Below are 115,343 nucleotides of genomic sequence, written 5' to 3'. Positions count from 1 at the left end.
GCAAGCAATGCCTGACTTGTCGCTACATCTCCTTCGACTACAGCAATATACTCTTCCTGAAAATGATCATGAATTAACCCAGCTAACAAAGCTGACGTAGTTGGTGTTAGTTCTGATGGTTTTAAAATCGCACAGTTTCCTGCTGCGATTGCGCCGATTAACGGAGCTACGGCTAGTTGAAACGGATAATTCCAAGGTGCAATAATAAGCGACACACCGTAAGGCTCTGGATAAATCATACTTACAGAACCAATATGCGTCATAGGTGTCTTTACCTTCTGTGGCTTCATCCATGATTTTAAGTGTTTTATAACAAACCGAATTTCATGTAGAATAAAACCGATTTCGGTAGCATAGGCATCAAATTCACTTTTATTTAAATCAGCTTTCAAAGCTCCTGTCAATTCTACCTCATGACTCTGAACTACTTGACGTAGTTTTTCTAATGCTTTTATTCGAAATTCTAGCTCTTTCGTTTTCCCTGTTAGGAAGTAAGCACGTTGCTTCTCCACTAAAGCTTTATAGTTTTCCAATTATACCCCCCCTTATCTTATTAATCTTAGCTTTAAACTTAGTCGCCCCGTATTGAAGTTTATCAGTGTCTCTAATATGAAATATAGTGTTTACCAAAACATATCAGTGTTAAAATAACCATAACGTTTTATAACCTTTCGTGTCAAAAACCAGTTATTTATTTTTTTCTGCTAAATCAGGAGAGCATGCAAGTATTCATTTAACACTTATCCTTTGCAGCAATCAAAAATGTAACTCCCTAAACAATAGATAGAAAAAATGTTATTCTTATTCTTACTAGGAAAGGAGTGACCTTATGATGAAAGGAGATTACGGTGTTTGGCTCAGAATTACGTTGACATACTTTGTGATATTAACCATTCTTTATATTCCGATTATGGTATTTAATATTTATCCAAGTAATTACACCCTTCAAGACTCCGATAATACTGTAATCATTGAGTACGGAGTCTTCAAGAAGGGACAATATATTTTGCAGAAGAATGAAGAAAATCAACAACAACTTGCTGTGTTGAACTATCATATTCGTTCACTACATAGCTTATTAATACTTGGTATTCCTCTTCTTTCTTTTATTTCGGTTGGATTTTTGTTCCAATTTTCAACGTATTTTAAAAAGATGAAGGGCATTGAGACTAGCAAGAAACGAGCGGTTGCATTAATTTTAATGACCACTGTTATTTTATTATGGTTAATTGGCGAATTTCTTTATCGTAGAAGCAATATTATTTCAAGTTTATACGAGTTGCTTTAACTTCATTATTTTTTAAAAAAGAGGATATCGCCTAGCTGATTGGCGATATCCTTTTTGTTCGATAATAAATAAAAAAGCTAGCAAAAATAAAAGTATTATTATCTTTAGGGGGGCAAAATAAAAACATATTATTTATCTCGGTGGTGAGAAAGACTTGTTTCATTATTCATTGTCCTTTGGTTTAATTATTGGCGTGTTAATTACACGAAAATGGCGTTACTGGAAAGACGCGTTTATTCCTCTCCTTTTTTTTGTGTTGTTTAACCTCTACTATCATTTCCTTTGTCATAGTACTAATCGCTGGTTATGGGAAATTTCGACGCCTATCATTAATGAGTTTATAACTGAAACGATCTATAGTTTTATTATCTTTCCGTGTTGGACGATGCTTTTTATTGGTTTCTTCCCCACCGAGAAAAAGACTTGGTACTATTTAAAATGGATCTTAGCCTCAGTTATAATAGAGTGCGCGGCTAAAGAAATCGGCTATTTTAATTACACTAATGGTTGGAACATTGGCTGGACATTCTTTTTTTATTTAACCATGTATCCTGTATTAAGACTTGCTCAAGTGAGACAAATTTTGGCAATCGGTTTTTCTGCAATCATGATTGTTTTTTATTTGTGGGTTTTTGATTATATCCCGTTAATCTTTGAGGCAAACTTGGTCGATAAGTAGTTAATTGGTATCTTTTTTTTACATAGAGGCATGTGAGAGGGTCCTTCGTATCTCGCTAAACATATTACTGACCTAAGGGCACGCGGACAACTCCTTCGTGCCCTTTCCAATTGTGTTCGCCTTCGCTATTTTATTACCAACATATCATTTTCATCAAACTCCCAATTCTCCCCATAGGCTACTTCCCAATAATAACCGTCAGGGTCTGTAAAATAACCACTGTAGCCACCCCAAAAAACACGCTGTGGTTTTTTTACTATTTTGCCACCAGCTATTTCAGCCTTTTGGATAATTTCATTGACTTCTGCTTCTGATTTCGCGTTGTAGGCTAGTGTAATTCCGGAAAACCCGTTTCCTTCTTCTGGTGGAGCTTCTTCATTAATATCCTTTGCTAACTCTACGCGGGGGTAAAGAGCTAGTCTTGTGCCACGATTAGTAAAGAAAACGATGCTTGGGTTTTCTTCATCTACTGATGTTTGAAACCCTAGTCCGTCTCGATAGAAATGTAATGATTTTTCTATATTGTTAACGCCTAGTGTAATGATATTAATTCTATTCATTGTTCGGCCTCCTATCTTTTATCTTCTAGTTTCTCCATTTATTGCTCTAATTCCTTTTTAAAGTACGAAGATAAGTAGTTAAAAAAAACAAACTATCCAATAAGTGCCTCCTCCCCGTGCATTGAATATATGCAAAATGGTCCAGCAAGTGGAGATTTTTTGGATAGCCCTATATTTTTAAGCTTTAGCAAAGCGGTTTCTAATAAAAATATAAACATTAATAAAAAAGACAATACATAGACTCATCCAAAGAATGATTTCCATTGTAGTCATACCACTATTTCCCTTCGCATACTTCAGATCTTCAATAATTTGAAAGGTGTTTGCTGAAATAATCTGTAGACAAATGAGAGCCATGATAAATACCCAAGATAAATAATAAAGCGGGTTTGTTACCTTTTCGATCTTTACCTTTGCAACACCCATTTTTAATAATAGATGTTCTACAGTTGTAACAACAATTCTTCCGCCATCTAAAGCCGGAATAGGTAAACTATTGATAAAAATTAAGGTGATATTAATTACGGCTATCATCATCCAAAAATCAACACTACTTCCAAAGCCGTGAACAATTTCCATTTGCGATTCCACGCTGCCTTGACTGCTAAACAAAAGATCAATGCTTAATGAACGAAAAAGCTCATCTATATTTGCAGCAATAGAAATAAGACTATCCAGAGCGATAACCAAACCATTAATAAACGTTTTTCCTTGGCTGATACTTGCCAAGCCAAAACTAATGAAGTATAAAACAAAATTCATCCCTATTCCTGCTGAAAAAAAGACGATTTTCTGATAGTAATTGTAACGTACAAAGTCTTTCCCATTTGGTTGGACATAACCACCTAAAGGAAACAGCCTTATTGAAAATGTACTTTGCCCTATCCTTTTCTGGAAAATCGCAGGACCAAAACCAATCGCAAACTCTTCTACGTTGCCACCAAAAAGACGAAAGGCAACATAATGACCGAACTCATGAATGAATACTGATAATAAGAGTGCAAAGCCAAATAAAATAAGTGTATTATCCACCTTTTCTCCTCCATTAATTTTAACATGGGTACGACACTAAATTTTATGCCTTGCTTGGCCGATTCAGACCATGGATAACAGCCTATTTTCGTGACATCGATTAACATTTCTCCTCTAAATGCATACGTTAAATTGTACCTAAAATTAAAGGAGGTTTTTCTTCATGGCAGGTTGTCTTCCAACAGGTGGAGTTCCAACTACTGGAGCTGCAAGCGGTTTTGCGTTAATTCTAGTTTTATTCATTTTACTAGTGATTATCGGTGCTGCTTGGTTATACTAATTTAAGTTTATGGGGGGGTGCGTCAGTAAATGACGCACCTTTTTATTATTAAAAGTCGCCTAATTCCCTTCTCTTCGCTGTAAAACTTTAACGACTTTTAGAGGCTAGTTCAAGGAAATCCAGCGACAACTATTATAAGAAAAGCGCAAAGTGCAAAAAAAGGAACCGCCCTATACCGGAACGATTCCTTAAAAGAAATTACCAGAAAAATGCAGCACCTAAAGCTAGACCACCTACTGCTGCAAGAGCAACAGGAGCAAGAAAAGGATTTCTACCAAAGCCTGCACCGTGAGCTCCATAACCACCATAACCTACACCGTGAGCTCCATAAGCCCCGTAGCCTCCGTAACCCCCATAACCTGGATAACCATAAGCTAATCCTCGTGGACTTCTACCTACTGAACGGTCAATCCAAACATATTCTGTATCTACTTCAACAATTCTTCCGTAGTGTACTTTTCCGCTTTTCTCATAAATATGAACAACCTTGCCTCTATGTTGACAACATAGATGGTAACTACTCATCTAAAAAACCTCCTTTTCTCTAATTATCGTATTGATGATTCTATTGTTTTGATTGGACACATTCTACTTATAGAAAAAAAAGGCAGATAACTAGTACTGACTTCTAGCGAAATTTGCTTTTACTAGTTATTAACCGTGCCGTTTTCAGTTACTTTTCATAGGCTAAGATAGTTGATAGTTTATTTTTTTTAGAAAGGAGGGACTAGAAATTTGTTTCCACAAAGAAATCGTATGATTCATCATCCAGGTCAACAGTATCAAGTTCCACAGCAATTTATGGGGTACCAGCAAAGGCCGATTAGAAGAGATCTTTTTGGCGGATCTCGCCAAGCAGGGATTCAAGGTCATTATCCACAAAATCAGTATTATCAACAACAGCAAGCTTTTCAGCAATACCAGCAAACACCTATGCAACCTCCGAAACAATCGATCTTTCGAAACGAACAAGGGCAAATAGACTTTCAAAAAATTGGTGGAGGCGTCCAAACAGCTATGGGGCTCGTAAATCAAGTAAGCCCAATGGTTAAAATGCTAGGAGGATTTTTTGGTAAATAGGACAATGGAGTAATCAAACAGGGGCTGTCCCATAAGTGTCAGAGCACCTCGAAATCTTACTATAAATAGAAGTGTATGTTTGTACAAAATCTATTTATAGTAGACGAGGTGACCGATACTTTCCTTTTGGGACAGCCCTGTTAATAAATGCTACTATTCATTTGTTGCCCTATAAAACTATTCGTTCCAATAGTAAACTTTCGGTAATTGATGATGTATTAAATACTCTTGCAAAAGTGAAACCCCAACAAACGCCACCATCTGCCAATCCAACCCCTTCAACATCTGCTCACCTCGCTGCCTTTTCTAAAGGATATGGAAGTATCAGATTGTCTTATGCTAATAGATTATCATCCTATAACTCCAGCGTAAATTTTCCTCCTGCTAGTGGGGGGTGTCCATTTTAGATGACACACTTAAGGTCTCTCCCCTGTAAATAGGATCTACAAGAAAGTTCACTTTCTTCGATTAGAAAACTCTTGCCAATCATATTTACATCTATATTGGTGAATGTGAACTTTCATTGGTGCCAGGCACCTATGTAAGATGGGTGCCTAGCACCTATATGAGGCACCTATATGGACAACAAGCCTTGCGTTTCTAGGTAGGTGACTACTTTTTTGACACTTTCCTCGATGGTAAGCTGATCGGTTTTGATGATAAGTTCTGGGTTGTCAGGTTGTTCATAAGGAGAACTAATTCCTGTAAAGTTTGGAATGATCCCTGCTCTTGCTTTGTTGTAAAGACCTTTTGGGTCACGATTTTCACATGTCTCTAGCGAGGCATCGACGAAGATTTCAATAAACTCGCCTTCTTTTACTAGCGATCTTACTAATTCGCGGTCCTCACGGAATGGTGAAATAAATGCGGTTAATGTTATGACTCCTGCATCGATAAATAGCTTTGAGACTTCTCCGATACGCCGAATGTTTTCTTTACGATCGGCTTCTGAAAACCCAAGACCTTTATTTAGACCGTGACGAATGTTATCGCCATCAAGAACATACGAATGAACATTTCGCAAAAACAACTCTTTCTCAACAGCGTTAGCTAATGTTGATTTGCCTGACCCTGAAAGCCCTGTAAACCAAAGGATGAAGCTTTGATGGCCTTTCTGCCCCTGTCTTTGAGACTGTGTAATTGTTGTTTCATGCCATACGATATTTTCAGACATTTTAAGCCCCACTTTCTTTCAAATAAGAAACTAAATTCCGCCACCATGGTCATGATAAGCCCTTTGCTCTCTTCTTGTAGCTTGTGCTAATCGAACAGAACCAATAGTTGCAATAAAAACACTTATGATCACAAAACTTGTGTAAAAATCTGCTTTTATAAATAGCGTAATTAGTCCGTAACAAAGGACAAGTGAAAAAACTGGAGATACAATCCACACCATAGCTATTTTTTTAATAATGTCTTTTTGTAATACTTTAAAGCCCGTATTAACGGTGCCAATTCCGACGATTGCTGAAGTCGTTACTTGCGTTAAAGGGACCGGTAACCCGAATACAGATGCTACGATGACAAGTGTACCACCAGTAATTGAAACGGCACTTCCTTGTAAAAGCGAGAGACGAGTTATTTTCTTCCCGTTTGTTTCAAGAACTTTCCCACCGAGGAGTACAGCACCTAAAGACACGAACAGTCCCCCGACTATAACTGCTGTACTAACGTCAATCAAGCCTGCCCCCACTAGAGGACCGACAGCATTTGCAACATTATTCATCCCAGCTGCATAGGCTTCTAGTCCGCCAGATAAAACAAGGAGGAGGACAAGCCACTTATGCCACCGACCTTTTCCTTTTAATACTGGAAACTTTTTTTCGAGATGACGAATAAGCATTCCGGCAATGATGGCTAGGAAAAATGCAACAATTGGCACAACAACCCAAAACGAAATGATCACAATTAAACGATCAAAGTGAACGGCTTGAAAGGCGATTCCTGCCCCTACTAGTGAGCCAACGACAACCTCACTTGTTGACAATGGTATTCCTATTAAATTTGCGATAAACAGTGTTAAACAAGCAGCAGCTAAAACGATGACCGTTACTTCAACATTCATAATTTCAGCGGGAATAATTCCGCCACCAATCGTTTTAACAACCTCGCCACCAGCTAAGGCTCCTAAAAAAGCAAATACCGCTACGATAAGCATTGCATTTCTCTTCTTTTTAATAGCACCGCTTCCATAAGCTGGACCCATCGCTGCCGCTGTCCCACTTGCACCTATATTCATTGCAAAAAAGAAAGCAATCACAAACGCTATGATGATTAATACCATCGTCCTCTCCCTCTCCGTAAAACAAGCTACTTACTACTTAGCTACTTAGAGTAAGCTGCTTCTTTTGCCGCTAAGCCTCTAATTAACACTTCAACAACTTCTTTTCTACTAAATTCAACTGGTGGAATTTCACCGTTCTTCAACATCTCACGTACTTTCGTTCCTGATAAAATAACATGGTCTTCTTTTGTATGTGGGCATGTTTTAGCGCTGGCCATGTTTCCACATTTTTTACAATAAAAACTATGTTCAAAAAATAGGGGAGTAATTCCTAATTCAGTCTCATTGAAATTCTGAAAAATATACTGAGCATCATACGTACCATAATAATCACCAACACCAGCATGATCACGACCGACGATAAAATGCGTGCAGCCGTAATTTTTTCTTACGATGGCATGGAATATCGCTTCTCTTGGGCCAGCATAACGCATTGCAGCTGGAAAAACAGCTAGGAATACTCGGGATTTAGGGTAATAATTATCTAGTAAAACTTGATAACTCTCCATTCGAACGTCAGCTGGAATGTCATCCGATTTCGTTTCTCCTACTAATGGATTGAGAAATAATCCATCAACAATCTCTAATGCCGACTTTTGAATGTACTCATGGGCTCTATGAACAGGGTTCCGAGTTTGAAAACCAACAACCGTTTTCCAGCCCAAACGCCGAAACTGTGCTCTTGTTTCTATTGGATCAAGGTAAAACTCTTGGAAGCGCTCCGCTTCAATTTTTTTCACTAAAATAATTGAGCCGGCTAAATAAACATTTGGACGCTCATATAGCTTTTTGACCCCTGGGTGTGCTAAATCCGTTGTTCGATAGACTTGTTCTGCTTCTAAAGCCTTATTTGGAACATATTTCTCCTCAAGTGTTAACACCCCATAAACCGTACCCTTTAAGACTAGCTTCACGTCCTCACCAATTGTTAGCTGAGCCGCTTTTTCTTCAGTAACTGGAAGTGTGATCGGAATACTCCAAACGCTTCCATCTGCTAGGCGCATATCGTTTACAACACTCTCGTAATCTTCTTTTCCTAAAAAGCCAGTTAAGGGGCTAAAAGCACCATTTGCAATCAACTTTAAATCTGATAAAGCGAAATCATCAAGCTCAATCTCACTAGTAATCTGTGAATAATTAAAACCTTCTTGAAAACGATTCACTAACTCCCCACCATGCGGTACACTTAAACTCATCATTAATTCCTCCTAAATTCGCTTATTTTTACTTGCTACTGATGCAGCCCACACTCAGTCTTATCCGAGTTTGCCCAGCGTCCTTGGCGAGAGCCTTCGCCTTCTGTCACAGGTAATGTGCAATTCTCACAGCCAATACTCGGGTAATTACGATCATGAAGTTCATTATAGTGAAGGCGATGAAGTTTGATATACATCCAAATATCATCCCACGTCCAATGAATAAGCGGACAGATTTTAATTGATTGAAAGCGATTATCTCTATTCACAAATTGCACATTTGCCCTTGTTGAAGATTGCTCTCTTCTTAATCCCGATATCCACGCTTGGTATTTAGACAACTCTTCTGCTAACGGTTGTAGCTTGCGGATGCTACAGCATTGGTCAGGAGCATTTTTCCACAATTCGTCACCATGCAATTTTTTTTGTTCTGTGACTGTTAATTGAGGTTTTATCATTTTAATTGTTAATGTTGGATACTTCACTTTCACCTTCTCAATAAGCTCATACGTTTCTTTAAAATGAAGTTCTGTATCTAAGAAAACGATCGTTGCATCTTCTTTCACTTTACTAATAAGATCGATCAAGACAACTCCTTCAGCCCCAAAGCTACAGGCATAAACTAGCTTTTCTCCATAATGCTCATACGCCCATTTCAATACATCAATCGTATCCTTTTTAGCAAGCTTTGCATTTAGATCAATTAGATTTTCTTCAGTCACGTATTGATGTGTTAGTTCCGCCATATGATACCCCTCCCGTTTTTTAGCAATTTACAAATTAGTAGTTTTTTCATTAATAATAAAAGACGACACAAAGCTCTCTGCAATCAGAACTCTGTGTCGCCTCTAGTTTGTCTAGTCAGCTAATCCCTATTATTTTTGTATGAATTTAATCCCGAGTAATTTCATCTGTTTTATATGTATAACTAATTTTATGAAAAGATTAGAATTTTGTCAAGGGGACTGAGGAAGGAAAAATAAAAAAATGTTACGAAAACCATTCAGTCACAATCTTAATGAAAAGTCGCCGGCTTCCCTTTCTCTTCTCTGTAAAACTCTAAACGAATTTTAGAGACTCGTTCAAGGAAATCTAGCGACTTCTAATAATAAAAATTTCGACCACAATATGTTTCAGAAAAAGAAAGGAACCGTTTTAACAATCTTCTAGTTCTGCTATTTTCCGTTCCATTTGTTCGATGACGATTTCAATAATCGTGACCCGAGCTGTCCATTTATCATTTCCACCTATTATCTGCCACGGGGACCACTTTGTACTCGTTTTATCAACCATCTCGATGACAGCCTCCTCATACTGACTCCATTTTTGTCGGTTACGCCAATCTTCATCTGTTAATTTCCAATGTTTAAATGGATTTTCCTGTCTTTCTTCAAATCGCTTGAGTTGTTCATCCTTTGTGATGTGTAACCAAAATTTTAGGATGATCTGGCCATCATCTACAAACATTTTTTCAATTGCATTAATTTCTTCGTAAGCTCGCTTCCACTCTTTTTCTGAAGCAAACCCTTCGACTCTTTCAACTAAGATTCGCCCATACCATGAACGATCAAAAATACTCATTTGCCCTCGCTTCGGAAACGACTTCCAAAACCTCCAAAAATAATGATATTGCTTTTCATGGACATCTGGAGCGGCAATGGATTGCACAGTATAACCACGTGGATCAAGTTGCTCAGTAAGTCGGCGAATGACGCCACCTTTGCCAGCTGCATCCCAACCTTCAAAAACGAGAACTATAGCTACACCTTTTTTATGGAGTATCCTTTGTAATTCAAGTAGTCTAAGTTGCTTCTTCTTCAATGTTTTTTTATACTGTTTTTTGTTTTCAAACCTTTGTTCAAAGATCACTTCATTTAACAAGAAACTCCCCCCATTTTCCGTTATCGTTCCATTCCCACTCTAACTTATGACAATCGTTAAGCAGTTAGACGCTCGGCAAATTTAGTTTTTAGGATAAAAGTTGACCCATCAATAAAAAGAGCCGTTCCTTTTTTAACATTCATGCAAACTTCTCTCACCTATATAGCTGAGTAATCATAAATTATAGAAAAACAAAAGGAGATTTTTATGTGATGGAAAATAAAAAACGCTACAAGACACCTAAATGGTCAAAACTTAATGCTGGTAAAGTCACCCCAGTTGAACCCCAAGCTGGTTCCTGGCCACTAAATTTTTTTAAAAGAAATACCTCAAATCAGTGGACAGATTTAGAAGGTAAGCTCGTATCCTTTAAAATTCGAAACCCTTATCGCATTGATTTTGCTGGCAGTGAACTGAATGCTGTTTTAGAAACTCAACAAAATTTAACCGACGAGCAAAGAACGATTGCTAGTTATTTTGGCTTTGGTCCACCAACTAAGCAGTGGACACCAATTATTGACCGTCTGATTGACACATATAATGTTAATCCACCAAGGGCCGCACGAATTCTTGCAGCAACGCAAGCAGCTATGAATGATGCCTTTGTGATTACTTGGCATTTAAAATACACTTTTGATATCGCTAGACCTAATCAACTAGACCCTAGTATAGAGACTGTTCTTCCAACACCTCACTTCCCTGCTTATCCTTCAGGACATTCGACGGTGAGTGGTTGTGCAGAGGTAGTCTTAGGTTACTTCTTCCCTGCTGAACGAGCTAGATTAAGAGAGATCGCAGAACAAGGTTCAATGTCACGTTTGTATGCTTGTGTTCATTTTCCAATCGACAATAGTGAAGGTTTGCGCCTAGGTAGACAAATCGGTCAGCATATTGTGAGAGAACTGAGAAGAGACCGTGATGGGGAAAACACACCTGTTGACAATCCATTTAAAGAAGGAAAAGGAGCGATTTTACCGCCACCACCTTGGGAACAAGCGATGCCATTCCCACCTGCTGATCCAGCGCAAAACACTCAGCAACCTCAAAGGAACCCGTTTTTCTTTTTTTAAGAACATTTGGTAACGCAAATATTTATTTTAAAAAACGAAGGTGACTCAAATGTCTGTGACCTCAAGTTATAGATATATAGATAGAGAGATATACCATCATTCTATATACCATACTGAAGTGACAGATACTCTTAAGTCACCTTCCTTAATTAATCGTTACTTGAAATTATTTTATGCTTTAGTGCATATCTAACGACACTTGATTTTTTCTTCGCACCAATCTTCTCCATAATTCTCGTTTTATAGGTGTCTACAGTCTTTATACTAATGAACAGTTCTGTAGAGATTTCCTTTTGGGTATAACCTAGGGCTATAAATTTTAGGACTTCTTTCTCCCTAGGACTTAACAAGTCTTCCTCCTGCTCCGATTCTTGCTGACTACTAGTTTCTTTAGAACTATTGTACAAACTAGGGATGAGTGTTGGATAAATATAGGCTTCTCCATTCAACACCGTTTTTAATGCTGAGATTAATTCTGTATCAACAGCCCTTTTTAGAACATAGCCTGATGCCCCAGCCTTTAAGCCCTCTTTTAAATAGGCTTCATCAGAATACATTGTTAGGATTAATACTTTTGTTTCTGGTAGAGTTGCTTTAATTGCTTTCGTGGCTTCAATCCCATCCATTTCAGGCATATTAATATCCATGATAATAATATCTGGTTCCATCTCCAAAGCCATTTCAATGGCAATTTTACCATTATGAGCCTCACAAACCACCTGAAAGTCTAACTTATCCTCTGTTAAAATAATGTTTTTTAAGCCTGAACGAAAAACCGGATGATCATCAGCTAGCATAATTCTGACCGTCAAGCAATTCTCCTCCTTCGTCTGTTATTGGCAATTTCACCATCACAGCAGTCCCTTGCCCTATTTCTGACTCGATATTAAGGGTGCCACCTAATAAAGATACACGTTCTTGCATCCCTCTAATCCCTAAGTTATATTTTGAAGGATCTTTATTTAATACACTCTCGACATTAAAGCCGATACCATCATCCTCAATAATTACTGAAATCATCTCAGTATTTTTGATAATGATAACACTAACAGATTCGGCCTTTGCGTATTTTAAGATATTTGTAAGTGCCTCTTGGACAACTCTAAAAATGGCTGTTTCTACCTCAGGTCGTAATCTTTCTTTATCAATCCCTTTTAAAATCAAATCAAATTCAACAGGGTATTTCTTCTTAAATTCCTCAGTGTATCGCTCAATTGCCACGTTTAAGCCAAATTTATCTAATATACTCGGACGTAATTGCCATGCTAAATCATGAACCTCTTCAATCGTATGATGTGCCAGATCTCTTAAATGAGCAATTTCTCTCTGTCTTTGCTCCTCGTCGTTTACCTCTTGCAAAACTTTTAAACCTAATAGTATCGATGATAACGAGTGACTTGTCTCATCGTGCAGTTCACGGGCAATCCGTTTTCGTTCTTCTTCTTGTACCGTCATTACTTTTCCAAGAAGCATTTTCCTCACTTTTTCTTTATTTTTTATTTCTTCCCATAACTGAATGTTTTCAATTGTAACTGAAAGCTGATTTCCAATTGATTTTAAAATTTTCACTGAATATGGATCAAGTTCTTTTGCACTACAAATTTGAATTTGCCCGACAGTTTGATCCTTAACTAGTAGCGGAAAATGATTGCTGACTTTCACTTCATTTTTAGGGCATAAACAATTTAAATCCTGACCGTTTTGTATTTCAAATTCAACTAAACAATTTTCTTTAGAGTTATAAAACAATTCATAATCATCATCGACTTTGATTTGGATTAAGGCACTGTTTAGCGAAAGCTCTCTCACTAGATCGACAACAAATTTTTCTAACACTGCTCTTAAATCAGCAACAGTAGTGACAGTTGCTGAAATGCTATTTAGTAATGTAAGTTCACGATTTCTTGTTAAAATTTCCTGGTAATATTTTTCTTTTTCAGTTCTTGCTTTCTCTAAGTTTCTTAACATGGAATTAAATGAATGAGTTAGCTTTCCAATTTCATCATTAGAGAAATTTTTAATTCTTGGCGAGAAATCTCCTTTTGCTACTTGTTTTGTTAAATTAACTAATTGAGTAATTGGATACGTAATTATTTGTGTTAAACCTAAAACAATTAAGAGTGAGAGCATGAGAACAATAAGCATCGTAATCAGCATTTGTGTTGTGACATTTTGAAGTTCCTCATCTAGCGAGTCACTGCGAAGACCGACTCTCGCTGTGCCACCAAATCCCTTTACAATTGGAACGGCTACATCTCTGATAATTCCTTTTTCGGTGTCAAAAATGACCAAACTATTGAGATCATCTTTATCTACCCTGTTAGCATGGAGTAGTTCTGTGCTTAAGGCTAAATTTTCATATGAATGAACAATTGTCCTCCCTTGTTCATTTAAGATAATGACGTATTCGATATCTTTGTTATTTTTTAACGTATCGTTTACTAGCTTTTGCAGAGCATAAATATTATTTGTTAACATTAAATCACTACTTCTTGATGCTACATCACTTCCAATTGACTTTACCCTTTCGTCTAACTGTTGTGAAAATGTTTCGGTAATTGAAATTCGCACTCCAATTAAACTAATAATTGTTACTAAAAAAATTACAGTAAAGACCATTCCGTAGATCTTTACATGAATCGAAACACTTGTTAAGAAACTGGTAAATGCATTATTTCGATTCATTTGTCGTTACCCATTAAATTCTTTGCATTGCGTATCGGTTCGTAGTTCTCTCGATTTATCGGAACATATTCTTCAATCTTTAATTCTTTTAATATTTGTCTGCCACGGGGATTATCATCGAGGGTTAATATTAATTCTTTTATTTGGTCTTTTAGCTTGTTATCCGTTTTATTAGACACTACGATTGGTGGTGCACCTGCCCAAGGCCCTTTTTCTACGATTTGTATTTGTATCGCATCTTCATTTTGTAAATCTAATAACATATCAAATAGAATACTATCTACCGCAGCTGCATCGACAGCCCCTCTAGCTACTGCACTAATTGCATAATCATGACTATACGTATAGAATGTCTCTTCAAAAAATTCCTCAGGTGTGTAGCCAAGACTATTTAGCATATCTAAAGCCGCTAACCTCCCTGTGTATGAATAAGGATCAACAAAAGCAAAACGTTTTCCTTTTAGATCTTTGAGCGTTTCTAATCCACTATTTTCGTGGGTAATAATATATGATCTGTAAAGATCTTTATTGTCTATAACTGTAGTCGCTACATCGACTACGTAGCCTTCATCAACACCAATAACGTATGAAAGTGAACAAATAAATGCTAGATCAACTTCACCATTTTTCAACAACTCATTTACTTCCTCATATGTTTGTTTTTGAATAATTGTTATTGGTCGTTCAAGGTGGTCCTCTAAATATTTAATGAGTAAATCATACTTATGACGTGTTTCTTCAGGTGAGACAACAGAGGCAAAGGCTGTTCGGATAGTATTGACCGGTTCTTCAAAATGTGTAGTTTCAATCTCTGTTTCTGTTGAGGTGAGAGGGAGATACGTCATTTTTTGTTTCTCATTACAAGCAGCTAACAATATTACTAACAAAATAATCGTATATAACTTCTTAATAAGAATCCCTCCTATATGAAAAGTGGTTCCACCGTTTTTACTTTGCTAAATACAGTAAAAACAAGTACTTTAATTATACATCTGTTAACAGCTTATAGATATCGAAGTCGTGAATTGTCAAGGAACGTTTACATTTTTTTATGTAAATAGTTGCTTACAATGAATATTTTAGAAAACTTAAGTACATTAAGCCTCAATTACAGTGACGGTTTACACACAAAAAGAGACTATCCTAAAAGTAAGTATAGTCATCTCATCTTCATAGATTGTATAAAACAATTTATTGTCGACAAGGTGAGCTAACACCAATTGGACAGCCTCTCACGTAAATATTTTATTTGATTATCCAGCTCTAGGTGGCTTTGTTACTATTACTCTTGGCTCTTCATGCCCAAGCGCATCTAGTGAAAATTTCTTAACTCCAAACATGTAAATTAAGACAGATGCGGCAATCCCACCAGCAAATATTGTCCATTCCGTAAATGTAGATGAGTATGAAGCTACTTCTCCGAAAGGTTGAACGAGCTGCCCGCCGATGACCATAATGTATTTATCAACAAACATCCCTATTAATACTAGTAATCCTGCTATAACTAGCTTTCTTGGTGTCCTGTTTTTTAATAATAGTAAAATAGGTATAACTAAACCTAGTGCAATAACAACACCCCAGAAGGCAAATGAATACGTTCCATTTAGAACCATATTAAAGTTCTCAGACCCAACATAAAACAATGTGATTAAACGCCAAGCATGGAACCCTAAAGCTACTGCTAAAAGAATTGACATTGCTTTACCCAAATAACTTAGCACTTCTTGAAGCTTAAAGTTGATCTCATTCTTAGCTACTTTATACGTTAAGACTGTAGCAATTAATAAAGTTGCAATTCCGGTAATTAAAGCTGAAAGTACAAAGTATACTGAAGTTGCCCCCCCATACCATAATGGTCGTTGGATAACTACGGCAAAGATTCCACCTAAAATACTTGTTGCTGCAATTGCTCCACATAATGTTACGTATGAAGCTATTTTTACAGCTTTTTCGTTGCCTGTTTGAACCGAGAAGAACTCAAATAGTAACACAACTACGTAAACTCCATATGTTGCGCCCATCCACCACATTGGTGCTTGTAAGTTCGGAGAGGTAATAAAGTAGAATATACGATCTAATCTCCCTAAGTCCATCGCGAGGACTAGTAACGCTGGAATTAAAACGGATATAGCTAAATATAACGATCTTTTACTAATCACTTCGAACTTCTCAAAGCCTAATGCATGACCGAATGTTGATACTAAGCACATACCGCTCGCAGCAAGAGCTAAGAATACGTAAGCTACGATTAAAAGATTCCAAGGTACTTGATCGGTTGAACCAAACACTACTTGACCTTGAATTAATGTGTTTCCCATACTGAAAATCCCAATAGCAAGAACAAGACTTGTGAGGATTACAATTGGTAACCCTTTTGCCGATGTTTTGGCTTTCATAGTTAGTTCCCTCCTTTTAGTTTAATTGGATTTACCCAATTAATTCGATTATTAAATTACCAACTTTGTTGAAGAATGTTTTTCCGGGCGTGTTTCACTGTACATTCTTCACAATAGTTCTGAAATTCTAGCTTTTTTTCACCACAACTAGGACAGTTTGTTAGTTTATGTTTTTGAAGCACTTTTTTAAGGGTGATTTCTTCAAACTTGATCGGATGTTTACTAATTTCTAAACAAGCATGTTCACAAATATCACAATCAATGCACTGCTGCGGTTGAAAGGCTAATAATTTTGTATCCTCTGTTTCAACAATTGTTAAAGCCCCGGTTGGACAAGTAGCAGAACATTTTTGACATAGCTTACAGTTACTTGTAACACTTATGTTGACGATCCCAATTTTTTTAGCAACCTTTTCGGGCACTATTCCAGTTTCGTTATTTTTCTGTAAATAGGCTAATAAATACTTTCTTCGCTCTGTTAAAGGAAGCTTATTTTTCAAATTAGGTGCGTGATCAAAAGAGTCAAATACAAGCGTTGCTAGTTGCTCTTTCGTTTTATTTTTTGTAAAGGAAAACAATTCTCTTCTTGTTATTTTTTGTTTAGCTGCTAGTTTTTCCTCTTTTTTGTTAATGATCTCGACCTTATTGTTTGAGGCTTCACTCTTATTCCATTCGTGCACCCAACTAAAATCTCGTTCATGAGTCCAGTTTGATTTGCAAGAGCGGCACTGCTTTTCATCCCATAAGATTTGTACTCTCTTATCATGAAGAGTGGCAATCATTAACATTTCAGGTGTCAGCGAAGACACACAAGGTAAGATTACATCAGTGTTTGAGTCCCCTTGTTCGCCACAAGAAAAACAAACACTTTCATAGCTTTGAATTTTCTGTTCATATTTATGAAGCTGTTCAAACTCATAATTGAACGCTTCTGTCGGGCATACGTGAATGCATAATCGACAATTGCTACACGTTGAGTGATCGAACGTTAACTTCCCGTCTTCAATAACTAGAGCTGGTTGGGGGCAAATTTCCTCACATAGTGAACATTGGGACTGTTTATTACGGTTACGTAAGCACCGATTTTCACTCCACCTCACAAAGCTTTTATCGATCATTCGCTTCATTAGAAATTTTTGCCACATGCGTATTCGCCCCTTTCCTAAGCTCTCTACTAGTTAGTTTGAAGTTCGTTGTGGAGTTAATTCTTCTCGTTCGATCATAACAACTTTAGCTGTTAGATCAGCTAACCTTTTATAGAAATCTAGCTTTGCTCTGTTCTGAATTTGCTCTTTAAAAGGTGAGATCCATTTACTTAAATGAGAGTGATTAAACTTGGTAAGTGTATTTAGATACCTCAATTCATTCGTTTCAACATATTGAAAGTATAGAAAATACACAAATTCCAGCTCGACTTTAATATGATCAGCAACATCTTTAAAGTCTTCTGACATTGTAATACCAGCTTCCCGATAGATCTCTTCAGCATATCGAGTTGATTCACCTTGAAGTTGACGTCCACTTTCTAGATAAATAGAGCTGTAGGGTGGTGCTAGCACATCGAAAGGTCCAATAAACAATTTAGCATGTTCGACGGCTAAAGCTGTTAAACTTGCGTCTTCCTGGTAAAGATCACTAAACTCTTTATCTAGCACTTCCCCGTATGTGACAAGGTCAGGGTAAAGAGTTTGTAGACTATCTTTTAATGGATCGAACAACTCCAGCATATCCTGATTTGGTTTGTTAAATAATTCAGACAAGACCTTATATAGATTTGCCTTCTGTTGAAAAACTCCTAGTTTACTTCCCATACCTTAGTCACTTCCTCTTTCATCTAGTTTGTAACTCTTAGAAACTTCTAAGATAAAATACTTTTGGTTTTGTTCCGAGATCTTCTCTTAAACCTTTATGGTTATGTCTTAATAACTCATGAATTTTATCGTTAGGGTCGTTAAGGTCGCCGACATAACGGGCTTCTGCTGGACATCTAGATACACAATATGGTTGCTCGCCACGATCTAAACGATGATCACACATTTGGCACTTTTCCACAATGCCCCGGTATCGAATCGCTTCGTAATTAAAATCACGTTCAGGGTTGTAATAAGGAACTGCTGTGCCGATTTTCTCTTTAATTTCAGCAGGAGAAGCCGACATCTCACTCCAAGCTTCTTTTTCGTTCCAGTATTGATGAGGATCTTTCTTATTGAATGAAATAACCCCATAAGGACAGGACGCCATGCAACTTTTACAGCCAATACATTTATCTGCGTTGTGTAAGGTTAAACCATTTTCATCCTTGTACATTGCTGTTACTGGACAAGCTTTCACACATGGTGCATTGTCACAATGGTTACATAGAGTTGGAATGTACTCATATCTCACATTCGGAAACTTCCCAGATTCGTTGATAATATGATGAGACCAGTTCATTCCGGTATCTGTATTATTCTCACTTTTACAGGCAATTGAACATGCTGCGCAGCCGATACATGACTGCAGGTCAATTGTCATTGCATAATTTTTAGCCACAACCGTCACCTCCGTACTTTTTTAAAGTTCTATTAAACTTTTTCTATTTTCACTCGTGTTTGACCACCGTGTCGTGCTCCACTACCACTCATCGCTTCATGAACTGGTGCTAAAATTATATTGTTATTTGCACCACGAGCAATTTGTTTTTTGCGGTCTAATGAAGCAATGTGACCATAAGCCCAGTGACCTTGACCGTAACACTTACTTACAATGCCAGGACGCGTTCCTTCCCAGAGCTTTGCTTTTACTGTAATCGTACCTGTTGGCGTTGTTAACTTCACCATATCTCCATTGACAACTCCGAGATTTTTAGCATCAATTGGGTTTATTTTCACGACATCATCCCAAGCTTCGTCACCTGGATCGGCATCTTTAAATTCTTGATACCAGGAACAGTTTGCAGAACGCGCTTCACGATTTAATTTTGAACGATGCTCCGTGAAAATGAATGGATACTCGTTTTCATCACCAACACGATACGCTGGCTCGTAGTGAGGTACGAACGCGAATTCGCCGCGTTCTGTTTGCATTGCTGCTTCCATCACTTCGTCGATCGATACGTTATGTTTTTCAGCGTGACCTTCTAAGGCTAGTTTCAACGTTTCGCTATAAAATTCAAATTGACCAGTAGCTGTTCCCCAATTCCCATCATATTTTTTATAGAATTGATATGGGATCGAGTTCCAAGTTCCAAGTTGCTTATATTCTTCCCAACCGTTAATCTTGTCACCTTTCTTTTCTACTGAAGGGTCCCATACAGGTTGAGTGTACATTTTTACGGCAATTTCATTAAATTCAGACCCATTTTCAGGTTTCTTACCACTTTCAGGATCTTTGAATTCATTTCGATAATAATTGATTAAATTTGAAAAACCTTTTCTTTCTAACGCTTCAGCTAGCATCCAAGGAATTTCAGTCTCATCAATCTTTACATCAAATGGCGAGTCAATAATTTTGTTTTGTAAATGAAGATGTGTGTGTAAGTTACCGTTACTACCACGAACCGCCCCTAAAGCCTCAAACATATGATGTGCACAAGGTAAGACGATATCAGCAAAATGTGTTTGTTCGGCTGGATTAACTGTTAGATGGACATGGAAAGGAAGTTTCGCTAAAGCTTCATCCCAACGATCTGTTCCTTGGTTACTAAAGTTAAAGTTCGTCCAGTAGCTGATGACGACTTTTAAGTCATATGGATCACCGCTTAAAATCGCGTCGGCTAATGTATTGGTTAATTTTACTCCACCTGATTTACCTGCGTTTAAAGCAGGATAGGCTAGTTTTCCTCCACGGTCAGCTCGCGGCATTGCAATTCCAGTCGCTGCAATATCATCAAGATATGGTGTGAAGTCTGGAAAATCATTTTTCGGACAACTTTCTCCTCCAGAAATAACTCCTCCAACACCATCAGCAGAGCCGACCAAGCCATTTAGAGCTGCTTGCGCTAATGCTGTATACCCACCACGAACAGCCATGCTTGAACCAGGTGATGAGAACGAAATCGCTTTAGGTGCAGCATTACCAAACTCTCTAGCGACACGGTAAATTTGCTCAGCTGGAATTCCACATCTTTCTGCCGCCCACTCAGGTGTAGCATCTTTAAGAGCAATATTCCACCATTTCACGACACCGTGGGTTTGAATTTCTTCAAAATCATCCTCACGTACAGTTCGACCAGCGATGAAACGATTTACACCGTCTTTAAAGTCACCTACAAACGGTTTGTACCATAAGCCTTCTGTTAAGAGGACGTGGGCAATTGCTACTGCTATTGCTCCATCTTCACCTGGAATTACTGGTAGCCATTCATCTGCTTTTGCCGCTGTTGTTGAAAATCTAGGATCAACACAAACAAGCTTTGCTTGGTCCTTTAGCTTGCCAAAGATACTTGCAGTGTGAGGAACTTGACGATTGGAAGCAATCGGATCTGCCCCCCATAAAATTTCATAAAAAGTATTTTCATGATCATAATCAGCGTAACCCCAATAGGCTTCAGTGTAGTAACGGCCAAATTTCTCTGACTCTGCACAAATTGATGAGTGAGAAACATTGTTTGGAGTTCCAATTATCTTTGGTAAACTTCCATAAAGAATATCGTTTACTGCGGTGTAACGTCCACGCCATACTGAGAATTTGTGTGTTTCATTGTTGTCACGTAATTCCATAATTTTCTCAGCAATTGTATCCATTGCTTCTTCCCATGTGATCGGAACAAATCCTGGATCTTCATTCCTACCTTTTTTCGGGTTTGTTCGCTTCATTGGTTGTTTGACACGATCTGGATCATACACTTGCTGTAAGGCAATATGGGAGCGAACACAGGCATGACCATGGTTTGCCTTCGCATTTGGATTACCTCTCACTTTTGTGGCACGACCATTAACACGATAAACTTGCACTGCACACCATGCTGTACAACCTTGACACGTACTTGCTATCCATTCACCTTGTGGTTCATTTTTACCAGAAGCCTCTGTTGTTTTCGTAAAGGCGTTCAACACAGGTTTTGTTTGACTAGCACCTGCAACGAAAAGTCCACTAGCTGCTGATAGTTTTAAGAAATTCCTTCTATTTACATTCACAAGATCCACCTCCATTTGGTAATTATTACTTTTCTATTTCTTTTCAAAATCCTCATCTTGAGTTAATTCTTTTGTCGATTTCTTAAATTCCTTCAATGTGTCTCCAAGTGCCCTCCCCATTTCTGGAAGCTTTTTGGGACCGAAAATAATAAGTGCGATAACTAGGATTAAGACCAAACCTGGAATGCCGATGTTTGTTAACATAGAGATTTCCTCCTTAACTTAGGATTTTAGTTTCGTTTCCCTCCTTATTGGACTACACGTCGTTACTTATCATTAATGTAAAAAAGATCACAAGCGTTTACGTAGAGGATTTTTTTTTTTCAAAAAAGGTTGCCTGTGTTCTTTTGTTACTCTTATATTGCATCAGTTGTGACATTAATCACTATCAGCAAAAAAGATACCGCTTGTAGGGAAATTACGTAATTGTGAATAAGAAAATCCCTACACTCAAAAACGTTTATAAATCAACGTTTGTAAGAGTAGGGATTTTTATTTTCTTTCATAAATTATGTATTTTCACAAATAGTTCATTTTTTATATATCAAAACAAGAGGATGCCCAAATTATTGGACATCCTCTTGAAATACTTCCTCTTAGTAGCCGTAGCCTACGTAAGAAGCTCCGATAATTACTAAAAGAATAAACAATACTACGATTAACGCAAAACCAGCGCCTAATCCATGATGAGCGTGAGACATGTTCACATACACCCCTTTTATTTTTTTGTGGTTAAACACCACTTAAAATACTATATTCAAAACATCCAGAATGTGATTAGGCCTTTGGCTTATTTCTTCATTTTTAACAAAAAATCTCATCATGGCTACTCTTAGCCAGATGAGATAATTTTTTTATAACTCTTCCATAACCTTTAGTACTGTTTTGATGTTTTCTCCAAGTAAATAATCAACTTCGATTACCATATTTGATGTTTCAGGGTTCACGCCAACATAACCTCTTTCGTACCGCTTAATTTGGTTTCCTTCAATATCAATAAAACCAAATTTTTCCCCAAATTCTGCTTCGTAGTCCGTTAAGAACTCAAAGTGATCTAACTGAAACGTACTCTGTACAAGGCTATGTTCTTCTGGACTTGACAAGCTAATTGCGTATAGTTTTACATTAGGTAATTTATCGATATTATTGTTCAGCTCAACTAGCTGATGAATGCAAAGTTGTCAGCCAACTCCTGTGAAGTAAGCGTAAATTGTTTTTCCGTTTGGAGTAATTGTCACCATATTACCTTCTATATCTGGAAGCGCCAGATCAAAATTAGCTTGGTTATATTGCATGTCTTCTTTACTAATAACTTCTTTTTTGTCTTCCTCTGCTCCGCAGCCTACGAGAGCGATGATTAAGACAAGAAAAGTTACGGCTAAGATTTTGCGCATTTTAATGTCCCCTTATTTAGTCATTTTTTATAGATAGCCTATCCAAACAGGCAAAAAGAGCTTGCCTTTAGGAAATACCCCTATATGCACTATACCGCTTTTTTTGCTTCTAAACAACAGAGTTACTTGTTTTGTCAAAAGAAGCTAGCTAGTATAATGTTGCGATCAGAAAAGAAAGAACTCATCTGCATCAAGTAACAATTTTATGTTTTGCTTCGTCTCGTCAAACTTCGGCTACCAATACCTATGCACGTAGATTTTAAAGTAGAGAAACGTTTGTTAGTTTTGCATTTCAATTTTTAACCTCATTGTAAAACTTCTAACCTCTTTTTCGCTCTTCAAAATATAAACTTTCTTCTTTTTTTTGCGAAAAGCTTCTATTCTTTCTGCCATAGTTTTCTTTCGTTGGTTGTATGTCTTGACAATAAATTTTATAAACTTCCAATCAAGTTTCTCTGCGCAGCCATCTGCCATATCTGGTCTATTTTTTCCGATATTAGTAATCCATCTTTTCACAACTCGATATAAGCATATTGATAATGGAAGTTCAATATAAACAATGGTGTCAGCCTTTTCTGCTCTAATATCAAAGGAATTGCTATAATTACCTTCAATAATCCACTTTTCTTTTTGTACATTCTCTTGTTGGCTAGCACGGAATTCATCCAACGGGGATTCCACCCAACCCGGACGCCAATAAAGTCGATCTAAATGAATCACTTCTATTTCTAATTCTTCCCCTAACCTCCTTGCCAAGGTTGATTTCCCTGCACCCGCTGAAACACCTATCACCATAATCCGCTTCACTTCTGGTTCACCTCCAAAAATTTTACAGAATACTAGTTTAACTTAACAACTGGAAAAAGTCTCAGATTACCTTCCTGCAGTGCAGTGTTAAAAAGAGTATTATAAAAAAATTTATTCAGTTCGATAATCAGTTACTGGCAAAACAGCTTCGATAAAGATAGAATAAGTTTTGAAAAGGAGCGATTTATTATGGCAAAAAACATACATATTGGGATTATTGGCTTAGGAGCGATTGGTGAACGATTAATTAAAAGTTTCGAGACTAGAGACGACATTGTAGTTTCGGCTTTTTGCGATACGTCTGAGACACGCTTAAAAGAAATGGCTGAAGCTTTTAACGTAATTAATTTGTTCACTGATTATAATGAACTTTTGAGATTTACTGAAATTGACGCTGTTTATGTAGCTGTTCCACCAAAATTCCACGAAGAAATTGTCCTTGCCTCCATAAAAGCTGGCAAACATATTTTGTGTGAAAAGCCGTTAGCAAACTCTGTAGAGGAAGCAAATCGGATGTTAGCAGCTGTTCAAAAAACAACGCTTGTTCACGCGATGCATTTCCCATTAAATTATCAAGCTAGTTTGCAACAGTTTGAAAAAATGGTTAACGATGGCTATATCGGCGAGTTGCGTCGCATCAATCTAAAAATGCATTTCCCTCACTGGCCACGATTATGGCAACAAAGCGATTGGGTAGCCGGACGTGAGCAAGGTGGGTATGTACTAGAAGTAGGTGTTCATTGGATCCAAGCGATCCAACGAATATTTGGACCAGTGAGTGAAGTTCGATCTAAATTGCAATCTCCTGAAGATCCTTCCCTATGTGAAAATGGAATTATCGCAGAGATGAAACTAGCAAATGGAGTTTCCGTTTTAATTGATGGGTTAAGTAATATTGGCGGTGAAGAACAGCTTGAGTTCGCTGCTTACGGCACTAAAGGCACAATTTTGCTCCGCAACTGGCGACAGCTTCTAGTCGCAAAAAGTGGCGAGGAGTTAACAGAGTTAGCAGTTAAGGAAGATAGTAGCCTTGATTTAATTTCCGAGTTTGCAAAAGCTGTTCATGGGCAACAAGCTGAACTCTATGACTTTTCTGATGGATATAATGCCCAAATCGTCTTAGAAGCATTACGCCATCCACAACATGATGATTGGCAAAAACTAATCTAATAGCTCGTTAGCCGCTTGAAACTGGTGATTTATCTATCAAGCGGCTTTTTTTTGTGGCTTCTGCGCCATTATTTTTCGAGAGCAACGCAAAAAAGCCGGAAGAGCACTTCAATGCGCATTCCAAGCTTTTTCTAAATTTCACTACTTAAAAGTCCAACTACAAAATGTATTACTTTAAAAGTCCTACTAACTGAAGACCATGTAAAATTCCGTCCTCATTGACATGTTTTGTTACATGCTTTGCCACTTTCTTCACTTCATCATGGGCGTTCCCCATTGCTACACTATTTTTTACAAACGACAGCATTTCAATATCGTTTAAGCCATCTCCAAAAGCATAAATCTGATCGCTATTTAAACCAAAGTGGTTAATGACTCTCTCAATTCCTTTTGCCTTTGAGCCGCCTGCTGGTAATATATCAGTTGATACTTGATGCCAACGGATAAACTGAAATTGATTAAATTTATCAATATAAGCTTGTTCAGCATCATCTTTACAGAATAATAAAGTTTGGTAAATCTCTTTATTTTCTATATAAGTAAGATCATGTTTTGGATGAGTAAACTTTAAAGTTCCCATACTTTCCACAATAAATGGATCATACTCGTTACTAGCTCGCATATCTTCATGGTCCATAAATACCAGACTATGATCAGATGTCCCTGCAAAATTAGTCAACTCCCTTAGAGTTTCTCTATGCAATGGATTTTTATAGATAACTTCTCCATTAGCAACAACATATTGCCCATTGAATGAAACATACGTATCAATTTCTAACTCTTCACGTAAATCTTTGTACATAAACGGGGCTCTCCCCGTCGCTATCGCAATTTGATGACCAGCTTTCTTTAAGTCTGCTATAGCCTCTTTCGTAGAACTCGGCAATTCCTTTTCTTCGTTTAACAGCGTCCCATCTATATCAAAAAAGATCATTTTTTTATTCCTTCTTTCACTAAAATTATTCTACTATTGTAACGTTTTAAGTCTGACAAATCCATTCATAATTATCTTTTTTTTGGAAAAAATAGGTCTATCTAATGAAATGGAGGAAAAGAAATGACTAATTTAAAATGGCCTCAGTTCCCAGAACCATATTGGCGCAAAAATTTAGAACTCCCTTCTTTTAAAAGCCTAGAAGAGGATATAACAACTGACGTTACAATTATTGGGGGTGGAATTACCGGCATTACTGCAGGTTTTTTACTATCTCAAAAAGGGGTAAAAGTAGCAATTATTGAAGCAGGAAATCTATTAAACGGGACAACTGGACATACGACAGCAAAGGTCACGGCACAACATGGGATTATTTATGATGAATTTATTAGTCATTTTGGTGAGGAAAAAGCAAAACAGTACTACTTAGCAAATGACAGTGCTCGTGCTTTCATTAAAGATACGGTTCAACAGCTCGGGATTGATTGCGATTTCAAAGAGCATGACGCCTATATTTATACCAACTCAGACAAAGAGTTAAGCAAGCTTGAAAAGGAAGCTAAAGCTTACGAAAAGCTTGGTATTCCAGGATCTTTAGTAGATGAAATGCCACTAAAGTCATTACCAATGAAAAAAGCCCTTGTTATGAAAGGACAAGCACAGTTTCATCCGCTAAAATATCTGTTCCCACTTGTAGAGAGCATACTTAAAAATGGCGGGCAAATATTTGAAAAGACAACTGCGGTTGATATTGAAGAAGGCACTCATCCAAAAGTTAAGACCAGAAACGGTAAAACGCTAACAAGCAAAAACGTCTTCTGTTGTTCGCACTACCCTTTTTACGATGCGGCAGGTTTCTATTTTGCGAGAATGTATCAAGAACGATCTTATATCGTTGCTGTTAAAAGCAATGAACCATATCCAGGCGGTATGTACATTAGTGCAGAAACACCGACACGCTCAGTAAGGACAACTCCAATTGACGATGATAATCTTCTCTTGCTTAGTGGCGAGGGGCACAAAACTGGTCACGGCATAAATACGATGAAGCACTATGAAGCCCTTGCTAATTTCGGGAAAGAAGTGCTTGGGGTAACAGACGTTCACTATCGCTGGTCTGCTCAAGATATTTACACACTTGATAAGTTACCTTATATTGGACACTTTACATCTAGTTCAAAAAATATATACATTGCCACTGGTTATCGAAAATGGGGGATGACAAACGGTACTGCCGCAGCAATGATTTTGACTGATTTAATTACAAAAGGTACAAGCCCTTATGCTGAGCTTTATACACCTTCGCGGTTCAATGCTGATCCAGATATCAAGAGATTTATTGAGCATAATGCCGACGTCGCTTACCAACTTGTCAAAGGAAAGGTCGGAATGATTCATAAACATCTTGAAGATATCGCTATCGGAGAAGGAGCTCATGTTAGAATTGATGGTCAAAAATGCGGTGCTTACCGAGACGAAGAAGGGCAGTTACACGTTGTCGATTCCACTTGCAAACATTTAGGTTGTGAAGTCGAATGGAATGATGGTGATAAATCATGGGATTGCCCTTGTCACGGTTCTCGCTATTCAATAAATGGGGATATTATCGAAGGACCAACAGAATTATCGTTGAAAAAGGTAGATTTTTGAAAACTGAATGTGAACAAGATATTAAATAGTGAATAAATAAGGCTGTCCTATAAGTTTAGCGCACCTCCTGCTACTTTAATAGAAATGGATGTTCGACACAATCTATTTATCGTAGACGAGGTGGCTAAGCCTTTAAATAGGACAGCCTATTAATTATTAATGACTATGACTACCATGGCCACCGTGGCCAGCTCCATCAGCTGGAACAATCTCTAGCATTTCATCGATAAAACCTTGAACTTTAAATCGGACAAGGTCCTCGTCCCCTACTAAATAAGCATGGTTGTAAGGTCCTTCTGTAGGTTCATGTTCAAACGTAGGTTTTAACTGTGCTAAATAGTTGTGCATTTCTTCTGAAAAATCCCCTTCAGCTAACCATACCATCGGAGCATGTTTACCTAAGTGAGCAAATGGGGCAGCGGTAATCGCTAGCTCTGGGAATTGCGTAGATAACATCACTAAACCATGACCTGGACCAACAACTTCCCAGCCAAAATTCGTAACAGGATCTCGATACTTTGCGAATTCAATGGAAACTTGTTCTGGTGTTTCACCGTCAATTCGGGTTACTTTACCATACTCACCGAGTTGGTCTACTACTTCTTGAGATATGACACTCTTAGGTCCAACTACATATATTGCGGCATCTCCATTTCTTTTTTGTAATGCAGTCTTTGTCGCTTCTGGAATATCATTCTCAGTTACAAAAAGCAATGGCTCATCCATGTGGGTAATCCAACTTCCAGTTGGAATAGAGAATAGCTTCCCTGCCTCGTCCATGGAACCAATAATTACGCTATTTGGAATATTGTTAGTCAATTCTGCATAGAGGCTATCAATTTCATTAGCGAACGCAGCTGGTTCTACTTCTTCAATCGACATCATTTCATAGCCACTTAATTTTTCTAATTCACCTTCATTTAAAGTACCCATCACCATAATTTGTGTACCATTAATATTCCCTTTTGGTTGCAGTCTCTCAATTTCAGCAAGGATTATTGATGGTATTTCACCGTTTTTCGTAAATAACAGTGGACCGTCATTTGGATGATGAACTAAATTCAAACTTGCTAAAGCTAGCTGCCAATTTTCAAAAGGGGCTAACATAATTGTTCCTGGTTGATTTGCAGTATGTGTTGCTGGCCAAATCATCTGTGATGTCATCACAGAAATTTCAAGTGGGTCACTACTGTTTAAGCGCGTGACGTTTTTCGTATTAAAATGTAACAACCCACTAGAATTTACTTCAGCTGAGCTCTCATGACCTTCATGCTTAGACACCGTATCCTCCTTCTCAGCTTCTTTATTGTGATCTGTGCCATGGTCGTTTGAACACCCAATAAAAAAGCTTATCGAAAATAAAGCTATCGTTATTAAAAATAATTTTTTCATTTTTAATTCCTCCCTTTCTACAGTAATTATAGTGCTTAGTTTTGAAGAAAGTATGAAGAAAATGTGGCTAGTCCGAAAACATCTAGTATTATTCTGAAAATTTGAACATAATCATAAAAATATATAGAAATATCTGAAAATTATGTTATAGTAATATTTATCACTTAAAATTTAAAGATTTAAGGAGGAAATTAGTGATGGATCAATTAAATTCAAATCGCGAACAATGGAATTCCAGGCTTGGGTTTATTTTAGCAGCTATGGGGTCAGCGGTAGGATTAGGTAACATTTGGCGGTTCTCTTATGTTACCGGAGAAAATGGTGGAGCGGCATTTTTACTCGTATACCTACTTTGTATTATTGCAATTGGTATTCCGATTATTATGGCTGAGTTCACAATTGGTAGAAAAGCTCAAAGTGACGCTGTCGGCTCTTTTGAAAAACTTGCACCAGGAAAACCTTGGATTGTTGCCGGTTTTATGGGAGTTGCTTCTGCATTTATTATTTTATCCTTTTATGGAGTCGTCGCAGGTTGGACTGTTAAGTACTTTTTTAGTTATTTAACTGGTGGGTTTGCAGTTGAAAATGATGCCCAATACGGGGACGTATTTGTTGGCTTTATTACAAGTACGTATGAGCCACTTTTATGGCAATTCTTGTTTATGGCTTTAACAATCGGAATTGTATTTATGGGTGTAAAAAAGGGAATCGAAGCTTCAAATAAAATTTTAATGCCATTATTAGCTATTTTAGTTATTATTCTTGCAGGTTATAGTTTAACGTTAGGGGGAGCAAGTGAAGCACTATCTTTCTTATTTTCACCAGATTGGAGTAAGTTAGCAGATCCAAACGTCTACTTAGCAGCGCTTGGGCAAGCATTTTTCTCCTTAAGTCTAGGTATGGGTGCATTAATCACTTATGGTAGTTACTTGTCTAATAAGGAAAAGTTACCTGGGGCAGCTCTTGGTGTAGCCACATTAGATACTGGATTTGCGATCATCTCGGGACTAATGATTTTCCCAGCAGTATTTGCTTTTGGTATTAACCCTGGAGATGGACCTGGCCTTGTATTTGTTACATTACCTGGAATTTTCGATAGCATTGCCTTTGGTACGTTATTTGGATTTGCATTCTTCTTCTTATTAGCTGCGGCAGCTTTATCATCTGCTATTTCATTACTAGAAGTAGCTGTTGCCTATTTTATTCGGAAGTTTAGTTGGTCACGGCAGAAAGCTTCGCTTATTGTCGGTGGCGTTATTTTCCTACTAGGAGTTCCTTCATCTTTAGGAATTGGGCCATTATCAGACATCACGTTCTTTGGAAAAGATATTCTTGATAGCATGGACTTTATCGCTTCAAATATCCTACTTCCACTTGGTGGCCTAATTATTGCCTTATTTATGGGCTGGGGCTGGAAGAAATCTGATGCCCTTGCCGATTCAGATTTTGGCGATACGGCTTTAGGTAATGCATGGATCTTTACATTACGATATGTTGCTCCAGTTGCAATCTTCCTTATTTTCCTAGCATCAACTGGCCTTCTTAAACTAATTCTTGGCCTATTTTCATAATAAGCCCAAAGCAACACATTGCTAGACTAGTAAAACTCATTATCTTGTAATATTCACATAAAGCCGATCAGAAAAGACTGATCGGCTTTGTTTCTGTTTATTTTTTTCTTACAAATAAAAAATGACTCAGATTAAAATCACCTGTTTGACTCGTCTTCACGTTTTTATTTAAGTTTAAGCTGTTCCCTTAAGGAATGGTTAACAAAATACTTAGGATAATAACCGCTTAACACATTAACGACATTTTGAGCTGTTTTTCGCTTCAGCTCTTCTTGTGCTTCCTCTGAATACCAACCGACATGTGGATTAAGAATGACATTATCCATTTTCATGAGCGGATTATCTTTCGATATTGGTTCTACTTCTACAACGTCCAATGCCGCCCCTGCAATTGTCCCTTCTTGTAAGGCTTTAATTAATGCTTTTTCATCGATTACAGGTCCTCTTGCCGTATTAATAATAAATGCTTCTTGTTTCATTAACTTAAATTGGGCAGTAGTAATCATACCAGTTGTTTTCTCGTTAAGTGGAGCATGTACGGAAATATAATCTGCTTGTTTACAAAGCTCGTCTAAACTAACTAATTGAACGTTTAGTTGCTTGGCCACCTCTTCATTAACAAATGGATCGAACGCAAGCACTTCTAATCCAAAGGCTTGAGCCTTACTAGCCAACGCTTGAGGGATTTGACCAAACCCAACTAAGCCCAACACTCGCCCTCTTAACCGATAGATTGGGACTCCTACATTAAAATCCCAAATCCCTTCTTTTACAGCTTTATCTAAGTGAACTACTTTTCTAGCTGCGCTCATTAAGAGGGCAAACGCGTGATCAGAAACCTCATCTATACAATAGTCTGTTACATTACTGACAATAATTCCTTTTTCAGTTGCTGCATCAACATCTATGGTGTTTACTCCCACACCATAGCGGGCGATGACTTTACATTTCTCAAGTTTTTCTATTACCTTTCTTGTAATTGGTGCATATTGATTTATTAATCCATCGGCATCTTTACACGCTTCAATGACATCTTCCTCTGTCCGACATTGAGCCGTAGTTAATTCAATTCCAATTTCTTTTAGTACTTCTTGTTCAGTAGCTAAACTCTTATATTCATAATCGGTGACAACTACTTTAAACATGCTGTTCGCTCCTTAGCCTAGCCTAGAATAGCTAGTAATATCGTTATAGTAAAAATACTAACAACCGTTGTCATTAATGTAATCGCGGATACGAGTCTTGGTTGTGCATTGAATTGAACTGCATACATAACAATTGTTGCTGCAGAAGGCATCGCTGCAGACACAATGAGTACTTTTGCGAGTAACGGGTCAAACGGGAATAGCAATGTAATCAGATAAGCAATGAATGGTGAAATGATTAGTCTTACTATTACTCCGTATGAAATATGTCCCCATTCAAACTTCGACCATTTAATATTAGCAAGCTGCATCCCTAAGATGATCATCACGGTTGGAATCGTTGCATCTGCGATAATATCGATTGTTTGAAAAAGATTGTTAGGAATTTTTAGTTGAAAACCTTTTAGCAAAAGGGCAATAATTACCGCATACGTAGCAGGCATTTCAAAAACTGATTTTATTGCCACTCCAATGGTAGCTTTACCTCTTGCAGCATAATAAACTCCGAAAAAATTCATAATAATGGCTTGTAAAACTAAAAACGATACAGAGTAGGCAAAACCAATATCTCCATATGCAAATAAAATAATTGGTGCCCCGTAGTTTCCTGAATTCATAAAAGCGGTAGAGAGAATAAGACCACTCTCAATGGATTGGTTATATTTTCGAATTCTTGCATAAATCACATTGATAACTATAATCGTAATTAGTAAAATGGCGGAAAAAATGACCATATAGAAATATTGCATATCTAATTCGGCTGAATAAAAAACACGGAAGACTAAGCACGGTGTCATGACGTAAATGGCTACGGTTGATATCGATTTAATATCAAGCCTTTTCCAAATTTGAACTAAGTAACCAAATAAAAACACTAAGATTACAGGCAGTACTACTTGAAAAAATATTTCCATATTTTACCTCTCGTGTCGCCATTAGAGCTATTTAATAGCTTTTCAATGTAGTTTCGAGCGCTTTAACGGAACTACATATTGTATCTTATTGACGATAATATAGAATTTGAAATTCATTACATTCATAAAGTATGAAAGAAAAACGGTTGGAAGACCCTACCGTTTTTCTTTCATTTCTTAGGTTAAATATTTTTCGATCTCTTCTACCGCTAGGTCGCAATCATCACCAACGGCTCGAATGAATAATTTATCTCCATTTTGCAGTTGTAGTGTAATTAAACCGAGGAAACTTTTTAAATTGACTTCAACAATCATCCCTCTCACCTGTTTTTTAAGAAAAATCTCAGATTTAAGTGGTTGAATTGACTTGCTTAAATCAGTGATTGTTTGGTCTTCAGAAATGTTTACAATAATATCTTTAGTACATTCTTTCTCCATTTTCAGCTTCAATCCTTCTATATTATATTTTTATAAGAAAAACAGTGAAATTTGAGGCAAGAAAATTACGATAAATAATGTAAATACCATTACTAAGAAGAACGGTACAATAGCTTTTGATAAAGCTTCTATTGATAATCCTGATATGCCCGAACCAACAAATAGATTTACTCCGAGTGGAGGTGTTATAAAACCAATTGCTAAGTTTAACACCATAATAATTCCAAAATGAACTGGATCATAGCCAATGTTGATTGCAATTGGTAATAAGATTGGTGTTAAAATAATTATCGCTGCCAACGTATCCATAAAGCATCCTACGATTAGGAGTAATAATGTAATTAATAGGATAATTACAATTGGACTTTCTGAAACTGATAACATCGCTTGAGCCACTTGATTCGGAATTTGTTGAATAGTTAACAGACGACCAAATGCTGTAGCTGTTCCAACAATAATTAATATTGTTGCTGTAGTTAGTGCGGAATTTGCGAGAACACTTGGTAAATCCTTAATTTTTAATTCTCTGTATAAAAGTAAGCCAGCAACTAAACCATAAACAACTGCTATAACAGCTGCTTCCGTCGGTGTAAAGATGCCGCCGTATATCCCACCTAAAATAATAATTGGAATTAATAACGCCCATTTGGCATCCCAAACTGATTTGGCAATACCACTTATTGATGTTTTTTCATCTAGGCCAGTATAGCCCATTTTTTTAGAGTAGAAATATGCATAAACAATTAATGCAAAACCAACTAATAGTCCTGGAATTATACCAGCAATAAACATGTTAGCAATTGAAACGTTCCCAACTACACCATAGATGACCATCGGAATACTTGGTGGAATAATAACTCCTAATGATCCCGCGGCACAAACAACAGCCGTTGCAAATCGCTTGTCATAGCCTTGACGCACCATTGCAGGGATCATAATTCCACCAATAGCTGCAACTGTTGCAGGACCTGAACCAGAAATTGCTGCGAAAAACATACAAGTGATGATTGTGGCAATAGCAAAACCACCTGTCTTGTTACCAACTAGGGAGTTTGCAACGCGGAAGAGGCGTTCAGAAATTCCGCCTTTACCCATAATCTCACCAGCTAAAATAAAAAACGGTACAGCCATTAGTGGAAATGAGTCAACTGATGTAACTAATTCTTTTGCTAAGAATTCTAGTGGTAGTGAACCGGAATATAAAATTGTCACAAGTGTGGATAAACCAAGAGCGATACCAATTGGAACACTTAATAGTAGAAATAATGCAAATGAAATAAATAAAACTGCTGCTACCATCTTTTAGCCCTCCTACTCTTCCTGTAGTTTTTCTTGTGTTGTTTTTATTTCCAATTCACCATCACCGAACAATGCTTTAAATTGTTTAATTAAGTTCTGGATGATACGAATGGCCGCTAGTCCCATCCCAACCGGTGCCGCTAAATAAACGAAGCCCATTGGAATTTGATTTGCAGGCGATTTTTGACCTAATTCAAGAATTGTCATGGCTATACCTGATCCATAACGAATAACGAACAAACAGAAAGACAAAAACAGTAAATTTGAGATAATTGTAAGAACTAATCTTCCTCTTTCTTTAAATAACAGTAAAAGAACATCGACTTTAATATGACGTTGTTTCTTAACCCCGTAACTAATTCCAATATAAACAAGCCAAATGAAACTATAACGAGCTAATTCCTCAGACCATGAGAGTGACGCATCAAAGACGTAACGCATAATAACTTGTAAGAAAATAACAGAAACCATTATTACTGAAAAGACAACAAGAATTACTTCTTCAGTATGATCATCAAACCATTTCAGTACTTTCATCTATTTCCTCTCCTTTTTACAAAATACATATCCTCTATAATGAAGATCATAGAACCTTCTCTGCTCTGCATCAGCATGACATCTAGCTAAATGGGAATATGAAACTTCAATCGTTTTTAAGGAAAGCACAACTGTTTACCTTAGAATTGACTTGCCAACATTCATGAAAGCACAGACCCCAGTTTTCCTTATCCTTTTCTAAAGTACGAACAGATAAACACTTGTGCTTTCCAAAATTTATTAGTAAGAGAAGGTGCCATGCACCCTCTCTTCGATTTATTATTATTGTTGCGCTTCTGCTACTGCTTGGAATACTGCATCTACTACATCTCTACCAATTTGATCAGCAAATTTTTCAATTACAGGTGCAACTGTGTCCACCATTTCTTGACGAGCTTCTGGAGAAACTTCAGTGAATGTCATTCCCTCAGCTTGTAAGTTCGCTAAATACTCAGCCGCAGTTTCACGGTTCATATTACGTTGGTATGCTCCTGCTTCATAAGCTGCGTTTGTAACGATTTCTTGGTGCTCTGGAGTTAACCCATCAAAGAATGATTTGCTCACTAGGAATACCCATGGGCTATAAATATGGTGAGTATCAGAAACGTACTGTTGAACTTCATAAAACTTTTGTAAATAGATTGTCGCATAAGGGTTTTCTTGTCCATCAACTGTACCTTGTTGCATTGCCGCAAATAACTCTGTGAATGCCATTGGCGTTGGATTTGCTCCAAGTGCACGGAATGCTTCTAAATGTAACTGGTTTTCCATTGTACGTATCTTTAAGCCTTTAAAGTCATCAACAGTTGCAACAGGGTGTCTACTGTTTGTTAAATCACGGAAACCATTCTCCCAGTAACCTAAACCAACCAATCTTTGATCAGCTAATCTTGATAATAGTTCTTCTCCTACTTCTCCTCCTAATACAGCGTCTGCTACTTCCTCATTAGGGAATAAAAACGGGATATCGAACACACTAAATTCCGGAATAAAGTTAGCAATTACTGCTGTAGAAGGAATTGTAATCTCCTGAGAACCAAGTTGCAGGGCTTCTGTCATTGTACGATCGTCGCCAAGCTGTCCACTATGGTATGTTTCTACAATGATCGCACCGTTTGTTTGCTCTTCTACGAGTTCCTTAAATTTAACTAACCCTTTGTACTGTGGATGTTGGTCATTAAGACCGATCCCTGCGCGCATTGTTTTTACTTCTGTTGGTGCTTCTGTCGTAGTATCTCCACCAGGAGCTGGTGTTTCCGGTGTAGGAGTAGCGCCTCCCCCACAGCCTACGATACCTAGTGCTAAGATTGCTGTGCTAAGAAATAATCCTAATTTTTTTTTCATTTTTAAATTTCCTCCTTGATTTTCTCATTTATTAAACTGAATAAAAATTAGTTCAGTTGTAACAATGTTAGCGTTTACATGTAATTGCAAAAAGTATGATCTCACCAAATTCATTTCTTAATGCAATAACTACTTTAGATGGCGAAGTCCTACCTTCGAAATTATCTTCTACCCTCCTCAAATATCTTCCATTTCTAGAAATTATGCTCTAGTTTACTTTCTGCATAATTGCCAATTCTTATTACAACCGATTATGAAACTTTATTTCTTTTTTGATCGTTTGAAAGAAAATTCCTTACAAAACTAATTATATGATAAATTATTTCTTTTTCAATACTTTTTATGAAAAAATATTTTTTTATTTTCGGTTATCATATATTATAGATAGTAGAAATACTTTTCTTAGGAGTGAAAATACGTATGGTTCAAACGCATTGCATTGCCCGAATAAAATCTTCATATGCAGATTTCAGTGATAAAGAAAAACAAATTGCAGATTATGTTATGAGTAACCCCAAAAAAATTGTTCATTCAACGATTAGTCAGGTAGCTGAAGATTTAGGTTTAGCTGAAGCAACAGTTTTTCGATTTTGTAAGCGGATCGGATTTAAAGGCTATCAAGCAATGAAAATTGCTTTAGCTTCTGAAGTAGTCAATTTAATGGATGATATTCACGAGAAAATTAAGATAGGTGATAGCGAAAAAGAAGTAGCCGAGAAGGTTTTCAAAGCAAACATTAGAACATTAGAAGAAACGTTACGAATTATTGAGAAAGATCATTTTAAGGAAGCGGTACAAGCCATCCTAAACGCTAATAAAATTGAATTTTATGGAAATGGCGGCTCAGGGTCTGTTGCAGAAGATGCTCATCACAAATTTTTACGAACCGGTTTGCAAAGTGTGGCTTATAGTGATTCCCACTTACAAATCATGTCAGCTGCCTTACTCAACAAAAATGATGTCGCTGTGTTAATTTCTCATTCTGGCTCAAACAAAGACATGCTTGAAGCACTTGAGGTAGCAAAGAATGCTGGGGCATTTACGATTGCTATTACTACTTTAGCTAAATCACCTCTCAGCCAAGGAGCAGATATTACCCTTTTTACCGTCAGTGATGAAACTGAGTACCGTTCAGAAGCATTGTCATCAAGACTTGCACAATTAAGTATTATCGATGCTCTCTATGTAAACATTAGTATTGCGAGAAAAGAAACAATGAAAAATTCGTTACAGAGAATTAGGTCAGCTATTTCATTAAAACGTCTATAAAAGGATGTGCCTTAATTATGGAAAAATACGTTATCGGATTAGATATCGGAACTACCAGTGCAAAAGCAGTTTTATTTCGAAAAAATGGTCTTGTTGTCGGAGAAAGTGAAAGCCTTTACCCTGTTCACCACCCCCATCCTTCTTGGGCAGAGCAAGATCCTATCATCATAGAAAAAGCTGCTATTGAAGCGATCCGAACTGTTATTAAAAATGCTAATGCTGATAAGAGCCAAGTCACGGCGATCGGTCTATCAACGGCGATGCACTCTCTTATCTGCATTGACGACAATGACCAACCCCTCTCTCCGTCGATCATATGGGCAGACGGACGAAGTGTCGATCAAGCAAAACGACTTCGATTACAGACAGACATTTATTTAAAAACTGGGACACCTATTCATCCGATGTCTCCTCTTTGTAAACTGGTTTGGATGAAAGAAAACAACTATTTACCTTATGAAAATGCTAGTAAGTTCGTTTCTATAAAAGAATTTTTGTTATTAAGGTGGTTTGGTGAAGCTGTAGTTGATTATTCTGTTGCATCTGCAACTGGTTTATTTAATATCCATTCGTTTGACTGGGATGATGAGGTCCTTTTGGTTGCAGGGATTCGAAGAGAACAATTATCTAAACCAGTAGCTCCAACAACGATATGCCAAGGATTAAGTAACGAGCTCGCAAATGAAATGGGACTAGATATCAATACTCCGTTTGTTCTTGGCGGAAGTGATGGACCTTTAGCCAATTTAGGCATCGGTGCCATTGCCCCTGGTGATGTCGCTTTAACCGTTGGAACGAGTGGAGCGATTCGTCAAATGTCCGCAAAGCCAAAAACAGACGAACTACAAGAAATCTTTTGTTATGCTGTAACTGATGATCGTTGGATTATGGGTGGCCCTACAAACAATGGCGGGATTGTTTTCCAATGGCTTCGAGATGTGTTAGGGGAAAAAGAAGTAGCTCTAGCATTGCAACAAGGTGGAAATTCTTACGACTTATTAACAAAATTAGCTTCCGATGTTACTCCAGGGTCAAACGGCCTTCTCTTCTTACCGTTTTTAAACGGAGAACGTGCACCTTACTGGGATGCTAATGCTCGTGGAAGCTTAATTGGACTAACTTTGTCTCATAAGAAGGAGCATATAATTCGAGCCGGTTTAGAGGGAGTTGTTTATAGCCTCTATAGTGTCGGTGAGGCATTAGAACGACTTGCTGGACAACCTGTTAATTTATTTGCAAGTGGCGGCTTTGCCCGCTCACCACTCTGGTTACAAATGGTTGCCGATATTTTTGGCCATTCAGTGCAAGTACCTGAAAGTCACCAAAGTTCAGCTTGGGGTGCTGCTTGGTTTGCCCTCCTTGCAGTTGGTGAAGCCTCTTCTTTAGAAGGAATAAAGGAATCAATTCCGATGAAACAGACTTATGAGCCTAACGGTGAATCACATAAAATATACAAAGAACTATACGAGACCTACCGAGAGTTATATATGGCTTTAAAGCCACACTTTACAACACTAGCTAATTTTCAGCGAAAACACTAACAAAGAAGAGCATGTGTAAGTGTAGCTGACTTGATTAAAGCAAATCCAAATGACGACCCGTAAGAATTAACTTTGGGTTCACAAATAGTAATTCCACTATAAACTAGTATCCTATAAAAAGTCCTGCATCTCTTCATGCAGGACTTTTTATAATTATTAAATTAGTTATTATATCAAAAAAAATACCTACTAACTTTACATTGAGTAAATAAAGATTTTAATCCTCCATGCTTTTTTACTTTTTCTTGATTACTTCTTTTTTATTCTTATCTTCTTTCATTAATTCTACGTGTACGTGGAATTTTTTTTCATTAATTCTTTCTACACGGAGAACTACCCCTTTTCTTCCCTTAATTTTAATCCCTTGTCCTTCTGATGGTACCTCATTTAACAGCTGACTTAATAGAATATCGCTTTTTTCATAGTAAACAACATTTACCAATTCCTCACACCCATTTCGTTAAAATTTCTGGAGACTTTTAAGCACTATTTATAGAAGATATATGATCACAATTAAAATTAAACACTACTATTTTAAATTTTTTTTAATTTTTTTCTAGGAATAAGAAGGCCGCTACAAGTCGATAATTGTAGGCATCATCTGATGAATAATGATTTTTTCTTTACTGTGTTTATTATTGAAAAAACTCCCACTAGACTAGCCTAGTGGGAGTTCCATTTAACTATAATTTTCTAATACCACCAGTAGCCGCTGACGAAGCGTTGTTTGCATACATACGTAAATACTTACTAGCTTCACGTTTAAGAATTTCTAAACTTGAAGCCCGTTCTGCTAACTCAGCATCTGAAACAACTAGATTAATAGAGCGACTTGGAATATCAATTTCAATAATATCGCCATCTTCTACTAGTGCGAGTGTTCCACCTTCTGCAGCTTCAGGACTAGCATACCCAATGGAAAGTCCTGCACTTGCCCCTGAGAAACGTCCATCGGTAATAAGGGCTACTCGCTTAAACTTCCCTAACACTTCTGTACAACGATGTAATTCTCGCATTCCAGGTCCCCCTTTAGGACCTTCATAACGAATCACGACAGCGTCTCCTTCAAAAATTTGATCTTGTTCATATGCTGCCACAAAATCTTCCTCGGAGTTAAACACCTTTGCTGGACCAGAGAAAGTAAGAAGGTCCTTGGAAACCGCCGACTGTTTAATTAAAGCGCCATCTTTTACCAAATTTCCTTTTAAAACAGCGATTCCACCTTCTTGATCAATTGGTTTTTCTAAGGAATAAATGATCTCACGGTCTAGAACATCATGGCCTTCGATATTTTCTCCTACTGTTTGGCCATTCACAGTTATTTCATTTAAGTGGAGTAAAGAACGCAATTCTTGCATTAACGCAGGCATTCCACCTGCTCGTTGTAAGTCATTTGTTGTATATTCATTATTATTTGGCGTAACTCCTGCTAAAAATGGAACTTTACGGCTAATGTCGTCAAATAAATCAAATGGAAGCTGAAGACCTACTTCATGAGCAATTGCTGGCAAGTGTAAACATGCATTTAAAGATCCACCCATTGCTAAAAGAACTGAAATAGCATTTTCAAATGCCTCTTGAGTCATAATTTGTTTCGGAGTAATCCCCTTTTTTACAAGTTCTACCACTTGGCGACCTGCCTCCTCCGCAGCATCTAACTGTTCATCAGATAAGGCTTGCATCCACGATGTTTTTGGTAAAGCCATACCAAGAGCCTCTGATAGACCTTGCATTGTATTGGCAGTACCAAGGAATGGACATGCCCCTGCACTTGGATAATACAGATTTGTAATTTTAACTAACCCTTCTTCATCTAGCTTCCCTGCTAAAAAGTCTTTTCTCGCCGCTTTCGATTCATATGGCTTTATATGATTTGGCATAACTCCACCAAGAACGACTACAGAAGGTAGGTTCAAACGACCAGCAGCCATCAACATACCTGGAACAATTTTATCACATGAACTTAGGGCAACCATTCCATCAAACATCCCATGGCCTTTCACCATAATTTCAACGCTATCGGCAATTGTTTCACGACTCGGTAACGAATATCTCATTCCTTCATGACCTTGAGCGATACCGTCACAAACAGCAATTGTATTAAATTCTAGTGGTAAACCGCCTGCCTCACGAACCCCTTTTTTTACACGCTCAGAAAGTTCGCGCAAATGTACATGTCCAGGAACAACTTCGTTCCAAGAGTTAGCAATTGCAATAATAGGTTTATCCATGTTTTTATAATCAACACCACATGAGCATAGGTGTGCTTTTAATATAGCTCTAGTAAATGGAGCAATTTCAGATAGTTTGTTTTCCATAATTGAGATCTCCTTTATAGTAGATTTAGTTTTTTTAGTCCTAATTTTAAGTTCTCTTTTTCCGTATCGGTTAATGGTCTAAGTGGTAGTTTTACTTCTCCTACATCAATTCCACGAAGTTTTAACGCTTCATAATATGGAGTAATGTAAGAACCTAACTTTAAAACATCTCGAACTTGATTGGCACGGTATTGAAGTTCTTTCGCTCTTGCCATATCTCCTGATTGATAAGCGTCATACAATTCAACCATCACTTCAGGAAAACAATTTCCAACTGCGGATACAACTCCTGTTGCTCCCATCGCTAAAGCTGGGTACACTAACGCATCTGTACCGACAACAACATCATATGCCTCGCCTAAAGCCCAAATGTAATCTTGTAAACGGGATAAATCCTTAGAACTGTCTTTAATACCTTTAATATTTGAATGCTTTTCGGCTAATTTACGAACAAGCTTAGGTTTTAAATCGTTTTTTGCGTTACCTGGAATGTTATATAAATATAATGGTAGATTTGGCACTGCCTCTGCTACTGCTGAAAAATGCAGTTCAAGAGAAATATCATCGTGTGGAAAATACCAAGGCGTTACAATTGCTGCAGCACTCGCCCCTACCTTTGCTGCATGGTTTGTCACATCAATCGTTTCTGCCGTAGAAATAGCACCGGTGTGAACGATTACCGGGATGCGGTTGTTCGTTTCTTCAACAACAGTTGTAATCACTTTCTTCCGGTCTTCTACCGACATAAGTGGACCTGAACCATTCGTTCCTAAAGGGAACAAACCGTGTACCCCTTTCTCGATTAAGAAATTAATATAGTTACGAAGCGCTTTTTCATTTACTTCTCCGTTCTTAGTAAATGGGGTTAGTACTGCTGGAATTACACCGTGTATCATCTTTAATGGCCTCCTAGTACGAAAAATTTTTTAATATATTTGAATTATACGAAATAAAATTTCATTAATCTACAGTTTTACCGAATTTATTTTCTTATTTTTTATCATTTGTGAAATTTTATTTCACAAATCCTATTTAGATATAAGAGAATTAATAAACAAATTTTGGAAATGATAACAGTATTAAATTATTGGAGAGGTTTATATGCCTAGTATTGTTTCAGTTAGTTCATTTAACCCACCTCATTCATTAAAACAAGATCTAACGATGGAATTCGCTCGGGAGTTATTTAGTGAAAGTTATCAGGATATTGAAAGGCTCCTTACTGTTTTTTCAAATGGTCAAATCGAAGAAAGACAATTTGGAGTACCATTAGAGTGGTTTAAAGATGAGCATTCTTTTCAGGAACGTAATGATTTATATATTGAATTAGCTACTCAATACGGTGCAGAGGTCATTAAGCTTTGTCTTGAAAATTCTTATTTTTTAAAGGAGAACATAAATGTTAGCGCGATTGATGCAATCATTTTTGTGTCGAGTTCAGGTATAGCAACTCCTAGTCTAGATGCGAGAATTATGAACCTACTTCCTTTTTGTCCTCATACAAAACGAATTCCACTTTGGGGACTTGGTTGTGCTGGGGGTGCAGCAGGGATGTCTCGAGGCTATGAATATTGTAAAGCTTATCCTGATGCGAACATCTTAGTCGTTTGTGTTGAATTATGTAGTCTAACGTTCCAACGGAATGATCGTTCTAAAAGTAACCTCATCGGTACTTCTCTTTTTGCTGATGGTGTGGCCTCTGCGTTATTAATGGGAGATGAGTCCCCTCTCCTTAGCAAAGCGAAACAAGTCGTCCAGCCAACAATTTTAGCGACGCAGTCGACGTTAATGCCTAATTCTGAAGATGTAATGGGCTGGGCTCTAAAGGATAGTGGTTTACATGTTGTTTTTTCAAGAGATATTCCAAACATCATTAAAAAGTGGCTTCGCCCTAATGTAGAGGAATTTTTACAGTCGCAAGATATTAATTTTAGCCAGTTGGCTGAGTTTATTGCTCATCCTGGCGGGAAGAAAGTACTTGATTCGTATGTTGAGTCTCTTGGAATTACTGGGGAAATGGTTAGTACTAGTCAACAAATATTAAAAAAACATGGCAATATGTCATCACCAACAGTACTTTATGTCCTTGAGGAAATAATGAAGAAGAAGCATAATAATGGCGACTTCGGACTTATGGCTGCCCTTGGGCCTGGATTTTCCTCAGAATTGCTGCTACTTCAATGGAAAGGGGATTATCAATGATCTTTATATACTTACTAATTTTCATTGTCATTGCCCAAAGGCTTGTGGAAGTCATCATTGCAAATCAAAATGCTAGCTGGATTAAAAGCCAAGGAGGCTATGAAGTTGGGCGAGAACACTATCGTTATCTTGTCTTGCTTCATTCGCTATTCTTTGTCTCACTTTTAATTGAGGTTACAATACATCGACCTAACTTTGTTAGTTGGATGGTTATACCTTTTGTTATCTTTTTACTCGCCCAAGTTGGACGAATCTGGGCTTTAACATCGTTAGGTAGGTTTTGGAATACAAGAATTATGGTATTACCAGGAGCAAAAGTAATTGCACAGGGTCCATATCGCTTTATGCGGCACCCTAATTATGCGATTGTCATTACTGAAATACTGATGTTCCCGCTTGTTTTTCAAGCATATTGGACAGCGATCGTCTTCACTGTTTTGAATGCGGTCATTCTTTCTATTCGGATTAAAGTAGAAGAGAATGCCCTCAAAGAAGTGACAAACTATGAGGATGAATTTGAAAAACGGGGACGTTTCGTTCCTAGTTATGAGAAATAAATCTCGGTGAGACGCGGTGCCAGGCACCCTAAAAAGACAAAAATAGGCTAATGTCCATACAAGAAAGACATTAACCTTTTTCTTATTTAGTGGCGCCTGACACCGCTATGAGTTAATCAACAATGATGCTTGTGATGAAGAATTGGCCATTGTCTTCGTAGAAGTTAATAATGACAGGCTCTTCTTCAGGTATGTCGTTTATATAAACTTTGACTTCATCTGTTAAGCGATATACAGTAATATTTCCCGCTGCATCAGTCATCTCAACAGAATTGCTATCAATAAGACCATTTAATGTGGCAGTCTCAGTTTTAACTCCAGCTTTAGAGTCTTTATCAGTAACAATTTCGATCTCTGTTCTTAGCCCATCAGATTCTCGAGCGGAAGACCAAATTTCTAATGAATACATTCCACTTTCTAACATTGGGATTACCTCGGTCAAATCAACATCAAAGACTAACTCTCCATTTGCAGCAAGTGTTTTTTCTACAAAGGCTTCGCCAAACATCATCTCATCTGAATACTGATATACTTTCGTGCCATCTTGTGCTTTAATGATGAAATCAAACTCCTGCAAGCTAGAAAATGTTAGCTCAATATCTTTCTCAGTTGTATTCACTAATTTAAATAGATACTTGCTTCCGTTTTCTTTCGCAATTAATTCTACCGCAATGGCATCTTCTTCAATGACTGTTACTTCTTTATCAACTGGCTCCTCATAACCTGTATCAGGACTGCCACCAACAACTTCCTTCTCTTTTATATCTGCTGTTCCACAAGCCGTCATTAGTAATGCAGCCACTGCAATACTTGATAATACTTTCCAATATCTTTTCATTTTATTTCCCTCCATAATTATATTCATCTTATTTGTGTTTTGTTTTGGTTTCAATAACTTAGTCGCTACAGAATCAAAAAGGTTACAAAAAAATTTCCAGTCATATATTATTTGCTTCCTAGCTTGTTAGTTTGTTACAATTAACAGCAGAATTACTTAGGAGGCTAACATTTCATGATTCGAAATATGGATGATAGAGTTGGTTATCATATCGGTATCGTAGCGCATTTTATCCAAAATAGCTATAATCAAAAGCTAGCAGAATATGATTTAACTATCGCTCAAGCAAAGGTCTTATACATGCTTGTCAAATATGGGGACCAATTGCAGTTAGAATTACAAAATCGACTCTATATCAAAAGTTCTACGATGAATGGAATTATCGAGTCAATGCTGAAAAAGCAATTAATTAACAAAAAGGATAGCGATAGCGATCGCCGTTCGAAAATAATTTCCTTAGCAGAAAAAGGTAGAGTCTTAGAGGAAAAACTTTGGTTAGGAACGAAAGACATGGATGCAGAGTTACTAAAAGGCTTTATCGAAGTAGAAAAACAACTATTACTTTCATCTTTAAAAAGAATAAAACATAATTTACTTGAAAACAAAGAGGGGAATGAACATGCAACAAAAATATCAAAGTGAACGTCTTGGAATTGAACCAATACCTAAGCTTTTACGCTCCTTATCTATTCCTGCTATGGTCGGAATGTTCGTCATGGCTTTATACAATGTTGTTGATACTATTTTTATTTCATACGCTGTTGGCATTTCAGCCGTTGCTGGCTTAACGATATCTTTTCCAGTCATTATGATCATAATGGCCATTTCAGTCGCTATGGGGATTGGTGGTTCTTCTGTTATTTCTAGACGCCTTGGGGCAAAGCGGGAAAAAGAAGCAAATCAGGTTTTCGGTAATATTGTCGCCATGATTATTTTTGTAAGTATCATTGGAATTATCGGAGCTTTTACGATCTTAGAACCCATGTTAATTCTATTTGGGGCAACACCTGATATTCTTGGATACTCCTATGATTATATGTTTCCAATTTTAATTGGAACATTTCTGTTTTCTTTTGGTTTTGCGACAAATAGCATTGTTCGTTCTGAAGGAAACGCTAGATTTTCGATGAATATTATGATTATCTCATCAGTACTAAATATTATCTTAGACGCAATCTTTATTTTCGTTCTTGAGATGGGTGTTCGCGGTGCGGCTTATGCCACAGTTCTATCTCAAGGAGTTGTAACTGTTCTTTTACTAAAATACTTCTTAACAGGAAAAAGCTCACTTTCGCTTAGCCTTGCTGACTTAAAACCTAAGTTTGCGATTATAAAAGAAGTATTTTCTGTCGGGCTTCCTGGTTTTATGCAACAAGCTGCTGGTGGGATCATGTTTATCTCGATTAATGCGATGCTCATTCGTTTTGGGAGTGAATTTCATGTTGGGTTATTCGGAATTGTCCAACGCATCTCGATGTTTATGCTAATGCCTTTAGTAGGGATTATGCAAGGAATGCAACCAATCGTTGGTTATAATTTCGGCGCTAATCAGTTTTCCCGTTTAAAAGAAACGGTCTGGCTTGGTCTTAAAGTATCTACCATTTTATCTACAGCTATTTTTGCAGTCATGATGATCTTACCTAAATACTTCATGATCATTTTCTCCGCAGATCCAGAAGTAATTAAAGCAGGTACTGATGCAATCCGAATTTTATTTGCAACATCATTCTTCATCGGCGTTCCAGTTATTTGTGGAGGGATTTTCCAAGCGCTTGGAAAAGTTAAAGAATCGCTTATTCTTTCGATGTCTCGGCAAATCTTATTTTTAATTCCATTAGTATTAATATTGCCGCATCTTTTTGGGGTCAATGGTGTCTGGATGGCCTTCCCAATAGCTGATGCACTGTCATTTGGATTAGCAGTGATCCTTCTATATCGAAATCGACAAACGATTCTCAGAGAAGATGAGACTATTGAAGCTCCCTCGTTTGAAAAAGAACCAGTTGACGTACCAGCACAATAACAACATGAAAGAACTAATTACCAGCGACAACTGATAATTAGTTCTTTTTGCAAATGCTCGCATTACTTTCTTCTCAATGAAATAACATTTTCTTGCTTAGCGGCTAACTTCCCTTTTTGATTAATAACAATGGCTTGTCCATCCAATAAATTTGTAAAGACAATAGGTGTTATAATTGAAGGTACTTTTTGTTTTACTAATTCAAGATTGACCTCCAAAAGTTGCTGTCCTTTTTCCACTTTATCACCTTGCTGAACAAGCGCTTTAAACCCTTCTCCTTTTAATTTTACTGTATCAATTCCAAAGTGGATTAATATTTCAAGGCCACCTCTAGATTTGATACCAATCGCATGATTTGTAGGGAATAAATTGACTATTTCTCCTGTAACTGGTGCATAAACCTTTCCATCGGTAGGAACAATCGCAAACCCATCCCCCATCATTTTCTGAGAGAAAACTTGATCAGGGACTTCAGTCATCGAGATAATTTCTCCAATAATAGGATTGATGAAGGACAATACATCATCTTCAAAACGAGTAGTCTCGTCACTGACTCCCTCATTTTCTAATACATCTGGGAAAACATCTTCAATCTGCTCTTGATTTTCTATTTCTGGTGATACTTGTTTTGGCACAGGTTTTCTACCTTCAATAATATCTTGAATTTGCCCTTTAATCGTATCTGATTTTGGTCCAAAAATAGCCTGAATATTATTGCCTACTTCCATTACCCCTGCTGCCCCTAATTGTTTCAGACGATTTTTATCGACATTATTAATATCGTTTACTGAAACTCGTAGCCGTGTAATACAAGCATCTAAGTGAGAGATATTCTCTTTCCCACCCATCGCTTCTAAGACAGCAAACGGCAACTCACTCTGTGGTCTGTTTCGATTCGTTTCTTCTTCGACTGTTACTGCTTCTCGACCAGGCGTCATTAAATTCCACTTCGCAATCACAAATCGGAAGCCAAAATAGTAGATCACAGCAAACACTAACCCGACAGGAATAACAAGCCACCAAGCGGTTCGATTAGGAAGGATACCGAATAAGAAATAATCGATCACACCGCCTGAGAAGGTCATCCCAATTTTTACATTTAATATATGCATGATCATAAACGATAAGCCTGCAAAAATGGTATGGATACCAAATAAAATTGGCGCTACAAAAAGAAACGAAAATTCAATTGGTTCAGTAATCCCTGTTAAAAATGAGGTTAACGCAGCTGAACCCATTATCCCAGCAACGATTTTTTTCTGGTCTGGTCTAGCTGAGTGATAGATCGCCAGTGCCGCAGCTGGTAGACCAAACATCATAAATGGGAATTTCCCTGTCATAAAAGTACCCGCGGTTAACTCGACGCCGTCTCTAATTTGTTCGAAGAAAATACGTTGATCACCTCGAACAATTTCCCCTGCTAAGTTCGTATAAGAACCAAACTCAAACCAAAATGGTGCGTAAAAAATATGGTGTAAACCAAACGGTATTAACGCCCGTTCAATGACCCCAAATATAAATGCTGATAGCGTTCGATTCGTATCGACCATATTATGAGAAAGAATATTTAAGCCAGTTTGGGCTATTGGCCAGACATAAATCATCACGATCCCAACTAAAAGGGCTGAAACCGCAGTGATGATCGGAACAAACCGTTTCCCCGCAAAAAAACCTAGATAGGACGGTAATTCGATTTCATAATAACGATTAAACATATAGGCAGCTAAAATACCGATAATAATACCGCCAAAAACACCAGTTTGAAGCGTATTTATTCCTAGCACGTTTGCATACCCAGGGTCTTGTGCAACCATTTCTGACGTTACACCTAATAAAACACCCATTGTTACATTCATAACAAGGTAACCAATGATCGCTGCAAGGGCTGCAACCCCGTCTCCCTTAGCTAAACCAATCGCTACACCGACGGCAAACAGTAAGGCAAGATTAGCAAAAACAATCCCCCCAGACTGTTCCATCACATTTGAAATCAACGGGAACCAACCTGTTTCAAGGACTGGTAATCGCCTTACGAGATCTGGGTTTTGCATCGCGTTTCCAATGGCTAGCAAGATACCTGCAGCAGGCAAGATCGCAACAGGCGTCATTAATGCCTTACCTACTTTTTGTAACGTTCCAAATGCACTTTTCAATTAATATTCCCCCTTTAGAATTGATTGTTTTGTGAATTAGGATGCCCTAACTACCAAAAAATCACTCAAAAGGTTAATAACTTTTACCTCTTACCTTAAAATCCTACAACCTATATGGCTTCTAGAGATTTACCTGTTGATCTGCCGGAAAGATTACTCTAACTTGTTTTCGCGCTTCATCCAATATTTTCAACGTGATCAATGAGTTATGATAAGAGTTGATCGACGATTCTAGCTGATTAGCTTTCAATAATTTAATGAACTCTGCGACTTCATAAACCATTGAATTACTATCTTGTTGAATACTTACGACTTCTTTCGAACCATCTCGGTATTTAATTTCAATATGTTCCGGAGGGTTCACCTTATCAATAATAATTGTTCCATCTTCACCTTGAATTTCTGATGGCAAATAGGAATTAGAAATTTTTGAATGCATAATCACTGCATCCATGTCATCGTACGTTAAGAGTAAGCTTCCTTCTCCGTCTACTCCTGACGCTAATTTATAGCCACTAGCTTTCACTTCCTTAGGCTCACCGAATAAAACGACTAATGGATAAATGCAATAAATGCCAATATCCATTAATGATCCATTTGAAAATTTAGGATCAAACGCGTTTAGAACAGTTCCCGCTTTATAAGCATCATACCTCGATGAGTATTGACAATAGGATGCTGTATACCGTCTGATCTTGCCAATCTTATGTAAGTTTTCTTTTATCACTTGAAAATTAGGTGTTAGTGTTGTCTTAAGAGCTTCCATTAATAATACGTTATTTCTCTTTGCCGTATCAATCATAAACTGTCCTTCTTTTGAGTTAGATGCCAATGGCTTTTCACAGAGTACATGTTTTCCATTGTTCATAAACAGACAAGCTTGACTCGCGTGTAAAGAGTTAGGACTTGCGATATAAACAGCATCAATATCTTTACTTTGTGCCATCTCTTCTAATGATGTGAACGTTGTTTTCACATCATGCTTTTCGGCAAACTCTTTCGCTTTTTCTTCAGTCCTTGAATATACTGCTACTAATTGAAAATCTGTAATAGTTCGAGCTGCTTCAATGAAGCTTTCTGTTATCCAGTTCGTCCCTACCACTCCAAAACGTATCAATGGATTCACCTCTTCTAAATAGATAATGTAAGAATAATAATGTAAAAAGGTTTTAACAGCCAGGTTACACATCGGCTTAAATCGTTTTTTTGTTGCTAGTAATAGTGCTTCTGGTATAAGCTATGGCGTTTTTGTTGTAAGCCAGACTGTTCAAGTTATTATAGCATAAGAGGCTGCCCTAATTATGCCGTCACCAACCGACACGTTAATAATCGTGGAATGTTGATGAACTATCATGATAGGACAACCTCTGGTAAATTTGTTTAGTTATAGTTTTTGTTACAAACGACGATTACAATGCTTCCTTCACTAACGCGATAACTTCTTCTACTGTTCTCATGTTTAACGCCTTTTGTGCTAGAGTAATCATTTCTGCTTTTGTAAGCTGTTTGATTTGGCTACGTGCAGGTAAAATGCTCGTCGCACTCATACTAAATTCATCAAGACCTAAACCAAGAAGAAGTGGGATCGCAATTTCGTCTCCTGCCATTTCTCCACACATTCCTACCCATTTGTTTTCGGCATGTGCAGCTTTTATCACCATATCAATTAAACGTAAAATTGCAGGATTATATGGTTGGTATAAATAACTTACTTTTTCATTCATGCGATCTGCTGCCATTGTGTATTGAATTAAATCATTGGTACCGATGCTAAAGAAATCAACTTCTTTTGCAAAAACGTCAGCCATTACTGCAGTAGAAGGAATCTCAACCATTATCCCAAGTTCAATTTTTTCAAGTACTTCAACACCTTCATTAACTAGTGTTTCTTTTTCTTCCATCAGTATTGCCTTCGCTTGTCTGAATTCATCTAACGTCGCAATCATTGGAAACATTATTTTCAGATTTCCATATTTACTTGCCCGAAGCAAGGCACGAAGTTGAGTTCTAAAAATATCTGTTTGTTCAAGACAAAGGCGGATTGCTCTAAATCCTAAGAATGGATTTAGTTCATGAGGTAAATTAAGATAAGGAAGTTCCTTATCTCCTCCAATATCTAGCGTTCTTACAACAACAGGTTTATTACCCATGTTCTCTAAAACCGATTTATATGCTTCATATTGTTCTTCTTCAGAAGGCAAATCGTTTCTTCCCATATAGAGAAACTCTGTACGATACAAACCTATTCCTTCTGCGCCGTTTTCCAATACACCTTTCACATCATTAGGTGTGCCGATATTTGCAGCTAACTCGACATGATGATGATCGCTTGTCTCAGTTTTCTCATTTACTAGTTTCGCCCATTCTTGCTTCTGCTCTTCGTACTTTAGCTTTCTTTCTTTATAGTGAGTGATCGTTTCCTGATCTGGGTTAATAATGATTTTTCCCTCAATCCCATCAAGAATCATCAATTCGCCATTTGAAACACTTGCCATGATTTCCTTTGTTCCGACAACAGCGGGGATTTCCATTGAACGAGCCATAATCGCTGAGTGTGATGTACGCCCACCAATGTCAGTTACAAAACCTTTGACAAAATTACGATCTAATTGCGCCGTATCAGAAGGGGTTAAATCTGTGGCTACAACAATGACTTCTTCAGAGATATCACGCGGGTTTGAAATTTTAACGTCTAGTAAGTGTGAAAGGACCCGCTGAACAACATCTCGAATATCGGCTGCTCGTTCTTTCATATATTCGTTATCCATCTGTTCAAACATTGTGATGAACATCTGGCTCACGTCATTAAGTGCAAATTCAGCATTTACTTTTTCAGTTGCGATTTTCTCTTTAATTGGATTAATTAACTCAGGATCACTTAACACAAGTAAATGTGCTGAAAAAATCGCTGCTTTATCGTCACCCAATTCCTTTTGGGCATGGTCTTTGATAGACGTTAACTCAGTTTTCGATACTGATAATGCACGATCTAGTCGCTCAATTTCAGTTTCAGAATTACTGATCTCTCGCTTTTGAACATTTAATTTTACGTTTTCTAAACGATATGCTTTGCCAATTGAAATTCCACTCGAAGCTGCGATGCCCGCAACAGCTCTATTGTTATTCACCATTATTCTGCCAATCCTTCACTTTTTAGTACTTCTTCAATTTTTTCTAACGCTTCTTTCTCATCTCCCCCAGCAGCTGTGATTTTAATTTGACCACCTTCAGGGATGCCTAGTGACATAACGCCCATGATGGACTTTAAGTTCACTGACTTACCTTTATACTCTAACTGAATGTCAGCCTCAAAACCTCCTGCAGCATGAACTAGTATCGTTGCTGGACGTGCGTGTAACCCTGAATTACTTACTACTGTAAATTGTTTTTCAACCATTTGAACATTTCTCCTTTTGTGTTTACATTTCAATGAATTTCATAATTCATTATTTTCGCTACTAAGTTCTAAATGTAGTTGCGTTAAAACCATTCGCACTGCATTTAGTTTGATATAGCTCAATTAAGGTAATTATTAAATTCATTCATTTAGTAACTATTTTTTAGTATTTGAGTAATGATGAAAAAAAACACATAAAAAGGCATGAGAGAAGGGTGGCAGCTTGTACACGAAAATTGTATACAAGCTAAGCTCCATTCACTCATGCCCGATTTAAATCAGTAACACGTGATTTGTATAATATTTTATGACACTAAGGATACCATATTTCAATTAAAAAGCAAGTGGTTTTTAAAATGCGTTTAAAAAAGCTATCAACGTTTAGAGAATTGATAGCCTTTTCGAATGATTATTTTTGATAGGGAATGTTCAATAAATTTGGAACAGTCACAAACTCGTAGCCTTGTTCTTTTAGGCTTGGTAGGATCTGACGTAACGACTCAATTGTATTGGTGCGATCAGCATCCCAATCACCGCCATCATGCATTAGAATAACCGCACCCGGTTCGACGTTATCCAAAACATTTGCAGCGATTTGTGCTGGCGGATCTTCTTGCCAATCTAACGAATCAACTGACCACACAATGATTGAATAATTTAACTCAGCCAACTTTTCAACAAGCTCATTGTACAAAAAGCCATAAGGGGCCCGAAATAATTTTGTACGATAACCAATGAGGTCATTGAGTGTGTCTTCTGTCCTAACAACTTCCCTTTCAAGAGTGGCTAAGTCAGCTTCCTTTACTAAGTTAGGATGAAAATAAGTATGGTTACCGATAATATGTCCTTCTGCAACCATTCGGTTAACAATTTCCGGGTAAGCGATAGCTCTTGATCCCATTACGAAAAAAGTCGCTGGAACATTGTACTCTTTTAACACATCTAATACTTGCTCTGAAAATCGTGGATCTGGACCATCATCAAATGTAATCGCAATTCTCTTTTCTGTCGCTGGACCTTGTAGGACCACCGTTTCTGGATACCTTTGTTGCAGAATGATGTTTGAAATCGGTTGCTGGCGATTTCGTTCAGGGTTTTCTGCTCCCCCACCCAAACGTGGCAGATCGTCTTCCTTTGGATGATCTTTTTTCCACCACCATTGTTGCTCAACTTCACCCGTGTCAGTAGCATAAACATTGGTTAAGCCAAAAAATTGAGGAATAACTGCAAACAACATGATCAATAACAACCATCTTACTTTCAATTTTTTCATCTCCTTAGATTTACTAGAATACAGCGTTATTTTTTTCTAATTAAGGAGATCTATTCATTGAAAACTTTAAAGACCAAATTTTAAGAACTAAAAGAGTAACCCTTTATATTAGCTTTGTGGTTTTTCTCTGTTAAATTATTTAATTGCAACCGCAAGAACTCATACGGCAGATTAAGTTTTTCGTTATTTATGAACAACTTTGATTTTCTGATTATAATTTCAGGTCATATTTTTTTTAGTCAAACTAGTCAACTGAGGCATTCTTGTTAGTGGAGCCCCTTTTTTTACAATCTAAAAGTTGTCATACAAAATTTGTTTTAATAATTAATAATACTAGTGGTCTTTGCAATTGATGAAGATCCTTCAATAGTAAATCCTCGATTATGCATCTCTTCAGCCAAAAGTACAATAAACTCTTTATCTAGTTTTAAAATTATTGCATTCTTATATATTTCTATTAACTTTTGATTTGATAGTAATGATAATGCTGAATTTCTAAACACAATTTTCTTTCCTCTCCTTAAAATTTAATTTCAGAACTCCCGTCCTAAAAATTTTTAGCGACTACTTTACAAACACTTCATTAAAGTAACTATGTTTCAACCTTATCTAATAATAGACATACGATTTCCCTGATAATGTTAATGGTTCAACATTTTGCTAACTATGAAACACCGGTATATTGTAGGTTTTCTTATCGTTAAAGTTAACGATAACTTTATTATAATCCTTTTTATACTAAATCTCTACCTTATTATAATATTATTCTTATTCTGCTAAATAGGTTAAACGCCTTCGCTAGTTAGCATTGTACAGATCTGTTAGAAACGAAGTATCTTTGTACTGTTATCCCCATATAGTTGTTAATCGAGCGTCTTCAGTACCAATATTTTTAAATATCAAAAAGGCCACCTTCTTCTTCAAAGAAAAAGGTGGCACCATTAGTATTTACTAGTTATTCAACTCTAACATTGTCAACGTATATTGATGTATTACCATTACTGTTCTCTGCTGCAATAAACTCTACCCCTATTTCCCTTACCTGACTTAAGTTTGGAATAGAGGACAAATTAATAGAAATGTCCGTTGCATTTTGGCTAATGTTTACATATCCTCCGTCATACCATGTCCAACTAGAGCCTGTCTTTACATATACTCTAGCTCGCATTCCACTGCCTCCATTGCCCCAGTTTGCATGTCTTACCGTAGCTGACAACGTTGACCTATTTGATAAATTCATAGTTTCGATTAAACGTAAGGCATGTTTAGAGTTCCCTTGAAGAACAACGTCAGCTTTTAATGAACGACTTCCATGTGAACTCCATTCTGTTACGGACCATGGTCCACCACTTACGCTAGCTCCTGTCCACCCCTGTGTACCACCTTCAAAACTATATAATGTTTCCCATTGCGATGGTGGTGTAGTTCCATCTCCAGTAAAGACAGTAGCAATTCGGCTAGTGGCTCGAATTCCATTTGTACCGTTTACTATTCTATTCCCGTACCACGTTAAGCTTGTACCTGCCCAGTCATTCGCCATATCTAAGTATGCCCACTCCGGACCATTCCCTTTCCATGACCAGGCTAGCCAACCAACGCCTCTTTGTTGAGAATAGTTAAGAATAGCATCTTCATCTACATCTCCATTTGTGTGGTAATGTCCAAACTCTCCTATAACTAACGCAAGGTTTTGGTTAAGGACACGATCGATATTATTCCTAACAGTTGTTGCATCTCCTCCTGCATACTCGTACATGTGAATTGAAAACATCACATTTCTTTGAGGATCAGAATTTAACACTTCACGACCATGATCAAATATCGTTTGAGGATATTGTCCCCATCCTGCAGTGTCTACCATTAACATATGGTTTAAGCCAGCATTTCTTAAACGAGTGATTGTTTGTTTATACCCGTCAGCCCAATTTCTTCCATCATCCCAACTACCGTACCACTCATTGGCAATATTGATGATGACAGTATCTTCTTTGCCAATTAATGCACTTCTCATTTCTATCCAATAGTCTACCGCTCTATTCAAAGAAGCTATTGAGTCAAAACCTGTTGCATCATGAACTTCTACAACAGTTATAAGCTTGTGTTGTTCAGCCAAAGCAATAATATTTCTGATTGTATTTATATCATCTTTTTGCCATTGACCTCCATCTGATAGTGCAATCCGTATCGTGTTAGCTCCAGTTGCTGCAGCAGCAGGAATTACTGTCTGATACGTATCTTTAAACCATGTATGCCCATGGTTGACCCCTCTCATAATAAAAGGGTTTCCATTCGCATCGAGAACTTGAGTTCCATTTACACTGAAACCTCTAGTAGAAGCCTCTGTAGGTGCCTCAAGCGGAAAAGAAAAAACTAACGAAAAAAGTAACAAGAGTGACAAAAAAACTTTACTGTTTAACTTCATAAAAAAACCTCCATCAAATTTATTTTTATGCAAGTCTATGGCGATTGTTTTATTACATTGTTCTCTCTTTTTCTCCTCCTCCTTTCTGCCGAGAACAAAGATAACCATGAAAATAATAAGATAAAAAGAAAAGAAATATCGAGAGGAAATCGAAGTTATTAGTGATAAGAAGCATAGGTGAAAGATTTCAAGAAGTAATTAATTATGTACACGCTTACATTTCCTTGTAAATTAATTTAACACTTATCGATAACTTAAACAATGCGAATATTTACCTAATTTAAAGCAAGTAAATGGTTTATATGTAAATATATGTTACATTTCATAAAAATGATCATAAACACAAAAAGAAGGGTTATCCTATAGAAAGTAACTATGGACAACCCCTTATTTAACAATTTTAGATTTCAATAAAGTTGTTTTTGACCGTTTGTTTGTACCAGTAAAAGCTGTCTTTCTTAGTACGCTCTAATGTACGATAGTTTACAAATACAATTCCAAAACGCATAGAATAGCCTTCCGCCCATTCAAAATTATCTAAAAGCGACCATGTCATATAACCTTTAATGTTTACTCCTGAGTCCATCGCCCGACGAAGTGCAGTTAAATGTTGCCTTAAATACGTTATACGGCCCTTATCTTTCACTTGACCGTTTACTGGCTCGTCATTGTAACAAGAACCATTTTCTGTGATATAAATAGGGATATTCCCGTACATGTCCTTAATGTAAACAAGTACTTTATAAAAACCTTCAGGGAAAACGTTCCAACCAATATCTGTTTTTTGATAACCTTGATTTACTTGTTCATGATGAAGAAGCCCCTCATCAGTATGCTTACTTACACTACCCGTGTAATAGTTAATTCCAAGGAAGTCGATAGGCTGTGCGATTAGTTCCATATCTCCCGCAAGGATAGGGACAGTTACTCCTTCTTTTTCTTTAAACCATTCTGTCATAAATGACGGGTATTCCCCCTTAAAAACAGGGTCCATAAACCATTCAATAAACCATCCATTCGCCCTACGACACGCATCAATATCTTCTTGTTTATTACTAAATGGTTCATTCCACTCAACGTTCGGTGCATAACCAATTTGTCCGCCTTCATTATTTAGCTCACGATATTTTTTCACTGTTTTCCCATGAGCAACTAGTAGATGGTGTGCAACATTTGTTGCTAATTGAAGATCTTTAAAACCTGGCGCATGAGCACCTAGGTAGTTAGATAGGAAAGAAGCACACCACGGCTCATTAAATGTTATCCAATACTTAATTTTACCTTCAAACTGTTTAAACATTAATTCAGCATAGCTAACAAACGCATCGATCGTTTCTCTATTACCCCAGCCACCCTTATTTTGAAGTGCTTGAGGCAGGTCCCAGTGGTACAGTGTACACATTGGTTCAATACCAATTTCAATAAGTTTGTCAACAAAACGATGGTAAAAATCTAAACCAGCCTGATTTACTTCCCCAGTCCCTTCTGGCAATATTCTTGGCCATGCAACAGAGAAGCGATACGTAGTAATCCCAAGGTCTTTCATAATTTCGATGTCTTCTTCGTAACGGTGATAGCTATCACAAGCTACATCTCCATTATCTCCATTCACTACTTTTCCAGCAGTTTTAGAAAACGTATCCCAAATCGATGGACCTCTTCCATCTTCACTTGTTGCCCCTTCTATTTGATATGAAGCAGTAGCTGCTCCCCATTTCATTCCATCCGGAAATTTTATTATCGCCATTTATATTCCTCCATTACTTTTTTCTTTAAACGTCACAAAAAAAATCGAGAATAATATCATGTAATCCTGGTAGATCCTCATGACCAAAATCCGGGAAGATTTCTAACCGCTTCGGAGCCGTTATTTTATTAAAAGTTGCGAATTGAGTTGAAGGTGGGCAAACAGAATCCATTAAACCAACCCCCATTAAAACCTCACCTTTTATTCGAGTAGCAAGATGTTGAATGTCGATATAACCTAGTTTTGTAAAAATTTCTACTTCCCTTTTATGTTGAGGATCAAAAAGACGAAAATACGTACGTAACTCTTCATAGGCATCTTTCGCTAAATCCATGTTATAAACTCGTTGGTAATCACTAAGAAATGGATATACAGGTGCTAGTTTTTTAATACGCGGCTCTAAAGCAGCACAAGCAATCGTTAATGCTCCACCTTGTGACCAACCTGTCGCTACCACACAGTTTTCATCTACTTCCGGAAGTTCCATGACAATTGCAGCTAGTTGAGCAGTATCTAAGAAGGTATGACGAAAAAGTAAGTTATCCTTATCGTCGTCCAACCCTCGTATAATGTGGCCATAATGGGTATTTCCTTTCACTCCACCCTTATCTTCAGAATAACCCCCTTGCCCACGTGCATCCATGGCAATGACGGAGTATCCTAGGGCTGCGTATCCCAACTTACTGCTCCAATCACCACTGTTTACCGTATAGCCGTGGAACTGAATAATAGCTGGGTGAGCTTCTTTACTATATTTAGGTTTAACATATTTCGCGTGAATTCTTGCTCCACGAACTCCTGTAAAATATAAATCATAACAGTCGGCAAATGATACAGTAAATTCATTCGGGATGATTTCGATACAAGGTTCTACTGATCTCATTTCATCTAAGGCTCTGGTCCAATATTCATCAAAATCCACTGGACGTATACTTGATCCTTGATACTTTTGTAATTCATTTAATGGCATATCAATTAGTGGCATTTTTATCCCTCTCAATGTTTTATAGTCGTGAAGCTATTTTTCTAATAAAATCAGCCGCTATCTTATATTCTTCTTTGGTTGTTAAATGCTCGAGAATAATTGGAATTTCACGATCCAGTTTGTTTAATTCCCTTAAAAATACTGGGTAATCCAAGCCGCCCATCCCAGGCATTACTTCATCTAAATGTACCGTAAACTTACTATTCAATTTTATATCCTTAGCGTGGCAACTTTTTATATAAGGACCTAGCTTTGTAATAAATTCTTTGATCATTGTTCCATTTTGGTAATATACTTTTGGACTAGTAATCAGATTTACAGGGTCAAAATGCACGGCAAATGCTTTACGATCAATCGCATTGAGTAAGGCTAAGTATGAATCCGCAGTATCAGGAAAAATCCAAGGCATTGTTTCTAATGTGAAAAATGTATTTTGTGGCTTAACGGCATCAATTATCTCTCGTATTGAATCTACAATTAACGAGAATGTTTAGGTTGAGAAATTCTCTTGATGAGGTCCGTCCCATTGTTCGGCACGCGACCCTGCAATATTGACACAGCATCTAGCACCTATTCTCTCAGCAAGGTCAAGTTGGTTCTTACAATACTCTAATGCAAGCCTTCTTACCTCTTCGTCAGAACTAATCGGGTTACTCCATGCACCTACTTCCGCAATGATAATATCACTACTTTCAGCGGCATTCCGAAAATTTTTTACCAAACTTTCATCTACTTCATATGTAATAGGACAAACTGCAGTATTGTAACCTTCCTGTTTTAAGGCATAAATCCAGGTTGCAGGATCGATTTTTTCAATATAAACAGGACCACCTAGTCTCATGCTATCTTCACTCCTTTCAATTAATACTAACGATAATTGCCATTAATACCCATAATTAAGTTCAGTACTATTCCCATATACTTTTTAGCTTTTCTTATTTTCCATTTTTTAGGTGTGAAAAAGGAAACTCCCCTCACTTATATCAAGAGCGGAGTTTCCTTTTATTATTCGATTACTTTACTTCTTGATTTAACAAAGATGACAGTTAATCCTATCGACAGTAACATAATCCCAACTAATAGAAGATTAAACAAGTTAGTTGAAGTATCTGGTAATTTACCACTGTCTTTTTGATTTTTGTCACCATTTCCAGGCTGTTCTGGATTAGGTCGATTTTCTACATCTTCACCTGGTTGCTCTGGGCGTGTTGGGTTCTCTTCACCTTCACCTGGTTGCTCTGGAGTTGTTGGGTTCTCTTCACCTTCACCTGGTTGCTCTGGAGTTGTTGGGTTCTCTTCACCTTCACCTGGTTGCTCTGGGCGTGTTGGGTTCTCTTCACCTTCACCTGGTTGCTCTGGGCGTGTTGGGTTCTCTTCACCTTCACCTGGTTGCTCTGGAGTTGTTGGGCTTTCCTCTATAACAACAGCTCTAATGTCGTCGAAGTAAATTGTACCTTCTGATCCACTACCACCAATATAAATAGCGAATTGTGCCACTCGATTTAAGCGTGTATCATCGAATATTGCTGTTTGATTTGACTCCCAACTAGCTGGAGCAAAATCACTGAAAGGTATTTCTACAATACCTTCAAAGTCTTGATCTACATTAATATTCCTCTCGAAATGTACACCACCTGCTTGGATTTGGATCGTAACATGGTTATTTAGCCTTTCATGTTTCATCCAAAACTGCAATGCTTCCATACCTGACCAATCAATTCCACCAAGTGGTTTTTGTCTTCCAGCATAACCAGCCGCTCCAAGCTTATAGCTATACTCTAGACCAAAACTACCATTTTTTTTGTGATCTTGAGATAAAGTCAATGTTACTGGGTCTCCATTGTTGGAATATGTTGCTCTCAGTAGTCCAGTATCACCATTATAGTTTTCGAAATCATCAACTATATAAGGGTCAGCCGCTTTCTTTTCTGCTACATTCAGGAAGGTTACATTATCAATAAATATCGAACCATCAAAATTCCAATCTCTTGCAACAAAGGATAATACAAGAGCTGTTGCTTCCTCATGGTCAAACAAATTAAAAGTTACTCTTTTTCTTAAATAGTCACCCTCAAACTCCTCAAAGTCAGCTAAGGTTAGCTTTATTGAGCCTTCATTAGGTTTTATAAAACCACTTGGTGTTGAAAAACCAATGACAGGTTGGAATTCATGGCTTGCTGGAGCATCTTTTTGAAGAACGATATCAAAAGATACCTGATTTGCTTTTTCAATTGCTACATCACCTAGATCTCTTTTAACTTTCACTTCTTGCCATGTCCAATTAGTAGCGTCCCCATCATCCTCGAATAGAGCTTCAATTTCAAGCGCAGCTAGTAATTCATTGTACTTTAGCTCAGCTTCTAAAGTTCCAGCAGCTGTCCATGGTCTTTCATGCTCAAATCCGTCTAGATTTTGATCAAATGTAAACTCCGCTACGACTATCGACGCATAAACAGTGACAAGTGCTGTTTTCTCAATTACTGTTCCCTCTTTAAAAGTTGCTGTCACTTTAATATCAAACGATTGACCGTTTTGTTCAGCAGTCGGTTGCCAAGGAGCTTCATAATATTTAGTGAGAGGATTATACACCATCTCTAACTCTTCTGCTCCAGTTGAATAAGTGATGGTTTCAACCTCTTGGTGATACGCCCCAGCCCTAATCGTTGTTTCACCATTTACCTCTTTACGATGTGTTGGCGTAACGATGTACAAAAACGGCTCTGATTTTTCTACTGTTGAAGATTGCAGATCGTAAACACCTTGCAACCGTCCATTAAACGCTGTGTAATCATCATTATAGAATTCAATAAAACCATTTAGCATTTCATTATGACCAAGTGTAGGGTGATTTCTATACGGTACCCACATATGATTAAGTGCACCGTTTCTCCACGTTAACATCCAAGCCATTTTACTTGCTTGTGGATCTTCTTTTATTTTCTTTAGAAGCTCAGGCCACCAATCCACATTTTTATTATTTTCTGGCCAAACTCCGTTGTTATTATCCATTGCTCCAATCTCTGTAATTGCTGCAATTTTCCCTCGTTCTTCTGCAAGTCTAACGATCATTGCTGAATCAGCAACTACCTGATTCATCCAGGATTCTGTAAAGTTGCGATCATACATATCAAAACCTAGTACATCCACATATTCGTCTCCTGGATAACGATCCAAATAGTTTGCTGGATTTGCATCAAAAAAACCATTTGGTGAGTAGGCATATAAGAAGTTATTCACTTCTTTTACATCTCTTAAGTATTCTACTGTATATCTCCAAATGTTAACGTATTCTGCTTCTGTCGCATGTGGCGCTCCCCACCAAAACCAAGCTCCATTATGCTCATGATAAGGTCGGAAAATGATAGGAATTTTTTTACCAGCATCATCTAATAGTAATTCGTTAGCAAAGAAAGCTAACCTATCTAACCATTCATTGTACGCATCATGATCTTTCCCACCTGGTAAAATATGTTCAATCACTCTGCCGGTATCATAGAAATCACCACTACCTGATGAGAAGTTAGGCATATGGGCACTTAGTGTTATGACACCACCTCTTTCATATGCTAATTTCATCACTTCCGCTGTAGCTTCGGGAGAGTTAGGTTCTTCATTACCATCAATCGATAAAGTGTCCCAACCATAAACTGCAGGAAACTCTCCTACTGCATTTTTTACATCTGATTGTGTTCCGTCCATACCTGAGAACGTAACACCTTGTGTTGTAGTATGTTGGTGTCCAAAAAGGATATGTTTCCCACTAATATTTTGTAAATATTTAAAAAGTGATACGGTTTCTGCTGTCGCATTCGGATCAACTAGATTCACTGGATCTAAATTAAATCCAACTGTACTAATTTTTTCTTGAGGAACTGGAAGTATTTCTGGGTCTCCCCACTCCCTCACTTCAGCCTTTTTAAATATGACATTATCAATATAGATCGGCCCAGTATATAGAATTCCTTTCGCAACAAATGCAATTGTAAATACATTTTTGTCTTGGTGACCAAATAGTGTATTTGTAACGGAAATTTTTACATATTCCTTTTCTGAGATTGTGACTAACTCATAATCTTTAATAGCTTTAGCATGTTCACCATCACCAAACTTCGCCCAACCTGGATCTAGGGCAACGTGTGGGTTTAATTCAATGTTTTGATAGTTTGCTAGACGATCAGCTTCTAAAAAGATTTCATAGGACACCTTTGAAGCTTCACCTAACTTCGGAACATTTTTAGAAATTTTAAGCTCTTGCCAACCTGATAGTTCATCAATATTAGCATTCACTTGAAGTGCTCCATCACCAAAGTTAGCTGCATGTGTTAGTGCAGGAGAACCAAACTTCGCTTGCCACGTCCCTGCATCTTGCCACCCAATGATATCGTTTTCAAATGCGAAGTGCGCAACTACCCCTTCAGGTAATGCAATATCATCACTAGGTGATGTATTTGAAGCCGCAAGAGTCATCGTTACGTTATTAATATAGATGGAACCTTTATAATCCATGTCTCTTGCAATAAAAGATAGCACCATATCGGCCGCTTCCTGATGTTCAAATAAATCAAACGTTACCGTTTTACTTAGGTATCCTTCTCCATACTCTTCTAAATCTTGTTTCTTAAATACATTAGAATTCTCGTTTGGTTTAACAAACCCAGATGGCGTTGAAAAACCTACAGTTGCTTGAAATTGATGACTTGCAGGAATCTCATCTGGCAGAATGATATCAAAAGATAATTTAACAGCTCTATTAATATCTACATCATCAAGTAATCTTTTGACCTTTACTTCTTGCCATGTCCAGTTACTAGAATCTCCATCATCAATGAACTCTGCATCAATTTCTATCGCACCATCGAATAATGAAGTATGTTTGGTATTGGCAACCAAAGTACCAGCTGCTGCCCATGGGGCTTCTTGTTCAAATCCATCTAAACCTTCATCGAAATTAAAACTTAAATACTCAGTTTCTATTAATTCATTGTTTGTTTCGTTTGCATAAGTAGGTGTGAAAACAGGCATCAGCCCTGTTAATACTAAGATCATAGTTAGAAAGAGCGATATTTTTTTACGAAATTTCTTATTCATTTGTTTCCTCCTTTAGTTGTTAGGAATGAAAATTACATAATAGTTATGTCAGCGTTTTCATAAAAAATTAAAAAAATAGGATCTTTTACAAAAGTAACAATAATTGTCGGACATCACCATCCTCATATGTATTTGTAAGCTTAACGATAACTTATGTTAACTTTATAATAAGATTACTTATATGTCAATGTTTATTGAGGTGATTTAACGATTTTTACAGACATTCTTTTCTAATTTTTCTGCTGACAGTGGTATTATTTAGATAAATCATTATAGTGAATTTTTTTTAAACTAATCGTTAAAGTAACGTTGTCTTTAACGTAAAAAAGTACACTCTTGTGCAGTGTACTTTTTCGCTCTCACTTTAGTTATCATCGATTAAGATATTTTAAATACATTTATCTTTTTTTCTAATTCTAGTATCGTTTCTCCTAAACTTTCAGAAAATCTACCTAGCTCGTTTGCTGCGGAAGCTTGTTCCTCTGTAGTTGCCGTTACCTCTTCTGTTGTAGATGAAGAAATTTCAGCAACTACCACCATTTCTGATATTGAGTTTTCGACCTGCTCTTTAACATCATTAATCCTTTTGATTGAATTCTCCATAACACTAATACCAGAAATAACGGTGCTTGTATCAGAAATGATATCTTCAAAAGAACCCTTTGTTTTGTTTAGCGATTTTGTTTGTTCATCAAAAAGTATCATTGACTCTTCAACTAACTTTACCAAATGTTCAGTTTGAAGTAGAATTTTCTCAATAACCTTAGTAATTTTTTTTGTCGATATTTTCGACTGGTCAGATAATTTCCTTACTTCCTGCGCTACTACTGCAAACCCTTTTCCTGCTTCACCCGCCCGAGCTGCTTCGATACTCGCATTTAGTGATAGAAGGTTTGTTTGTTCACTAATATTATCTATTAATTTTATAATATCAGTAATTTCTGTTATCTCTTTATCTAACTTTGTAATCGTAACATCTACCAATGCAATATTATTACCCATTTCCTTATTTTTATCCGTCAACTCTTTTATATTTGTAATTGATTGACTACCTAACTGTTTCGTTTTGTTGGTGGCGCTGATAACATTGACCATCACATTTTCTACTTCCCCAATTTGATAAGATAATTCTTGCATCTCCTTATTGGTTCTATCTGCAAAATCAACCTGTTCCGCTGCCCCCTTTGCGACTTCTTCAACAGCAGCAGCTATTTGTTGAGAAGTATGCATCGTTTCGCTTGAAATCCTCTTTAAATCTTGTGCACTACCAACGGCATATGTTGAGACTCTCTTGCTCTCCTCAATTATTCCTTTAATATTTTCCAACATCTTATTAAAACTTAAGCCAAGTTGACCTATTTCATTTTTTTGCACGTATGTTGAACTAACATTTAAATTCCCTTGTTCTGCCTTTTTCATTAAACTAACAATATTGTTTATCGGCTTTGTAATCGTAAGTGTAATGATGATGCCAGATAAAATTGATAAAATAACAAAAATGATAACGATCATATAAACATATTTAATAACATTGTTTATTTCTTTCATAAGCAAAGATCTTTCTGTTGTAATGATAACTTCCCACCCATTAGAGCTTTCATTTCTTAATACTAATTGATCATTATCTTCAAGATGATCTTCTCCAAATGCATATTGACTCCCCAGGTGTTCATTTAGATTGCTAGCAACTACTCGGTTTTTATTGTCTATAATAAATATTCCTTGACCACTATTCTCAGATAGTTTAAATACTGTATTAAAAAGATCACGGTTAATCGTTAAAACCATCATCCCAATTTCTCTATTGAAATTATTTTTCACAGTTTGAAAGAGATAAATTTCATCTAGATTATTGTTAAATCCTGATACCCACAAAGGTTCACCATTTAATTCACTAAGTTTTTCTTTCCAACCTAAATTTACAAAATCATCGTATTGAAAAGATGTAGTATTCCTACCAAAAATATTCCCATCCTCTTTTACAAGAAAGAAATTATTGATGTTGGAATTTGCAAAAATAATTGACGAAAAATAATCTGCGGCAGCCTGTTTTTTCTGAAATAGTTCAGCATCAGATAAGTCACTGTTAGAAAAATCGTTCAATAAATTCGGATTCGAAAAAGGAATAAACATAATTTTCTCAGTTTCTTCAATAATGTTATTAATATTGTGAGTTAAATGAACGCTTACTTCTTCTGTCAAGTCTGAAACTTTGACTTCAATTGCATTTTTAGATACGGAAAATACAAAACTAGCAATAACAACGCTTGGCAAAATACTACAAAATACGAAAGACAAGATAAGCTTAGTTTTGAGACTAACACTATTTCCCACTCTATAAAACTGTTGCTTTTGTTTTTCACGAGATTTTTTATTATTAGACCTTCTAAATTCACTTAATCTGTATTTAAATTTCACCCAAATGCTCAATTTCCCCTCCCCTTTCAACCAGATGTATATAAATGATGTCTACCAAAATAATTAGTACAATTATATTTTTACTAACGGACCAACCTTAGCCAATACCATATCTTTAAGAGTAGCTAATTTCGTTATACTACTTTCTAGCGAATTGTCCTTAACCCCAAAGTAAAACTTTATTTTCGGTTCAGTACCAGAAGGTCTCACACAAAACCAAGAACCATCAGAAAGAATAAATTTTAAAACATCTGATGACGGGAGATAAATCTTGTCACTAGTGGCTTTATTGATATATTTTCTTATTGAATGTCTATAATCTTCTCGAATTGTAACCTTCGCTCCCCCAACAGATAAATCTTCTATTCCTCGGAAAAATTCCATAACAGTAGCCATCTGCTCTAATCCATTCTTTCCTTTCAAGGTAATCGTTTGTAAATCTTCTTGAAAGTACCCATATTTCTTGTAAATTTCGAGCAAACCTTCATATAAAGACTTACCCATCTTCTTGTAGTAAGTTGCGACTTCAGCAATGAAAAGACAAGCTTGTACAGCATCCTTATCTCGAACAAAATCTCCCACTAAATAACCATAACTTTCTTCATATCCAAATAGAAATTTTCGCTCCTTGGTAGTTTCAAACTCTTTTATTCTTTCACCAATGTACTTAAACCCTGTTAAAGTATCGATAGTTTCTAAACCATTCTTTTCCGCAATAACACGTCCAATCTCACTTGTAACAATGGTTTTTAAAATAACTCCATTTTTCGGAATATCCTTTTTATATCGTAGTAAATAATCCAGCATTAGAGCACCAGTTTGATTGCCAGATAAAACAATATACTTACCATCTTGTCCTCTAACAACTACCCCAACTCGATCAGCATCAGGATCCGTTCCCATTAAAATATCGGCGCCAACCTTTTCTCCGTATTTAATTGCCCATTCGAAAGCTCGGTGTTCTTCAGGATTTGGAGAAGAAATCGTCGAAAAATTGGGATCTGGTTGCTCTTGCTCTTTCACAATATACACTTGCTTAAAACCTAATTCCGTTAAACCTCTCTGTACTAATTTATTTGCTGTACCATGTAGTGGGGTGAATACGACTTTTACCTCTTTAGCGCTTTCTTGTAACAAACCTTCATTAACGACGATAGACTTCATAACTTTCATATACTCATCTTCTAGTTCTTGCCCCACCATTTTCAATAAACCATTAGTAAGAACTTCATCTTTATCGGCTACAGGAAGATGTAATTCATCATACACCTTATTAATATTAGTAATGATTTCATTTGCCACCTCTAAGGTAACCTGCCCACCATCCGAACCATAGACTTTATAGCCATTATACTCAGGTGGGTTATGGCTTGCTGTAATCACAATTCCCGCTGCCGCTTTGAGTTCTCTTACAGCAAATGATAGAAGTGGTGTAGGTTGAAGTTCGTCAAATAAATATACCTGAATCCCATGAAGAGTTAAAATTTTAGCGGCTTCTAACGAAAACTCAGAAGATTTGTGCCTTGAATCATAAGCAATTACAACCCCCTGTTTCTTAGCTTTTTCCCCCTGAGCATTGATATATTGAGCTAAACCTTCTGTCACCTTACGTATTGTATAAATATTTAAACGATTAATTCCAGGTCCGAGCTCACCTCTAAGTCCACCTGTACCAAACTCTAATGTTTTATAAAAACAGTCTTCAAGCAAATGCTCATCTTCTTGAATTCTTGCTAATTGTTCTTTCAGTTCATGATCTAGTTTTTGAAAGGTCGTCCACCGTTCATATGCCGTTTTCCAATTCATTTATTATTCCCCCCTAAAGGACCGTACGTTGTATGAGATAAAATAAACTGAGCATCGCCCGTTAACTGATATTCAGAAATTGTTGAAGGAAGAATTAAATGATCGCCTTTGGTAAATGAATAGGATTTACCTTCAATAATAACCGAGCCATTCCCCTCTAAAATACTCAATAATAAATAGTTTCGGTTCATCTTCTGCTCTACTGAACCGTCTAATTGACAATGGTACACTGTGAAATATTTTTCAGATACTAGCTGCTTCGTGATTAATCCTTCTTTACGATTTGCACCTTGTTTAACTTCAGCATCTTTATGGGGAATAGTTGAGACCTCAATGGATTGTTGGACATGCCGCTCGCGCTTATCACCTTTGTCATCAATACGATCATAATCATACACCCTGTAGGTCGTATCAGAGCTTTGTTGTGTCTCTAATATTAATGCCCCTTTACCGATTGCATGAATCGTTCCGCTAGGCACATAATAAAAGTCCCCCGGTTTAATCGGGACCTTTTTTAACAATAAATCCCACTCACCAGTTTCAATCATCCGAACAAATTCTTCTTTCGTTTTTGCATGATGACCTAAAATCAAATGAGAATCAACTTCACAATCAATAACATACCAACACTCAGTTTTACCCAGTTCTCCACTCTCATAAATCCGAGCATATTCATCATCAGGGTGAACTTGCACTGATAAATCATCATTAGCATCTAGTATTTTCACTAATAAAGGAAACTTTTCCCCTTCCTCATGACCAAATAATTCGCGGTGATTCTCCCAAACTTTTGTAAGAGTCTGCCCTCTTAGTGGACCATTCTTTAGAATCGATGGTCCATTTTCATGAGCCGATATCCCCCAACATTCACCAGTATTGGTGGATGGAATTTCGTAATTATAGTAATCTCGTAACTTAGTTCCACCCCAAATTCTTTCTTTAAAGTCTGGTTGTAAAAAAATCGGTTCTTTGTACATGATATAAACTCCCTTGTTATTCTGTAATTATTTTCCTTAATTCAGTATTTGTTCTATAATTTTGCTTTTCCAACCATTCACTAACACCGACATTTAGAACCTCCCCCCGCGTAACTATGGCGATAAGTCCTATATAATTCTATTGTTAGATATGGTCGATCTTTTAATTTCTGAAAAGGTCAATACGCTCTAATATCTCAAAACAAAATCTCGAGTTGTGATAAGGACATTTCCACGGTTCCACTTTCGGCATATCAGAAAACACTTTACGGTCTCTAGTTAGCTTCCAATACCACTCTCCGTTTTCATGATCAATCATGTATTTGTTTGTAAACTTCCACAATTTTTCGACAGCTTCTATATATTTCTCATCTAGCGTAAGTTGATAAGCATTCATAAATCCGACCATCGCTTCCGCTTGAATCCACCAAACTTTATCAGTGTCTATCATAACGCCATCCTTGGACTCATTTAACAAGCTACCATCTGTATCCATACCCTCACTTAAAACTTTCTCTGCCATTTTTATCGCAATCGATTTAACCTTGGCGAGCAATCCTTGATCACCGGCGACTTCAGCCGCTTCGTAAAGTAACCAACTACCTTCAATATCATGACCATAAGAAACTACATTCGAGAGGGAATTCCACTCTGCATCAAAAAACAATTTAAATTGAAACGTATCATTATCAACGATTTTTTCAATAGATACTTCAATTAATTCAAGGAATTTCTCCTTGAAGGCTTCATTCTTCCATACACGGTATAAATTCGTATAGGCTTCAAGAATATGCAAATGGGTATTCATTGATTTTGGCGAGTTCATATCTTTTCCACTTAGTCGTAAATCGTCTTCTACCTGCCATTCTCGTGTATAGGCTTCAAAATACCCTTTATTCACTTGGTCATAGGCATGTTTCTCAATTAATTCATAAAGAGTTATCGCTAATTTTAAAGCCTCTTCATTTTTCGTCGCAATATAATATTCAGTTAAACCGTAAATCCCAAAGGCTTGGCTATAGATATGTTTCCTCGTCTCCTTCGGCTCGCCCTTATAATCAACCATCCAGTATAAACCACTATGCTCCCGGTCATAAATCTTCGTCATTAAAAATTCATAGGCTTTTGTCGCCACCTCTAAGTAAGTTTCATTTTGATATTTGTTAAAAGCTTTCGAAAACGTCCAAAGAATCCTCGAGTTTAATATACCTCCTTTATCTGCTTCTTTTTGGATATCCTTTGAGTGCGTAATATAGCCGTAAAAACCCCCATTTTCATCATCTACTGTATGGTCCTTCCAAAAAGGCAATATATTTTCTTCTAATTCTTTTTCAATACTTTCCTCTAGTTGTTCCAATCGTTTAACAGTCATTTTCGCTTTCGCTCCTTTAAGATTTTATTCCCAAACTTACAACAAAAGGTAAACCAATTGGTTTACCTTTTTGATTGGTCAATGTTCGATTTTACATTTTACCTTCTTGTTGATCATCATCAACAGCTTCGTGATTCTCTATTACATAGTTTACAATCTCATCAACTTTAGTATAAGCAACTCCAACATACGTATCTGCCGCACCATAATATATAGCTATTCTCCCTGTATCTGCATCATGAAGTGTTGCACAAGGGAATATTACATTTGCTACAAAACCTCTTTCCTCATACCACTCTTCAGGTGTTAAAATAAAGTTCTTACATCGGTATTTAACAATAGAAGGGTTTTCCAAATCAAGAATGGCTGCACCCATACTGTATACTAAACCGTTACACGTACCAGTTACTCCATGATAGAACATTAACCAGCCTTCACTCGTCTCAATCGGCGCAGGCCCGCCACCAATTTTGACATTTTGCCACCAACCATCTCCACCTTTACCCATGACATGGCGATGCTTCCCCCAATATGTCATGTCTGGGCTTTCGCTTAAGAAAACATCTCCGAATGGTGTATGACCACTATCACTTGGACGAGATAATAAGACATAGTTATTTTTTATTTTTCTTGGGAATAAAACCCCATTTCTGTTAAAGGGTAAGAAAGGGTTTTCTAGTCTTACAAACGTTTTGAAATCCTTCGTCTTAGCCATCCCAATTGAAGCACCATAAAAGTCTGTACACCAAATGATGTAGTAAGTATCTTCAACTTTTAAAAGCCTTGGATCGTAAGCGTAATTAGGATTAAAACTATTCCCCGCCTCATCAACCATCTCAATTTTTTTCTCATCAATCGTCCAACTTAGAGCATCATCACTCCAACCTAAACTTAAATGAGGACGTCCATTGATTGTTTCAGCTCTAAATACACCGATAAATTTCCCTTCATATGCGATAACGGCACTATTAAAAATTCTCGCAATTCCTTTCGCCGGATTTCGCTTGATAACGGGGTTTTCCGAATGTCTCCAAACAGGCGTTTCTAACCCTTCAGGTTTTTCTTGCCACGGCATATTTGCTAAACTTTCTCCAATAATCTTCACTGTTGTCATTAAAATAATCCTCCTAGATTATGATTTTACTTTAAAGATTTCTACTTCACTGATCCTGCCATACTATCGTATATATACTTTTGTAGCGATAAGAAGGCAATTAGCGTTGGAATTATTACAATAATAATCCCTGCACATATCACTTCCCATTGAGATCCATACGGCCCCTGGAATTTAAACAAAGCTGTCGATACTACTTGTAAATCTTGCTTAGGCATATAAAGGAATGGAATATAGAAGTCATTGTATATCGCCACTCCTTTAATAATAAATACCGTTGCGATTGCAGGCTTTAATAACGGTAAAATAATTTTCCAATAAATTGTAAAATATGAAGCCCCATCAAGCATCGCAGATTCATCTAATGAATAAGATATTTTATCTAAAAACTGTAAGAATATATAGACAGCAATAATATCAGTCCCCATAAATAAAGCTATTGCCGCCCACCTTGTGTTAAATAAACCTAAGTCATTAATAATTTGAAATGTCGCTACTTGAGTTGTTACAGCAGGAATTAAAGTAGCTAATAAAAATAACGTAATCATAATTTTATTACCTTTAAACTTAAATCTGCTCAACACATAAGCAATCATTGTCCCAATAAGTACAGCACCGGTTAATGAAATTACTAAAATGATTAATGTGTTGATAAAACCAGTTAACATATTCCCTTCAAAAAAAGCTCGGCTATAATTTGTGAAATTCAGCCAATTTTCCGGTGGTGTTAATGGATTAGTTCTGTTATACTCCTCCGGTGTCTTAAATGAGGCAAATAAAACTACGACGATCGGTAATATCGCAGCAAAAGCACCTAATACTAATGATAGATATTTTAGAAAACTAAATAGTCTATACTTCAATTTATACATCAATATTAGGCCTCCTTTTCACTAAATATAAGTCGTTGAATAACTGTGACAATTACAACAATCCCAAGCAATACTACCGCCATTGCAGAAGCTAAACCAACCTTACTAAACTTAAAGGCCGTATCAACCGTTTGAATAACAAACGTTGCACTTCCATTAGAACCGCCTGTCATAATATACGGAATTTCAAAAACACTAATAGCTCCACTTACAGCCAAGATTAAGTTCAAACCAACAATTATTTTAATACTCGGTAAAATAATATATCTAAACTGATGCCATTTATTAGCACCATCTATTTCCGAAGCCTCATAAACCTCACTAGAGATAGATTGAATTGCCCCTAAGAAGATAATAAAGTTAAAACCCATATACCTCCAAACAGACGTACCTGCTAATGAAAAGTTAATAATATTTGGATTCCCTAACCATAGTTGAGTCAACTCACCTAATCCAATAAAAGATAATAAGCTATCTAAAGTACCATCTGGCCTAAAAAAGAATAGAAAGATAAATCCTATCGCAACTCCATTTAACAAATACGGAAAAAAGATAATTCCCTTAAAAAAATTTTTGTATTTTACCTTAAAGCTTAAAATTGTCGCAAAATAAAGTGCTAAACCCATCTGTACAAAAGTAGCAGCAAAATAATATAAACTCACTTTAAAAACACCGAAATATTCCGGTCTAGTAAAAACCGTTTTATAGTTCTCCATTCCGACAAAAGTCATATTCGGGCTAAACCCATTCCAACTATGAAAACTATAGTAAAACATTCTATACAAAGGTAAATAAGAGAAAGTAATAAGTAATAATAAAGGCAAAAAGGAAAAGGCTACAATAATAATCTTTTTCTGTGTAGGGTAGCTAAGATTAAACAGATTAGGTTTGCTAGAACCTGTTTTTTTTTCGTAGCTAGAATGTTTATTTTCCATAAGTAGATACCTCCAGCTAGCATTTCAACATAATTAGATAGAAAGGGAAGTAGCTTAGCAACTTCCCCTTATTTTTTTCTTCTTTTGTAACTATTGAGTTACTTTTTCACGAGCCTTTGCCCATCTTTGATTTAAATCGTTCATGATATCATCGAATGATTCTGCTCTATTTCCAATACCCGCTTCTATTATGCGTTGTTTAAAGATTGGTTGCCATAAACCTACTTCTGCCTCACGATCAATTAAATCAACCCAACCTTCCTGTCCAGGTTGTGGATCAGCTTCAGAAATTAGTACTACTCCTAACGATTCGAACGCACTTAGTGTCTTAGGGAACGGATCAGCCTTCACTGGAGAGATTGCACCATGAGCTAATGCGAAGTTAGACTCATTAGTAAACCAATCTAACCACGCTCTTGCAGCTTCTTTATTGTTAGAGTTTACGTTAATACCAATTTTATAATCTCCACCACTTTGAGCATAAACAGTTCCGTTTACATTTGAAGGGAACGGCATATATCCAATATCGTTAGGATCTTCTGCAAGCTCCTGAACTTGACCAATAGCCCATGAACCTAATACCATTGCCCCTATTTCACCTTCAGCTAGTAGAACTTTAGATGTTTCCCAATCCGTTGTTAATGGATCATTTTCAATTAAACCTTGTTTTGCTAAATCATACATTAATTTATAGATAACATAATGTGGTCTACCCGGTGAGAAAGGATCATCCATATTTGGAAGTTGAACATTTACAAAATCCTCTTCCCCAGCTACTGATAAACGGTGGTTTTCCCACTGATCAAGCGGCCATCCAGCTGCATAGTTCGTATAGTAAGGAGTTGCATCTGTATTGTCTTTAATTGCTTGCATCGCCTCTAAGAAACCTTCCGGTGTATTTGGTAATTCTGTAATCCCTGCTTCTGCGAACAATTTTTGGTTGTAAACAATTCCCATAGCATTTACCATTACAGGAATACCATAAGACAAGCCATCGTAGGCCATTTCATTTGTAAATAAGTATTTTTGACTTAGTTCTTCAACAGAACCAAGTGGTTCAAAGAAGTGACCTAATTCAGGAGCTGCCACATCATTAGGAATTAATAGTACATCACCGTAATCTTTTGTGTTCATACGGATTTTCACTTGACCTTCGTAGTCAGTAATTGCTTCAAAATTAACCTTTACATCAGGATAAATTTCGTTAAATTGTTTTGCATACTCTTGAAACGTTGTATTAACAATATCAGTTCTATTCGTTAAAACAGTGATTTCACCTTTAACATCTTCAACAGATGTTGCATCTTCACCAGTAGGTGTTTCATTCGGTATCTCAGTTTCAGCAGGAGCAGGCGTATCTTTCCCGCCACAAGCTGCAATAACTGATAAAGAAAGAATAAACACTAATAACATTAACCAAACTTTACTCTTTTTCATTTCGTTTCCCCCTCAATAATTAGTTTATCGTTTAGCTTACAAGTTAAGTTTATTATGGGAACGCTTTCTTGTCAATCACTTTTTTGGTTTATTTTATAAAGTATTATTTAATATCCATTAGAAAGCGTAACCATTAGCTTCACATATGCAACTTAGGTTTGTATCGAACTAAACCATAACTGAGAAGATATTTTTAAATACAGTATTCGCTTTCAAAAAAAGGCTATGCAAATATACAACTTTAAGAAGCGTAAAACCATATAAAAAAGTTTATTTTAAGTTAACGTTAACTTAAAATAAACTTTTATTTATCAGAAAAATTCTTTTAATCATCACTTGAATTACAAAGGAAATTAAATAAGTATATAGAACAGGAGCAATGAAGATAAAAAGTAAGAAATTTATCCCTGCTATAGCAAAAAGAAGCCCTAATAGACATAAAAGAATTATTGAAACTCCAAAATGTTTAATTGTCGAAACAAAAGCTAGAGCTATTGCTTGCTTAAAATTTACTTTTTCAGGGCAAAATACTAAAAAAGAGCATGTGTAGGTAATAACTATAATCGTAATTCCTAAAATATACAACAATATAAAAATAACTATTAAAGAGTAAGAACCTTGACTTTGCACAGTAAAGAATAGCAAATTATACGTTATTATTAGCAAAAATGACAATAAAAATGATTGTAATTTAAAGATGTTGTATTTCTGATAATACCGTGAGAACAAGACGCTTATTTTTTCATGGTCCTGATCCTTTTTAACATCCTCAGTTACGGCAATTAATGAACAAAATGCAGGAACTAAACCATATACTACAAAACCCCTTATTAAATAAATCCAAAATAATAAACTTGCCTTAACATACTGATATAACTTTGTAATAATTAGTTCCATCTTTTACATCTACCCTCATTTTCGAATTGATTATAAAAAAACAAGGCAAAATCACCTTGTTTTTATTTCTTTTACAGAGTCTCGAAAGATAATATTCCCTTTAATCAAAACTCTACCGTAAGTTTTATTTTTATTTTTTATTTTTTCAATGACGAATTTAACTGCTACCTTTGCCATCTCCTCAATATCAACTTCGACTGTTGTAAGTTGAGGATCAGTAATAGTTGCATAAATATCATTATCAAAGCCAACTACGGAACAATCTTCTGGAACGTTATAGCCTAATTTTCTAAGTTTGTTTATTAGTAAATAACCGACTTGGTCGCAATTGCAAACAAAAGCTGATGGTAAATTACTAGGTAAGTCAATATCAATAAATTTCCCTTCTTCATCTCGATCATTGATAATAAATTCCTGCCTTAGAGGAATTCTATGTTCAAGTAACGATTTATAATATCCTAAGAAGCGATCTTGTATACTACTAGTCGAATGGATATTACCGACATAAGCAATGTCTTTATGACCATTTTTTATTAAATAATTAGTTAGTTCATATACCCCATAAAAGTTATCAGTAACAATAGAATCAATGTCCGATTGATCCGTATAAAAATCCAAAAATATCTTCGGAATATCGACATTGCGCAATAATTCAATATAACTACTGTTAACTTGACCTAAAATAATAAATCCATCGACTTTGTTTTCGTAGTAGATTTTAGGTAGAATTAAATTTTCCTCATCTTTTGTGCTCAATAATTGAATAATGCCATAATAGCTGTATTTTTCTAAGACCGTTGAAATATGCTGATAAAACTTTAAATAGAAGGATTGTGCTTCGCCAGTAAACCTTTCAGGAATAATAACTCCAATATTATAAGACAAGCCTTCCTTCATTGACTTCGCTACCGTATTAAAGCGGTAACCCATTTCTTCGGCAAGTTTTTTTATTTTCTCTTTTAGTTCTTCACTAACGCCATCTTTATCATTCAACGCTTTGGAGACGGTTACACTACTTACATTTAACCTTTCAGCTATATCCCTCATTGTTACATTACTTCTCATAAAAACGCCTCCTCTCCTTACGTATTTACTTTAGCCCAATAGTTTCATTTTAACCGTTTTTACTTAATAATTGAAGGTTTTTTTTAATTAAATTTATTCTTTGCTCAGCACACTTTAATGAGCGATAAGGATCTTCAGGTGTATTGAATGTGTAATCGACTAATTTTTCTAGTGTAGTAGTCGCTACATGAATCCGTGTATCACTTGATGCGTAATATATATATATATTATTATTTTCGTCGACTATTGCCCCATTACAAAAGATCACGTTGGAAACATCCCCCACACGTTCCTCGTCATACGGTGCGATAAAATGACCACCAGGTTTAGCAATAATTTTAGACGGTTCTTCTAGACTTGTTGCAAAAGTGTATAATACATAGCGTAAACCAGCAGCAGTATTTCTAACCCCATGAGCAATATGGATCCACCCTTTTTCTGTTTTTATTGGGGCAGGACCTTGACCATTCTTCACCTCATAAACAGTGTGATAAACTCTTTCGTCAATATTCGTTTCGGAAGTGATTACCGGATTCGTGATCTCATCACATAGGCCAAATGCTATTCCTCCACCTGATCCTGTGGAAATAAATCCATCCTGTGGTCTAGTGTAGAAAGCATATTTTCCATCAATGAACTCTGGATGTAACACAACATTCCTTTGTTGAGGAGATGGTGTTTTAATGTTTGGCAATCGTTCCCATTTCTTTAAGTCCTTCGTCCTTACTAAGCCCGCTTGCGCAATTGCACTCGATGTATCAAACTGCTGCGCATCAAGGTCCTTACTTTCTGAACAATAGATACCATAGATCCAACCATCTTCATGCTGAACCAATCTCATATCGTATATATTCGTTTCTTCTTTATCGACATCATCCCAAGTCAGTGGTGTGTCAATGAATTTAAACCCATCGATACCATTATCACTTTCTGCCATTGCAAAAAATGATTTTCGGTCTAACCCTTCGGTTCTAACTACTAGATAAAACTTTTTGTTAAAATATATAGCCCCTGGATTAAACGCCGCATTAATGCCTAACCTCTCCATAAACTCCGGATTCGTTTCTTTGTTTAGATCAAAGCGCCAATGAAGTGGTACATGATGCCGAGTAATAACTGGATTTTTATATCTGTCGTAAACCCCGTTATAAAATTCGTCGTTCTTTTCATTCTTTTTTGATAAGAATTCCTCTTGCCCTTTTAATAATTCAAAATACTTTTCATGTATCAAGTAAAAAACTCCCTTCTTAAAAAAACGATTAAGTTATCGATAACTTCATTATATAGTATTAGTAACTTAATCGCCACTATTTTCGAAAAAAGTTTAATTAAAGTTACTTTTACCATCTTTTCCTTTGTCATGCTAATAATGGCTGTCTATTTTTTTTTCAGTTGTATTAGTAATTTCGTTTAACCATTTTTTTGTAAGTGTTCTTCTAATCCCAAAAAATAAGCGTACTAATTCGTGAGAGTTTCCTAATGCAAAAACGATGTAAAGTGGCAGTTTTAAATAAATTCCTAACGCGGCAAGAGGCAATCCTACGAGCCAAACCCCTAATAAATCTAAATATAATACGTATTTTGTATCCCCGCCTGCCCTTAATACACCCATATTATTGACCATATTAAGAAATTTCGGCGAAATAATTAGTGCATAGATTAACAGTACACTACTCGCATATCCTGCAACAGTATCTGTAACTTTGTATAGAGAAATAAACAACGGCGATACCAATATTACTCCAAATGCAGCACAAATTGAAAGTATGAACGTCAAAAACAGAAATCTTCTTGAATATAAATAAGCTCTCTCTTTTTGACTAGCACCAATTCTGTTACCAACCATAATCGAGGATGCATCACTTATTCCAATAAAAGTTGCCATAAAAATAAATACTAACGGATCAATTAACGTTATTGCTGCAATGACATCTGTGCCCATTAGAGAATACATCCAGAAAAATGTCATTTCACCAACCGTCCAGACAACATGATTGATAACTGAAGGGATGCTAATCGTTAAGTAATTTTTTATCAATGTAACATCAAAAATTTCCTTTGCGGTTAATCGCTTCAGTTCAGTAAGGATGCCAAACTTTTGAATGAGTAGAAATAGTAGCATTGTTTGGATGACTCTAGCAAAAACGGTAGCAAGAGCTGCTCCTTCCACTCCTAATGCTGGCGCACCAAAATTACCAAAGATAAAGATGTAATTTAAAACTGTATTAAGAACAATAACAAATATATTTATATACATTGGGGATTTAACTTCACCCATGGACCTTAAAACAACTTGGATCAAAATCGTTAGACCTGTAAATAAATAACTAAAAGAAATTAGCTTTATATAACTAGCTCCTAAAACTATAACACTCGAATTATCAGAAAAAATACCAATGATACTATTAGAATTAAATACAACTAAAATCATCGACAATAGTGATACGGAACTAATAATTGCGAAGGTAATCATTAACACTTTCGATATGCCGGTTTTGTCACCTTTCCCCCAGTATTGAGCTGAAAAGATGGCTGCTCCAGTTGCAAAACCTTGTAAAATTATGATTAACATTGTGTTGATCTTATTTGCTAAACCTACGGCAGCAATACTTTCTACGCCAAGTTGGCCGACCATCACTGAATCTACCATATTTAATGACGAAGTTATCAAGGTCTGAATAGTTATCGGTATGGCGAATGCTAACATATTTCTATAAAACTGCTTTTTTTCAGCTATTGTTTCTATCATAAAAGTCTCCTACTACTAAAAATTGTAATACTACATTCAACGAGACATTATAATTAATTATTAATTAATTATTAATTAATTCAATTTATCATATTCCCTAGTACTTTCCCTCTCTTGACCATCACTGTTAGCTTAAGAGTGGAGCATGGGCAATTCGAATTGTTCTCGAGATCACCCACCCTTTACGTCCTCTGTAACAACCTTTTAATCAATCAACTACTTCGCGTACCATTCTTGAATTACTTTTTCCGCCTTTTTTCCATATATATCAAAACCTTTGTTTGTTTTCGCTTCCTCTAGCAGATACAATTTAGTACTCCAATCCCACCAAAAAAAACCTGCAAACCATGGTTCATCCCAAAACACTTTAATGACTGAACTGTAAAATTTTTCTTGTTCTTCTTCACAATAAGGTAAGTCAACATGAGTAAAATCCCAAGGCATTGTTGCACATCCTAGAGCGCTTCTACAGCCGATTTCCATGAATACGATTGGTTTATTAAATTTCTCATGTAATTTAATCATTTTTGTCTTTACTTTTTCCCAATTCTTAATCATATTTTCTTCACTGTCGTCAGGTTTTTCACCAACAGGGTAATAGGCACTCGTTCCAATGAGATCAACTTTATCAAACCATTCGACACCTTCCTCCTTACCATGGTTTGCATTATAAATTAACGGGCCACTGTATACTGCTCTCACCTTTTTAATGACTCGCTCCCACTGACTAACTCTCGTCTCGGTACTAATCATTTCACAGCCGATACAAAACATTTCGCAGCCTAACTCATTAGCAAGCTCGGCATAATGAAGTAAAAAATTTTCATATGACGCAAACCAATTATCCCAATATTCAGTGGCTTCTTGAGGAAATCCAATCCGCGCTCTCCAAATTCCATCTTTGCAATTTACAACTGGTTTTAAACAAACTTTTAGACCTAAATCTTTTGCTTGTTTTACTGCAAACTCAATATCTCTGTCTGTCATTGTATGACCATAGTCAAATACGATTTCTGTTGAAGAATATGATGGTTGAAATGTATAAAAAGAAAGTGCAATCCACTCACTTCCCGTTTCCTTCAATTTCTTTAATGATGCAACAGCATCAGGTGTTCTATAGGCACCCTTCGTTGTATTCCAACCGTAAGTCATTCCTTTTATAAATAGTTCTTTCATATTTTCACTCCTTAATCTTCAAAGTCATTTACCACGTCTCTAACTTTACTGGTAGATTCCCGAAGCATAATTGTTCCAGCTAACAATACCTTTTCAAAAGGTGCGTTCTTCTCACTTATTCTCTTCAATAGCATCTCTACCGCTCTTTTACCAAGACCTGATTTCGCAATATCTACCGTTGTTAATGTTGGTGACATTTGGTAGGTTATTTCTTTATTATCAAAGCCTACTATTGATAAATCATCTGGCACGTTCATATTAAATTTTTTTAATACTGAAATAACCCGGGTTGCAATGTTGTCATTAGCACAAACAAAAGCGGTTGATAAAAAACTATTCGTTTTCTCTATAAACCAATTTTCGAAATGCATCTCTATTTCACTATTATCAATCGTTTCTAATGATGCATCTCTTTTTGCAGTAAGATTATTTTGCTCTAATGAACTACGAAATCCCAACCAACGATCATAGAAACTGCGGGAATAATTAATATCACCAATAAACTGGATCTGTTTATGACCTAGACCGATGAGATGATTTGTTAAATGATAACTACAATCAAAGTTATTATTAAAAATCGTGTCACAACGTATTAATGGATCTTCGTAGTCAATTAAGATTATCGGAAGTTTCATTCGATCTACTTCAAGTAAGAGGGGAGCAGAAATTACACCAACACCTATAGCACCAATAAAATGTTTAGGATTAAGAACAGTTGTTAATTTTTCTACATTACTTTCTGTCATCACAAATATACCTATACCTAAATCTTCCAATGTACAAGAAATTCCATCAACAATTTTCCCCCAATAAGACGAATCCTTTGTTTGATGCCTGATGTTTTGCATAAGTACTAACACAATTTCATTTTTATTATTTCGGTTTGGCCTAGATTCTTGGTTTTCAATTGGTTGATTTATTTTCTTATTCTTTTGAGAGTAATAACCCAATTTTGCGGCTGCATCAAAAACTTGATCACGTGTAGTACTATTAACCCCTTCCTTTCCAGAAAGAGACCTTGAAACAACAAACTTGGAAACCCCTAAATAATCAGCAATTTGCTGCATCGTCACTTTTTTTGACATATAGTTCCCTACTCCTTGTTTGATTTGATGTACGTAATTTGTTATATTTGTTATTTTAAATTGTTTTTGTTATGATAACACACCATTAGCTTGTTTGGCTACTTTTAAAAATTAGTCTGTTGATACCTGTTTCTTTCTGTTTAACAATCGCTTAGTTTCTATACAAAATAATTTTTCATCAACTCCCTTTCAAAAACAAGTAACCTCAAATATTAGTTATATTTGTTATTATAAAAAAATAAAACTAGAGGGCAACCATTCCCTCTAGTTTTATTTTTCTAAGATTAATCGACATTTATTGATCGATGTTTAGCAACACTAGGATATTTAATCTAGTGGAGTTAACCAGTACTCAACTAAATTAGCTTTGTGTGGTTAAATAATTTAAATAATGAAATTAGTTAAATTGAATTAAAAGGCCATTAATTAATTTACTAATAAATTGAGTTTAAGTTTCCTTTTCCCCTTTGTAGTTTTTTTTCGGTAATATTATTTAATTGTAACCGCAAGAACTCATACGGCAGATTAAGTTTTTCGTTATTTATGAACAGTTCTTGTAATTCATCTTCTTCCGTACTAAATTCTTTTAGTATGTTCATTTCTTTATGGATGCTCTCCATCTTCTTATCTAGCTGAGCAGCAGAATTAGCAGCTTGTTTTAGTTCGTCCTTTAACTTTTGAGGTACTTCTTTGTTATATTTATAGTAGATTTTATGTTCTAAACTAGCCCAAAAATCCATCGCAATTGTCCTGATTTGTACTTCAACACAGACATTTTCTTCGCGGTCAGACATAAATATAGGAATTTCTAAGATTAGATGTAAGCTTTGGTAACCATTTGGTTTTGGATTTTTAATATAGTCCTTACATTCAATGAGCTTTATATCTTTTTGATTTTGCAGCATTTCACTTAATTCATAGATATCCGAAATAAAGGAACAAGTAATTCTAATTCCAGCAATATCTTTAATATTTTCTTTAATTGTAGGTAGGGTAATTTCATAGCCTTTGTTATACGCTTTCCTGACGATACTTTCAGGCGTTTTAATTCGCGATTTTACATGCTCAATTGGATTATAGTCATGAACATATTGGAACTCCTGTTTAAGTATATCTATTTTTGTATTTAGTTCATCTAATGCAAACTTATAGTACATCATAAAGCGAGTTAACTCTGTTTTTAAAGTTTTTAAATGTTTAACATCCATTGTCATTACTTCCATCATTTTAAATCGCTCCTTATTGAGTAAAGCTAGGTCTCATTGCATTATAAAACAGTTTTATGAACGGAAGATGAACGAATTTTAGAGGCCCGTTCAAGGAAATCCAGCTACATATAGTTAATACTCAAACAGCAGTTCTCATACAAAAAAAGACTACTGGCGTATAGCTTCAGCAGTCTCTCTATTCTCTTATTGTAAGAGTGTATTTATTTCACAATCATTACCGGGCACTTTGCGCCTTTAGTAACTTTATGGCTTACTCCGCCTAAAACTGGAGTTTGAAGGCGATTTAGGCATTCTTAGATAGTTGACACTCTTAAAGTAAGTTTTTTAGTGACCGGAGTTTTTCGATAAACCACCGATTTTATTCATTAATAACGAACTTTCATTGTTTAAACCAGTTAGATGAACAGTAATTCCATTTTGCTCATATTTCATTTCGACTTTATCAATGGCACCGATCGCAGAGTCGTCCCATAAATGTGCACTACTAAAATCAATTTCTACTTCTTTTACGTCATCTTTAAAATCAAATGAATCAATAAAATCAGTCACAGATACGAAGAAAAGTTGGCCTTCAATATAATAAACCTTTTTCTGACCGGTGTGCGTTAATTTGGATGTAACATGTACCTTTGAAATTTTTGCTCCAAAGAAAAGTGCACTTAGAATTACACCTGTTAATACCCCGATCGCTAAATTGTGCGTCAGTACAACTGTTAAAACAGTTACTACCATGACCGTAGCATCAGTTCTAGGAATTTTGTGCAACGTTTTTAAAGAGTTCCAATCAAATGTACCAATGGATACCATAATCATTACACCAGCTAGTGCAGCCATAGGGATTTGCACAACGACTGAACCTAGAACAATGATTAAAAACATAAGGAAAACACCTGCGACCAGGCATGATAAACGTCCACGACCACCTGATTTAACATTAATAACCGATTGACCAATCATTGCACAACCAGCCATCCCCCCGAAAAATCCTGTCACGACATTGGCAATACCTTGACCACGACTTTCTTTATTTTTATCACTTTCTGTATCAGTCATATCATCCACAATTTGTGCTGTTAGTAGTGATTCTAGGATACCGACAATTGCTAATGCTAGAGAGTAAGGTAATATAATCATCAGTGTTTCAAATGTTAACGGAATAGAAGGAATTAAGAAAATTGGAAGCGTACTTGGTAAAGCCCCCATACCACCAACTGTACTTACTCCTAAGTTACCGAAGATTGCAATAGCTGTCACAGCAACAATTGCGACTAGTGTCGATGGAATTGCTGTCGTAAATCTAGGTAAAATATAAATAATCGCTAAGGTTAATGCAACTAACGCGTACATTACCCATGTTACATTAACAAAATGTTGCAGCTGGGCCATGAAAATTAGGATCGCTAACGAGTTTACGAAACCAACCATAACTGACCTTGGTATGAATTTCATGTATTTCGCTAGTTTAAATATTCCAAAGAAAATCTGAATAATCCCCGTTAGAATCGTAGCAGCTAATAAATACTGTAGCCCGTGATCAGCTACTAAAGTAATCATAACTAAGGCCATTGCACCAGTTGCCGCTGATATCATCCCTGGACGTCCACCAATAAAGGCAATAACAACCGCAATACAAAAAGAAGCATACAATCCTACCATTGGATCTACTTTTGCAATGATTGAAAAGGCGATAGCCTCAGGAATTAACGCTAATGCGACAACCATTCCTGCTAATACGTCTCCCTTGATGTTGCCAAACCACTCTTGTTTAATTGCTTGTAAATTCAAGCTAACACCTCTTTCATATTTAGTTTTAATTTTTTTTCGACTTTCGACTCTCACGAAAGTCAGTCCGTTATTAACATAGAGAATTCTAACACGGGTGCGTTAGAAATGAAATGTGGATGTAAGCGTAAAACAACCTTATTAATCTTAGTTTTTCTCGTATAAACTCTCGCATGCTTTCATTTTCATAAAACCGTCACACTTTGAGAAGTTTAATAAATCAGAAAGTATCCTCATCAATGTCGACAGCAATCATCTCGGCGATCTCTTTTTTCTCGTTTTTCCCACCAGACAAAAGGGAGAATTCACTAAAAGATCTCGACCTTCATATGAGGGTCGAGATTTCTTATGACGCTTGCATCTCTAGTTTATCTGCCTTCTTTACTGGTTTCCTAGAAATAAAGGCGAAAATTGCCCCTATTAATGGAAACACCATCATTAAATAGATGATTTCTTGATAGCTTCCGAAACGATCGTACGCAAGGGCAAAAGGTAGCGGACCAAAAGCCGAACCAATGACCATAATCGTCGCGGATACACCTTTAATACTACCAATATTCGCCCGACCAAAATAATTTGGAAAAATAATCCCTAAACTAATCGCCTCAAAACCACCGACAAGACCACGGGCAACTCCAAATAAAATCGCTGCTGAGTAAGAATCTGTCTGCACTAACAAAAACATAATTCCAATTTGACCTAGAAATACTAGCCCAATAACATAATTTGCCTTCACTCTTTCAACAATAAATCCTGCTAAAAATGTGATTGGAAAGGCGACAATTGCCATAATACTTAAAATAAATGCTGCTTGTGTTCTACCAATTCCGCTCTCCGCTAAGATTGGCACAAAATGAAAAACGATCCCTGTGTTTACCATTGATGGCACTGCTACACAGTACAAGAGTAACCAAAACTCCTTTGTTCTCATTGCTTCCTTAACCGTCCAAGCCTCTTCATATATGGAAGATTTCTTTGATCCCTTTTCCGAAACTTCAGCGTCCGATAGATTATCAGGATGTAACCCCACGTCTTCAGGCTTATTACGAATGAAGATAAAAGCGAGCGGAACAAAAACGAACATCATTAGGCTCGCCCAAACTAGCCATGACATTTGCCAACCAACCTGGTCGATTAACCAAGCATTAAAAGGTGGAAGAGCAGCAGCACTTAAGAAGCTACCAAAAGCCATAAAGCTTAAAGCACGGCCACGCTTGTTCACAAACCATTGTGGAATTAGAGTACCTGGTAAAAGCGTCAACGACCCTTGACCAAACAATCGCAACATAAAAAATCCGATGAACAACATTGTTGGTCCTAAAATAAAACTATTAAAAAGACAAGCTACAGCCAATAGCGTAGCTACAATTACCGTCATTCGTCTCTGACCAAACTTATCTACTAACCTACCAACGATGAAGAGCAGAAAACCTGCTAGTAATGTTGCAAATAAATACATGGTCGATATTAACGTACTACTCCAACCAAAATAACTTAAATACGCATCGATAAAAATTGAAATTGAGTAGGTTTGACCTGGTCCAGAGAAAAAGATCGCCAATGCCGACATGAAAACAATAATCCACCCGTAATAAAAGGGCGGATTAACTGGTAATTTCGTATTCCCGTTCAATAATTACGCCTCCGCTTCATGCAAAAAAATATTTCGCCTAACTAAATATAACAAATTAAAGTTTGTGAGTAAATAAATTATCTTGCTAAAGTTAATGGGAATTTAACACTAATTCGAACCCGGTATAATACGTCCTTCTTGGCCACAGTCTTCCTCTTTTCTTACTCCTCGTTTGTTAGATAGAATTGCCTAGTTTGGATATCCTAAAATTAACAATAACCATTTTAGGAGTAATAACCATGTCCTTCGATGCTTTTATAATGGGGTTTTCGTTTATTATGATCCATTTACTTGCAAACGAACTTATCCCTTCAAACCGAATTCATAAATTAAAGTGGTTCTCATTTTCTGGTGGGCTCGCTGTATCTTATGTATTTGTATATGTCTTACCTTCTTTACATAAGGAACAAATATTAGTTAAACAATATGGTAATTATTTTACGATGGAATCTGAGTTATATTTCATCGGTTTAGTTGGCGTTTTAATTTTTTACGGCATTCAAAAAGTAGTCCGAAAAGCGCAACTTAATTCAAGACCTGGGAAAGCTAGAGCGTTATTTTGGTTACAAATTATGTTTTTTGGTGTATATAATATGCTAGTCTCTTATACAGTCATTTCGCACAATGTCTCAGGAGTCCAAGCAGTCTTTTACGGAATTGCGGTAGGACTTCATTTTGTAGCTGTTGCACATGACTTATGGCGAGAGTATGCAGATATTTATAATCACGTAGGTAGGTACGTACTTGCTACTGGGATTATAGCTGGATGGTTTATGGGAATGAAGGTTCATTTATCACCATTAACCGAGTCAATGATCTTTGCCTTTATCTCAGGGGCAATGATCTTAAACGTTTTAAAATATGAATTGCCTCCAGATGATGAAGCGCATTTCCCAACGTTCGCGATCGGGGTTGTTTCCTATACCACTATTACAATGTCCCTTAAGTTTTTCTTCCAATGGTGATGTTGCCATGAGATACAACCTGAAATGAATATAACAAAAGAGATAATCATCTCTGATAAAATTTTGTCATTCTGGACGGACTTATGGTAACTTTCTTTAATTTTAGGTGCCAGGCACCTATTTAAATCATCACTTATTACCTGTAATTCCAAGCTTCTCCTTAAGCCGTTTACTAGTAAAGATCGGAATAATCATCACCAATATAAAGATTACCAAAGCCAAAGCAATTGTTACCCAATCACCATCAACAAAACTTGCGCCTAAAAAGTTGTATGCTATTGTACCAGGTACAATTCCAATGATTGTACCAAACAAGAACGCTCGAAAATGAACCTTAGACGCGCCTGCTAAGTAGCTAATCATATCAAAGTTGACTATTGGAATTAGGCGTAAAAGTAGCACATAGAAAAAACCTTTTTCCTCCAACTGTTTCTGAATGATTGCAGATTTTCCTGTCCATTCTTTTTTGGCTAGGTTTTTACCTAGTTTCCTTGCAATAAAAAATGATAAAATGGCTCCAGTCGTTGCCCCAATTAGGGTAAATAAACTTCCCCATAAAGAACCAAAAGCTAAACCACCGGTTAATGAAAGTATTGAGGCTGGAAACAAAATTACTGGTCGAAGCGTATAGAGGATGATATAAAGAAACGGTGCAAACCAACCAAAAGATAAGATCCAATGCCGAATTTCCTCAGGAGTTAGTTGAAAATGTTCACTGTTAAGATAAAGTAATAGACTAATAACACTAATAATAATAAAGCCTTTTAAAATCGTCTTTTTCTTCATTTCCACTCAACTCCTTACAATATTTTTTAACAAAAAACATCAAATACTAAGTCAATACAACTACGTTTTCATTTTTCCTTTTAGATAGGGTTTAAATTAATTATCAGGCATTTGAAACTACATAGCAACAAACGGCATGGAAAAAAATGCATTGATCACTTTTGGCTAAAGTGCAATAAAACAAAAAAACAGATTGTTTCGAATGAATTCGATCCAATCTGTTACGAGCTTCGTCTTCCTAATTTGAAAGTCTACTGATTACCGTTAAATAGATTTAATAAACGACGCCCTTGAACTCAAAGCGAATATTTGAGAGAGTTTCCGATTCGAGACGTTGTTTCATTTGGCTTGCTTTTTCTAAAGCATCCATCATCCCATTGGCCTCAATTTTATATTCTTTGTATTGGTGATTATATTTATTAGTACTACAGAAAAAGATATACTGTTTCACGAATACATATCCCCTTCACTATTGAATTTTAATACTATTATTCTCCAAACTTATTAAACATATACTTTGTTAGCCTACTCTTTACTTACCCTTATCTTAAAGATCATTAACTTTGAATTCCATTCTTTGGTCAGATAGTTTAACACCCTAAATAAAATCGCCTTCCTATTCATTAAAAAGTCGCTAGCCCTTTCTCTTCGCTGTAAAACTCTAACGAATTTTTGAGGCTCGTTCAAGGAAATCCAGCGACATCTATTAGAGAGTTGCATCATTTTAATGATGTAATGATGAATTGCCGAATAAAAATTATTAATTGCTCAAACATTTTTTCACATAAAAAAGGGCTCCTAAAACACCATCAGCCACAATCAATGCGATGAATGATATTTTTTGGAACCCTCTTTATTCATTAGTTCGTTTTAGATTACGATAGTTTATAGACTCTTGCTTCATAAGGTCTTAAAGTGATTTCAGTTATATCTTCGTCTGAATTAACTTCATAGTTGCTAATCGCTAGCTGCGCTGATTTATTCTTTAGGTTTTCAGGTAAAACAAATTTCGCTTCTTCTCCAAAAAGATTTGCAATAATTAATGCTGTTTCGCCTTCAAAGCTGCGTGTATACGCATAGATCTTATCGTCTTCTTTCAAGATAAGACCATAGCTTCCGTAAATAAGTGCAGGTTCGTTTTTTCGAAGCGCTATCAGGTTTTTGTAATAATGATAAATTGATTGCGGATCTTGTAGTGCTGCTTCAACATTAATCTCAAGGTAATTCGGATTAACTTTCAGCCAAGGTTGTCCTAAAGTGAAACCTGCATTTTCTGAAGTGTTCCACTGCATTGGTGTTCTTGAATTATCGCGACCCTTTGCCCAAATGACTTCCATGATTTCTTGATGAGATTTACCACTTTCGCTTTCATTATGGTAAAAATTCTTAATCGCAACGTCATTATAATCATCAATTGAGTCAAACTTAACGTTTGTCATGCCAATCTCTTGGCCTTGATAAATAAACGGTGTTCCTTGCATTAGAAAATACATTGTAGCAATAGCCTTCGCGGACTCTCTCCAATACTCCGCATTGTCAGCCCAAGTCGTGACAGAACGTGGTAAATCATGATTTTCAACAAATAACGCATTCCAGCCAGTGCCCTCAAGACCATTTTGCCATTTAGTGAATGACTTTTTCAGTACATGAATATCAAGACCATTAATTTCACTTTGACCCCAAAGATCTAAATATTCAAATTGGAAAATCATATTAAACTTTCCGTTTTCTTCACCAACCCAGTCTTCTGCTTGTTCAATGCTAACACCGCTAGCTTCTCCAACAGTCATCACATCATATTTATCAAAGGTTTCCTTCTTTAACTCTTCTAAGAATACTTGAATACCTTCACGGTTCATATGACCTTGAAAGGAAGGAACATACTTCTTATTTTCTGGATTAGGTAAATCAGGAAAACCTGCGATTTTCTTAATATGTGAAATCGCATCAACTCTAAAACCATCAATTCCTTTATCTAACCACCAATTCACCATTTCATATAAAGCATGGCGAACTTCAGGATTTTCCCAGTTTAAATCAGGCTGCTTCCGTGAGAAAACGTGCATGAAATACTCATTTGTCTTATTATCGTATTCCCAAGCTGAACCACCAAAGATTGATTCCCAGTTGTTTGGTTCCTTGCCATCCTTCCCTGGATGCCATATGTAGAAATCTCTGTATGGATTATCTTTTGACGAACGTGATTCAATGAACCAAGGATGTTCGTCAGATGTGTGGTTGATCACTAAGTCCATGATTAACTTCATCCCACGAGCATGAACTTCCTTAAGTAACTGATCAAAATCAGCCATTGTTCCAAAGTCTTCCATAATCCCTTTATAATCGCTGATATCGTAGCCGTTATCATCATTTGGCGATGTATAAATAGGACAAATCCAAATAACATCAATGCCTAATTCCTTTAAATAATCAAGCTTCTGGATAACTCCTTGGATATCACCAATTCCATCACCATTCGAATCCATAAAACTTCTAGGATATATTTGATAAGCAACTGCTTCTTTCCACCATATTTTTTTCATCAATAACCCTCCAACCTTAACTTAACTTTATAGTTTTTTTCTATAGATAGGATCATACATCGTTTATCTATCGATTACCATCAAAAATCCCACCAGTTCACAATTTTAATACATTTATCGCATTTTGCCTAACTTTTACTGAAAATATTTTTTCTTTGTCAATTTTGTTTAGATTTCATAATCATCTCAAAAAGAGCATTCGCGACCCTTTGATGTTGTTCTTCACTTGATATGTCACTTACACCGTCTCCATGCTGGAGGCCATAGTATCCAAAATTAGAATGGTTCCCTTTGTAAATGTCATAATAAAAAACTCATACCTTTTTCACCCACACATAGTGGTAAACACTTCTACTAAATAGTTATTTTTAGCTACTTAGGTCAACTCCCCTCCGCTTCTATTAGGCTATCAGCCTTAGTCATACTTTTAAAACTACAAAAAAGTACATTTCCCTAAAATTATTTCGAGTACAAAAATAAGACTATTAGATTACAGAAAATTCTTTAAATTATGAATTATAATGAAGGTGTATTAAGGGTTTCTATCATTTTGGAGGTGAAGCCTACTATTTTATTGTTTCTCTAAAAAACTATTAAAAGAAAGAGGGTTTTGATTTGATGATTAGTAGACAAGCTAGACGTTTTATCACATTTTTAATAATAACGGTCCTTCTCTTATCAACATTTAGTATCGGAGCATTTGCAAATTCAACTACTCAAAAAGAACTCCCAGTTGTTGAGCTATTTGGCGATATTGATCTAACATCTTCCAAGCTAACGACAGTAATCATTGAGTTACAAGAAGAGTCAATTATTGAAGCAAAACAAAAAGGCAAAAAGCAAACAAAGCAAAAACTAGCTTCTGAACGTGGGAAAGTTCTAAAGGCTGTTAAGGATAAAGTAGCGAACGCAAAAGTTGGTAGAGAATATGACTACGTATTTTCTGGATTTGCAGTTGAACTTCCTGCAAATAAAATCACTGAACTACTTGCTACTGAAGGGATTAAAGCCGTTTATCCAAATGTAGAATATACAGTTACATCTGATACAAAAGTCATTGATGAAGATTCATTTAGTCCAATGATGGCTGATAGCGCTCCTTTTATTGGTTCGAATGAAGCATGGGACGCTGGCTTTACTGGTAAAGGAATTACCGTAGCGATCATTGATACTGGTGTAGATTACACACACCCAGATTTAAGAGACAACTTTGGTACATACAAAGGGTATGACTTTGTTGACAATGATAGCGATCCTCAAGAAACACCACCTGGTGACCCACGTGGTAATCAAACAGATCATGGTACGCATGTCGCTGGAACAGTGGCAGCGAATGGTGAAATTAAAGGTGTTGCCCCAGAAGCTACTTTATTAGCGTATCGTGTATTAGGTCCTGGTGGTAGAGGAACAACTGAAAATGTTATCGCTGGTATTGAACGTGCTGTTCAAGATGGCGCTGATGTTATGAATTTGTCTTTAGGAAATACTTTAAACAATCCTGATTTTGCCACTAGTATTGCTTTAGATTGGGCAATGGCTGAAGGTGTAGTAGCGATTACTTCTAATGGAAACAGTGGACCAAACAACTGGACGGTCGGTTCTCCGGGAACATCTCGTGAAGCGATCTCTGTTGGAGCAACACAATTGCCATTTAATATTTACAACGTATCTTTATTCACTTCTGAAGCCGTTACTTACCCTAGCGCTGCTGTGATGGGCTTTCCAAACGACCAATCAATTCTAGATCTAAATGGGAATGAATACGAATTTGTCGATGTTGGTTTGGCACTTGCGGCTGATGTTCAAGATTTAGACCTTACAGGGAAAATCGCTTTAGTAAGACGTGGAGATATCCCATTTGTTGAAAAAGCGGATAATGTCAAAAGCGTTGGTGCTGTTGGCGCAATTATTTATAATCATCTAGCAGGAGAAATCCCTGATGTTGCCGGAATGGCTGTACCTTCCGTTCGGTTAACGTTAGAGGACGGTCAGAAAATGTTAGCGGAATTAGCAGCAGGAAATAACACCGTCACGTTCGCTACTGCATTCGGACAATATGTCGGGGAAACCGTAGCAAGCTTCTCTTCTCGTGGTCCTGTAGAGACGACTTGGATGATCAAACCTGATGTATCTGCTCCAGGTGTTAACATTTCAAGTACAATCCCAGGTGGCTATGGTGCAAAACAAGGAACAAGTATGGCTGCGCCACATGTTGCAGGGGCTGCAGCATTAGTGTTACACGCAAACCCTACTTGGAGCGTAGAAGATGTTAAAGCCGCTTTAATGAATACTGCGGAAGAAATGGTTGATCCATCTGGTAACGTTTATCCACATAACACGCAAGGCGCTGGAAGCATTCGTGTCCTTCAGGCAATTCAAACGAAAACATTGGCAGTTCCAGGAAGCCATTCTTTTGGCGTCTTTAGTAATTTAGAAGAAGCTGAAGAGAGACAACAATTCATTACAATTAAAAACCTTTCTAACGAAAGAAAACGATATACGTTTGATGTACAATTTAAAGGAAATCCTGATGGAATAAAAGTTGTCACTAGTAAAAACTTAAATGTACCAGCAAAGAAAAACCAAAACATTAACTTCAAGGTCGAAGTTGATGCATCGAAGCTTTCTGCTGGTTATTATGAAGGTACGATTAAAATAAGTGATGGTAAACAATCGATTGATGTTCCAACAATCCTTTTTGTTCAAAGTCCATATTTCCTTGAAACATTCTCCTATGGAAAAAATGCGGATGGTAACTATGACATGTCAGTTTTCCTCCCTGGTGGAGCTGATAAGGTGACATTTACCCTTTCTCGATTTACAAATGGAGCAATTGGAACTTTTCTCGGCACAGTTGGAACATTTACAGAAGCTTCTGTAGGTTCTAATACGTATCAATGGGATGGAAAAATTAACGGGCAACAAATCGCTACTGGAACTTATGTCATGGGAGTCATCGTTGAAAGAGACGGTCAAACTCAACAGAGAAATTACTTAGTTCCAGTTCAACCGTAATCTGTTATGTAGCGCTATAATTGAAAAATGAGGCTGCCCCATAAGTGTCAGTTCACCTCGAAGTTTAATAGAAATAGAAGGTCTGTTTTGTACACCTATTTCTATTAGACGAGGTGACTGATACTTTGTTTTTGGGACGGCCTCATTATAATTACATTTCTAAAAAATCTCCACTAGCATTTTTTTGCTAGTTTGTTCCATTTTTTTATTAGAATTCACTAGTTACCTGTCTCTTTACTTGAAGACTGCTGATCAACCTCTTGCCGAGCTACATTGCCTAGAGTAAATTTCTTTATTTCCTCAGTTAAAGCTTTAGCTAATTCATTTAGCTCTTTGGCAGACTCGCTTACTTGTAACACCGTAGTGATTTGATCTTCACTAGATGCTGCAACCTCCTCTGAAGTCGCAGCAAATTCCTCTGATGCTGCTGAGATATTTTGCATTTTCTCGCCAACGTCTTTTGAAGAATTACTTAAATTACCTAACGTTACATGTATTTCGCTTGTGAATGACGCAATTAATTCAATTTGCTTTAAGATCGCTTCAATTGAAGAAACGGTTTTATTAACGGCGTCCTTTTGTTTTACGCTATATTGATCCAATGAATGAGCACCAACAGCTAACTGTTGCATTTGGCTATTCATTTCCGAAATAACATCATGGATATGATTTGCTTCTTGCTTCGACTTTTCAGCTAACACTTTTACTTCATTGGCGACTACCGCAAACCCTCTACCGTGGTCTCCAGCACGAGCCGCTTCAATACTAGCATTTAAAGCTAACAAATTAGTACTATCGGATAGTTTTTCAATAATGCTTACAATATCCCCTATTTGAACGGAATAATCTGTTACCTTTTCTACATTATCTACTAAAACATGTGCTAAGTTTATAAATTCTACAGAAGTTTGTCCCAAATCATGTGCTGCTTGTAAACCATCCTTACCAGAATGCAAAGAAGAATCAACCTGTTCATTTATTTTTTGAGCGGATTGGTTTGCTTCATACACTTGTTCCAACATTGTTGTTAGCGTCTGTGAACTAAAGTCAACGTCTTGAGCTTGGCTATGAGCACCACTTGCAATTTGTTCAATCGCTTCACTCACTTCTTCTGTTTGTAGCAAGGTTTCTTTTGAAATCTTCTCCAGATTTACAGATGAATTTGAAAGATCACCTGATACTTTTCGAACTATTGAGAAGGAACTTTGTACTTTCTCTGACATTTGATTAAATGCCTTTGCTAATTCACCCATTTCATCTTTAGAGCGTTCATCGACTCGGTATGTCAAGTCGCCATCACCGATGATTTTTGCCCCGGTTTGCAACCGTGAAACAGAACGAACTATAGACCGAATGATCAAGATACTAGAAGGGATTAAAATAATGAGAATACCACTAATAATTATTGTGAGCGTAACGTACATATTTTGTTTAAAACTATTCTTTTCACTTTGAAGAGTAAGAAAGTCATTGTTTAGCTCTTGTTCAATTTTACTAACTAAGACCTCTATCTCATATACCAAATTAGAAAATGAACGATTTAACTCTTGTTGAGTTAAAAATAAATCACCTAAAGTTTGTATATAACTACCGTATATTTCCAGCCTACTGATAAACATACTTTCGATACCACCATAATCCTCTGGTAAATTGTTCGTCTGTTCAACAACGAGGTCTAATTGAGTAACAACTCTATCAAAATATGATTGGTTTGGAAGCATAATAAATTCATTTTCAAAAGCTAATAAATCCATATAATTCTTCTGAAATTTCTCGTAATCCTCAGCTTCTTCAAACAATCCCAATAACATGTTAAACCTCGTTTGTAGGGTTTGCCTAGTGGAATTTACATTATAGATCATTCCACTCAAAGGTGATCCAATTTGATCATTAATATCTACTAATTGGTCATACATTTCAAGATACTGAGTGGAAAATCCGAATAATTCCGCAGTATAACCTTGAACAGTATCATTAGCGGTCAAAGCATTTAATTGCCCTATTTTTTGATTAACTAACTCTATTTGCTCACGAGCACTTTCACTCTTACTACCTACACTATTAGCGTATATGTAGTCTAGTTCGAAAGTACGGGCATTAGAAAAATGATAAATGATTTCAGTTCCTACCTTTGCTGCTTGAGATGTTCGTTCTGCTTGAGCAGTCATATTTTCCAGATTATTTATTGATAAGACAAACGCAATTAAACAAGTTATAATTCCTAATATTGATATGAGTGTAAGAAGCCTAACCTTTGTCTTTATGAACATTGAAATACCTCCCTAGTAGCGAACTATTCTTGTAAAGTTATAAAATTAATGTATCTCAACAAAATATTAGAAATATTTTAATGCCTTCGTTTTTTAGCTTCTCAATTTCTCCTTTTTATATAAATTATCAACTATCTTTATAACAATTAAAATGTAAGCGTTTTGATATCTACTAACACTAATTGTAGATTTATTATTAAAATAAATCTACAATTAGTTACACTATTCTACAAAATCTCGTAAAGTCCTCTCATAAATAATATATTTCTTTGAAACTTTAATCATATTAAAGTTAACAATTACCAACCTCTTAAAAAAACTTTTCTTTTAAAATGCATGCCAATTCATCGTCTGATAGAGGATTACGGTGGGTATTTTCTAAATATATGTGTTTCTCAGATTCAGGCATAACGAATTCCTTATACCATAAAAAGAAATCAGGACTATCCCCTTGCATTCGTAAATATTTTCTTAACGTTACTAGGCTTTCTATTGTCCACTTCACATTTGTAAGCCAATCCGCTCGATAAAAATTTTTCCACTTTCCGTGTTCAGACTTAGACATCGCTTGTAGGCCTTCCTGATAATCCCATATCGCTTGTGAAGCATAAACAAAAGCTATTGGATACTGATTTTCCTTAGATTTCAAATAGGCATTGCACAATGAAATAAACCCTTTACAACCAGAGTAATGGAGTTCTACTTGTACAAGAAGTTGGTCTATTAATCGGATGCGATCTTCCTCGTTTAGTAATGAGCATATTTTAATACAATCATCTTTCAATTGGCTCCATTTCTCCAAGGCTTCTTCACACTTTGCTTTAAACCATTTGATTTGATGCAGGAAGGGAACCTTTCCAGTTGCCCATTCAAGCTTTATAAGAGACTCATTCGTTTTTCCTTGGATCCAATGACCTATGATTTTTCTAGCTGGATGATGATAAAATTCATCTCCTGCTCGATCATCGTGATTTTCTCCGTATTTAATTGTACATTCAAAATAGTTTTTATAAAGATTAGCAATCTCACCTTGATTGGACGAATATAGACGATGAATAAACTGCTCTATATGCCCAGCCACTTCGATAGTACCGTTATTCCACAACTCCTTGATGATATCTAATGAATATAAATGCATTCGAATATTACCACTGTTTAAGAGTAAATAATCATCTCCACCATTTTCAAAAACAGCATCTATTTCCTCTTTTATCAAGGTGGGCGGTGAGGGAAACATCGTTAAATGGTTGGAAGCCTGGAGATCATGAAATGTGACATGATAGTAAATTCCTTGTTTTCCTTTGTCAGCCTTTTCAGGAAGGGAAGAAATCCGATAGTTTTCATTTCCATTTCGTCTTGAAACCATTTTTCCATAGCCATTGTCTGCCCATACCTTAATTACACCATTTGGAATTTCGATATGTCCACTACGATATAATTCTGAAATTTCCCCATACAATGCTACACAACAAACAGGATTCACCACATATTGCGTAATCATTTCTAGTTGTCGTTTTACAACATCCGAAATTAACTTCCCGCGTTTTTGAGGTGTATCAAAACCAGGATCATGATCCCAAAATGGTTGATCCCCTTGACCTCTGAAGGATAATACCCAAACAACCTTTTTGTCCTTTTGTTTTTGAATTGCTTCGTCCCAAAGCTTTTCATATAAAACAGCATTTTCAAGGTAACTAGCTTTTTTATCTGGAAATGCGCGTAGAAACATCTCTGCACCTAACGGTTCTGCATGATGATGAGTCACCCATAAACCCATGTCAGAAGCTAAATCAAAGTGTACTCCATTTCTAGGTAAATCTGTACCAGGAATGCACATATTCCCTCCACACCTTAATAAGGCTTCAAAAACAGGAAACCAAACTTCCTTCGTCGGGGGATATTCGTCTTTCCAACCAATGAGACAAACTTCATCATTTACAAACCAGCCGCGATAGCGAACCTTTGCTTTAGGAGAATCATAATCTCGTATCGGAATAACGATCTCTTCATTTTTAAGCACCTTAATATCAGCCCAATACCAAAATGGATCTACTCCAAGATATTTAGTACTAATATGCAAAATTCCATAAATTACACCTAAGTCATCATGGCCAATAACTTGTAAACTAGTATGAGAATGATCTTTTTTGAAACGGATAGAAAAGGATTCTGGTAATTCCGCTAGCTGTTCTTTTGTACGTTTGTATCGAATGATTATGTCAGGGGTTTGTATTGAGGTATTTATGTTTGGTTTTGACCCGAATACTTTTGTCATATCTCGGATAAGCATATCCAACGCATGCTGGACTGGTTTTGACCTATGTTCTGGAATTAAAATAGTTGAATATCTAGTTAAAACAAAACTGTTCATTAAAATGCTCCTTTCAACAAGTTAATCTTCATCAAACTCCCATAGTTTTCCCTGAAGCGGCTCTACCACCAACCTTTACTCAAAAAAATTGGAAGCTAGATTAGCTTCCTACTTTCTTTTAAACAAATTTTTTAATTTCTACAATTTAATTAATTCATCAACTTTCACTGCTTGGCCTGTACGCAATGAGATATTTCCTGCTATTCCTGTTAATATAGACATTGCACCATCTACATGGGTAGCAGCTCTACGAAATTCATCTTCTGCAGGAGTTCCAAATAAATCTCTAAGTAACACTGGGTCCCCACCACCATGACCACCACCAGTTTCCTCTACCTCCACTTCGTAAGGCTTGCCAAACATGGGTAATACTTGTATGAACTTTTCTTGAATGGCTCCTTCATCTGATTTATCTCCACCAGAATTAATATACGTTTGCTCTCTTACTTTAACTTCAATTCTTCCTTTACTTCCATTAAAGGAGATAATGAAACCTTCCCATGGAAGGTAGGCATTTAATGAATAATTTAAGATCGCTTTGTTCTTATACTGAACTATTACACCAAGTGTATCTTCAATACTTATTCCGTCGCCAAACACACTTTGATCCCGTTGATAGCCATCTTCTATTTCTGCATCTAAGTACATTGCTTTTAAATGCTCATTTTCAGCCAATTGGATGGCAAATGGATCACCCTTTGAATTTCTACTTCCATATGCACGTTGATAGAATTTCGTTTCTCCTCGGGATTCTGCATTTTCTTTTCCATAAAAACGGAGTCCACCTTGAGCATAAACTGTGTCAGGCTCTGTGCCAAGCCAATAGTTAACTAGGTCAAAATGGTGAGTGGATTTATGAACTAGCAATCCACCACTGTTTCGCTTATCACGGTGCCACCTACGGAAATAGTCTGCACCATGCTGTGTATCTAATGCCCATTCAAAGTTCACGGAAAACACCTCACCAATGACACCATCACGAATTAGCTGACGAATTTTCGTATTATGAGGAGCATAACGATAGTTAAATGTTACTCGCACTTCTCTCCCTGTTCTATTTACTGCATCAATAATTTCTTGGCATTTCTCTGTATCAACTGTCATTGGCTTTTCAGTAATAACATTACATCCTGCCTCTAGTGCTTTAACAATGTACGTATGATGTGTACGGTCTACAGTTGTGACAATGACATAATCAGGTTTTTCCCTTTCAATCATTCTTTCAAAATCTTTTGCTAAATATGTGTTTACTTCAAGATGCTCATACTTTTCAACTAGTAATTTATTTGCGTAGTTCATCCTTGTTTGGTTCACATCACAAAATGCTACTAGTTCCCCTGTTTCTCTAAAATCTTTTGCTAGCGATCCGTAAAAAAATTCTGCCCTACCACCTGTTCCAATTAGCGCATATTTGGCTTTTTTCAATGCGAATTCTCCTTTTTATACGTCTTCGTGAAGGTCGACTATATATTGTCTCTTTAACAGATACTGATGTTATTATTCATTAAATCTTTAGGGGTATATCCTGTATATTTTTTAAAGGTTTTTGTAAAATAGGCAGGATCCACATAACCAACTAAATCAGATATTAAATATTGAACTTCTTGGATCATTTCCTTTGCCTTTTCCATTCTCATACGTGTAATATAATTTTTAAACGATTCCCCAACAGTATCTTTAAATATTTTACCTAAATAATTTCTAGAAATATTAAATTTTTCAGCCATTCCTTGTAATGTGATCGGTTCACTTATATTTTCTTGTATATATACAATTAGCTGCTCCACTATTTGACGATGCTTTAAATTTTCATTCCTAAGTTGCAAATTACAAAGCACTTTCGTCCTATTTTTCATAAAAACAGCTAGCTCTGCCCACGATTGAATAGTAGATAGATTATCGTAAAAATTTTCATCTTCATTTGTCATTTCATATACATGAATTCCTTTATCATGTAATGAATAGCAAATAATTACCCACATTTCAAACCCAGTACGAATAGCTATGGATTTTGTAAAGTCTATTTCCTCTAAAGAGTGAACAAAGTTATTAACTAAAAGTTCAACTGTTGGCTCGCCTCCATAATGAATTGCCTCGGCCAACTCTTTACTTGTTTTCATTAATTTATACCAATAGAGTTTATCTATTAAGCTAGTTCGTTTTAGCAAATTAGGCATGAACTCTTGAAAATTATATGACCAATTAGCCTGATGGCTTATTTCCAACGTATAATTCATTGAGATACACCCCATTTCCGATAAATAAAAGAAATCCAAGCATCTTCCCTATAAAATTCTTTGTTATGAGGGAATCATTTTTTTGAAGCCAAGACTGCTGAGAAAAATGCCAAAGCAAGACCTTGCCCCCACCCTTCAATTCTCTTTTTAGAAGTATTACGGTAACCATCGTCACTATTCATTACCGCTGTCCCAGTTGATACATCACAAACTCTTCCTTGATCATCTACTCTACCGAGTAGACCGTATAATGCAAATATACAGCTAACTGAAACACCCGATACTCTAATAGTGTTAGATAGATTTTGGAACTTTATTTTCTTGTTTTTTATTTATCATCTCAAACGCACGAAGAGCAGGCATCATAATAGCGACAGAAAACAAACTCATACCGAGGATTGGAATTAACGCTTGGAATTGGAAAACAAAACTAGACACAACAAGGATTCCTACTAACATAAAAATGGTAGGTAGTGGGTTTAAGATCATCACAAAAAATGCGTTTTTTACTACGTGAAATAGTTTGATATCATAATAGATTAGCGCAGGGAAAACATAAAACATTGCCATGATGTATACAAAAAAGAAAGCAATTAGTGGAATCGTTAATAGATTTAAAATTGCATTAGTGGATGAATTAAAGACTAGTATATCAATGTATAAAATTAATCCTATGATCAGCAGTAGGTATCCTAGTAAATTACTTCTAATAAACTGCTTTTTATAAGTAAACCAAAATGTTTTAAATATTGGTACATCGGTTCTCTTTGTTAGCCAATTGTGAGTGACAGAAAAGGTAGCAGCAATAGCCGGGAATACTCCAAAGATCCCTAAGCCAAGTATGCAAAAAATCACCCATAAAACATTTAAGTAAACTAAATTTGTAAACCATTCTAACACTTTATTCACTGCTGCCAAATTTTCCACCTCTCAAGTCTTAATCATTGATAACAATTTTAATAGCTTTAAGAGGTAATTAGTAATAAAAGTACATGCTCTAATTACCTCTCTATTTTTCCTTAGTCATTATCCTTTTAGTCCACTTGTACTAATTCCATCAACTACGTACTTCTGGAAAATAAAGAATATGACGAATACCGGTATTAATGTAACAATCGACATTGCGAACATTGCACCCCAGTTTGATACGGTTTCATTACTTAAAAACATGTTTAACGCCAGCGAAACCGTGTACTTACTTGGACTATTCAGGTAGAGTAAAGGCCCTAGTAAATTATCCCAAGTCCAATAGAATGTGAAGATCGCTGATGTAGCCAGCGCTGGAGTGATTAACGGTAGGATGATACGATAATAAATTTGAAACGTATTACAACCGTCAATAGTTGCTGCTTCATCCAATTCTCTTGGAATTGTACGAATAAACTGTACTAGTAAAAATATAAAGAATGGATGCCCGAAATATGCTGGTACTACTAACGGCTTTAGGGAGTTTAGCCATCCTAGGTGTGAGAAAATAATGTATTGTGGGACCATGATAACCTCACCAGGTAGTAGTAAAGTAAAAATCATTACCACAAACCAAAACTTTCGTCCTATAAATTTCAATCTAGCAAAACCATATGCAATTAAGGAAGAGGATATTAAAGTACCAATTACCACTAAAATCACAAAAACTAGCGTATTTTTAATAAACACTCCAAAACTATGTCCCCCGAAGCCTTTCCAGCCTTGTGCATAGTTACTAAAAATAAATGGATCTGGAATTAATGAATCTGCGGTGATAAATATTTGTTCACTTACTTTAAAAGAACTCATTAATAACCAAATTACTGGATATAACAATAGAATTGCAAAACCACCAACTAACAAATGATAAATCAACCACTTAGGGTTAAACCGTAATCTACTAACTTTTTTCAATTGTCTTTCATAGTTATGAGGAACTTCTTCTCCAATTTTCATTGTTATTTCCCTCCTTCTGATTCGTAATGAACCCAATATCTAGAGCTTACGAAAATTACTGAAGTTAGGATCCCGATAATAACCAACATTACCCATGCCATTGCAGAGGCATAACCCATATTAAAGAATTCAAACGCTTGTTTAAACAAATACAAAGAGTAAAGTAGTGTCCCATCTAATGGACCACCAGTACCTTTTGATACGACATACGCAGGAACAAATGTCATAAAGGCAGCGATCATCTGCATAATTAAGTTAAATAAAATTACAGGACTCAACATTGGTAAAGTAATAGATGTGAACTTCTGAAAGAAATTAGCTCCATCTACACTTGCAGCTTCATAATAGCTTTTCGGAATAGATTTCAAACCGGCTAGGAAAATAAGCATGGATGAGCCAAACTGCCAAACAGATAATGAGATTAACATGCCAAGTGCAGCTGTTGGATTTCCAAACCAACGAACTGGGTCAAGTCCAATGAATTGTAGTGCTAGGTTAACAATACCGCCATCACCAAAAATGTTACGCCACATGATCCCGACTGCAACACTTCCACCAATAAGTGAGGGTAAATAGTACATTGTCCGATAAAGTCCTACAGCTTTTGAAGCAGTATTTAGTAACATTGCTACTAGTAACGCAAAGCCTAAACGAAAAGGGAGACCACCAATCACGTATAAAAAAGTTATTTTTAAAGAATGTAAATATCTAGCATCATCAGTAAACATTTTGATATAGTTATCTATGCCAATCCATACAGGTGGAGAAAATAGATTGTATTTAGTAAAAGAAAAATATAAGGAAGAAATCATCGGTATTATTGTAAACGCTAGAAAACCTAGGACAAAAGGTGCGATGAAGAAGTATCCCCATAAGTTTTCTCGAAGACGTGTACTCATTAACTCATCTCCAATCTATTGTAAAGTGATGATAGCTGACCTTTTCGATCAGCTATCATCACTTTTACATTTATGTTAGTTTAATATACTTTCTGCCTGACTTCTAAAAGTTTTCCCTGCTTCTTCCGGTGTAATCTGACCATATTTCATTTGCTCTGCAAGACCATCAAGTAATTCAATAATCTGACCAGCATTGGCAGGATCTAATGCACCTAAATCAGAACTATTTTGTTCTGCCCAGCCAATATACTCAAAGATTTGTGCCTGTTCTTCAGAAACTACTGATAGTAATGCATCTTTTACAACTGAAGATCCTGGCACTCCACGATCACCTTTAATAATTTTATTGGCTTCTATATCATTTACCCAGAAGCTAATAAACTTGGCCGCGGCTTCTTTATGTTTTGAATTTTCAGACACAGAGAAATACATACTAGGCTTTAAGAACAATCCTTCTTTTGCATTTGGTCCTGGCATTGGGTGCATTTTAAATGGTTTCCCAGCTATTTGTTGTAAGTTAACGAATTGGTTCGACCATTGCCAAATACCAATTCCCTCTTCTTTTACGACTGGATCATCTTCTAGTCCACTTAGCTGTGCTAAATAGTCTGGAGTTGGCGTAGCTTTTTTCAGGACTTGATTCGTGTCCATTGTAAAGAAATCTACAAATAATTGATCATCGTCATACCCTAACTTACCATCTGCTCCATATAAAGATTTTCCTTGTGTTCGTAGATAATAGTTAAAAAATACATCTGCTTTCATTCCAGTATCAAAGAAAATACCTGCGTCTGCAGCTTTTTGTGACAATTCAACATAGTCATCCCATGTCCAGTCTGTAGGTAGGGAATCAACACCTATCTTTTCTAGTAATTCAGGGTTATAATGGAACCCAATTGCATTTACTCCTAAGTTAAAACCGTAAAGTTTAGAATTAATTTTACCACCAGACAGAATTGTATCAGCGATATTTGTAACATCAATTTCATTACCTATAAATGGTGTCAAATCTGCTAATTGACCATTTTCTGCATATTGGCTTATTCGCGAAAGGTCCATTTGGACGATGTCAGGTAATTGATTAGCAGCAGCCTGTGGCGCTAATCTTTGCCAATAATCATCCCAACTTGCATATTCAGGCTCGATTTTTATATTAGAATTTTGATCCTCAAACATTTTAATAACTTCGAGCGTTAAATCATGTCTTGGTTGACTCCCCCACCAAGCTATTCGTAATGTAATCTCTTCTTCTTTTTCATTAGCTTTTTCCTGCGGTTTGTTATCAGTACCAGGTTCATTTTCACTAGTACTCGTGGATGTACCGCTGTTGCTACTACAAGCTGCTAACATAAAAATCAGAACAAGTCCAAGCAATAATACCATTACTTTTTTCATTTCTTATAACCCTCCTTTTAATTTGAAAACGATTACAAAATTAATATACCAAATCATTTACAAAGAGAATTAGTGAAAAAACAGAGATGAATGTTCAAAAAATAGTGATTATTTTGAAACTCAAGGTAATTTCATAATATCCGATGGTGTTACTCCTGTTACTTTCTTAAAGATCTGACTGAAATACTGTGGGTTATCACCAAACCCTAATTTTTCTGCCAACTCAAAGACTTTAATATTTCTTTCTTTTTGTATCATTTCTACCGCTTTTTCAATTCTTTTGTTCGTAACATAAGTTGAAAATTTTTGACCGGCTTCTTTTTTAAATAATTTCCCAAGATAGTCTGCATTCATATATAGTTTTTTAGATGCTATCCATTGTATAGATAGATCTGGATGTTCAATATTTTCCTCAACCATTTTTATTAAGTTTAAAACAACATCAGAATATCTTTTAGTTGCTTCATTTCTAATATGAGAATAGAAGTTTTTAAATATTTCTTCAAAAAACGGTAAAAAATCACGTAAAAGTTTTATATTATCAATCTTTACTATATCTTTTATTCGATCCTCACTACATAAATAAACATTTGCCTTAGCAATTGTTAAATATAAATGTGTAAAATATGATTTAACTAAATAAGGTGATATTTTTAACGTCTCTATTTTATTCATCATACTTCTTATTTCGTCGTTCGCCTCGTGAATGCAGCCACATTTTAACATTTGAATTAACTTTTCATAATCATATTTATAAAGCTCACTATCATCCGTACTATGCAATGGTACTTTGAAAGAAATAATATTTCCAATACCTAAGTAAAAACATTCATCCAGTTTTTTTAACATCTCAATATAAACAAGGGGAAGGTCTGTTATTTCACAAGTATTACTAATTACAGTTGTAATGGTAATGTGATAATCTGTGTACACTATATCCCTGAACTGAGTTATCAAACTACTTAATTTTTCTTGCTCATAATAATCTTTAATTAAAAGAAAAAGCAGATTTTTTTCGATAGTATAAGTAACAACGTTCTTAAATGTTTCGTAGAAAAACCTTTTAAGTGTTAACATGTTCTCTGAAGTTATATTACGTTCTAGACGAAATAATAGTAACCTCAGTTTTTGTTTATCATTGTGTAGTTTGAACACCTTACACATATGATTAACTCTCTCTTCTGCCAGTTCCATGTCATCAAGATTAAATAATTGTTTAAGCAGCTCTTCACTCTTCTCATTTGTGCGATGTCCTAACTCGTTTTCTACATTTTTCATATAGGTAGATTGTTCCTCGATTTGCTCTAGCTCCAAAACTACTTTTTTAAGTGCATGGGATATTGTATCTTCATTACATGGCTTAAGAAGATAATGCTTAACACCAAAACTCATGGCCTTTCTGGCATATTCAAATTCGCTAAACCCTGTTAAGAGAATCCACTTGATAGAAGGATATGTTTCCTTGCCCATTTCTATCAATTTTAGACCATCAAGACCCGGCATTGTTATATCGGTAATAACAATATGTGGCTGTTCTTCTGAAATAAATTCCAATGCTTCTATTCCGTTTCTTGCAGTTCCAACAAGCACGGTTCCTTGCTGTTCCCAATTAACTATGGAGGATATCCCCTCTAAAATTATTCTCTCATCATCCACTAGTAGCACTTTGTACATTTTGATCTCCCCTATTATTTGGTAATCGTATATGTATCTTTGTACCTATCTGTAATTGACTTTCTATTTGTATTCCGTATTGTTCTCCAAATAATATTTGAATCCTTTCATGAACATTCTTTAAGCCTATCCCATTTCCATTCGATTCATAGTCTCCTTTTCGAATCCCATTTACTAGTTCTTCTTTAATACCAGGCCCGTCATCTTCTATCGTAAGTACAATGTAATTATTCTCAACTTCACAATAAAGGGAGATATGAATTGTTCCGACAATTTGTTCCAAACCATACTTTATAGAATTGTCTACTAGTGGTTGTAAAATAAATTTAGGAACGGTACATGTGTAAATACTTTTAGGAATGTCGATATGAAAAGATAGTCTTTCTTCAAAACGGACCGATTGAATGGTTATATAACTTTCAACAATCCTTAATTCTTCCTCTAGAGTTATTAATGTTTCTTTCATATTAATTGAAGAACGTAAGATATATCCTAACGCTTCCGCCATTTTTGATATTTGGTGATGACCTTTCATTTTAGCAGCCCAATTGATCGATTCTAATGTGTTATATAAGAAATGGGGATTAACTTGAGCTTGCAAGGTTTTATACTCTGAATCTTTTATCAGGATAAGTTTTCGGTAATTTTCTTGCATGAGAAAATTAATTTGGTCCATCATTACTTTAAAGTTATAATGCATTTGACCTGTTTCATCATTTGGAAAAGTAAGATACTCATTATTGTCCGATTCCAAATCTCCTGTTTCAATCCTTTTCATTTTTTTATTTAAGCTTTCAATTGGGTTGGTAATACCACTAGCAAATCGCATAGCTAAAATCAAAATGATAACAAACATAAGACTATATGTAATTAAAACGGCGTTTCGAACTTTCGAGATAGCTTCAAACAGATTACTATAAGGAGTAACAATCATATATGTCCAATTCGTATGCTTAGCAGTGCTATATGTTATAAAAAATCGTTCATCTGAATTTTGTATTAATTTAAAACCTCTTGAATCGTTCCTTTTAATATTGATAATCCCCTCTGGAGTTTCATGGCTAAGCGGATAAAATAGATGATCTGAATCATCTAAAATTAATAGCTTCGATCCTTTTTCAGCTAAACGATTAGAAAACGAATTTGCAATTTCCTGCATATTAATTCGAACAATCATTGTTCCTAAATGCTCAAGAGGTAAAGCTAAGTGGGAATAGGAACGTACCTCTCTTCCAATGATTAAGGAAGGGTCGTCCTCATCTGGAAAAATCCATTGTACTCCCCCTTTTTTTATTTGAGTATCTTCTTTTACTTTTTGAATTCGCTCATCCGGTAAAACAACTATCTTATTGCCTGAAGCATATTCATTGTCATGAACATCGTACACTTGAACGGATGATACATATTTATTTAATGATCCAAGATCAGACAAGCGCTTCCTAACTTTCCTACCAACAATATATTGTTGGTAATCCGTCTCACTATTCTTTAACTGTGTTAAATATTGCTGTATTTCTTGATCGGTTGAAACGTTAAAGGAGAGTCTTTCTAGTTTCATAAGTTCATTTTCTATTGATGTGGAGGTAATACTTAATGATTGCGCAGATTGCCTGTAAATTTCTTCATTATATACTTGGAAAGCATATTGTAATATTGATATGCCCCCAACACTAAAAGCAAGGGTAATAAACGAGATTAATAGAAACAATTTATATTTAATTCTCAAATTAGAATAAAGTATCTTCAACACCTATCCATACCTCCTAAATTGAACTTACTTTATTACATTTCTTGTTTCTTCCTAAATTTCCGATCAAAAATTTATTCCATTAGATTGCTTTAAATTAACATAGGTAGAATTCTGATTTTTCAATTAAATTAATTTCATTTTAGCATAATTTTGTTGAGTCATTTATGGAGATATTAACTTCTAGTAAATTATATTTATTTAATTTTATCATAATTCCTTTTGGTTATTAATGTTAATATTAATTTTAAATGAAATTGTTATTTGGTTTGAAACGTAAGTCAATTGGGGCTTAGGTAAAAAAAGTCACCTATAAAAATGTGCAAACAACTTAACAACAATCAAAATATTAAATCTTTCACATTTCATAAACAAAGACTAGCAAAACCACTTTAGTGAAGGTTATGATTTCCTTGCCCAGCGTCCCCTTCGTTCCCAGGGACATTACTATCAAATACCCATTCTTGTGTTAACTTTCCATCTCTCCAGTTATTTGCTGCTAGTACAGTTCTAGTATAATAACCTCGAGCCATCACAAAGCTAGGACGTTCTCCAGCGAGGTAGGCTACTCCAGCCAAAAATCGGTCTACTCTGTTTCCATTACCATCTCCCCATGAGCTTACATTGCCTTTCGGAGCAACCCCTTTGCAAAAAAAATAACACGCAAACTTCCTATTCTTTTATACTTGAATTGTTGAAAAACAAGTCGAAAGAATAAGGTTGCGTGTTTTTTCATTGCCTTTTTGTTCTAGACACTAATTTTCCCATAGGCTTTAACTAAAGTGTTGTACTCATCCATCGTTATTGGCATAACCCCACCATGCCTGGCATTTACAGGTATGTCTAAATCCTCCTGACTTTTCGTAAATTTTGCTGTTTTTAAATCTGTTGTAAAGTATGGTACATATTTTTTTTCAACCGCGTAATGATCAAGTAATAAGCACCATTTTTCTTCATTTTTTAATTTAAAGCATGCAGGACCCTCAACACCAATTATTTTTTCGAGATTTGAATCCAATAACGTGAACTCTCCAAGTAACGTATTAGAAACCTCTACAGTAATACTTTTAACAGTCTCGTCTTTTGAAAAACGATAATATCTATCTCCATCCTCAATAATTGTTGTATCAATAATATGGTTCTCTCTATGAAGATAAATCTTAGGCTCGCTAAAAGCTTTAAAATCCTTGGTCTTCGAATAGTATATTCTATGTTTCTCAACCCCAAAGTCCTCTCTCGAAGCCCATAATACTAGAAAATCATCGGCTTCTTTATCATATATGGCTTCTGGAGCCCAAACGCAGCCTGCAGTTTCAGGACCTACCTTAACCAACCGTTGTTCTGACCAATTAACCAAATCAACAGATTCCCAAACCGCAATATGCTGACTTCCAGATCTTTGAACCTCTTCCCAATCCTTTCGATAATGCATTGATAAATCAGTACCTATAATATAAAACTTAGTTTCTTTTGGTGAACGAATAATAAATGGATCTCTTACTCCATACTCTCCTAGCATTGATATCAAGACAGGCTTCTTATCATTTAGCGTTTCCCATCTTAATCCATCCCTGCTTACTGAAAAGTAAACTTGCTCTAAGTCATCCCTGCTCTCATCTTCATAAATAAAATGTACAAATATATATGCTTCATTTTCTTTTTCATTTTTATCAGCCATATTAAGTTTATCTCCTTCCAAAGAGCTAGAATTTAATATCCCATTCCTAATGTTTATTAAATTCATTATCTTTCAGTGCTTACCCTAAAGGTATGAGATACTTCCTGCTATTCCTATTACAATAGCCTTGGCATTAAAGATCTTTAAATTGAATGACTCTATATTCAAAGTTTCCAACTTTAAGGTTTCCAGGCTCTACTTTACGATTTGATCCTAAATCAACCCCTGGTTGTGGCAGTGTCACACTCCCGCCTTTGCCGTCCATATTAATCACAAACCAAACGGAATATCCGTCTCCTTGCCTTGGAGCAACTATCGTACCATTCGTTACATCCGTCCTTAAGCATATATTCGCTTCTTGTGAATAATGATTTACTAGTTTCTGAAGAAGTACATCTCCAGTTTCACCTAATGGCATTGAACCAAGCATTACAATCTTCCCTTTCCCAAGAGGGTGCTCTGTGATAAAAGATTTCCCTACTGAAAGACCTTCCTCAATAACGCCAACAGCTGTCTCTTCTTTATACTCAAACACCGAGCTCCACAATCCTAATGGTGCAGAAATATCAAAAGCACGACCTACTGTACCGCTACCATCCATTGGATAAGTAAATAGCACTTCCACTCCTGCTACTTTCTCTAGTTCCCCTAGCGCTCGAGTAGTATGAACAGTATGCTCTTCGGTTCGGCCACCGGTTAATGGTCCAACGATCCAGATCCCGCCATTTTCCACAAACTGTTTTGCGCGATTGATATACTCTGAAGAAAGAGAGTGAATAAATGGTGTGAACAACATTTTATACCCTTCAAGGCTTGCCCCTTCTGGTATAAGATCACGATGGATTCCCATTGATAAGATCCGTTGATAAAACTCCGTTACTAAGCTGCGGTGGTTTAGTTTTCGATGTGGTTCTGTATTTAAAAATGCCTTGGACCGATCCGAATAGGTAATGGCCAATTCCGCTTGACTCGGTTTAGTCGCTAAAATAATCGGTTCAATTGCTTTTCTCATCTCTTCTACTTCTAGCACGTTTACATATCCCACTGTCGGTCTTCCCCACGCACTAATAACTGAGCTATGGGGCTGTTCACACCCTGCACGCTGCTGCCTCCAAAGCCAATAAGAAAATCCTTCTGCTCCTAATGCATAAGCTGCTGCTGCTTCGACTTTTAGATATCCGTTTGGATGAGGGGTTGCATAGCTTTCCAATGATGCTGCATACGAAGTACTCGTTTCCATTACCCAGAAAGCTTTCCCCTTTTTAAAATTTCTCCACAAATCACTATTAATCAAATACGCAGGGATGTTATCGATTGTTGCATATGTATCAAACGATGCAAAATCAAGGTTTTTATACAGTCTTTCGTTATCGACACTAAAGAAAACTGAACTATTATGAGTAATTGGTGCTTTAGAATATTTTCGAATGATTTCCGCTTGCTCATCAGAAAACTCAGCAATTTTCTCCATCGAAAATAGTTGATACATGGTGCTTAATGATGAGTTGTGTAAAAAAGGCGCTGGTCCTGGCTGCGGAACTTGCTCAAAGCTATGATAGTATTCACTCCAAATCTTTGTCCCCCAAGCATCATTTAGGTTTTCAATCGTTTTATAACGTTTTTCTAACCAATGATGCCATAACTCTTTACAGGTCTTACACATACACTCACTGACATGACATTTAAATTCATTATCAATCTGCCACCCGATAACTCCAGGCATACTCCCTACCGCTCTTGCTAAATTGTCTGTTATGAGTGTTGCTCTACCTCTAAAATAAGGGTGGTTGGTACAAGCATGCTGTCTTGAACCATGCCCCATTACCTTTCCTTCCCTATCTACATACATTCGCTCGGGATGTCCGTGTGTATACCAAATAGGAGGAGTTGGCGTAGGTGTACACATAACCGTTTCAATACCATTTTCATATAATTTTTTAATGATGTTTTTAAAGAAACTTAGCTCAAAACGGTCTTCTATAGGCTCCATTGTTGACCAAGCGAATTCGCCCATTCTGACAACATTAATGCCCGTTTGTTTCATAAGCCTAATGTCTTCTTCTATGACCCTTTCATCCCAAAGCTCGGGATAATAGGCGGCACCGTGATACAATTTTTTTATCAATCTTGTTTCCTCCTCTATTAATTATTCTTTAATAAACGTTACAATTGGTAACTGTAGTTCCTTAATTCCTTCGATGACTAATTTTCCTATCTCTTTTGCTCCATATTCACAGAAATGTGTATCATCCTCTATCCCTTCAGGATAATTAGGATGCTCATTCGGTAAAAACCTCGTGAATAACTGCTTTGACCCTTCTGGTCCTAATGATTGATAGAGTCTTGCTGTTTTTTCCCATAAATTAATAAGGGGGACTTCAAGGGTTTCACTTAACTGAATCATCGACGTTGGGTATTCTCCAAGGGTATTTACTAATTGTCCTTGATCATCAAAATTTCTTCGATGTACAGACGTTATCAGGATTGGAAAGGCACCTCGATCAAAAGCACCTTTCACATATTCTGTTAAAAATGATTGATACGTGGTAAAAGGATCAGTTCCAAAGGGTTTCTGATCGTTGTGCCCAAATTGAATAAAAAGGTAGTCGTTTGGTTGAATTGACTGAAAAATAGTTTCCAACCTACCTTCATTAATAAACGTGTTCGTACTAGCTCCGCCTTTTGCATGATTATGAACGATTACCTCACCCGTGAAAAAGGATTGAAAACCTTGCCCCCACCCTGCCATTGGTGCCTCTTGTGGGGGGCAATTGGCCACAGTTGAATCTCCAGCTAAATAAATATGAATCAATTTCTTTCCTTTTAAAATTTCATCCAATTAAAAAACCTCCTCTTTATATATCCTTGTAAATATCGATAAAACCAGGAACAATCATAAGGTAAAGAACCTGTGGAGGCACTAAACTTTCCACAGGTTTCTTGATTGATGTTTACACCGTTTATCCAAAATTAATACATCATTATATTATTCTTAAATTCGGTAATATAGATATTCTACTAATGCAAGAATCGCCATTGATTGTCCATAAGGCATCGCTGTAACAGGAATTTCCTTGTAAAAGTCTTTGGTTTCTCCCATTGCAGTTCCAGCAGAAACATGCTGCAACTCTCCATTATCATTGATATTTTCCAATACAGCATCAATAGCCTTTAATCCCATTACCATATATTCTTTATCTACATAACGCTTACGAACTGCTCTTAGGGTACCAAAGGCAAAACCTGCCGTACAAGAGGCTTCCACATAGGATGAAGGGTCTAGCAACAACGTATGCCATAAACCACGTTCATTTTGACAGGCTAACAATGCTTCTAATTGTCGTTCTAAAGTATCTATGAGGACTTGTCGAACAGGATCTTTCTCAGGAAGATCAACTAAGTCGAGGAACTCAGGAATTGCAATGGTTATCCAGGAATTACCTCTCCCCCACAAGGCTTCAGCAAAATTGTGATTTCCTTCAAATGTCCAACCATGGAACCATAATCCAGTTTTCTTATCAAACAAATATTTTATGTGGACTAAAAATTGTTTTTTAGCTTCTTCCACATACTCCGGTTTATTTAGTAATAAACCGATTTTTGTTAAAGGAAGAACACTCATCATTAGCGTGTCATCCCATAATTGCTGATTGTTTTCAGAACCGAAGACCACATGTTGAATCCCGCCATCCTTTGTTCGTGGCATATCATAATACAGCCAGTCTCCCCAAATTTCTAAATAAGGAAGATATGTAGGATTGCCCGTTTCTTCATACAAATAAGAAAGCGTTAACATTTGTACCATAGTGTTCACGTTCTTTTCGACTGGTGGTTCATTAAATTGGTCATCAAACCACTTAATAATAATCTTTAGGATTTCTTCTTTCTTGGTTAATTTATAATATTTCATCATTCCATAGAGACCAACCCCTGCTGTCCATTCCCAGTAGTTAAAGCTTTTATTATCAATTTTGCGGCCATCGGCCAGTGGGATTGCATATTTTCCATCTGGATCACTCAAGTTAATCAGGTTATCAATTAGGAGTTCGATCTTTTGTTCAATTTTTTGTCTATTCATTTGAATTGCCTCCTCTTATTTATCAAAGGATTTCTATCGAAGATATATCATTCATTTTATTATAACTAATGTATTTGGAGGCTTTAATGTAAAATTCAGTTATTATTAATTAAAAAACAGTGTTTCTTTCACTAATAACCTAACTATTAATTTTGATTGGAAGTCCTGTGTTTGCCGATTCCAAGGCTTGGCAAGTTATGGTTTGTGTTAAAAAAGCATCGTTATAGTCAGAGAGGATTTTTGATCGATCACCTGTTCGAACTGCATATAGAAATGCCTCACTCTCTTGTAGATAAGGATTACTCGAATTTAATTCTTCTACTTTTTTACCACTTGATTCAGTAATTGTTAACCTGTCAGGCTCCCATGTCATCACACCTTGATCAGTAAAAAAGGCCATGTTCATCTGCCATACTCCTTTTGGTAGTATACAAGTATTTGATATCGTAGCTACTACCCCACTTTTCAACTTCATCGTCACAGTGCCTACATCATGTACAGAAACCTCTTCATATAAATTTTGACAAACGCGATTTCCATAAGCTGCATATACTTCAACAACCTCACCTGCTACATAGCGAAGCAAATCAACAATATGGGTTGTTTGTTCAATGAATTGTCCACCAGAACATTCTTGCTTTCTCCACCAACCTACTTGTGGCATTTCGCCCATCCAATAACCTGAAATCATACCAAGCGATTGATTTTCTAGCTTTTGTTTTAATAGTTGAACAGATGGCTTGTAGCGAAAATGATAGCCTACCGAGGTAATTAGGGATTTTTTTTTGACTTCAGCCAGGATAGAATTAGGTATGGCTATGTCATTACCAATTGGCTTTTCTACTAAAAAAGGAATACCGTACTCAATTAACATTTTCTCTATCTCACCATGTACCAATGGTGGAACACAAATATACACTGCATCGATTTGTTCTTTATCTAGCATCTCATTTAAGTTTCCATATCCTTTTGCTCCACTAAAGCTAGATGCGAATTTCTCAGCTTTTTCTTTACTAGATCCACAAAATGCCTGTACATGAACATCGTCCATTTTTGATAATAAACTTGCATGCATTTTACTAAACCAACCCGTACCTACTACTCCAATCCGTAGTGCCATATTAGTTATACCTCATTTTGAACTGCCCCCTGTCAAGTAGACAGTGGAAATAATAAAAATGATTTAAGCGGCTTTAGCTCTAAATTCCATAGGGCTAAGGCCGTTTAATCTTTTTTGGTATCTTTCATGATTATAAAAA

98 protein-coding genes and 2 pseudogenes (1 of these 100 running past the window's edge) are annotated in these 115,343 nt (G+C 36.3%); 17 read left to right on the top strand and 83 right to left on the bottom strand.

What is annotated here, in order from left to right; genetic code table 11:
* Nucleotides 1-533: the beginning of an aldehyde dehydrogenase gene (locus tag ACK4M9_RS06620; RefSeq protein WP_409848819.1), read on the bottom strand. It extends 826 nt beyond the left edge of the window; the window shows 533 of its 1,359 coding nt (coding positions 1-533); its start codon is at nt 531-533; its stop codon lies off the left edge, out of view.
* A gap of 296 nt (nt 534-829) precedes the next feature.
* Here ACK4M9_RS06620 and ACK4M9_RS06615 point away from each other — a divergent pair, with 296 nt between their 5' ends.
* Nucleotides 830-1,288 (top strand): hypothetical protein, encoded by a 459-nt coding sequence (locus ACK4M9_RS06615; protein ID WP_409848818.1) that lies wholly within the window; start codon nt 830-832, stop codon nt 1,286-1,288.
* Between the two features lie 154 nt (nt 1,289-1,442).
* Nucleotides 1,443-1,967, top strand: a complete 525-nt coding sequence (locus tag ACK4M9_RS06610) for a CBO0543 family protein (RefSeq protein ID WP_409848817.1) — start codon at nt 1,443-1,445, stop codon at nt 1,965-1,967.
* A 125-nt stretch (nt 1,968-2,092) separates the two neighbouring features.
* Here the strand turns inward: ACK4M9_RS06610 and ACK4M9_RS06605 are convergent, their stop codons facing one another.
* Complete coding sequence (locus ACK4M9_RS06605; RefSeq protein WP_409848816.1) at nt 2,093-2,527, bottom strand: VOC family protein; 435 nt, start codon at nt 2,525-2,527, stop codon at nt 2,093-2,095.
* 177 nt (nt 2,528-2,704) lie between these two features.
* The gene (locus ACK4M9_RS06600; RefSeq protein WP_409848815.1) at nt 2,705-3,559 is read right to left on the bottom strand and encodes a site-2 protease family protein; all 855 of its coding nucleotides are present in this window, start codon (nt 3,557-3,559) and stop codon (nt 2,705-2,707) included.
* 163 nt (nt 3,560-3,722) lie between these two features.
* Here ACK4M9_RS06600 and ACK4M9_RS06595 point away from each other — a divergent pair, with 163 nt between their 5' ends.
* Nucleotides 3,723-3,839, top strand: coding sequence for a YjcZ family sporulation protein (locus tag ACK4M9_RS06595; RefSeq protein ID WP_409848814.1), 117 nt, complete (start codon nt 3,723-3,725; stop codon nt 3,837-3,839).
* Between the two features lie 198 nt (nt 3,840-4,037).
* Here the strand turns inward: ACK4M9_RS06595 and ACK4M9_RS06590 are convergent, their stop codons facing one another.
* Nucleotides 4,038-4,364 (bottom strand): hypothetical protein, encoded by a 327-nt coding sequence (locus ACK4M9_RS06590; RefSeq protein ID WP_409848813.1) that lies wholly within the window; start codon nt 4,362-4,364, stop codon nt 4,038-4,040.
* Between the two features lie 7 nt (nt 4,365-4,371).
* Between ACK4M9_RS06590 and ACK4M9_RS22740 the strand changes: the two are divergent.
* Together ACK4M9_RS22740 and ACK4M9_RS06585 are read left to right on the top strand one after the other, a co-directional pair.
* Nucleotides 4,372-4,416, top strand: a pseudogene (locus tag ACK4M9_RS22740) (hypothetical protein); the annotation flags it as partial.
* A 158-nt stretch (nt 4,417-4,574) separates the two neighbouring features.
* Complete coding sequence (locus tag ACK4M9_RS06585) at nt 4,575-4,919, top strand: YppG family protein (protein WP_409848812.1); 345 nt, start codon at nt 4,575-4,577, stop codon at nt 4,917-4,919.
* Nucleotides 4,920-5,493: 574 nt separating this feature from the next.
* On the opposite strand, the gene cysC is transcribed toward ACK4M9_RS06585, so the two are convergent.
* The 5 genes from cysC to ACK4M9_RS06560 all read right to left on the bottom strand — a co-directional run bounded on the left by cysC (nt 5,494) and on the right by ACK4M9_RS06560 (nt 10,280).
* A complete protein-coding gene (gene cysC, locus ACK4M9_RS06580) occupies nt 5,494-6,093 on the bottom strand; it encodes an adenylyl-sulfate kinase (RefSeq protein ID WP_409848811.1) in 600 nt (199 codons plus the stop codon).
* A gap of 30 nt (nt 6,094-6,123) precedes the next feature.
* On the bottom strand, nt 6,124-7,203 hold the full coding sequence (cysP, locus tag ACK4M9_RS06575; RefSeq protein WP_409848810.1) for a sulfate permease: 1,080 nt from the start codon (nt 7,201-7,203) through the stop codon (nt 6,124-6,126).
* A gap of 41 nt (nt 7,204-7,244) precedes the next feature.
* Entirely contained in the window at nt 7,245-8,399 is a 1,155-nt protein-coding gene (gene sat, locus ACK4M9_RS06570; RefSeq protein ID WP_409849177.1) for a sulfate adenylyltransferase, read from the bottom strand.
* Between the two features lie 35 nt (nt 8,400-8,434).
* The gene (locus ACK4M9_RS06565) at nt 8,435-9,145 is read right to left on the bottom strand and encodes a phosphoadenylyl-sulfate reductase (protein ID WP_409848809.1); all 711 of its coding nucleotides are present in this window, start codon (nt 9,143-9,145) and stop codon (nt 8,435-8,437) included.
* A 409-nt stretch (nt 9,146-9,554) separates the two neighbouring features.
* Nucleotides 9,555-10,280, bottom strand: coding sequence for a polyphosphate kinase 2 family protein (locus tag ACK4M9_RS06560; RefSeq protein WP_409848808.1), 726 nt, complete (start codon nt 10,278-10,280; stop codon nt 9,555-9,557).
* 212 nt (nt 10,281-10,492) lie between these two features.
* On the opposite strand from ACK4M9_RS06560, the gene ACK4M9_RS06555 reads away from it, so the two are divergent.
* The gene (locus ACK4M9_RS06555) at nt 10,493-11,350 is read left to right on the top strand and encodes a vanadium-dependent haloperoxidase (RefSeq protein ID WP_409848807.1); all 858 of its coding nucleotides are present in this window, start codon (nt 10,493-10,495) and stop codon (nt 11,348-11,350) included.
* A 149-nt stretch (nt 11,351-11,499) separates the two neighbouring features.
* Here the strand turns inward: ACK4M9_RS06555 and ACK4M9_RS06550 are convergent, their stop codons facing one another.
* The 13 genes from ACK4M9_RS06550 to ACK4M9_RS06490 all read right to left on the bottom strand — a co-directional run bounded on the left by ACK4M9_RS06550 (nt 11,500) and on the right by ACK4M9_RS06490 (nt 23,749).
* Nucleotides 11,500-12,162, bottom strand: a complete 663-nt coding sequence (locus ACK4M9_RS06550) for a response regulator (protein WP_409848806.1) — start codon at nt 12,160-12,162, stop codon at nt 11,500-11,502.
* On the bottom strand, nt 12,137-14,035 hold the full coding sequence (locus ACK4M9_RS06545) for a histidine kinase (protein ID WP_409848805.1): 1,899 nt from the start codon (nt 14,033-14,035) through the stop codon (nt 12,137-12,139). Before ACK4M9_RS06545 ends, ACK4M9_RS06550 begins: the two co-directional genes overlap by 26 nt.
* Entirely contained in the window at nt 14,032-14,922 is an 891-nt protein-coding gene (locus tag ACK4M9_RS06540; protein ID WP_409848804.1) for a substrate-binding domain-containing protein, read from the bottom strand. Before ACK4M9_RS06540 ends, ACK4M9_RS06545 begins: the two co-directional genes overlap by 4 nt.
* Before the next feature lie 366 nt (nt 14,923-15,288).
* Nucleotides 15,289-16,431, bottom strand: coding sequence for an NrfD/PsrC family molybdoenzyme membrane anchor subunit (nrfD, locus tag ACK4M9_RS06535; RefSeq protein ID WP_409848803.1), 1,143 nt, complete (start codon nt 16,429-16,431; stop codon nt 15,289-15,291).
* Nucleotides 16,432-16,487: 56 nt separating this feature from the next.
* A complete protein-coding gene (locus ACK4M9_RS06530; RefSeq protein WP_409848802.1) occupies nt 16,488-17,576 on the bottom strand; it encodes a 4Fe-4S dicluster domain-containing protein in 1,089 nt (362 codons plus the stop codon).
* A 33-nt stretch (nt 17,577-17,609) separates the two neighbouring features.
* Nucleotides 17,610-18,242 carry a TorD/DmsD family molecular chaperone gene (locus ACK4M9_RS06525; protein WP_409848801.1) on the bottom strand — a complete coding sequence of 211 codons (633 nt, stop codon included), beginning with the start codon at nt 18,240-18,242 and terminating at the stop codon, nt 17,610-17,612.
* A gap of 37 nt (nt 18,243-18,279) precedes the next feature.
* Nucleotides 18,280-18,963 carry a 4Fe-4S dicluster domain-containing protein gene (locus tag ACK4M9_RS06520; RefSeq protein WP_409848800.1) on the bottom strand — a complete coding sequence of 228 codons (684 nt, stop codon included), beginning with the start codon at nt 18,961-18,963 and terminating at the stop codon, nt 18,280-18,282.
* Between the two features lie 32 nt (nt 18,964-18,995).
* Entirely contained in the window at nt 18,996-21,548 is a 2,553-nt protein-coding gene (locus ACK4M9_RS06515; protein WP_409848799.1) for a molybdopterin-dependent oxidoreductase, read from the bottom strand.
* Nucleotides 21,549-21,581: 33 nt separating this feature from the next.
* Nucleotides 21,582-21,752: a twin-arginine translocase TatA/TatE family subunit gene (locus ACK4M9_RS06510; protein ID WP_409848798.1), complete on the bottom strand. Its 171-nt coding sequence runs from the start codon at nt 21,750-21,752 to the stop codon at nt 21,582-21,584.
* Nucleotides 21,753-22,144: 392 nt separating this feature from the next.
* Nucleotides 22,145-22,249 (bottom strand): YjcZ family sporulation protein, encoded by a 105-nt coding sequence (locus ACK4M9_RS06505; RefSeq protein ID WP_409848797.1) that lies wholly within the window; start codon nt 22,247-22,249, stop codon nt 22,145-22,147.
* Between the two features lie 153 nt (nt 22,250-22,402).
* On the bottom strand, nt 22,403-22,651 hold the full coding sequence (locus ACK4M9_RS06500; RefSeq protein ID WP_409848796.1) for a hypothetical protein: 249 nt from the start codon (nt 22,649-22,651) through the stop codon (nt 22,403-22,405).
* Between the two features lie 78 nt (nt 22,652-22,729).
* Nucleotides 22,730-22,942: a hypothetical protein gene (locus tag ACK4M9_RS06495; RefSeq protein ID WP_409848795.1), complete on the bottom strand. Its 213-nt coding sequence runs from the start codon at nt 22,940-22,942 to the stop codon at nt 22,730-22,732.
* Nucleotides 22,943-23,221: 279 nt separating this feature from the next.
* Nucleotides 23,222-23,749 (bottom strand): P-loop NTPase family protein, encoded by a 528-nt coding sequence (locus ACK4M9_RS06490; RefSeq protein ID WP_409848794.1) that lies wholly within the window; start codon nt 23,747-23,749, stop codon nt 23,222-23,224.
* A 189-nt stretch (nt 23,750-23,938) separates the two neighbouring features.
* Here ACK4M9_RS06490 and ACK4M9_RS06485 point away from each other — a divergent pair, with 189 nt between their 5' ends.
* The gene (locus ACK4M9_RS06485; RefSeq protein WP_409848793.1) at nt 23,939-24,919 is read left to right on the top strand and encodes a Gfo/Idh/MocA family protein; all 981 of its coding nucleotides are present in this window, start codon (nt 23,939-23,941) and stop codon (nt 24,917-24,919) included.
* Between the two features lie 169 nt (nt 24,920-25,088).
* On the opposite strand, the gene ACK4M9_RS06480 is transcribed toward ACK4M9_RS06485, so the two are convergent.
* On the bottom strand, nt 25,089-25,853 hold the full coding sequence (locus tag ACK4M9_RS06480) for a Cof-type HAD-IIB family hydrolase (RefSeq protein WP_409848792.1): 765 nt from the start codon (nt 25,851-25,853) through the stop codon (nt 25,089-25,091).
* 123 nt (nt 25,854-25,976) lie between these two features.
* On the opposite strand from ACK4M9_RS06480, the gene ACK4M9_RS06475 reads away from it, so the two are divergent.
* Entirely contained in the window at nt 25,977-27,503 is a 1,527-nt protein-coding gene (locus ACK4M9_RS06475) for an FAD-dependent oxidoreductase (RefSeq protein WP_409848791.1), read from the top strand.
* Between the two features lie 156 nt (nt 27,504-27,659).
* Here the strand turns inward: ACK4M9_RS06475 and ACK4M9_RS06470 are convergent, their stop codons facing one another.
* On the bottom strand, nt 27,660-28,895 hold the full coding sequence (locus ACK4M9_RS06470) for a cell wall-binding repeat-containing protein (RefSeq protein ID WP_409848790.1): 1,236 nt from the start codon (nt 28,893-28,895) through the stop codon (nt 27,660-27,662).
* Between the two features lie 197 nt (nt 28,896-29,092).
* On the opposite strand from ACK4M9_RS06470, the gene ACK4M9_RS06465 reads away from it, so the two are divergent.
* Nucleotides 29,093-30,466, top strand: a complete 1,374-nt coding sequence (locus ACK4M9_RS06465; protein ID WP_409848789.1) for a sodium-dependent transporter — start codon at nt 29,093-29,095, stop codon at nt 30,464-30,466.
* A 164-nt stretch (nt 30,467-30,630) separates the two neighbouring features.
* Here ACK4M9_RS06465 and ACK4M9_RS06460 read toward each other — a convergent pair whose 3' ends face one another.
* The 6 genes from ACK4M9_RS06460 to ACK4M9_RS06435 all read right to left on the bottom strand — a co-directional run bounded on the left by ACK4M9_RS06460 (nt 30,631) and on the right by ACK4M9_RS06435 (nt 36,143).
* Nucleotides 30,631-31,611: a C-terminal binding protein gene (locus ACK4M9_RS06460; RefSeq protein WP_409848788.1), complete on the bottom strand. Its 981-nt coding sequence runs from the start codon at nt 31,609-31,611 to the stop codon at nt 30,631-30,633.
* A gap of 17 nt (nt 31,612-31,628) precedes the next feature.
* Complete coding sequence (locus tag ACK4M9_RS06455) at nt 31,629-32,525, bottom strand: AEC family transporter (RefSeq protein WP_409848787.1); 897 nt, start codon at nt 32,523-32,525, stop codon at nt 31,629-31,631.
* Between the two features lie 177 nt (nt 32,526-32,702).
* Nucleotides 32,703-32,963, bottom strand: coding sequence for an HPr family phosphocarrier protein (locus ACK4M9_RS06450; protein ID WP_409848786.1), 261 nt, complete (start codon nt 32,961-32,963; stop codon nt 32,703-32,705).
* Between the two features lie 30 nt (nt 32,964-32,993).
* The gene (locus ACK4M9_RS06445) at nt 32,994-34,262 is read right to left on the bottom strand and encodes a TRAP transporter large permease (RefSeq protein WP_409848785.1); all 1,269 of its coding nucleotides are present in this window, start codon (nt 34,260-34,262) and stop codon (nt 32,994-32,996) included.
* A 12-nt stretch (nt 34,263-34,274) separates the two neighbouring features.
* The gene (locus tag ACK4M9_RS06440; protein WP_409848784.1) at nt 34,275-34,799 is read right to left on the bottom strand and encodes a TRAP transporter small permease; all 525 of its coding nucleotides are present in this window, start codon (nt 34,797-34,799) and stop codon (nt 34,275-34,277) included.
* Between the two features lie 282 nt (nt 34,800-35,081).
* On the bottom strand, nt 35,082-36,143 hold the full coding sequence (locus ACK4M9_RS06435) for a TRAP transporter substrate-binding protein (RefSeq protein WP_409848783.1): 1,062 nt from the start codon (nt 36,141-36,143) through the stop codon (nt 35,082-35,084).
* A 420-nt stretch (nt 36,144-36,563) separates the two neighbouring features.
* Here ACK4M9_RS06435 and ACK4M9_RS06430 point away from each other — a divergent pair, with 420 nt between their 5' ends.
* Nucleotides 36,564-37,412: a MurR/RpiR family transcriptional regulator gene (locus tag ACK4M9_RS06430; protein ID WP_409848782.1), complete on the top strand. Its 849-nt coding sequence runs from the start codon at nt 36,564-36,566 to the stop codon at nt 37,410-37,412.
* A gap of 17 nt (nt 37,413-37,429) precedes the next feature.
* A complete protein-coding gene (locus ACK4M9_RS06425) occupies nt 37,430-38,953 on the top strand; it encodes a gluconokinase (RefSeq protein WP_409848781.1) in 1,524 nt (507 codons plus the stop codon).
* 235 nt (nt 38,954-39,188) lie between these two features.
* Here the strand turns inward: ACK4M9_RS06425 and ACK4M9_RS06420 are convergent, their stop codons facing one another.
* The 3 genes from ACK4M9_RS06420 to dapA form a co-directional block, all read right to left on the bottom strand.
* The gene (locus ACK4M9_RS06420) at nt 39,189-39,395 is read right to left on the bottom strand and encodes a hypothetical protein (protein ID WP_409848780.1); all 207 of its coding nucleotides are present in this window, start codon (nt 39,393-39,395) and stop codon (nt 39,189-39,191) included.
* Between the two features lie 241 nt (nt 39,396-39,636).
* Nucleotides 39,637-41,271: a dihydroxy-acid dehydratase gene (gene ilvD, locus ACK4M9_RS06415; protein WP_409848779.1), complete on the bottom strand. Its 1,635-nt coding sequence runs from the start codon at nt 41,269-41,271 to the stop codon at nt 39,637-39,639.
* Nucleotides 41,272-41,285: 14 nt separating this feature from the next.
* A complete protein-coding gene (dapA, locus tag ACK4M9_RS06410) occupies nt 41,286-42,167 on the bottom strand; it encodes a 4-hydroxy-tetrahydrodipicolinate synthase (RefSeq protein WP_409848778.1) in 882 nt (293 codons plus the stop codon).
* A gap of 205 nt (nt 42,168-42,372) precedes the next feature.
* On the opposite strand from dapA, the gene ACK4M9_RS06405 reads away from it, so the two are divergent.
* A complete protein-coding gene (locus ACK4M9_RS06405) occupies nt 42,373-43,473 on the top strand; it encodes a type III polyketide synthase (protein WP_409848777.1) in 1,101 nt (366 codons plus the stop codon).
* On the top strand, nt 43,470-44,030 hold the full coding sequence (locus tag ACK4M9_RS06400) for an isoprenylcysteine carboxyl methyltransferase family protein (protein WP_409848776.1): 561 nt from the start codon (nt 43,470-43,472) through the stop codon (nt 44,028-44,030). The genes ACK4M9_RS06405 and ACK4M9_RS06400 overlap by 4 nt, the downstream gene beginning before the upstream one ends.
* A gap of 112 nt (nt 44,031-44,142) precedes the next feature.
* On the opposite strand, the gene ACK4M9_RS06395 is transcribed toward ACK4M9_RS06400, so the two are convergent.
* Nucleotides 44,143-44,868: a BsuPI-related putative proteinase inhibitor gene (locus tag ACK4M9_RS06395; protein WP_409848775.1), complete on the bottom strand. Its 726-nt coding sequence runs from the start codon at nt 44,866-44,868 to the stop codon at nt 44,143-44,145.
* Nucleotides 44,869-45,042: 174 nt separating this feature from the next.
* Between ACK4M9_RS06395 and ACK4M9_RS06390 the strand changes: the two genes are divergently transcribed.
* Nucleotides 45,043-45,510 (top strand): MarR family winged helix-turn-helix transcriptional regulator, encoded by a 468-nt coding sequence (locus ACK4M9_RS06390; RefSeq protein ID WP_409848774.1) that lies wholly within the window; start codon nt 45,043-45,045, stop codon nt 45,508-45,510.
* Entirely contained in the window at nt 45,488-46,891 is a 1,404-nt protein-coding gene (locus tag ACK4M9_RS06385; RefSeq protein WP_409848773.1) for an MATE family efflux transporter, read from the top strand. Before ACK4M9_RS06390 ends, ACK4M9_RS06385 begins: the two co-directional genes overlap by 23 nt.
* A 62-nt stretch (nt 46,892-46,953) precedes the next feature.
* On the opposite strand, the gene ptsG is transcribed toward ACK4M9_RS06385, so the two are convergent.
* The 29 genes from ptsG to ACK4M9_RS06240 all read right to left on the bottom strand — a co-directional run bounded on the left by ptsG (nt 46,954) and on the right by ACK4M9_RS06240 (nt 86,503).
* Nucleotides 46,954-49,044 (bottom strand): glucose-specific PTS transporter subunit IIBC, encoded by a 2,091-nt coding sequence (gene ptsG / locus ACK4M9_RS06380; RefSeq protein WP_409848772.1) that lies wholly within the window; start codon nt 49,042-49,044, stop codon nt 46,954-46,956.
* 121 nt (nt 49,045-49,165) lie between these two features.
* A complete protein-coding gene (locus ACK4M9_RS06375) occupies nt 49,166-50,161 on the bottom strand; it encodes a Gfo/Idh/MocA family protein (RefSeq protein WP_409848771.1) in 996 nt (331 codons plus the stop codon).
* Between the two features lie 292 nt (nt 50,162-50,453).
* A complete protein-coding gene (gene ptsP / locus ACK4M9_RS06370) occupies nt 50,454-52,175 on the bottom strand; it encodes a phosphoenolpyruvate--protein phosphotransferase (protein ID WP_409848770.1) in 1,722 nt (573 codons plus the stop codon).
* A complete protein-coding gene (locus ACK4M9_RS06365; protein ID WP_409848769.1) occupies nt 52,175-52,441 on the bottom strand; it encodes a phosphocarrier protein HPr in 267 nt (88 codons plus the stop codon). The genes ptsP and ACK4M9_RS06365 overlap by 1 nt, the downstream gene beginning before the upstream one ends.
* Nucleotides 52,442-52,850: 409 nt before the next feature.
* Nucleotides 52,851-53,714: a polysaccharide deacetylase family protein gene (locus tag ACK4M9_RS06360; protein ID WP_409848768.1), complete on the bottom strand. Its 864-nt coding sequence runs from the start codon at nt 53,712-53,714 to the stop codon at nt 52,851-52,853.
* Between the two features lie 317 nt (nt 53,715-54,031).
* Nucleotides 54,032-54,217, bottom strand: a complete 186-nt coding sequence (gene sda, locus ACK4M9_RS06355; RefSeq protein ID WP_409848767.1) for a sporulation histidine kinase inhibitor Sda — start codon at nt 54,215-54,217, stop codon at nt 54,032-54,034.
* 452 nt (nt 54,218-54,669) lie between these two features.
* A complete protein-coding gene (locus tag ACK4M9_RS06350; protein ID WP_409848766.1) occupies nt 54,670-56,136 on the bottom strand; it encodes a glycoside hydrolase family 5 protein in 1,467 nt (488 codons plus the stop codon).
* Between the two features lie 400 nt (nt 56,137-56,536).
* A complete protein-coding gene (locus ACK4M9_RS06345) occupies nt 56,537-57,883 on the bottom strand; it encodes a GH1 family beta-glucosidase (RefSeq protein WP_409848765.1) in 1,347 nt (448 codons plus the stop codon).
* A 25-nt stretch (nt 57,884-57,908) separates the two neighbouring features.
* Nucleotides 57,909-58,868, bottom strand: coding sequence for an alpha/beta fold hydrolase (locus ACK4M9_RS06340; protein WP_409848764.1), 960 nt, complete (start codon nt 58,866-58,868; stop codon nt 57,909-57,911).
* Nucleotides 58,869-58,887: 19 nt separating this feature from the next.
* The gene (locus ACK4M9_RS06335) at nt 58,888-59,346 is read right to left on the bottom strand and encodes a sugar phosphate isomerase/epimerase family protein (RefSeq protein ID WP_409849175.1); all 459 of its coding nucleotides are present in this window, start codon (nt 59,344-59,346) and stop codon (nt 58,888-58,890) included.
* A 12-nt stretch (nt 59,347-59,358) separates the two neighbouring features.
* Entirely contained in the window at nt 59,359-59,709 is a 351-nt protein-coding gene (locus ACK4M9_RS06330; RefSeq protein ID WP_409848763.1) for a sugar phosphate isomerase/epimerase family protein, read from the bottom strand.
* 164 nt (nt 59,710-59,873) lie between these two features.
* Nucleotides 59,874-63,956, bottom strand: a complete 4,083-nt coding sequence (locus tag ACK4M9_RS06325) for a glycosyl hydrolase (RefSeq protein ID WP_409848762.1) — start codon at nt 63,954-63,956, stop codon at nt 59,874-59,876.
* A 378-nt stretch (nt 63,957-64,334) separates the two neighbouring features.
* Nucleotides 64,335-66,386 (bottom strand): methyl-accepting chemotaxis protein, encoded by a 2,052-nt coding sequence (locus tag ACK4M9_RS06320; protein ID WP_409848761.1) that lies wholly within the window; start codon nt 66,384-66,386, stop codon nt 64,335-64,337.
* A gap of 60 nt (nt 66,387-66,446) precedes the next feature.
* Nucleotides 66,447-68,180: a phospho-sugar mutase gene (locus tag ACK4M9_RS06315; protein ID WP_409848760.1), complete on the bottom strand. Its 1,734-nt coding sequence runs from the start codon at nt 68,178-68,180 to the stop codon at nt 66,447-66,449.
* On the bottom strand, nt 68,177-69,157 hold the full coding sequence (gene manA, locus ACK4M9_RS06310; RefSeq protein ID WP_409848759.1) for a mannose-6-phosphate isomerase, class I: 981 nt from the start codon (nt 69,155-69,157) through the stop codon (nt 68,177-68,179). Before manA ends, ACK4M9_RS06315 begins: the two co-directional genes overlap by 4 nt.
* Nucleotides 69,158-69,320: 163 nt before the next feature.
* Nucleotides 69,321-70,529 carry an AGE family epimerase/isomerase gene (locus ACK4M9_RS06305; protein WP_409848758.1) on the bottom strand — a complete coding sequence of 403 codons (1,209 nt, stop codon included), beginning with the start codon at nt 70,527-70,529 and terminating at the stop codon, nt 69,321-69,323.
* Between the two features lie 91 nt (nt 70,530-70,620).
* Nucleotides 70,621-71,643, bottom strand: a complete 1,023-nt coding sequence (locus tag ACK4M9_RS06300; protein WP_409848757.1) for a glycoside hydrolase family 130 protein — start codon at nt 71,641-71,643, stop codon at nt 70,621-70,623.
* Nucleotides 71,644-71,684: 41 nt separating this feature from the next.
* A complete protein-coding gene (locus ACK4M9_RS06295; protein ID WP_409848756.1) occupies nt 71,685-72,515 on the bottom strand; it encodes a carbohydrate ABC transporter permease in 831 nt (276 codons plus the stop codon).
* Between the two features lie 5 nt (nt 72,516-72,520).
* Entirely contained in the window at nt 72,521-73,450 is a 930-nt protein-coding gene (locus tag ACK4M9_RS06290) for a carbohydrate ABC transporter permease (protein ID WP_409848755.1), read from the bottom strand.
* A 90-nt stretch (nt 73,451-73,540) separates the two neighbouring features.
* Nucleotides 73,541-74,887, bottom strand: a complete 1,347-nt coding sequence (locus ACK4M9_RS06285; RefSeq protein WP_409848754.1) for an ABC transporter substrate-binding protein — start codon at nt 74,885-74,887, stop codon at nt 73,541-73,543.
* Between the two features lie 291 nt (nt 74,888-75,178).
* Nucleotides 75,179-75,784, bottom strand: coding sequence for a YesL family protein (locus tag ACK4M9_RS06280; protein ID WP_409848753.1), 606 nt, complete (start codon nt 75,782-75,784; stop codon nt 75,179-75,181).
* A 51-nt stretch (nt 75,785-75,835) separates the two neighbouring features.
* Entirely contained in the window at nt 75,836-76,849 is a 1,014-nt protein-coding gene (locus tag ACK4M9_RS06275; protein ID WP_409848752.1) for a substrate-binding domain-containing protein, read from the bottom strand.
* Nucleotides 76,850-76,898: 49 nt separating this feature from the next.
* Nucleotides 76,899-78,080, bottom strand: coding sequence for a glycoside hydrolase family 130 protein (locus ACK4M9_RS06270; protein WP_409848751.1), 1,182 nt, complete (start codon nt 78,078-78,080; stop codon nt 76,899-76,901).
* A 132-nt stretch (nt 78,081-78,212) separates the two neighbouring features.
* On the bottom strand, nt 78,213-79,598 hold the full coding sequence (locus ACK4M9_RS06265; RefSeq protein WP_409848750.1) for an MATE family efflux transporter: 1,386 nt from the start codon (nt 79,596-79,598) through the stop codon (nt 78,213-78,215).
* A gap of 216 nt (nt 79,599-79,814) precedes the next feature.
* On the bottom strand, nt 79,815-80,774 hold the full coding sequence (locus ACK4M9_RS06260; protein ID WP_409848749.1) for a glycoside hydrolase family 113: 960 nt from the start codon (nt 80,772-80,774) through the stop codon (nt 79,815-79,817).
* Between the two features lie 11 nt (nt 80,775-80,785).
* On the bottom strand, nt 80,786-81,859 hold the full coding sequence (locus ACK4M9_RS06255; protein WP_409848748.1) for a LacI family DNA-binding transcriptional regulator: 1,074 nt from the start codon (nt 81,857-81,859) through the stop codon (nt 80,786-80,788).
* 434 nt (nt 81,860-82,293) lie between these two features.
* Nucleotides 82,294-83,082 (bottom strand): GTP pyrophosphokinase, encoded by a 789-nt coding sequence (locus tag ACK4M9_RS06250; protein ID WP_409849173.1) that lies wholly within the window; start codon nt 83,080-83,082, stop codon nt 82,294-82,296.
* A 330-nt stretch (nt 83,083-83,412) separates the two neighbouring features.
* Nucleotides 83,413-84,873, bottom strand: a complete 1,461-nt coding sequence (locus tag ACK4M9_RS06245) for a SulP family inorganic anion transporter (RefSeq protein WP_409848747.1) — start codon at nt 84,871-84,873, stop codon at nt 83,413-83,415.
* A 343-nt stretch (nt 84,874-85,216) separates the two neighbouring features.
* Nucleotides 85,217-86,503, bottom strand: a complete 1,287-nt coding sequence (locus ACK4M9_RS06240) for an MFS transporter (RefSeq protein WP_409848746.1) — start codon at nt 86,501-86,503, stop codon at nt 85,217-85,219.
* A 239-nt stretch (nt 86,504-86,742) separates the two neighbouring features.
* Between ACK4M9_RS06240 and ACK4M9_RS06235 the strand changes: the two genes are divergently transcribed.
* Complete coding sequence (locus ACK4M9_RS06235; RefSeq protein ID WP_409848745.1) at nt 86,743-87,468, top strand: hypothetical protein; 726 nt, start codon at nt 86,743-86,745, stop codon at nt 87,466-87,468.
* A 129-nt stretch (nt 87,469-87,597) separates the two neighbouring features.
* Here the strand turns inward: ACK4M9_RS06235 and ACK4M9_RS06230 are convergent, their stop codons facing one another.
* From ACK4M9_RS06230 to ACK4M9_RS06215, 4 genes are all read right to left on the bottom strand, one after another.
* Nucleotides 87,598-88,254 (bottom strand): TVP38/TMEM64 family protein, encoded by a 657-nt coding sequence (locus tag ACK4M9_RS06230; RefSeq protein ID WP_409848744.1) that lies wholly within the window; start codon nt 88,252-88,254, stop codon nt 87,598-87,600.
* Nucleotides 88,255-88,528: 274 nt separating this feature from the next.
* Nucleotides 88,529-88,705, bottom strand: a complete 177-nt coding sequence (locus ACK4M9_RS06225) for a hypothetical protein (protein WP_409848743.1) — start codon at nt 88,703-88,705, stop codon at nt 88,529-88,531.
* Nucleotides 88,706-89,129: 424 nt separating this feature from the next.
* Nucleotides 89,130-90,797: a glycoside hydrolase family 13 protein gene (locus tag ACK4M9_RS06220; RefSeq protein ID WP_409848742.1), complete on the bottom strand. Its 1,668-nt coding sequence runs from the start codon at nt 90,795-90,797 to the stop codon at nt 89,130-89,132.
* A 158-nt stretch (nt 90,798-90,955) separates the two neighbouring features.
* Nucleotides 90,956-91,096, bottom strand: coding sequence for a hypothetical protein (locus tag ACK4M9_RS06215; protein ID WP_409849171.1), 141 nt, complete (start codon nt 91,094-91,096; stop codon nt 90,956-90,958).
* A gap of 319 nt (nt 91,097-91,415) precedes the next feature.
* Here ACK4M9_RS06215 and ACK4M9_RS06210 point away from each other — a divergent pair, with 319 nt between their 5' ends.
* Nucleotides 91,416-93,812 carry a S8 family peptidase gene (locus ACK4M9_RS06210; protein ID WP_409849169.1) on the top strand — a complete coding sequence of 799 codons (2,397 nt, stop codon included), beginning with the start codon at nt 91,416-91,418 and terminating at the stop codon, nt 93,810-93,812.
* Nucleotides 93,813-94,030: 218 nt separating this feature from the next.
* Here the strand turns inward: ACK4M9_RS06210 and ACK4M9_RS06205 are convergent, their stop codons facing one another.
* The 16 genes and pseudogenes from ACK4M9_RS06205 to ACK4M9_RS06130 all read right to left on the bottom strand — a co-directional run bounded on the left by ACK4M9_RS06205 (nt 94,031) and on the right by ACK4M9_RS06130 (nt 115,204).
* Nucleotides 94,031-96,082 carry a methyl-accepting chemotaxis protein gene (locus tag ACK4M9_RS06205; protein WP_409848741.1) on the bottom strand — a complete coding sequence of 684 codons (2,052 nt, stop codon included), beginning with the start codon at nt 96,080-96,082 and terminating at the stop codon, nt 94,031-94,033.
* Nucleotides 96,083-96,392: 310 nt separating this feature from the next.
* The gene (locus tag ACK4M9_RS06200) at nt 96,393-98,453 is read right to left on the bottom strand and encodes a glycosyl hydrolase 115 family protein (RefSeq protein WP_409848740.1); all 2,061 of its coding nucleotides are present in this window, start codon (nt 98,451-98,453) and stop codon (nt 96,393-96,395) included.
* 138 nt (nt 98,454-98,591) lie between these two features.
* Complete coding sequence (locus tag ACK4M9_RS06195) at nt 98,592-99,878, bottom strand: Gfo/Idh/MocA family oxidoreductase (protein ID WP_409848739.1); 1,287 nt, start codon at nt 99,876-99,878, stop codon at nt 98,592-98,594.
* A 53-nt stretch (nt 99,879-99,931) separates the two neighbouring features.
* Nucleotides 99,932-100,690, bottom strand: coding sequence for a helix-turn-helix transcriptional regulator (locus tag ACK4M9_RS06190; RefSeq protein ID WP_409848738.1), 759 nt, complete (start codon nt 100,688-100,690; stop codon nt 99,932-99,934).
* A 294-nt stretch (nt 100,691-100,984) separates the two neighbouring features.
* Entirely contained in the window at nt 100,985-101,599 is a 615-nt protein-coding gene (locus tag ACK4M9_RS06185) for a YesL family protein (protein ID WP_409849167.1), read from the bottom strand.
* 117 nt (nt 101,600-101,716) lie between these two features.
* On the bottom strand, nt 101,717-102,613 hold the full coding sequence (locus ACK4M9_RS06180; RefSeq protein ID WP_409848737.1) for a carbohydrate ABC transporter permease: 897 nt from the start codon (nt 102,611-102,613) through the stop codon (nt 101,717-101,719).
* Between the two features lie 2 nt (nt 102,614-102,615).
* Complete coding sequence (locus ACK4M9_RS06175; RefSeq protein WP_409848736.1) at nt 102,616-103,512, bottom strand: carbohydrate ABC transporter permease; 897 nt, start codon at nt 103,510-103,512, stop codon at nt 102,616-102,618.
* Between the two features lie 75 nt (nt 103,513-103,587).
* The gene (locus ACK4M9_RS06170; protein WP_409848735.1) at nt 103,588-104,907 is read right to left on the bottom strand and encodes an ABC transporter substrate-binding protein; all 1,320 of its coding nucleotides are present in this window, start codon (nt 104,905-104,907) and stop codon (nt 103,588-103,590) included.
* A gap of 120 nt (nt 104,908-105,027) precedes the next feature.
* Complete coding sequence (locus tag ACK4M9_RS06165; RefSeq protein ID WP_409848734.1) at nt 105,028-106,581, bottom strand: response regulator transcription factor; 1,554 nt, start codon at nt 106,579-106,581, stop codon at nt 105,028-105,030.
* Nucleotides 106,556-108,331 carry a cache domain-containing sensor histidine kinase gene (locus ACK4M9_RS06160; RefSeq protein ID WP_409848733.1) on the bottom strand — a complete coding sequence of 592 codons (1,776 nt, stop codon included), beginning with the start codon at nt 108,329-108,331 and terminating at the stop codon, nt 106,556-106,558. The genes ACK4M9_RS06165 and ACK4M9_RS06160 overlap by 26 nt, the downstream gene beginning before the upstream one ends.
* A gap of 395 nt (nt 108,332-108,726) precedes the next feature.
* A pseudogene (locus tag ACK4M9_RS06155) lies at nt 108,727-108,960 on the bottom strand (rhamnogalacturonan lyase family protein); the annotation flags it as partial.
* A gap of 116 nt (nt 108,961-109,076) precedes the next feature.
* Nucleotides 109,077-110,006, bottom strand: a complete 930-nt coding sequence (locus ACK4M9_RS06150; protein ID WP_409848732.1) for a glycoside hydrolase family 43 protein — start codon at nt 110,004-110,006, stop codon at nt 109,077-109,079.
* A gap of 133 nt (nt 110,007-110,139) precedes the next feature.
* Nucleotides 110,140-112,128, bottom strand: coding sequence for a beta-galactosidase (locus ACK4M9_RS06145; protein WP_409849165.1), 1,989 nt, complete (start codon nt 112,126-112,128; stop codon nt 110,140-110,142).
* Nucleotides 112,129-112,152: 24 nt separating this feature from the next.
* Nucleotides 112,153-112,845: a rhamnogalacturonan acetylesterase gene (locus ACK4M9_RS06140; protein ID WP_409848731.1), complete on the bottom strand. Its 693-nt coding sequence runs from the start codon at nt 112,843-112,845 to the stop codon at nt 112,153-112,155.
* A gap of 153 nt (nt 112,846-112,998) precedes the next feature.
* Nucleotides 112,999-114,084, bottom strand: a complete 1,086-nt coding sequence (gene bglB, locus ACK4M9_RS06135; protein WP_409848730.1) for a beta-galactosidase BglB — start codon at nt 114,082-114,084, stop codon at nt 112,999-113,001.
* 139 nt (nt 114,085-114,223) lie between these two features.
* Entirely contained in the window at nt 114,224-115,204 is a 981-nt protein-coding gene (locus tag ACK4M9_RS06130; protein ID WP_409848729.1) for a Gfo/Idh/MocA family protein, read from the bottom strand.
* Nucleotides 115,205-115,343 lie beyond the last annotated feature (139 nt).

Source organism: Anaerobacillus sp. (assembly GCF_046314235.1).
Lineage (GTDB): Bacteria > Bacillota > Bacilli > Bacillales > Anaerobacillaceae > Anaerobacillus.
The sequence above is the reverse complement of the archived record's forward strand: the minus strand, read 5'-3'. Positions and strand labels throughout refer to the sequence as shown.

Bases quoted from the DNA above. Each gene is read 5' to 3' on its own strand.
- ACK4M9_RS06615 (WP_409848818.1), top strand. From the start codon at position 830: ATGATGAAAGGAGATTACGGTGTTTGGCTCAGAATTACGTTGACATAC.
- ACK4M9_RS06605 (WP_409848816.1), bottom strand. From the start codon at position 2,527: ATGAATAGAATTAATATCATTACACTAGGCGTTAACAATATAGAAAAA.
- ACK4M9_RS06595 (WP_409848814.1), top strand. From the start codon at position 3,723: ATGGCAGGTTGTCTTCCAACAGGTGGAGTTCCAACTACTGGAGCTGCA.
- ACK4M9_RS06590 (WP_409848813.1), bottom strand. From the start codon at position 4,364: ATGAGTAGTTACCATCTATGTTGTCAACATAGAGGCAAGGTTGTTCAT.
- cysC (WP_409848811.1), bottom strand. From the start codon at position 6,093: ATGTCTGAAAATATCGTATGGCATGAAACAACAATTACACAGTCTCAA.
- cysP (WP_409848810.1), bottom strand. From the start codon at position 7,203: ATGGTATTAATCATCATAGCGTTTGTGATTGCTTTCTTTTTTGCAATG.
- sat (WP_409849177.1), bottom strand. From the start codon at position 8,399: ATGAGTTTAAGTGTACCGCATGGTGGGGAGTTAGTGAATCGTTTTCAA.
- ACK4M9_RS06565 (WP_409848809.1), bottom strand. From the start codon at position 9,145: ATGGCGGAACTAACACATCAATACGTGACTGAAGAAAATCTAATTGAT.
- ACK4M9_RS06555 (WP_409848807.1), top strand. From the start codon at position 10,493: ATGGAAAATAAAAAACGCTACAAGACACCTAAATGGTCAAAACTTAAT.
- ACK4M9_RS06545 (WP_409848805.1), bottom strand. From the start codon at position 14,035: ATGAATCGAAATAATGCATTTACCAGTTTCTTAACAAGTGTTTCGATT.
- nrfD (WP_409848803.1), bottom strand. From the start codon at position 16,431: ATGAAAGCCAAAACATCGGCAAAAGGGTTACCAATTGTAATCCTCACA.
- ACK4M9_RS06530 (WP_409848802.1), bottom strand. From the start codon at position 17,576: ATGTGGCAAAAATTTCTAATGAAGCGAATGATCGATAAAAGCTTTGTG.
- ACK4M9_RS06525 (WP_409848801.1), bottom strand. From the start codon at position 18,242: ATGGGAAGTAAACTAGGAGTTTTTCAACAGAAGGCAAATCTATATAAG.
- ACK4M9_RS06510 (WP_409848798.1), bottom strand. From the start codon at position 21,752: ATGTTAACAAACATCGGCATTCCAGGTTTGGTCTTAATCCTAGTTATC.
- ACK4M9_RS06505 (WP_409848797.1), bottom strand. From the start codon at position 22,249: ATGTCTCACGCTCATCATGGATTAGGCGCTGGTTTTGCGTTAATCGTA.
- ACK4M9_RS06495 (WP_409848795.1), bottom strand. From the start codon at position 22,942: ATGCGCAAAATCTTAGCCGTAACTTTTCTTGTCTTAATCATCGCTCTC.
- ACK4M9_RS06485 (WP_409848793.1), top strand. From the start codon at position 23,939: ATGGCAAAAAACATACATATTGGGATTATTGGCTTAGGAGCGATTGGT.
- ACK4M9_RS06480 (WP_409848792.1), bottom strand. From the start codon at position 25,853: ATGATCTTTTTTGATATAGATGGGACGCTGTTAAACGAAGAAAAGGAA.
- ACK4M9_RS06475 (WP_409848791.1), top strand. From the start codon at position 25,977: ATGACTAATTTAAAATGGCCTCAGTTCCCAGAACCATATTGGCGCAAA.
- ACK4M9_RS06470 (WP_409848790.1), bottom strand. From the start codon at position 28,895: ATGAAAAAATTATTTTTAATAACGATAGCTTTATTTTCGATAAGCTTT.
- ACK4M9_RS06465 (WP_409848789.1), top strand. From the start codon at position 29,093: ATGGATCAATTAAATTCAAATCGCGAACAATGGAATTCCAGGCTTGGG.
- ACK4M9_RS06460 (WP_409848788.1), bottom strand. From the start codon at position 31,611: ATGTTTAAAGTAGTTGTCACCGATTATGAATATAAGAGTTTAGCTACT.
- ACK4M9_RS06455 (WP_409848787.1), bottom strand. From the start codon at position 32,525: ATGGAAATATTTTTTCAAGTAGTACTGCCTGTAATCTTAGTGTTTTTA.
- ACK4M9_RS06450 (WP_409848786.1), bottom strand. From the start codon at position 32,963: ATGGAGAAAGAATGTACTAAAGATATTATTGTAAACATTTCTGAAGAC.
- ACK4M9_RS06445 (WP_409848785.1), bottom strand. From the start codon at position 34,262: ATGGTAGCAGCAGTTTTATTTATTTCATTTGCATTATTTCTACTATTA.
- ACK4M9_RS06440 (WP_409848784.1), bottom strand. From the start codon at position 34,799: ATGAAAGTACTGAAATGGTTTGATGATCATACTGAAGAAGTAATTCTT.
- ACK4M9_RS06435 (WP_409848783.1), bottom strand. From the start codon at position 36,143: ATGAAAAAAAAATTAGGATTATTTCTTAGCACAGCAATCTTAGCACTA.
- ACK4M9_RS06430 (WP_409848782.1), top strand. From the start codon at position 36,564: ATGGTTCAAACGCATTGCATTGCCCGAATAAAATCTTCATATGCAGAT.
- ACK4M9_RS06425 (WP_409848781.1), top strand. From the start codon at position 37,430: ATGGAAAAATACGTTATCGGATTAGATATCGGAACTACCAGTGCAAAA.
- ilvD (WP_409848779.1), bottom strand. From the start codon at position 41,271: ATGGAAAACAAACTATCTGAAATTGCTCCATTTACTAGAGCTATATTA.
- dapA (WP_409848778.1), bottom strand. From the start codon at position 42,167: ATGATACACGGTGTAATTCCAGCAGTACTAACCCCATTTACTAAGAAC.
- ACK4M9_RS06405 (WP_409848777.1), top strand. From the start codon at position 42,373: ATGCCTAGTATTGTTTCAGTTAGTTCATTTAACCCACCTCATTCATTA.
- ACK4M9_RS06400 (WP_409848776.1), top strand. From the start codon at position 43,470: ATGATCTTTATATACTTACTAATTTTCATTGTCATTGCCCAAAGGCTT.
- ACK4M9_RS06395 (WP_409848775.1), bottom strand. From the start codon at position 44,868: ATGAAAAGATATTGGAAAGTATTATCAAGTATTGCAGTGGCTGCATTA.
- ACK4M9_RS06390 (WP_409848774.1), top strand. From the start codon at position 45,043: ATGATTCGAAATATGGATGATAGAGTTGGTTATCATATCGGTATCGTA.
- ACK4M9_RS06385 (WP_409848773.1), top strand. From the start codon at position 45,488: ATGCAACAAAAATATCAAAGTGAACGTCTTGGAATTGAACCAATACCT.
- ptsP (WP_409848770.1), bottom strand. From the start codon at position 52,175: ATGGTGAATAACAATAGAGCTGTTGCGGGCATCGCAGCTTCGAGTGGA.
- ACK4M9_RS06365 (WP_409848769.1), bottom strand. From the start codon at position 52,441: ATGGTTGAAAAACAATTTACAGTAGTAAGTAATTCAGGGTTACACGCA.
- ACK4M9_RS06360 (WP_409848768.1), bottom strand. From the start codon at position 53,714: ATGAAAAAATTGAAAGTAAGATGGTTGTTATTGATCATGTTGTTTGCA.
- ACK4M9_RS06350 (WP_409848766.1), bottom strand. From the start codon at position 56,136: ATGAAGTTAAACAGTAAAGTTTTTTTGTCACTCTTGTTACTTTTTTCG.
- ACK4M9_RS06345 (WP_409848765.1), bottom strand. From the start codon at position 57,883: ATGGCGATAATAAAATTTCCGGATGGAATGAAATGGGGAGCAGCTACT.
- ACK4M9_RS06340 (WP_409848764.1), bottom strand. From the start codon at position 58,868: ATGCCACTAATTGATATGCCATTAAATGAATTACAAAAGTATCAAGGA.
- ACK4M9_RS06330 (WP_409848763.1), bottom strand. From the start codon at position 59,709: ATGAGACTAGGTGGTCCTGTTTATATTGAAAAAATCGATCCTGCAACC.
- ACK4M9_RS06325 (WP_409848762.1), bottom strand. From the start codon at position 63,956: ATGAATAAGAAATTTCGTAAAAAAATATCGCTCTTTCTAACTATGATC.
- ACK4M9_RS06315 (WP_409848760.1), bottom strand. From the start codon at position 68,180: ATGAATTGGAAAACGGCATATGAACGGTGGACGACCTTTCAAAAACTA.
- manA (WP_409848759.1), bottom strand. From the start codon at position 69,157: ATGTACAAAGAACCGATTTTTTTACAACCAGACTTTAAAGAAAGAATT.
- ACK4M9_RS06305 (WP_409848758.1), bottom strand. From the start codon at position 70,529: ATGACTGTTAAACGATTGGAACAACTAGAGGAAAGTATTGAAAAAGAA.
- ACK4M9_RS06300 (WP_409848757.1), bottom strand. From the start codon at position 71,643: ATGACAACAGTGAAGATTATTGGAGAAAGTTTAGCAAATATGCCGTGG.
- ACK4M9_RS06295 (WP_409848756.1), bottom strand. From the start codon at position 72,515: ATGTATAAATTGAAGTATAGACTATTTAGTTTTCTAAAATATCTATCA.
- ACK4M9_RS06290 (WP_409848755.1), bottom strand. From the start codon at position 73,450: ATGGAAAATAAACATTCTAGCTACGAAAAAAAAACAGGTTCTAGCAAA.
- ACK4M9_RS06285 (WP_409848754.1), bottom strand. From the start codon at position 74,887: ATGAAAAAGAGTAAAGTTTGGTTAATGTTATTAGTGTTTATTCTTTCT.
- ACK4M9_RS06280 (WP_409848753.1), bottom strand. From the start codon at position 75,784: ATGGAACTAATTATTACAAAGTTATATCAGTATGTTAAGGCAAGTTTA.
- ACK4M9_RS06275 (WP_409848752.1), bottom strand. From the start codon at position 76,849: ATGAGAAGTAATGTAACAATGAGGGATATAGCTGAAAGGTTAAATGTA.
- ACK4M9_RS06265 (WP_409848750.1), bottom strand. From the start codon at position 79,598: ATGATAGAAACAATAGCTGAAAAAAAGCAGTTTTATAGAAATATGTTA.
- ACK4M9_RS06260 (WP_409848749.1), bottom strand. From the start codon at position 80,774: ATGAAAGAACTATTTATAAAAGGAATGACTTACGGTTGGAATACAACG.
- ACK4M9_RS06255 (WP_409848748.1), bottom strand. From the start codon at position 81,859: ATGTCAAAAAAAGTGACGATGCAGCAAATTGCTGATTATTTAGGGGTT.
- ACK4M9_RS06250 (WP_409849173.1), bottom strand. From the start codon at position 83,082: ATGGAAGTAATGACAATGGATGTTAAACATTTAAAAACTTTAAAAACA.
- ACK4M9_RS06235 (WP_409848745.1), top strand. From the start codon at position 86,743: ATGTCCTTCGATGCTTTTATAATGGGGTTTTCGTTTATTATGATCCAT.
- ACK4M9_RS06230 (WP_409848744.1), bottom strand. From the start codon at position 88,254: ATGAAGAAAAAGACGATTTTAAAAGGCTTTATTATTATTAGTGTTATT.
- ACK4M9_RS06220 (WP_409848742.1), bottom strand. From the start codon at position 90,797: ATGAAAAAAATATGGTGGAAAGAAGCAGTTGCTTATCAAATATATCCT.
- ACK4M9_RS06210 (WP_409849169.1), top strand. From the start codon at position 91,416: ATGATTAGTAGACAAGCTAGACGTTTTATCACATTTTTAATAATAACG.
- ACK4M9_RS06205 (WP_409848741.1), bottom strand. From the start codon at position 96,082: ATGTTCATAAAGACAAAGGTTAGGCTTCTTACACTCATATCAATATTA.
- ACK4M9_RS06200 (WP_409848740.1), bottom strand. From the start codon at position 98,453: ATGAACAGTTTTGTTTTAACTAGATATTCAACTATTTTAATTCCAGAA.
- ACK4M9_RS06190 (WP_409848738.1), bottom strand. From the start codon at position 100,690: ATGAATTATACGTTGGAAATAAGCCATCAGGCTAATTGGTCATATAAT.
- ACK4M9_RS06180 (WP_409848737.1), bottom strand. From the start codon at position 102,613: ATGAAAATTGGAGAAGAAGTTCCTCATAACTATGAAAGACAATTGAAA.
- ACK4M9_RS06175 (WP_409848736.1), bottom strand. From the start codon at position 103,512: ATGAGTACACGTCTTCGAGAAAACTTATGGGGATACTTCTTCATCGCA.
- ACK4M9_RS06170 (WP_409848735.1), bottom strand. From the start codon at position 104,907: ATGAAAAAAGTAATGGTATTATTGCTTGGACTTGTTCTGATTTTTATG.
- ACK4M9_RS06165 (WP_409848734.1), bottom strand. From the start codon at position 106,581: ATGTACAAAGTGCTACTAGTGGATGATGAGAGAATAATTTTAGAGGGG.
- ACK4M9_RS06150 (WP_409848732.1), bottom strand. From the start codon at position 110,006: ATGGCTGATAAAAATGAAAAAGAAAATGAAGCATATATATTTGTACAT.
- bglB (WP_409848730.1), bottom strand. From the start codon at position 114,084: ATGAATAGACAAAAAATTGAACAAAAGATCGAACTCCTAATTGATAAC.
- ACK4M9_RS06130 (WP_409848729.1), bottom strand. From the start codon at position 115,204: ATGGCACTACGGATTGGAGTAGTAGGTACGGGTTGGTTTAGTAAAATG.